Here is a 114,261-nt window from a genome sequence, read left to right as displayed (position 1 = left end):
AGCGGCGCGGTCACCGGGGTGCCCTTGAGGAACCACAGGCAGTGCGCCAGGGAGAAATCCGCCACCGAAGGCTCGCCGAACAGAAAATCGCCCTCCTCGCGCGCCAGCTGCTGCTCGACCCGGGCCATGATGCTCGGCCAGTTGTGCTTGGCCACTTCGGCCGGAATACGCGTCGCGGTGCCCCCACTGAACAATCCGGCACGGTCGGCAACGAAGGCCTTGACCGCCTCCGGGGGCAGCTTGGCGAAACGCAGCGCCACCGACTCCGGCTGGAACACCAGGCTCACGGCATGCTGGAACACCACCGAGTCGACCCACTGGGCGAAGCTGGCGACGACAAACTCCTGACCTTCCGGAAACAAGGCCGGCACAGCCTTCTCGGCTTCCAGGCGACGGGCAATCAGAGCAGTGTCGCAATAGATATCGGCACCGATCTGCAACACCGGCGTCTTGCGATAGCCACCGGTGAGCGCGGTCAGATCCGGCTTGGGCATGACCGGCGGAATCATCACCGAGCGCCAGGACAGCTGCTTGAAGCCCAGCAGCAGACGGGCCTTCTCGGCGAAGGGTGAGGTCGGGTAGTGGTGCAGGATCAACTCGTGCATAACAAACTCCGCAGCGGTGGCAGTGGAAGGGCAGCTTACCCTTGGGCAGGGCAGCAGCCTACCCGCTCAGACTGATAGTGGGCTATCAGTTTCCACCATGGTCGCCGCAGCGACCAGGTGCTCCTTGGCCGCCTTGGGCAGTGCCTTGATCGCCCGCTCGCGGCGCAGTGCGGCACGCTTGTCCGGACAACGCTCGGTGTACACCAGCGCCTGTGCAGGGCTGGAAAAGAAAAAACGCGCGCCCTTGCCACTGCGATGCTGCTCGAAGCGCCGCTGCGGGTCGTCGCTAATACCGCAATACAGGGCGCCGTTGGCGGCACGCACCAGGTATACGAACCAGGGCTTGGCGGGAGGGGTATCGGTCATGGCTCGACGGCTGGATGCGGGCCGACGAGCTTACGCCACTCAGCGGTCGGCTTGCCAGGCACGCAGCCCGGCCATCGCCTGCTTGCGGATGGCATTCTGTACCGGCGCCAGCCAGCCCATCAGCAGGCCCTTGGTGCCCAGCGCCTGGCGCGACCAGCGCCACAGGTCGAAATAGTCTCGGTGCTCGATGATCTTGCCGTCGGCAAAACGGAAGCGGGCCTCGATATGGTTCTCCACCATATTCCCGGTCTGGCTGAACAGATAGGTCGCCACCCAACGGGCGCGGCCCTGCTGCTCGTCCGCCTCCAGCACCTCGTAAGTCAGCGAGAACTGCTTGGCCCGAGCACAGAGCATGCGCCACATATCGCCGGCATCACGCCCCTTGAGGCCGCGGAACACCGGATCGGAAAACGCCACATCTGCGGCATAGCAGGCGGCCATGGCCTCGGCATCCTGGCGCTGGAAAGCCTGGTAGAAGCGGTCGATCAGTTCGGCATTGGCATGGGTCATGGGAGCCTCCTTAGCAGTGGAGTGAGTATCGTCGGTGTTGGCGCACAGCTCGATTGGCGATAATGACTACTTTATGTCAATAATCGCCAAATCCTTTCCGAGCGTCAGCCCATGCGAGTCGCCCTCTACATTTGCCCGCAAACCGTGCTCTCCAGCCTGAGCATGGCACTGGATGCCCTGCAGCTGGCCAACCAGCTTGCCGGCCAGACGCTGTTCGAGGTGCAGCGCATCAGCGCCGATGGGCAGGCCGTGGAGCTGGGCATTGCCGAGCTGCGTGTACAGGGAGATATGAGCCTGGCCGACTCGGCCGACCTGCTGCTGATTCCGGCCACCGGCAGCGCCCTGCAGCAGACGCTCGACAACAACACAGTCCTGCTCGACTGGCTGCGCGAGCGCCCATCCGAGCAGGCGCTGGCCAGCCTGTGCAGCAGCGCCTGCCTGCTGGCCGCCTCGGGCCAGCTCGACGAGCGTCGGGCCACCACGCACTGGCGTCTGGCCAACAGCTTCCGCCAGCGCTTCCCGAACGTGCGCCTGCAGATCGATCAGCTGTTCACCGAGGACAACAACCGCTTTTGCTCGGGCGGCGCCCAGGCCGGTCTCGACCTGTGCCTGCACCTGATCGCCCGCTACGCCGGCGACTGGCTGGCGGAGCAGGTGGCCGGCACCCTGGTGATTGAGCGCGAACGCGGCAAGCAGTCCCGTTTCACCCCGCTGCTGCCAAGCCAGGGCCTGGACGATCCGCAGATGGCTGCTCTGCTGCGCTGGATGCGCCAGCATCATGCCGAAGCCATCGACCTGCCCAGCCTGGCCGAGCGCGCCCACTGCTCACCCCGCACCCTGCTGCGCCGCTTCCGCACGGCGACCGGCCTGACGCCCAATGACTACCTGCAGCGCCTGCGCATCAGCGCCGCCCAGCAGGCACTGCGCAACCCAGCCTGCTCGCTGGAACAGGTGGCTGAGCAGGTGGGCTATGCCGACCGGGCCAGCTTCGCCAAGCGCTTCAAGCAGCTCTGCGGCGAGACGCCAGGGGCTTTTCGCAAGCGCTTGAGGCAGCAGAGCTGATCCCCGCCAGCACATGAGTGCCGGTGGGAGCGGCTTTAGCCGCTAGGGCACACAAAAGCATCGCGGCTAAAGCCGCTCCCACAAAACCTCCTGCACGCACTGACTTCATCCAAAAAAGAAAAAGGAGCCAGAAGGCTCCTTTTTTTCACACAGCACAGACCTCAGTGCAGGATCTGCCCGAGGAACAACTTGGTCCGCTCGTTCTGCGGGCTGTCGAAGAACGCATTGGGCTCGTTCTGTTCGACGACCTCGCCACGGTCCATGAAGATCACCCGGTTGGCCACGGTGCGGGCGAAGCCCATCTCGTGGGTCACGCAGAGCATGGTCATGCCGTCTTCGGCCAGGCCAATCATGGTGTCCAGCACTTCCTTGACCATTTCCGGGTCGAGGGCTGAGGTCGGCTCGTCAAACAGCATGATCTTCGGCTTCATGCACAGCGCACGGGCAATCGCCACGCGCTGCTGCTGACCGCCGGAGAGTTGCCCCGGGTACTTGTGCGCCTGCTCAGGAATGCGCACGCGTTCGAGGAAGTGCATGGCGATTTCCTCGGCCTTGCGCTTGGGCATCTTGCGCACCCACATCGGCGCCAGGGTGCAGTTCTGTAACACGGTGAGGTGCGGGAACAGGTTGAAGTGCTGGAACACCATGCCCACTTCGCTGCGCACCGCCTCGATGTGCTTGAGGTCGTGGGTCAGCTCGGTGCCATCAACCACGATGCGCCCCTGCTGGTGCTCTTCCAGGCGGTTGATGCAACGGATGGTGGTGGACTTGCCCGACCCGGACGGGCCGCACAGCACGATGCGCTCGCCCTGCTGCACATTGAGGTTGATGTCCTTGAGCACATGGAACTGGCCGTACCACTTGTTCACGCCTTGCAGCTGAATGATCGGCTCAGCGCTGGTCTGCTTGCTTGCTTCAGTCATGAGTCACTCCTAACGCTTGTGGCCGGTGTCCAGCTTGCGCTCCAGGCGCATGGAATAGCGGGACATGCCGAAACAGAAGATCCAGAACACCAGGGAGGCAAACACGTAACCCTCGGTGGCCATACCCAGCCAGGCCGGATCGGTGGTGGCTTGCTTGATGCTGTTGAGCAGATCGAACAGACCGATGATGATCACCAGGCTGGTGTCCTTGAACAGGGCAATGAAGGTGTTGACGATACCCGGAATCACCAGCTTGAGCGCCTGCGGCAGGATCACCAGGCCCATCATCCGCCAGTACCCCAGGCCCATCGCCGCTGCGGCTTCGTACTGCCCTTTCGGGATCGCCTGCAGGCCGCCGCGCACCACTTCGGCAATGTAGGCGGACTGGAACAGGATCACCCCGATCAGCGCACGCAGCAGCTTGTCGAAGTGCATGCCCTCGGGCAGGAACAACGGCAGCATCACCGAGGACATGAACAGCACGGTGATCAGCGGCACACCACGCCAGAACTCGATGAACGTCACGCAGATAACGCGGATCGCCGGCATCTCGGAGCGTCGCCCCAGTGCCAGCAGGATGCCCAGTGGCAGCGCCCCGGCGATACCGACGGCAGCAATCACCAGGGTCAGCATCAGGCCACCCCAGCGGCTGGTCGGCACGGTCTCCAGGCCCATACCGCCGTGCAGCAGCCAGAAGGCCAGCAGCGGATAGACGATCAGGAAGCCGATGCCGTAAACAGCCTTGCGCGGCATCATCGGCACGAACAGCGGCGCCGCACCGATCACCGCCAGCCACACGGTCAGGTCGACCCGCCAGCGCAGTTCATGGGGATAGAAGCCATACATGAACTGGTCGAAGCGCTCCTTGATGAACACCCAGCAGGCGCCATCGCTGGTGCAATCCGCACGGGTGGTCCCCGTCCAGTCAGCCTGGAAGATGGCCCACTGCAACAACGGCGGCACGATGACCCAGACCAGGTAAGCGGCCAACAGGGTCAGCAGAGTGTTGAACCAGTTGGAGAACAGGTTGCTGCGCAACCAGCCGAGCACGCCCACGCTCATGGCGGGTGGCGGCAGATCGGGACGGAATTGATGAACTTGCATGCGCCTCTCCTTACCGCTCGACCAGCGCTATGCGCTTGTTGTACCAGTTCATCAGGATCGAGATGCTGATGCTGATGGCCAGATACACGCTCATGGTGATAGCGATGGTTTCGATGGCCTGCCCGGTCTGGTTCAGGGTAGTGCCGGCGAACAACGACACCATGTCCGGGTAGCCGATACCGGCCGCCAGCGAGGAGTTCTTCGCCAGGTTCAGGTACTGACTGGTCAGCGGCGGGATGATCACCCGCAGGGCCTGCGGAATAATCACCAGACGCAGCGTCTTGCCGGCCGGCAAACCCAGCGAGCGGGCGGCTTCGGTCTGGCCGTGGCTGACGGCCTGGATGCCGGAGCGCACGTTCTCGGCGATGAAGGCCGCGGTGTAGATGGTCAGCGCCAGGGTCAGCGCCATCAGCTCGGGGATCATTACCCAGCCACCACGGTAGTTGAAGCCCTTGAGTTCCGGCACTTCCCAGGTGAACGGCTGACCGGCGACCAGGATCGCCAGGGCGGGAAGCGCCACGATCAGCACCAGACTGGTGATCAGCGTGGGAAAGCCCTGCCCGGTTGCTTCAAAGCGCTGACGCGCCCAACGCGCCAGATAGAAGATCGTGGCCAGCGCCACCACTACAGCGATCAGGAAGGGCCAGAAGCCATCAGCCAGGGTCGGCGACGGCATGTTCAGACCGCGGTTGCTGAGGAAGAACATATCGCCCAGGCTCAAGCTCTGCCGCGGACCGGGCAAAGGCAGGAACACGGCGAAGTACCAGAAGAAAATCTGCAGCAGCGGCGGGATGTTGCGGAAGGTCTCGATATAGATGGTAGCCAGCTTGCTGACCAGCCAGTTGGGCGACAGCCGCGCCACGCCGAGAATGAAGCCGAGAATGGTCGCCAGGACGATACCGATGATCGACACCAGCAGGGTGTTGAGCAGGCCAATGACGAAGACGCGACCGTAGCTGTCGCTCTCCTTGTAGTCGATCAGGTGCTGGGAAATACCGAAGCCGGCGCTGTTGTCGAGAAAGCCGAAGCCCGACAGGATGCCGCGCTGGGCCAGGTTGTGCTGAGTGTTGTGGAACAGATACCAGCCGAGCGCCACGACGGCGATGACGGCGATGATCTGGAAAAACCAGGCACGCACCTGCGGGTCGGTCCAGACCGAACCCCGTGGGCGCGATGTATTCGCGGGAGTTTGCATAATGCCCCTCATGCAAGCCCCGCGTCCCTTATCGGCGACGCGGGGTTGATGGAATCAGGAACGCCACCGCCCGGCCAAGCGGGCGGTGGTCGGTAGGTCAGCGCACCGGCGGTGCGTACTGCAGACCACCCTTGTTCCACAGAGCGTTGAGGCCACGCTCGATCTTCAGCTCGCTGCCGGCACCGACGTTGCGATCGAAGATTTCACCGTAGTTGCCGACTTGCTTGATGATCTTCACCGCCCAGTCCTTCGGCAGCTTCAGGTCCTTGCCGTAGTCGCCTTCGGCACCCAGCAGACGAGCGATGTCCGGGTTCTTGGTGGACTTGGCCATTTCTTCCACGTTGGCGGAAGTCACGCCCAGTTCCTCGGCGTTGAGCTGGGCGTACAGGCTCCAGCGCACGATGTCGAACCACTCTTCATCACCCTGACGCACGGCCGGGCCGAGCGGCTCCTTGGAGATCACTTCCGGCAGCACCACGTAGTCGTCCGGCGCGGCCAGCTTGATGCGCTGGGCGTACAGCTGCGACTGGTCGGAAGTCAGCACGTCGCAACGACCGGACTCCAGCGACTTGGCGCTCTCGTCGGAGGTGTCATAGGTGATGGGGGTGTACTTCAGGCCATTGGCGCGGAAGTAGTCGGCCAGGTTCAGCTCGGTAGTGGTACCGGCCTGGATGCACACGGTGGCACCGTCCAGTTCCTTGGCGCTGGATACGCCGAGCTTCTTGTTCACCAGGAAGCCCTGACCGTCGTAGTAGGTCACGCCGGTGAAGTTCAGGCCCATGGCCGCGTCACGCGAGCTGGTCCAGGTGGTGTTGCGCGACAGCATGTCGACTTCGCCGGACTGCAGCGCGGTGAAGCGCTCCTTGGCGGTCAGCGGGCTGTACTTGACCTTGGAGGCATCGCCGAATACGGCGGCAGCCACGGCGCGGCACACATCCACGTCGATGCCCATGTAGTTACCCTTGGCGTCGGCGTAGGAGAAGCCCGGCAAACCATCACTGATACCGCACTGCACGAAGCCTTTCTTCTGCACCGCATCCAGGGTCGCACCGGCTTGCGCGAAACCGCTCACGCCCAGCACTGCGGCCGTGGTCAATACCGCCAGGGTGGATTTCACCATCTTCATCAAAACCTCCAAGTGTTCTTGTTTGGTCGAGTCTCGGTCCTGCCGCCGTACCCTTGTGGGGCACGTTCGATCCCGCCACCATGACGGGGTCGACCGGGGAGTGAACCTGAAGTGAGTCTAGATGCCGATCGACCGACCGGCGAACGTCCCACTCCGCACCGTAGGTCTTACGGCTTTGAGACCCAGCAGATGTCCGGCTTTCCGCTCCAGGCGGCCCCCGCCGGACAACGTAGCTACAGCAAGGCCCGTACCAGCTTTCAACCTCAGCCCCTTTAGCCGCAGGTCAATAGGCAAACTTCCATCAGCGCGACATCTTCTTAAGATATCCAGCGAACCCTGTGAGTACTGGTCAAGCGCCAGCAACAGCAATGCACCACAATGGAGCACTCATGCAACCACCTCTGATACTCGAGCCCTCTCTCAGTGCCGACGCCTGCGTCATCTGGTTACACGGCCTGGGTGCCGACCGTTACGACTTCCAGCCGGTGGCGCAAATGCTCCAGCAGCAGCTGCCCAGTACGCGTTTCGTATTGCCTCAGGCACCGAGCCGTCCGGTGACGATCAACGGTGGCTGGGTGATGCCGAGCTGGTACGACATCCTCGCCATGAGCCCGGCCCGCGCCATCGACCAGGCGCAGTTGGAAAGCTCGGCACAGACCGTGATGGACCTGATTGAGCAGCAGCGTGACAGCGGTATCGATCCGACCCGCATCATCCTCGCGGGATTCTCTCAGGGCGGTGCCGTGGTGTTTCACACCGCCTTTCTGCGCTGGCAGGGTCCGCTGGGCGGCGTGCTGGCACTGTCCACCTATGCCCCGACCTTTGATGAGGCGTTGCAACTCGACGCAGCCCGCTGCCGTTTGCCTGTCCTCTGCCTGCACGGCAGCCAGGATGAAGTGGTACCTCTGTCCATGGGCCGCGCGGCCCACGACTGCTTGATCGAACGTGGCGTGACCGTGGGCTGGCGTGAATACCCCATGGGGCATGAGGTAGTACTGGACGAGATCCAGGACATCGGCAACTGGCTGGCCCAGCGTCTTGACCGTCAAACAACCGACTGAACGGGCCGGACACAGCTAAGTAGCACGGTCGCCGTCAAGAAGGCGGCGAACGGTTCTGTCCGAGCCGTCAGATCTGACCATTGGTCGGTCGAGGCCAGCTCGAGGATTGCCTACTCAAATAGCCAGGCATAAGGTCGCGTGAGGTGTTCGCCCCACAACAGGGAGTGTTCTGCGATGCCCTCCACAACTTGTCCGTTCCTCCCATGAAGAACGCACAGACGCCCCGGGATCTGCAGCAGATCCGCCACCTGCGACTGTTCCAGAACGTCGCCGCCAACAGCATCCAGCAGTTGCTGCAAGAATTCCGCGGCTGCGAGCTGGAACCTGGCGAAATCCTGCTTTCCCCTTTTAACCGCAACCAGCACCTTTATCTGTTGCTGGAAGGTGAGCTCAAGGTCTACCTCGGGTCGCTCGACAATCAGCCGGTCAGCACACTCCTGCCCGGTGATTGTGCAGGTGAAATCAGCTTCATCGACAACGAGCGCCCTTCTGCCTATGTGGTCGCCACCCAGCCTACCCAGGTATTGCGCCTGCACCGCGAATCCCTGGTCAAACTCTTCCAGCAGTCGCCCGAGATGATGCAGAACCTCCTGGAGCTGCTGTGCGATCGTGTACGCCAGGGCAACCGGATCATTCTCGACAGCGAGCAGAACGCCAATGTCGACACCCTCACCGGCTGCTTCAACCGGCGCTGGCTGGAACATGTCTACGAGCGAGAAAGCACCCGCTGCGCCTATAACCAGCAGCCACTTAGCATGCTCATGCTGGATGTCGACCACTTCAAGGCCTACAACGACCATCACGGCCACCTGGCCGGCGACTATGCCCTGTGCCTGGTCGCACACACCCTGCGCAAGCAGCTGCGCCCCAAGGACAGCCTGGTACGTTTTGGCGGCGAAGAGTTCGTCATCCTTCTACCCGAGATCGATGCAGAAGAGTCCCGCCCCATCGGCGAACGCTTGCGCAGCAGCCTGGAAGAGATCACTACCTTCTACTCACCGGTAGGCATCCTGCCTGGCGTCACGGTCTCCATCGGCTTGGCCCAGATGCAGGCCAAGGACAGCCTCGAAGGCCTGATTTCCAGGGCCGACGCCGCGCTGTACAAGGCCAAGCAGCAGGGCCGCAACCGTCTGGTTGGCTGAAGCCGTATATCGCCATTCCCAGCCACTGCTTGATAGAGTCGGGCCTATAACAACAATGAATGGACGCCCCACATGCGCAAGCTGCTGCTCGCCTCTCTTGCATTGCTCGGCCTCGCCGCCGCCCTCTTCTTCAGCCTGCCCACAGTACTGGATTGGCAACTGAACAGCGTTGCCCAGAAGCCGCCCTACCGCGCAAGCGATGCCGCCGAGAGGTTGCATCAAAACCTGTTCGTCGCCGACCTGCATGACGATGCCCTGCTCTGGCAGCGCGACCTGCTGGCGCGTCACCGTTATGGGCACGCGGATCTGCCGCGCCTGCTCGAAGGCCGCGTCGGCCTGCAGGTGTTCTCCACCGTGACCAAGACTCCACGCGGCCTTAATTATGAAAGCAACGCCGCCGACAGCGACAACATCACCCTGCTGGCCATGGCCCAGCGCTGGCCGCAAAGAACCTGGAACAGCCTGCTCGAACGCGCCCTGTACCAGGCCGAAAAACTGCAGCAGGCCGCCGCCGACAGCCATGGGCAACTGGTGCTCATTCGCAGCCGTAGCGAACTGCAACACTTTGTCGACGCCTGGCAGCGCGACCCGCAACGGGTCGCCGCCCTGCTCGCCACCGAAGGCCTGCAGCCCATCGAGGGTCAGCTGGCCAATATCGACCGCCTGTACGACGCAGGCTTTCGCATTGCCGGCCTGACGCATTTCTTCGACAACGAAGTCGGCGGCTCCGCCCACGGCCTGGAGAAAGGTGGCCTGACGCCACTCGGCCGCCAGGTCATCACGCGTCTGGAGGAAAAGCGCATGCTGGTCGACCTGGCCCATGCCTCGAAGCCGCTGATCGACGACGTACTGGCCATGGCCAAACGTCCGGTGTTGGTCTCCCACACGGGCGTGGCCGGCACCTGCCCTGGCCCGCGCAACCTGACCGACGAGCACCTCATGCGCATCGCCGCCACGGGTGGCGTGATCGGCATCGGCTACTGGGATGCCGCCGTCTGCGAAACCTCGGTCGGCGCCATCGTCCGCGCCATCCGCTACGCGGTGAACAAGGCGGGGGTCGAACACGTTGCCCTGGGCTCGGACTTCGACGGCACCGTGCATACTCCATTCGACACCAGTGGCCTGGCCCAGCTCACCGAGGGCTTGCAGCGTGCTGGCTTCAAGCAGGACGAGATTGCCGCAATCATGGGCGGCAACGTGCGCAGGCTGCTACTGGCAACCTTACCCGAGTAACCGACGTCAAGCCCCCAGACACTTCGCCAAGGGGGCTTCTTGCTTTACACTGGCCGCCGTTCATTCCTTGACCAATACGAGACGGCCGTGCTCAAAGCACTCAAGAAAATATTCAGCAAGGGCGAAGCCGAGCAGCCCGCCAGCAGCCCCACAGCCAATGCTATTCCCAGCGCTTCGCGCGAAACCAAGGCCAAGCCAGCCAAGGCCGATGCCCAGCCTGCCCGCGAAGCGAAGCCACGCACCGACAAGCCGCGCCGCGAGCGCCCGGCCAAGCCGGTGGACACCTGGAAGCTGGAAGACTTCGTGGTCGAGCCGCAAGAGGGCAAGACCCGCTTCCACGACTTCCGCCTAGCCCCCGAGCTGATGCACGCCATCCACGACCTCGGCTTCCCCTACTGCACCCCGATCCAGGCCCAGGTCCTTGGCCACACCCTCAAGGGCAAGGACGCCATCGGCCGCGCCCAGACCGGCACCGGCAAGACCGCCGCCTTCCTCATCTCCACCATCACCCAGCTGCTGCAGACCCAGGTGCCGAAAGAGCGCTACATGGGCGAACCCCGCGCGCTGATCATCGCGCCGACCCGCGAGCTGGTGGTGCAGATCGCCAAGGATGCCCAGGCCCTGACCAAATACACCGGCCTCAACGTGATGAGCTTCGTCGGCGGCATGGACTTCGACAAGCAGCTCAAGCAGCTGGAATCGCGCTATTGCGACATTCTGGTCGCCACGCCGGGCCGCCTGCTGGACTTCAACCAGCGTGGCGAAGTGCATCTGGACATGGTCGAGGTGCTGGTCCTGGACGAGGCCGACCGCATGCTCGACATGGGCTTCATCCCCCAGGTACGCCAGATCATCCGCCAGACGCCGATGAAGGGCGACCGCCAGACCCTGCTGTTTTCCGCCACCTTCACCGACGACGTGATGAATCTGGCGCGGCAGTGGACGGTCAACCCGGCCGTCGTCGAGATCGAGCCGGAGAACGTCGCCAGCGACACCGTCGAGCAGCACGTTTATGCCGTGTCCAGCAGCGACAAATACAAGCTGCTGTACAACCTGGTGACGCAGAACGACTGGCAGCGGGTGATGGTGTTCGCCAACCGCCGCGACGAAGTGCGCCGCATCGAGGAGAAGCTGGTGCGCGACGGCGTCAGCGCCGCGCAGATGTCCGGCGATGTACCGCAGCAGAAGCGCATCAAGGTGCTTGAGGGCTTCCGCGAAGGCAAGATCCGCGTGCTGGTGGCCACCGACGTGGCCGGCCGCGGCATCCACGTCGACGGCATCAGCCACGTGATCAACTTCACCCTGCCGGAAGTGCCGGACGATTACGTGCACCGCATCGGTCGTACTGGCCGCGCCGGCAGCAGCGGCACCTCGATCAGCTTCGCCGGCGAGGACGACGCCTTCGCCCTGCCGCCGATCGAACAGCTGTTGGGCCGCAAGATCAATTGCGAGATGCCGCCCGAGGAACTGCTCAAACCGGTGCCGCGCAAGCACTGACGGCTTCAGAAAAAAGCCCGCACGCTGCGGGCTTTTTTGTTCCTGCTCGGCTCATTCCGACGGCAACGTCATCTCGATGGTCTCGCCCAACGACTCTTCCAGCCGCTGTAACTCGCAATGCAGGGACTCCAGATCCTCGGCATGCTCCTCGGCGATGGCCTTGAAGCGAGGTGCTGACTCGATCAGCGCCAGCACCACCGAAGGGTCGAAACGCGTACCACTGGCTGCGCTGATACGTGCCAGAGCCTCGTCCGCCGTCAGCGACTTGCGATACGGATGATGGCTGGTCATGTCCTCATACACACCCACCACCGCCATCAACCGCGCCGACAGGGGAATCTGCTCGCCACGCAGGCCCTGTGGATAGCCGCTGCCATCCCAGTGCTCATGCTGGCTGTAAACGATGTCACGGGCATCGCGCAGAAAATCGGTCACGCTCCCCAGGCGCGACTCGGCCGCCAGCAGGGCATCACGCCCCGCGGTGGCATGACTGTGTAGCAGTTCCAGATCCTTGCCCTGCAGCGGTACCGGACTGAGCAGGATGCGATCCGGCAACACCAGCTTGCCAATGCCGTGCAGCAACGCCGACTTGCCCAAGCCGGCAATACGCTCCTCGCTCAACTCTTGCGCCAATAGCGGCTGCTGGTGAGCCAGGCTGCGAGCCAGCTCCACCATGTAGGGTTCGATCCGCGCCAGGTGTTTGCTGCAGGGGTTGTCACGCATGGCCGCGAGCCTGGCCATGGCCTCGATGGTCACCTCCTGCAGACGCTGGATATCCTGGGTTCGGCGGCGCACCTCCCACTCCAGGTATTCGCTCTTGTCACGCAGAAAGTCGGCACTGGCCTTGAGCTGCAGCTGCGCACGCACCCGAGCGAGGACGATGGGCGGACTGATCGGCTTGGTGATGTAGTCCACGGCCCCCAGATCAAAGCCTCGCTGCTCATCGGCCTGCTCGCTCTTGGCAGTGAGGAACACCACCGGAATCTGCGCAGTGGCAGGGTCGGCCTTGAGCCTGCGGCACACTTCGTAGCCGTCCATTTCCGGCATCATGATGTCGAGCAGAATCAGGTCCGGCTGGCTCTCCGCTGCAATGCGCAATGCCCTTGCACCATTGCTGGCCACCTTGATCAGGTAGTGATCCAGCAGCAACTCACTCATCAGGGTGAGATTTTCCGGCGTATCGTCCACCAGCAGGATCAGCGGCTGGTCGGGTCTGTCGAGCATATCCATCAGATTCCCCCTATTCCCTTCATCGCCTCGCGCAACAGTGCCTGGGCTTTATCGAAATCGAAACCACGCACTGCCGCCGCCAGCGGACTGTACTGGTCATTAAAGGCGCTGCGCAGCAGTTCGGCCTGTTCATCGAAGACTTTTCCGGCCCGTGGGTCGTCGTTGGCGAACAGCTGCAACAACTGCTGGCAGACGGGGAGCAAGCGCGTCTCATCAATCTCGACCGCTGCCGCTACAGGTGGCAAGGCCCCAATGGCCTGCAACAACGGGGACAGGCTGCGCGCCAATTCGTCGAGCGTGGCCTCCAGCTCATCATGGCGTGCATCCTTGATCGCGCTTTCCAGTACCGCGGCCAGAGCCGCCAGATCACTCGCCCCGAGATTTGCAGCCAATCCCTTGAGGCTGTGTGCTTCGCGCTCGGCGGCCTCCAGCTCGCCGTTGGCCAGCAGAGCACGCAGGCGCACCACAAAATCGGCCTGGCTGGCGGCGAACTTGCCCAGCAGCCGTCGATACAGTTCCTGCTTGCCCAGCACTCGGCGCAGGGCGCTATCCAGATCGATGCCGGGTAACTGCCAGTCCGGCAAGCCCGCATCCGCAGCGCTGGCAACCGGCGTACCCGCCCTGGCCTCCATCCAGCGGCCCAGGGTCTGCCACAGCTCGGCCGGCTCGATGGGTTTGCCCAGGTGATCGTTCATGCCGGCAGCCAGGCAGCGCTCGCGGTCGGCGGGCATGGCGTTGGCCGTCATGGCCACGATGGGCAGGCTGGCAAAACGCGGCTCACGGCGCAGCGCTTCGGTGGTAGCAATGCCATCGAGTACCGGCATCTGCATGTCCATAAGCACCAACGCGTAGTAACCATCCGGCTTGGCCTGCAGTAACTCCATGGCAATCTGACCGTGCTCGGCCTGGTCGATATGCAGACCACTTTCCTGCAGCAGACCGCAGGCCACTTCGCGATTCAACTCGTTGTCTTCAACCAGCAACACGCGCTTGCCCGCATAGTCGGGCACAGCCTCGCCCACGGGCAGTCGGGCGAAGCCCCGCACCGCCCCATTGCCGCCCAGGCTGCGAATCACCGCATCGAACAGCAGCGACGGGTTGATCGGCTTGAGCAACACATCCTCGATCCCCGCGCGCTCGGCGCCCAGCAGCACATCCTCGCGACCATAGGCAGTGACCATCAACAGGTGCGGTACAGGCTGCAGGCCGAGCTCGGCAATGCGCCGGGCACACTCCAGGCCATCCATCACCGGCATCTGCCAATCCAGCACGATCAGCTCGAAGGGATCGCGCCGCAACGCGGCCTCCTGCACCTGCTGCAGGGCCACCTGCCCGGAGACCGCGACATCGACACGAAACGTCATGCTGTCGAGCATGTCGCGCAGCACCTGCCGAGCACTGTCGTTGTCGTCCACCACCAGCACCCGCCGACCGCGCAGATCGGCCTGCGGCAGCATGCGTGAGCCCTGCTCGCGAGCAATACCCAGCGGAATCCGGCACCAGAACAGGCTGCCCCGGCCAGCTTCGCTCTCCAGCCCGACCTGCCCGCCCATGGCCTCGGCCAGGCTTTTGCAGATAGCCAGGCCCAGACCCGTACCGCCGTACTTGCGGGTGGTCGAGGTATCGGCCTGCTGGAACGACTGGAACAGCCGCGCCTGCTGCTCACGGGTCAGGCCGATGCCGGTATCGCGCACCCCCATATACAGCTGTAGCTGCTCCGCCTCGCACTGTTCGGCACGCAGGATCACCTCGACCTCGCCGCTGTCGGTGAATTTCACTGCGTTGTTGGTGTAATTGATCAGAATCTGTCCCAGCCGCAGCGGGTCGCCGAGCAAGTGCTGGGGCAGCTGCGGGTCGATGTTGAATACCAGCTCCAGCCCCTTGCCTGCGACCTTGTCACCAATCAGGCTGGCCAGGTTTTCCAGCACCTGACGCAGATCGAACTCGATGCGCTCTATGCTCAGTTTGCCGGCCTCGATCTTGGAGAAGTCGAGGATGTCGTTGATGATCCCCAGCAGATGCTGGCCGGCCTGCTGGATCTTGTTCAGGTAGTCACGCTGGCGCGGGTTGAGTTCGGTCTTCATGGCCAGGTGCGACATGCCGATGATGGCGTTCATCGGTGTGCGAATCTCATGGCTCATATTGGCCAGGAAATCCGACTTCAGCCGGGCCGCCTCCTCCGCTAGCTCCTTGGCCTTGGCCAGTTCCTCCTCGGCCTGCTTGCGCAGGGTGATGTCGCGGCTTACGCCGACCAGGCCCAGCAACCGGCCCTGCTCATCATGAAAGAGGGTACGCAGGGTATCCAATACCACCTGGCGGCCATCGGGATAACTGACCGCACCCTCGGTCTCGAAAGGCTGACCGCTGCTGAATGCACTGTGATCACGCTCCGCCCGCGCCCTGGCCCAGGCCGGCGCGAGAAAATCCTCGTCACGTCGCCCAAGCACCTCGTCCTGGGTTTTGCCGAACAGCTCGGCACAGGCCTGATTGATGCCCAGGTAGCGTCCGCCGGCATCCTTGAACCAGATCGGGTCGGGAATCGCGTTGATCAGGGCCAGCAAGGTACTGCGCTGGCGCTGAGCCTCGGCCTCGGCGCGCTGGCGCTCGGCAATCTGAACCGCCAGGCGACGGTTCCACAGCAGCACGAAGGCGATCAGCAGCACCAGGCCGATCAGGTAGGGCCAGCCCACCTGCAGCAGGCGGTGCCAGTTAAATGCCGTGAGCGGTGGCAGCCAGCGCTCCTTGATCGCGTCCTGCTCCTGCTCGTCCAGGCTGGCCAGGGCCTTGTCCAACAGAGCGATCAGCTGGGTATTGTCGCGGCGGGCGGCGAAGCGAAACTCGCTGGTGGACAGCCCCGTCTCACCGCGCAATTCCAGGTTGGTCAGATTCAGTTCGCGGATCAGGTAACTGGCCACAATCATGTCGCCCACATAGGCATCGGCGCGCCCGGACGATACAGCCCGAAGCGCCTCTGCTGTGTCGCTCACCTCCAGCAGGTGGACATCCGGCACCGCACTGCGCAAGGCATGCTGCAACACATAGCCGCGCTCGATGGCAACCTGGCGACCGGACAGATCGGCCACGCGCTGCACCCCCATGTCACCGCGGGTAAAGATCAGGCTACTACTGACCAGGTAACTGCGCGTGAAGGCCATATAGGCCTCGCGCTCCGGGGTTTGCGCCACCGAAGGCAACAAATCGACCCGCCCCTCGCGCAGTGCTACCAGTGCCGCATCCCAGTCCGCCAGCGGAACCGTCTCGATACGCAAGCCAAGACGCTGGGCCAGCAGCGCCAGGTAATCACCACTCAAGCCACGGTGGCGCCCCTGCTCGTCGAGCACATCGAAAGGCGGCCAGCCGGCACGCTCCACGCCGACCCGCAGCACCGGGTGCTGCGCCACCCAGGCCCGTTCGGCCTCATCCAACGGCAGAGCGGCAGACGCGCTCCACGACAGCAGGTACAACAGAACCGCACAGCAGTTACGCAACATGAGGCAGCGCCCTTGTCTGACGAATGCGCTTTGAGCATAGGCTTTGAAAGTCAGCTATGGATTGGCAGAGCCTCTCCCGCGACCGAGAATCGGAGCATGTCCCACGAGGAAAGCGCCATGCTCGACCCGATCCGCTGCTGGCAAGCCGTTTGCGACCGCGATATGCATCAGGACGGCGCATTCGTCTTCGCCGTGAGCAGCACCGGCATCTACTGCCGCCCCAGTTGCCCGGCACGCCGCCCCAAGCGCGAGAACGTGAGCTTTCATCGCAGCCCTGAGGCCGCCGAGGCCGCCGGCTACCGCCCGTGCCGACGTTGCTCGCCGCAGGGCCAAAGCCCGGCCGAACACCTCGATGCGCTGGTGACTGCAGCCTGCGCCTTGCTGCAGCAAAGCGAAAAACCGCTGACGCTGGAGCAGTTGGCCACGCGTATCGGCCTGTCCGCCTCGCACCTGGCACGCGCCTTCAAGGCCCGTACCGGGCTGACCCCGCGCGCCTGGTTCGACGCCCAGCGCCGCCAGCGCCTGGAGGCCAGCCTGCCACACGCCAGCTCGGTGCTGCAGGCGGCCCTGGACGCCGGCTACTCCGGCACTCGCGCCCTGTATCAGCAACCTGGTGCCTTGAGTCCCGCGCAGCGCCGCCAGCAAGGCGCCGGCGAAGTACTGCGCTATGCCATCAGCGACTGCCCGCTGGGGCTGGTACTGCTCGCCGCCAGCGAACGGGGCGCCTGCGCGCTGCTGTTTGGCGATGATGAGCTGGCGCTGGAAAACGAGTTGCAGCAGCGCTTCGCCGCTGCCGCACTGCGTCGTGACCAGCACGGCCTGCGCGACTGGCTGCGCGCCGTGCTGACCCAGGTAAGCGAGCCCTCACGGGCCGCCCGCTTGCCGCTGGACATGCGTGGCACCGCCTTCCAGCAACGCGTGTGGCAGGCCCTGCAGAACATCCCCAGCGGGCAGACACGCCGCTACGGCGAACTGGCCGCCCAGCTCGACAGCCATGCGCGCGCCGTGGCCCGTGCCTGCGCCAGCAATCCACTGGGCCTGCTGGTGCCTTGCCACCGGGTCGTCGGCGCGAACGGTGCCCTTACCGGCTATCGCTGGGGCGTGGCACGCAAGCAGGCGCTGCTCAAGGCCGAGGCAGACTCCGTCCCCTAGGTGACGGGGCTTGCAGCACGGCGCCTTCGGGCCGAAGCTATGCGCCCCGAAGGAGAGCCCATGGACATCGCCGAACTCACTCGCCGCCTGCACGCCATCCGCGACCGCAACGACTGGCGCCGCTTCCACAGCCCGAAGAACCTGGCCATGGCCGCCAGCGTGGAAATGGCCGAGCTGGTGGAGATCTTCCAGTGGCTCAGCGAAGACCAGTCGCGCCAGCTACCCGCCGAACAGCTGGCGCACGCCGGCCAGGAAGTCGGCGATATCGTCCTCTATCTGCTGCTGTTGTGCAGCGAGCTGGGCCTGGACCTGGAGCAAGTGGTACGCGCCAAGCTGGCCGACAGCGAGGGGCGTTTTGCATGAGTGACAGACACTTCGACGAGCTGGCGACCCGCTTCGCCGAGAAGATCTACGGCGGCGCCAAGGGTGCGATCCGCCTGGCGGTGCTGCAGGCCGACCTCAAGGAGGCCCTGCCGGAGCGCCCGTTGCGCGTGCTGGACGTCGGCGCCGGCCTTGGCCACATGAGCTTGTGGCTGGCCCAGCGCGGCCACGACGTGACCCTGACCGAGCCAGCCGAACCGATGCTGGAAGGCGCCCGCCAGCGCTTTGCCGAGGCCGGCACCCAGGCGCGCTTTATCCAGGCGCCCTGGCAGGACCTGCTCGGTCAGCTCGACCAGCCCTACGACCTGGTGCTGTGTCACGCCGTGCTGGAGTGGCTGGCCGAGCCCCACGCCATCCTGCCGGTGCTGCACCAGCTCACCGCACCGGGTGGCTGGCTGTCGCTGGCGTTCTACAACAAGGACGCGCTGGTCTACCGCAATCTGCTCAAGGGCCACTTCCGCAAACTGCGCAAGGCGCGCTTCGCCGGCGAAGGCCAGAGCCTGACGCCGCAGCGCCCGCTCGACCCACGCGAGCTGGCGCTGCAACTCGAAGGCAGCTGGCGGGTCGAAAGCCAGAGCGGCGTCCGCGTGTTCCACGACTACATGCCGGTCGAGTTCCAGGCCAAGGCCGAACTCGCCGATCTGCTGGAGATGGAGCTGGCCTACCGCCGTCATCCGGCCTTTGCCGGCCTCGGCCGTTACCAGCACTGGATCTGTCGGCCACGGTAAGCGGCAACCGCCCCCAGGCCGAACCGCATACGGGCTATTCTGATAGGACATGTTCTCCTCCACGCCTGCCGGAGGGGCCGGGAAGCCCAAGGCGGTTTTCCGCTTGCGGAGCACCTCATGAAAATCCTGCTGTCCCTACCACTCTTGCTACTGCTGGTCGCCTGCCAGAGCCCCTCGCCCTATATCGCCGAGGGCAAACCGCTGCCTCCCGCGCCGCCGGCGGCGGCCGATCACTTCGACCGCAGCGCCTACCCGGCCGCGCCTCGCGACTATGCACGTTACCGCGACTGGGCCTGGCGCTCGCAGCCGGCCGGCAGCGCCTGGGCAGACGGCGCCCTGCTGGCCGAAACGGTCGCCGGCGGCCTGGATCAGCGCGGCCTGCGCCCGGTGCGCAGCGGCAAGCGTGCCGACCTGCTGGCCAGCGCCGAGCTGAGCGTGGAGCGCCGCCAGTACCAGGTCCGCGACGACTATGGCGGCTATTACGGTAACGGCCCCTGGGGCGACCACTACGGCATGTACGGCAGCGTGCCGCTGGTGCGCACCTACGAGCTGGAAGTGATCGTGGTACGCATCGACCTGTTCGACGGCGCCAGCGATCAGCCGGTGTGGAGCGGCAGTGCCGAGGCCCGCAACACGGACAGCCAGAGCGAACGCGCCGAGGCCCTGCGCCGCGCCGTCGAGGACGCCCTCAGCGCCTATCCCCCGGATTGATTGGAGGTTTATCCATGCTGCACCGCTTGCTGCTGATCCCGGCCCTGTTGCTGCTGGCCGCCTGCCAGGGCATTCAGACCGAGCGTGACTACGATCCCAGCCGTGATTTTGCCGCCTACCGCAGTTGGAGCTGGCAGGAGCCGGCGCTGCAATACCGGCCGGACGATCCCCGCCTCAAGAGCGATCTCACCGAGCAGCGCATCCGCCAGGCCGTCGCCGCGCAGCTCGACCAACGTGGCCTGCGCGCGGCACCCGGCGGCAGTGTCAGCGACCTCAAAGTGCAGGTCTGGCTGGTGGTCGAGCAGCGCCAGGAACAAGTCAGCACCAGCTATGGCGGCTACTGGGGCGGTTATTGGGGCGCCCCGGCGATGACTGAAACCCGTAACCTCGACTACAAGGTCGCCACCCTCCAGATCGACCTGCTCGATGGCAAGGATGGCAAACTGGTTTGGCGCGGCAGTGCCGAGCAGGTCATGCGCCGCACGCCACCAACGCTGGCAGAACGCGAAGAGGCCATCCGCAGCACGGTCAACGAAGTGCTCAAGCAGTACCCGCCGCGATGAGCGAGCAGTTGCTGAGCCACCGCGCCGCCACGGCTGACGACCTGGACCAGGTGGTGCGGTTCGTGCGCAACGCCGACGAGCTGTTCTACGCCTTCCCCCGCGCCCACTGGCCACTGAGCCGTGAACAGCTGGCGGCGGCCTACGCCGAGCGCCAGGGCAGTACCCTGGCCCTGCTCGACCAGCGGCCTGCCGGTTTCGCCAACTTCTACCAGAGTGTGGCGGGTGAGTACTGCGCCCTGGGCAACCTGATGATCGCGCCCTGGGCCCGCAGCCAGGGCGTAGCCCAATACCTGATCGGTGTGATGGAGCGCCTGGCCCAGCGCGACTTCCAGGCCCGAGAACTGCAAGCCTCGTGCTTCAACGACAACACTGCCGGCCTGTTGCTCTATGCCCGCCTCGGCTATGAGCCACGCGGTGTGGTCGAGCGGCAACGCGGCCGGCAACGGGTAGCCCTGGTGCAGTTCGCCAAACGCCTGGAAAGCTGACCACCCAGGCAGCCTTGCGGGCATAATGACGCCCCGCCCGTACCCCGGAGACGACCATGCCCCACTGGTTGCTACTCGCCCTGCCCCTGCTCGCCGGTGCTGCTCTGCCGCTGCAGGCCGGCATCAACGGCCAGCTGGCCAAACAGCTCTCCAGCTTCATGGCCGCCGCCCTGGTGTCTTTCCTGGTTGGCAGCGTGGCCCTGCTGCTGGTGGTCATGGCCAGCCGTGAGATTCCCACCATCGCCGCCTTCAAGAGCCTGAGCTGGTGGCACTGGAGCGGCGGTCTGCTGGGCGTCGTCTTCATCACCACGGCCGCCTTTGCCGGCCCACGCATCGGCGCGCTGCTGTTCATGGTGCTGGTCCTGGCCGGCCAGCTGGGCATGGCCCTGTTGCTCGACCATAGCGGCTGGGCCGGCTTCCGCGAAGCCCCCATCACGCTGGGCAAGGCCGCCGGCCTGGCGCTGATCATTGGCGGGGTCTGGCTGATCCGTCGCGGCTGAGCCCGCGACGAATTAGTGGCACTTTGCTTCCATCCACCCCCTCGGCAGGGCTATGCTGTTGATCTGGCCGCATTTGTGATCACAGCACATGGCTCTCTACTCACGCCTGTACCGCACCGACAGCTTCGCCCTCTGGCGCGAAAGCCAGGACATGAAAGTCCGCACCCGCCTGGGCGGTATCTTCTATTTGCTGGCCTGGCTGCTGAGCTGGGCCTTCAGCATCGATAGCGCTGCGCTGCTGGGCCTGGGCGGCACCCTGTTCTTCGGCGTGCTGATGCTGCTGCGCTGGCTGCACCAGCCGCCGGGCCAGGAGGACACCCCCGGCCTGCAGCGCTGGATCGACCGTCACTGGCAGCTGCTCCAGCTCACCAGCCTGGGCTGGGGACTGGTACACGCCTATGCCTTGTGGCAACCGGCCTTCGAGCCCTCGCGCATGATCGCCACGCTCAGCACCATCGCCTTCAGCACGGCCATGGCCTTCAACTTCCCCATGCGCAAGCACCGCTGCATGCTGGCCATGCTGCTGCTTTACCTGCCCGGCCTGACGGTACTGGCGCTGAACTGGGCGCAGCAGGAGGCCGTGCTGATCACCCTGCTCTTCTACCTCGGCTACCTGCTGCTGGCCCTGAGCCGCAGCCATCGGGAATACCAGGCCACCCTGCACCTGGAGCAGCAGCTGCTGGAGCAACGCGAGCTGTACGACCGCCTCAGCCGTACCGACAGCCTGACGCAGCTGGGCAACCGCCTGCAGTTCAACGCACTGTTCAGTGCCATGGTCGCCACCGCTCGCCGCCAGGGCAGCCCCTTGTCACTGGTGCTGCTGGATATCGATTTCTTCAAGCGCATCAACGACCAGCATGGCCACGCCAATGGCGATGCCTGCCTGCAAGCCTTTGCCGAACATATGCGCCTGGTGTTCCGCCGCGACAGCGATGTGCTGCTGCGCCTGGGCGGCGAGGAGTTCGGCGTACTGATGCCGGATACGCCGCTAAGCCAGGCCCACGAAATGGCCGAACGCTTCCGTCGCGAGTTGGCCGAACAGGGCTTCGAGTTGGACGGCCGCAAGCTGCCGCTGACCACCAGTGTCGGCGTGGGTTGCCTGGAGCCGCTGCGCGATGCCAGCGCCGAGGCCTTCTTCAAACGCGTCGACGATGCGCTCTACCGTGCCAAGAGCGACGGGCGTGACCGCCTGACGCTGGCCCTCGACTAGACACTGCAGAGCAGCCCCCGCCTCAGTCCTCCACACGAAACTCCACCCGCGCCGTGCTCCCGCTCTGGTCGAGCAGACTGAGCTGATAAAGCCCGGCGGTTTCCAGGCGCTGCTCGATCCCTTCTCCCGGCTGACTCTCGGCCACTGGCTCGCCATTGAGGAACCACCAGCGCGGCCCGCTGCCCCCAAGTGCCGATAGCTGCAGGCGCAGCGACTCGCTACTGCCCGAAGGCCGCCGCAAGCGGTCGCCCTCGCGCACACCGACGATGGACAGCGGAGCAGCCGCCGGCGGCAGGCTCGGCGGGCAGGTCATGGATGCCTGCGGCAGGCGTGCCGCACGCCGTTCGCGGCGGGGCAACCAAGGCTCCAGCGGCGCCGGCCACAACGCCATTTGCGCTTCATGAGCCCCCGCACATCCCGCACTCACGCGCAGCCCGGCTTGATCCAGCCAGAGGGGCTGCAGCAGGCCAAGGCCCAGCGGTTGATCCTGTGCCTGCAAGGTGGGCGGCACCGTGCCGGCCAGCGTCCAGGCAAAGCGCTGGCGCCGGCAATTGGGATCGTCACGGGCCAGCTCCTGGCCCAGCGGCCAGCAGATGGCCGCCACACCAATACTGTCCGGCACAGGCTGCACGGGCGCTTGCAGACCGCGTTGCTGGTCACGGTTGACCAGCAGATCGTGCACCTGCAGCAGCAGCGGCGCAGCCGAGGCCAGGCCGAACTGGCCAGGCACCGGGGTGCCGTCGGGACGGCCGATCCACACGCCGATCAGGTGCCGCGGGCCGACACCGATGGCCCAGGCATCACGAAAGCCATAGCTAGTGCCGGTCTTCCAGGCCAGCACCGGGCGCTGGACTAACTCGGCCCTTGGGTCGCGATCCGCCCGCGCCTGCCCGGCGAGGATGCGCCGCACGATCCAGGCCGCGCCGGGCGACAGCAGGCGCCGCTCGCGCAGGGCCTCATCCGGCTGCAGGCGCGGCCGCGCCGCCATGCCTGCGCGGGCAAAGGCGGCATAACCGGCGACCAGCGCCTCCAGACGGCTGCCCGCGCCACCGAGGATCAGCGCCAGGTTCGGCTCGGCGCCGCTCGGCAGTGCCAACGGCACGCCGGCACCGCGCAGTTCGCCAGCAAAGCGTTTCGGTCCATAGGCCTCCAGCAGCTGCACCGCCGGCAGGTTGAGCGAAGTGGCCAGCGCCTCGCTGGCCGAGACCGGGCCGGTAAAGCCAGCGGCAAAGTTGCCGGGACGGTAGTCGCCATAGCGGCGCGGCACGTCCTGCAGGAGGGACTCGGAATGGATCAATCCGGCATCCAGAGCCAGGCCGTAGAGGAAGGGCTTGAGGGTCGAACCTGGTGAACGCAGGGCGCGCACCATGTCGACATGGCCAAAGCGGCGGGCATCGCCAATATCCGGCGAGCCGAGATAGGCACGCACCGCCATGTTCTCGTGCTCGACCACCAGAATCGCCGCCGAGGTGTGCTCCGGCAGACGCACACGCCAGCCCAGCAGCAGGTCCTCCAGACGCCGTTGCAGGGCGGCATCCAGGGTAGTGCGGATCAGTGGAGGGCTGTCGGGACGGTTCAACCGCCGCGCCAGCAGCGGCGCCAGGCTCGGCTCCTGGCGTGGCGCCAGCAGCACCGGCTCCTGTAGCGCCTCGTCCACCGCGCGCTGCGGCCAGACCTGAAACTGGGCGAGGCGCTGCAGCACCTTGTCCCGCGCCACCTGCGCCCGCTGCGCATGACGATCCGGGCGCAACCGACTGGGCGCCTGCGGCAGCACGGCGAGCAGGGCAGCCTCGGCGCGGGTCAGCTGCATCGGCGACTTGCCCAGGTAGGCCCAACTGGCCGCCGCCACGCCCTGCAAGGTACCGCCAAAGGGTGCGCGGTTGAGGTACAGGGTGAGAATCTCATCCTTGGACAGGTGCCACTCCAGCTGCAGCGTGCGCCACAGCTGCTTGAGCTTGCCGGGCAACGAACGCGCATGCGGGTCGAGCAGGCGCGCCACCTGCATCGACAGGGTGCTGCCACCGGACAGCACCCGCCCGCTACTCAGGTTTTGCCAGGCGGCCCGCGCCAGGGCCAGCGGGTTGACGCCCGGATGCTGGTAAAACCAGCGATCCTCATAGGTCAGCAGCGCCTCCAGGTAAAAGGGCGAGACGTCCTGCACCTTCACCGGATAGCGCCACACCCCCTCGGCGTCAGCGAAACGCCACAACGGCGTGCCGTCTTCGGCCAGCACCACACGGGCCAGGCCGTCCTCGGGCAGAGGCAGCGGAAACAGTCGATCCGCCAACCACACGAGCAGCAGCGGCAGGAGCAACAGGGTCAAGACGCGTCGCCCAGGCAAGACCGGCTTCATCGCCACGCCTCGCTGCGCGAGCGGCGCCGGCTATGGCATGCTGCGCGGCAATTGTTCATGCCGCTGTGGATATCCATACCTTGATCCAAGACTTCTTCGAATGGCTGGGCCACGCCCTCGGCACCCTGATCCGCTTTATCGTCGAAGCCCTCAGCGGCTTCTTCGGCCTGTTCGCCGACGTCGGCCGCAGCTTCCTCAACGGCCTGGCCTCGGCGCTGGGCACCGATGTCGGCCTGCTCAGCATCGTCGCCATGGTCTGCGGCCTGCTCCTGCTCTACGCAGCCGTGCGCACCGGCATGCGCAAGGCTTTCGTGCGCATGGTGATCTGCGTGTTGCTGGGGTTGTGGTTGCTGAGTTTGATTGTGAGCTGAGGCTTTCCCTCTCCCCCGGCCCCTCTCCCACAAGTGGGCGAGGGGTGACGCCGATCTATACACTCTGCACATTCTGCTCCCTCTCCCGTTCACGGGAGAGGACCGACCTCCAGCCGAATCCGCTCCAGTACCGCTTCAATCTCTTTCAGTACCTGATGGTTCCAGAAGCGCAATACCCGATAGCCCCGCGCCCTTAGATACTCATCGCGCTCACTATCCTTGAGCGCCTGCTCCATATGCTGCCCACCATCCAGTTCTATCACCAGAAACCGTTCCAGACAGACGAAGTCGACTATGTAAGGGCCCACAGGCTTCTGCCGTTTGAACTTGAAGCCCATGAAGCGGTGAGCACGCAGTTGGTACCAGAGACGGGCCTCGGCATCGGTCATGCTCGCGCGCAGTGACTTGGCGTTTTCGCGCAAGCCCATTGGAACCTCCCTGCCCCTGTTGCCCTCTCCCCGGCCCCTCACCCGTAAACGGGAGAGGGCTGACGCTGCTGCCTCGGCCTGCACGATCTGCTCCCTCTCCCACTAGTGGGAGAGGGCTGGGGAGAGGGCATTAACCCCCTCAGCGCTCCCTCACCCGCAACTGTGCCGGCGTAGCCCCCAGCGCATTCCAGGCTGGGCGGTACATCGACTCCACCTGCGGCGGCGGCACGCGGTAGGTGCCGGGGGTGACGGCACGGGCCAGGTACAGCAGGTGGGTGGTGTCATAGCTGTTCACATCCACCGCGGCCACGAAACGATCGTCACGGAACTCCTGATGTTTGATCGGGGCGTTCTGCATGGCCTTGAGCCAGTCCTTCAACGCACCGCCCGCATCCTCCAGGCTCGCGGCGCTCTGCGCCAGGTTCTGGTTTTCCAGCTCCAGACCGGCCGGCAGCAGGTCGGCCACCAGAGCATCCGGCACCCGTTCCTCGGCGCGTACGGCCAGGTGCACCAGCACCAGCTGGCCACTGCGCAAGTCGCTCAGATCGAGCGCGTTGCCGCTCAGGTCGTAATAGCCACGCTCGATGCTCAGGTTATTGCCGCCGGGGGCTGGGGCCTGGGTCGGATAGCCGGAGATGGTCAACTGCTGGTACAGCTTGCCGTCGAAGCTGCTGCTCAGGCTGAACGGCTCGGCCAGACCAGCGCCGTCTAGACGCACCGCGCCCTGGCCATTGCTCAGTTCACGGGTGTGCCCGGCCACTTCCAGCGCTGCCGTCCAGGCCTGCTCCGGCTGCTTGATCAGGCCTCGCCCGGCGAGGAACAGGGCATTGCGTTCCTGGGTCGACCAATAGCGCTGCTGCGTGCGCTCCTCGGCCAGCTCGAACAGCAGGGTGTCACGCGATGCGGGTGCCAGGTCATTCTCCTCCAGCAGGGCGTAGATCAGCGCCTGATCGCGCAGCGGGCTGCCGTAATCGGCCAGCCATGCCTTGCGGCTGCGTCCCAGCCCCAGCCCCAGGGCCAGCGCCTGATCGGCACGCGGCTTGTCGCCCATCTTCTGCAGAGCCACGGCCAGCTGCACCAGCGGCAGGCCGGACTTGGCGTCTTCGCGGCGCTCGTACAGTGCGCGCAAGCTACCCAGCGGCGCCTGCTGGCTGCGCGCCAGCACCAGGCCGGCATAGGCCTGCACGGCGAAGCGGGTGTGGTCGAGGTTCTCGCTGTAGCCCGGATCGATCAGCTGGCGATCCTGCAAGTAGCGCAGCAGGCGCTGGCTGGCCTTCTCTAGCGCTTGCGGCGGTACGGCGAAGCCTTGCTCGCGGGCGCGCAGCAGGAAGTCGGTGACATAGGCGGTCAGCCAGTACTCCTCGTCAGCGTCAGCACCCCACAGGCCGAAGCTGCCGTTGTAGCGCTGCATGCCCAGCAGGCGCTCGATGCCGATCTCGATGGCGCGGCGGCGCGTGTCGTCCGGCTCGCCGTCCAGGCCCAGGCGTTCGAGAGTCGCACTGTCGGCGTAGAGCGAGGGATACAGGCCACTGGTGGTCTGCTCCAGACAGCCATAGGGATAGGCCTTGAGCGCGCGGATCTGCTCGGCCAGGTTCAGCGGCGGACGGCTGGACACGCTGAGCAGCGCCTCGCGCCCGGCTGGCTCGAAGTCAGCCAAGGTGCCGGGCGGCAGTTGCCAGCGGTCACCCTGCAGCATACTGCGCAGCAGGCGGGTCTGCGCCGGCCAGGCCGAGCGCACGCCGATGCGCCATTCGCGGCTGAAAGCGTCCAGGGTTTCACCGGGCAGGCTGAGCCCACTGACCTTGACCCGTACGATACCGCTGCCATAGCCACCGGCGGCGCGCACCGGGATGCGCAGCGTGGTGCGTTGACCCTGGTCGAGCTGAAGCGGTGCGGTGTAGCCGCCGGGCGTCTCGCTCAGGCTGAGCTGGCCATCGGTCTCGATCTGCACATCAAGCTTCTGGCTGGCCCCGGACAGGTTGCTCAGGTCCAGCGCCACGCTGGTTTCGTCGCCACCGGCGAGGAAGCGCGGTGCCGACAGCTCGGCCACCAGCGGCGCGGCGACCACCGTCTTGGCCTCGCCCATGCCGTAGCGCTCATCGGTCCAGGCCTGGGCCATCAGGCGCAGCTCGCCATTGAAGTCGGGAATATCCAGGCTGACCTCGCCCTCCCCCTTGTCGTCCAGGGTCAGCGGCAGGCTCTGCAGGGCGACGATGGTGACGCTGGTGTCCGGGCGCTTGCCGCCCTTGGCCAGCGCCGCATCACCGCCGAAGGCCAGCGAGGCCAGACGGCCCTGGCCGGCCTCAATCAGCTGACCGTAGACATCAAGCTGATCGGCGCCATAGGCCTTGCGCGCGAACAGCTCGGCGAACGGGTCCGGCGTTTTGTATTCGGTGATATTGAGGATGCCGACATCCACCGCCGCCACCAGCACACGCGCCTGCTGGGGCACACTGCCATCGGCGTTACGCGCCTGGACATGAACCTTGAGCGGCTGCTGCGGACGCATCTTTTCCGGCGCCGTGAGGCTGACCTGCAGCTTGCGCGGCGCGCGGTCGAACGGCAGGTGCAGCAGGCCCACGGCGCGCTTGGGCGTGGCGCCAGCCTTGCGCTCGCCGGGGCGGATTACCAGCGCGCTGACGTACAGGTCATGACGCGCCCAGTCCTTGGCCAGGGGAATGTCGAAGCTGGCGCCTTCGGCCGGCACTTCGATCTCCTGCCACCACAGCGGGCCGCTGCGCGACTCCACCAGTAGGTAGCCGTTACCGGCGCTGGGCGGCGTGACGCTGACCCTGGCTGTTTCACCAGATGTGTACGCGGGTTTGTCCAGCGCCAGCTTGACCTGATCCGGGCGTACCGCGCCGCCCTCGCTGTTGTCCTGCCAGGAGTAGCCGGCCCAGAAACGCAGGCTGCTGAGCAGCCCGGTGGACGGATCGATCACCTCGACGCGATAGGGGCCCCATTCCACCGGGAAGCTGACCTTGGCGGTGCCGCCTGCGGTGACCTTGATGCCCTCCTCGCCCAGGTTGAGGAACTTCTCGTTGTAGTGATAGCTCCAGCCATCGCTGTCGGAGAAGCTCCAGTAGTAGTCGCGGCGCTCACGAATCAGGCGTACCTGCAGGTTGTCGCTGGCCAGCTTGTTGCCTTGCGGGTCAGCCAGCAGCACCTCGAACTCGGCCAGGCCGTCACCATCCACTTCCTCGCCATCGAACAAACCGCGAATGCCCGGCAGCTGCGCGGCCGGCCATACCGGCTGCACCAGACGACGCGTGATCGGGCGGCCGCCGGACTCCTGCAGGCTGGCCTGGAGGATCAGCTGCAACGGCGACTTGGCCTCGGCCCAGCGGTTCTCCGGCTGCACCACGGCCTTGCCCTGGGCATCCAGGGTGATTTCTTCCAGCTCCTGATCCTGGCTCAGCTCCTCTTCGGTCAGCGAGCCGAACTGGTAGCCGGGCAGCGCCTTGACCGCCTCGCGCAGCGGGCGCACGTAAAGCTGGCCGGTGAGGCGATTGCCGGAAGCCGGCGCGCCGTAGAGGTAACGGCCTTCGACCTGGAACTGCGCCTCGTCGCTGGGGGCGATGGGCGTCTCGCTACCCTTCAGCTCCAGCGCCAGGCGCTCGGGCAGGAAGTCTTCGACCAGAAACTCGTAGAGTTGCTTGTGGCCGTTACCGAAGTCGAGCAGCAGCTGCCAGCGCCCGGTCGGCGCCTCGGCCGCCAGCTGCAGCTGATACTGGTAAAGGCCCTGCTCGTCCGGCTGCCAGACGAACTTGCGACTGATCTGCTCGTCCGGTCGGCGCACCTCGACGTTCACCGGCTGCGGCTTGACCGCTTGGCCGTCGGCGTCCCGCAGCAGCGCATTGAGCAGTACCGTTTCGCCTGGCCGATACAGATCGCGTGGGCCGAACACGAACAGCTGCAGCGGGTTGGCCTGCGGCCCGGTGATGTCAAACTCGGCCAGGTCCAGGGCCGGGCCGTTCAGGTTGAGCAAGCTGGTCTGCTCGCCCTGGCGCGCCAGCAGCAGGCTGGCTTTGTCCGGCAGCGGCAGCTCGGCGTGGCCGGCAGCGTCGGTCTTGGCGCTGGCCAGCAGCTGGCCCTTGTCGCCGAGCAGCTCCAGCTCCACGCCCTCCAGCGCCTTGCCGCCTTCCAGCGCCTGAGTGAAGGCATCCAGGCGCCCGTGGTAGCGATGCACGGACAGGCCGATGTCGCTCAGGGTGAACAGGGTCGCCGGCTGCGAATAGCTGTAGGTGCCGGCTTCGCGCATCACCGCCAGGTACACGCCGGGCTGCTTGAACGGCTCCAGGCCGGCAATCGGCAGCAGCAGGGTCTCGCGGGTGTTGCGCGCCGGGTTGAGGTCGAAACGCCCGCCGTAGACCAGCTCGGCCATGGGCAGCAGCTCGCGGGCCTCCCAGGTGTCCAGGTTGGCGCCGCGCCCCCACTGGGCGAGGAAATGCGGCAGCGACTCCTGCTTGATACGGAAGAACTCGACATTGACCTTGTCGACGTTCAGCGCGATCACCGGCAAACCTTCGGCCAGGCGGGTCGGCAACAGCGAGCCGCGACTGGCGAAACCGACAGTAGGTTGCAGATCGCGGGTATCGACGCTGGCGCTGTATTCGCGGGCCAGCTCGCTGCCGTTGACCGCACGCAGGCCGCGCTCGATGGTCAGCACCAGCTTGCGCTTGGGCTCCAGGTGACGCAGGCGCAACTCCATCTGGTTGTCGGACAGCTCCCAGGCACCGTCCACCTTGCCGCTCTTGCGATCGACCAGGTGCAGTTTGGCGGCGAAATCCTGATCCGCCTGCAGCGGCACGCTGAAGGTCACCGCCAGGGTGCTGGCGCCGTCGAGCTGGACTTCCGAAACATCCGCCACGCTCAGCTCGCGGCCGGCGTAACGTTTGGCCAGCGCCGCTTCGTCCAGCGCCGGACGGGCAGCGTCTTGCGCCGCGGCGGGCGGGCTGGTCTGTTCGGGAGTTGAAGAGTCGCAGGCGCTCAGCAGGGTGAGCGTGGCAGCCAGTAACAATCCTTTGTACGACATGGAGAACTCGCGCATCTGTGGCAGAGAAGCGAGCAATATAGCCGAGCGACCGCCGCGTTGCCGTGCGACGGTCGCACCTTTATTGCCGCCTCAGAGGCGGAAGCTGCCCATCTGCCGCGCCAGGTCGTCGGCCAGGCGATTGAGCGTGCGGCAGTCCTCGTTGCAGCTCTGCACTTCGCCCACGGTCTGCTGGGCCAGGTCGGCAATGCCCTGCACGTTGCGGTTGATCTCCTCCGTTACCGAGCTTTGTTCCTCGGTGGCGGCGGCAACTTGGGTGTTCATGTCGCTGAGACGCTCAACCTGATCGGCGATGCTCTCCAGCGCCCGCCCGGTGCTCTCGCTGGCCTGCACGCCGACGCCGGTGGCCTGCTGGCCGCCCTGCATCGAGCTGACGGCCGCCTCGGCGCCCTGTTTCAGGCGCTGGATCATCTGCTGGATCTCGGCGGTGGAGTTCTGCGTGCGACTGGCCAAGGTGCGCACCTCGTCGGCCACCACGGCGAAACCACGGCCCATCTCGCCGGCTCGTGCCGCCTCGATGGCGGCGTTGAGCGCGAGCAGGTTGGTCTGCTCGGCGATGCCACGGATCACCGCCAGCACCTGGTCGATGGACGCCACTTCCGCCGCCAGCTCCCCGACCGCCTCGGCAGCGTTGCCAATCTCGCCAGACATCTTCTGGATATGCGCGATGGAGCCACCGACCTCGGTGCGCGCCGCCGTAGCCTGATCACGGGCATTCTGCGACACCTCGGCCGCCGAGCCGGCGTTACGGGCGATTTCCTGCACGGTCAGGCCCATCTCGTGTACGGCGGTGGCCACCATATGGGTCATCTCCTGCTGGCGGTCGGCGCGCTGCGCGGTGTTGTCCACCACCTGGGCCACCTGGGCGACCGAGCTGCGCAGGCGTTCGCTGGTGGCCAGCACCTCGCCGATCAGCTGGCGCTGACCTTCGAGAAAGCGGTTGAAGCCACGGGCCAGGTCGCCCAATTCGTCACGCCGGGACTCGTCCAGGCGGCGGGTCAGGTCGCCGCCGCCACCGCCGATCTCCACCAGCGCCTCGGTAACCCGCTGGATCGGCCGCACCAGGCCGCGCGCCAGCAACACCACCAGGCCGAGCGACAGCACGATCACTGCCAGGCCGATCAACGCGGTGGTCAGCAGCGCCTGGCGTGCCTCGCCATAGACCTGCTGCTCGGGAATCTCGGCGACCAGGCGCCAGTCGATGGAATTGAGCGGCAGCGCCATGGCCAGGAAGCCCTCGCCGTCGCGCTCGAAACGTTGGGTTTTCCCGGGCTGATCGACCAGGCTGGCCGCAGCCTCGTTGCCCACCAACTGGGTGAGGCTGCTCTGGTCACTGAGTTTGGCGTCCGGATGCACCTTAACCTTGCCGCTCGCGTCCACCAGGTAGACCCGTCCCGACTCGCCGAGACGGAAGCCGCTGATCAGCTCGGACATGGCCCCCAGGCCGAGGCCCAGGCCGCCGACGCCGAGGGTCTTGCCGCCGGCCTCGATGCGCTGGTTGATGAACAGGGTGGGAATCTTGGTGCTGCTGTCGACATCGATATCCAGCGAGCGCTGCTTGCCACTGTCGACGAAACCATAGAACCAGGCGCTGTCCGGGCCACGGGTCAGGGTGCGGTCGAGCCCTTCGTTGGTGATGTAGTTGCCGGACTGCAGGGCCACGATAAAGGTGCTCAGGGCGCCGCCGGCCAGCTTCTCCTGCTGCAGATAACGGCTCATGGCCTCCAGCTGGGCCGGGTCTTCGCCGGCCGCCAGCCAGTCGGCCACCAGGCTGTTGCCGGCAATGCCACGGGCCTGCTCCAGCGGTGTGGCCAGGACCCGCTCCAGGTCGTTGCGCACCGCCTCCACCCGCGCCGGCAGCTCGCCGTTGACCAGATAGCGCTCGACCTGACGGTTGGCCACGCCGGAATAGATGAAGATCACCAGCAGGACGCTGACCACCAGCGCCGCGCCCATGCTGAGGATCAATTGCCAGCCGATACTGCGCTGCCAGAACTGCATGCGTGCCACCTCATTGTTGTTATGCCGCAGGACCAGGGAGCCTCACGGACTCCCGTAGATGCGCAAGCAGGGAATACACCAGCGCAGAAAAGGCTCTGGATCGACCTCCAGAGCCTTCACACAAAAATTTGCGACCAAAATATGCGCATAAAATTCACAATTTTGCCACTTAAATGCACACAATCATACCAGCCATGGCCCCGTCACCCCCATGTAGTCGGCCCGGCCTTGGCCCGCTAAAGGTACACAGGCGTAAAGCGACGGACGGCAGCTGCCCGCCCCTCTTATAATTCACGCTTTTGCCGGAAGGCCCCTCATGCTCAAGCTGCTCGAGGCCTGGCGCCACGCCCCGACCCACAGGCGGGTCTGGGCGCTGGCCGCGCCGATGATCCTGTCCAATTTGTCGGTGCCGCTGGTGGCCCTGGTGGACAGCGCGGTGATCGGCCATCTGCCGCATGCCCATCAACTGGCTGCAGTGGCCGTAGGCGGCAGTCTGTATACCTTGCTGGTGTGGCTGTTCGGCTTCCTGCGCATGGGCACCACCGGCTTCGCCGCCCAGGCCAGCGGTCGCGACGACGGCAATGCCCTGCGCCTGATCCTGCTGCAGGGGCTGCTGCTGGCCGTCGGGCTGGCCCTGGCACTCGGCCTGCTGGCCGTACCGCTGAGTGATCTGGCTCTGGGCCTGATGCAACCCTCCGCTGCGCTCGATGAGCTGGCCCGCGACTACTTCCACACCCGCCTGCTCGGTCTGCCTGCCGCCCTGGCCTGCTACGCGCTGGTGGGCTGGTTGCTGGGCACTCAGGATGCACGCGGACCGCTGGCCATCCTGCTGACCACCAACCTGCTGAATGTCGCCCTCGACCTGTGGTTCGTCCTCGGCCTGGACTGGGGCGTACTCGGCGCCGCCCGCGCCTCGGTGATCGCCGAATGGAGCGGCGCGTTGCTTGGCCTGGCGCTGGCCTGGCGCGCACTGCGCAGGCACCCCGGTCGCACGCCGACAGCCGCTCTGCGCCAGTGGCGCAACTGGCGCCCCTTGCTGGCGGTGAATCGCGACATTCTGATTCGCACCCTGGCCCTGCAACTGGTGTTCTTCCTGGTCACGGTGCAGGGCACCCGCCTCGGCGATGCCACGGTGGCGGCCAACGCCTTGCTGCTCAACGGTCTGCTACTCACCGCGCATGCCCTCGACGGTCTGGCCCATGCGGTGGAAGCCCTGTGCGGTCACGCCATCGGCGCCGGCCGGCGTGACGAACTGCGCCGCTCGCTGGTGGTCGCCGGCGGCTGGTCGCTACTGGCCAGCCTGCTGTTCGCCGCAGCCTTCTTGGCCGGCGGGCAGATTTTCATCAACCTGCAGAGTGATATCGCCGCCGTGCGCGCGGTGGCCTACCAGTACCTGCCCTACCTGGCGGTACTGCCGCTGATCACGGTGTGGAGCTATCTGCTCGATGGCCTGTTCATCGGCGCCACCCGTGCCCGCGAAATGCGCGATGCCATGCTCATCAGCCTGCTCCTGGCACTGCCCATGGCCTGGCTGCTGCGCGACCTGGGCAATCACGGCCTGTGGCTGGCCTTTCTATGTTTTATGCTGATGCGAGGTGTATGCCTGGCCATTCAGGCCCTGCGCCTGCAACGGCAGAACGCCTGGATTGCCGAACGGCCGACTGGAGAGCCCGATGCTCAAAGCCCCTACACCGGATAATGAATCCCTGCGCCAGCAGGCACTGGATGATCTTGAACTGCTCGACACCCCGGCCGAGAATTACCTCGATACCCTGGTGCGCCTGACCCGCGAACTGTTCCAGGTGGAAACGGTGCTGATCAGCCTGATCGACCGCAACCGCCAGTGGTTCAAGGCCCGCATCGGCCTGGACATGGCGGAAACGCCCCGCGACATTTCCTTCTGCGGCCACGCCGTGGCAGCCAATAGCCTGCTGGTAATCGAGGATGCCCACAGGGACCCGCGTTTCGCCGACAACCCGGCAGTCACCGGTGCGCCCTTTGTCCGCTTCTATGCCGGTCAGCCGCTGTACAGCCGTGACGGCCAAGCCATCGGCACGCTCTGCCTGCTGCACCCGCACCCCCGCACCCTGAGCCAGGAGGAACGCCTACGCCTGTGCGACCTGGGCACCCTGGCCGAGGGCTACCTGCAGCTACGCGGCCTCAGTCAGCAGGCCGCGAAGCTGCGCCAGGCGGTCAGCCGCGAGCAGCGCAAAGCGCTGATCGATCCGCTCACCCAGCAGTGGAATCGTGCGGCCCTGGCCCAGTTCTTCGGCCGCGAACAGCAAAATGCCCGAGATAACGGCGAGAAACTCGGCGCAATCTACGCCGATCTCGACCACTTCAAGCAGATCAACGACCAGCACGGCCACGCCGCAGGCGACCGGGTACTGTGGGAAAGTGCGCGGCGCATGAGCACGGCTCTGCGCCCGGATGACCTGCTGGTACGACTTGGCGGAGAAGAGTTCATTGCGCTGGTGAGCGTGCACAACCAGGAGGAATTGCAGCACATTGCCGAGCGTGTGCGCTTATCCATTGGCCTCACCCCCATACAGCTCGACCAGCAGGCGGTCCCGGTCACCATCAGCATCGGTACGGCCCTGGCCATGCCCGGCGAAGCGCAGGCGGCGCTACTGGAAAGAGCCGACCGCGCCCTCTACCTTGCCAAGCAGCAGGGCCGCAACAGAACGATCCACGCCCCGGATACCCCCTGAGGAAAGGAGCTCCCATGGCCGACGCCATCGCTGCCAGCCTGCACTACCTGTCGATCTTCGTGCTGTTCGCCCTGCTGACCAGCGAACACGTACTGTTCAAGCCTGAGCTGGATGCAACCACCGCGCGGCGCCTGATGCGCATCGACATCGCCTACGGCATCTGTGCCGGTCTGGTACTGGCCACCGGCCTGGCGCGGGTACTGTGGTTCGGCAAGGGGCTGGACTACTACCTGCACAACTACCTGTTCCACGCCAAGGTCAGCCTGTTCATCCTCATCGGTCTGCTGTCGATCCTGCCGACCCTGACCTTTTTCAGCTGGCGCAACGACGTGCTCGCCGGCAAGGCCCCGAGCCTCACCCCAGCCGTGGCCCGCCGCACCATCATGGTGATCCGCCTGGAGCTGCTGTTGCTGGTCTGCCTGCCACTCCTGGCCAGCCTGATGGCCCGTGGGCAGGGCATGTTTGGCGGCTGATCCGGCAACATCTCCTGTGGGAGCGACTTCAGTCGGGATGCTTCTTCAAACAACCCCAATCGTGGCTGAAGCCACTCCCACAAATGCCAGCCTTGTGTCCTCTAGGGCAGAGCTAGCCCAACCGAATCTGCGCCAAAGCGAATTAGCGTCCTGCCACAGCGCATGCGGGTTTTCCCGGATTGCATCCGGGCTACGACCAGAGCACGCAGGCAGAAAAAAGCCCGGCAATTGCCGGGCTTTTTCGTTGCAACGGGCCGATCAGCTCGACAGGTACGACGAGCGGGTCAGGCCCAGGCGCAGGGCGTCGAGGTACTGGGTACGCTCGGCGGCGCTGAGCTTGGCGCCGGCCACCTTGTCGCGGTAGTAGGTCATCAGCTCCTCGGGCGACAGGTGCACGTAGCGCAGCATGTCCTCGATAGTGTCGTGGGTCTCGATGCCGGTGTGGTAGGCCGTGCCGTCCGGACGCTGATGGATATTCACCGAGTCGGTGTCGCCGAACAGGTTGTGCATGTCACCGAGGATTTCCTGGTAGGCGCCCACCAGGAATACGCCCAGCACATAGTCCTCGCCCTCGCGCACTTCATGCACTGGCAGGCTGGTCTCGATCGACTGTTCGTCGACGTACTGGCGGATCTTGCCGTCGGAGTCGCAGGTCAGGTCCTGCAGCACGGCGCGGCGCAACGGCTCTTCTTCCAGGCGGGTCAGCGGCAGGATCGGCAGAATCTGGCCAATGGCCCAGGTGTCCGGCAGGCTCTGGAATACCGAGAAGTTGCAGATGTACTTGTCCGCCATCTTGTCGTTGAGTTCGTCGAGCAGTGCGCGGTGAGAACGCTGGCGCGCCTTGAGCTGGTTGTGCAGGCGGCGGCAGATGGCGAAATAGCACTGCTCGGCCAGGGCCTTCTCGGCCAGCGACAGCTTGCCCGCCGAATACTGCGCGGCCACTTCCTCGATGTAGTGAGTCGCGCGCCAATAGCTCTCGGCGACCATTTCCGGGTCGGTATCACCGAGCAGCTCGATCAGCGCCTGCAGCACTTCCGGCTGCTCGACGGCCGGATCGATCTGCGGCACCTCATCGTTGTGCTTCTCCACGTCGGTCACCTGCACCACCAGCACCGCATGGTGCGCGGTCATCGCCCGGCCACTCTCGGAGAAGATATGCGGGTGCGGGATATCCTGGCGGTCGCAGAACTCCTTGAGCATGTCGACCACCGCATCGGCGTAGTCGGACATGTCGTAGTTGATCGAACTGGCGCTGCGCGAGTGGGTGCCGTCGTAGTCCACGCCCAGGCCGCCGCCGACGTCGATATGGTCGACCGGCAGGCCCAGCGCGCGCAGTTCACCGTAGTAGCGGATGGCCTCGCGGAAGCCCTTGCGATAGTCGGCGATGTTGGCGATCTGCGAGCCCATGTGGAAGTGCAGCAGGCGGATGCCCTGGTCCAGGCCGGCCTGCTTGAAGCGCTCGACCACGGCGAGGATCTGCGCGGCGGACAGGCCGAACTTGGACTTCTCGCCGCCGGTGTCGGCCCACTTGGAGGACGCCAGCGAGGACAGGCGCACGCGCAGGCCGATCTGCGGGGCGACCTTGAGCTCGGCCGCCACGTCGATGACGAACTGCACCTCGGATTCCTTCTCGATCACGATGAACACGTTGTGACCGAGCTTCTGCCCCATCAGCGCCAGGCGGATGAATTCGCGATCCTTGTAGCCGTTGCAGACGATGGTGCCGCCCTTCGGCGCCAGCGCCAGCACGGCCATCAGCTCGGGCTTGGAGCCGGCCTCCAGGCCGATGGAGACGTCCTGGGTGGCGATGATGTTCTCCACCACCGCTTCCTGCTGGTTGACCTTGATAGGGTACAGCGCGGTGTAGCGATTACCGTATTCGAGACGCGCGATGCTGGCGTCGAAGGCGCTGGTCAGCTGGCGCACGCGGTACTGCAGGATGTCCGGGAAACGCACCAGCAGCGGCAGCGACAGGCCGCTCTCGCGCAGGCCGTCGAGCTGGCCGTAAAGATCGATCGGCGCGCTGTCCGGGCCATTGGGACGCACCTCGACGCGGCCCTCGTCATTGATCGAGAAGAAGCCGGCGCCCCAGTGGCGAATGCCGTACACACTGCGGCTGTCCGCAACTGTCCACTGGCTGCCGTCGTCTTTGCGTGTGCGTCTTGCGGCCATCGAGGTCTCCCTGTAGCGAGGTAAAGGCTGCCGCCCATGGGGCCGCAGGTGTAAGCCATGGATATGACGATTGCAGGTGCATGGACTGCACCCATTGGAAAGAAGTTTAGGAAAGTCCGGCTCAGCCGCCGGATTTCTTGGCCTTGAAGCCGCGCTTGGCCAACTCTTCGAGGAGCAGCTCGACCATGTCGCCCTGGATCTCGATGACGCCGTCCTTGAGCCCGCCACCGCAGCCGCAGCGCTTCTTCAGCGCACTGGCCAGCTCTTTCAGCTCGGCCTCGGCCAGCGGTACGCCCGTGATGGTGGTGACGGTCTTGCCGCCGCGGCCCTTGGTTTCCCGGCGCACGCGGGCAATGCCGTCGCCTTGCGGAATAAAGGTTTTCTTGCAGATGCAGGCATCCACCGGCTGGCTGCACTCGGGACAGTGCCGACCGCTGTCGGTGGAATAGACGAGACCGCCGAGGGCGGATAACGACGAAGCTTTCTTGACCACCGGCAGGTCCTCGTAGGGGTCAGGATAGCGACTGGCCGGCATGGGCCGACCGCGAAGCCCCACTCAGGCAGGGGCAGCGCTACCGGGCAGGCGCCCGGGTTCAGAGGGGGCGCAGTGTAAGGGCAAAAACCCTTCGTGCTAAGTCCAAAATTGCGCCATTGGCCGACGGATTGGCGACCCCGTGCGGCATCGCAAACAAGGCGCATGGAAATACTGCACAAAACCAGAGCCTGCGCGGGTTTGAGCCTACGTCCGATTGGCCAGATACAAACGCAAGGCCTGCAGCGAATCCGGGCAATACGGCTTTTCCAGCGCATCGACCAGCGCCTGCTGCGGCGGGATGAAACGCGCCTCCAGCACCTCCTCTGGCTGCAGCACCAGCGGCGCGTCGGAGACCGCCGAAAACACCGCGCACCACAGGCGGTTATCCGGCTGATCAAAGAAGAAGCGCCCCTGCTCGTGCAATACCACCCCGGCGACGCCCAGCTCCTCGTGCAATTCGCGAGCGGCGGAGACGGCGTAGCTCTCGCCCTCACCGACCATGCCGCCGGCCGCCACATCCCAGTAGCCGGGATAAATGGCCTTGCTCAGGGTGCGTCGATGCACGCACAGCTCGCCAGCGGAGTTGAACAAGAGAATGAAGGTGCCGCGGCCGATCAGTCCGCGCTGCCGTAACTCGGCACGGGGCAGGCTGCCGAGCAAGCCGTCCTGTTCATCGACCCAGGCGATGCGCTCGGCATCGGAGGCGGCACGGTGGGCCGCCTCGCGGGCGCTGATGGCCATCAGCCCTGGCTCAGCAGGGTGCGCAGGTCGATGATCGCGGCATTGGCGCGGGAAATGTAGTTGGCCATCACCAGCGAGTGGTTGGCCAGCACGCCATAGCCGCTGCCATTGAGCACCATCGGGCTCCACAGCGGCTCCTGGGCCGCCTCCAGCTCACGGATGATCTGCCGCACGCTGATGGTGGCGTTCTTCTTGGCCAGCACGTCGGCGAAGTCCACCTCGATGGCACGCAGCATGTGCGACAGCGCCCAGGCCTGACCACGCGCCTCGTAGAACACATTGTCGATCTGCATCCAGGGGGTCTTCACCTCCTCTTCGCGCACCGGCACGGTTTCGCCTTCCGGCACCGCGCGGTCACCCTGCAGGTCGGTGTTCAGGCGCACCCGCCCAACACTGGCCGACAGGCGCTGCGACAGAGAGCCCAGGCGCGTGGCGACATCACCCAGCCAGTTGTTGAGGTTGTCGGCGCGGGTATAGAACTGCGCATTGGGCTGGCCCGGATCGGCCAGGCGCCCCAGGTAGCGATCCAGCGACTTGATGCCCTCCTTGTATTCAGCCTCGGAGGCCGGCAGGGCCCAGCTCTTGTTGTCGAAGTTGAAGCGCGGCTCGGCCTTGGCCAGGTCCGGATCCTCGGTGGACTGCGACTGCGAGCGGGCGAAATCCTTGCGCATGGCCCGCGACAGGTCACGTACCTGCACCAGCACGCCATATTCCCAGGCGGGCATGTTGTCCAGCCACAGACCCGGCGGGGCGACATCGTTGGACAGGTAGCCACCGGGCTTGTCCAGCAGGGTCTGCGCCACCTGCTTCAGGGTTTCCACCGTGGTGTAACCGTTGACCAGCTGCCGCTGGGCCTGCTCGGCAGCCGCCTGGGAGCGTTGCTGCACGGGAAACAGATCGGGCTCCTGGCTCCACCACCAGCCCACCAGCAACGCGACCAGCAGGTAGATGCCGAGCAGGCTGCCCAGCACGCGGCCGAACCAGCGGCCGCCGAAGTAGCTGCGGGCATCGTCGACTCGGTCATCGACATTGCCACGCAGCTCATCTGCACTCTTCTTCCAATCCAACATGGTCTTGTCCTTGATCAACTCGTTGATTCATCCGACCCATACAGGGCCGATAGGTGCCCAGCACTATAAGTGAAGCGCAGGAACGTCGCAGTGACGGATTGGTACGACAGAGGGCAAAACAGCCAAATGGTGGAAATCTGGCGTCAAATGAACGAAGGTTGTAGTACAAAACATAACCAGTGGTAGCATGAGGCCATCATCGGCCCCGCAGGCCAATCCATGATCGACCACATAACTGCCATGTCCGAGCCAGAAGATCCCAGCCGCGACCGCCTCAAGCAGCACTTCGCCAAGCGCGTCATCCATCAGGCGCGCCAGGTGCTGGAAGTCTGGCAGCGTCTGCAACAGGGCGAGTGGGACACCACCGTGATGGCCGAACTGCTGGAGGCCAACGTCGGTCTGCTGCGTTATGCCGAGCGCTTCGAACAGGCGCTGCACATTCAACTGGCCCGTTCCATCGGCCACTGCCTGGAAGCCGTGGAGGCCAATCGCGGACGCCTGACCAGCCCGCTGATCACCGAACTCAACCAGTTGATGCAGCGCCTGTCGCGTACTGGCCTGCGCCATGGCGACCACTACGAGCAGACCTTCCTGCCACCACTGCGCAAGCCGGTATACCTGGCCCTGCAGGATAAGGAGCGCGCCCAGCGCCTGGCCCAGCAACTCGAGTTCTTTGGCCTCAGCGCACAGGCACTGGACAGCGCCAGCGCCTTCCGCGCCGCCATGGCCGAGCGCCACCCCTCGGCCATCCTGATGGAGGTCGACTTCGCCGGCCCCGGCCAGGGCATGGCGCTGGCCACTGAGGCCCAGCAGGGCCTGGAGCAGAAACTGCCGCTGCTGTTCTTCAGCCATGAGGATGTCGATACCCCGACCCGCCTGGCCGCCGTGCGCGCCGGCGGTCAGGAGTTCTTCACCGGCGCCCTGGATGCCTCGGGCCTGATCGAGCGCATCGAAGTGCTGACCAACGTGGTGCAGTACGAGCCCTACAAGGTGCTGATCGTCGACGACTCGCGGGCACAGGCCACGCATACCGAGCGCGTGCTGAACAGTGCCGGCATCGTCACCCGCACCCTGATCGAGCCGATCCAGGCCATGACCGAGCTGGCCGATTTCCAGCCCGACCTGATCATCCTCGACATGTACATGCCGGACTGCAGCGGCACCGAACTGGCCAAGGTCATCCGCCACAACGACCGTTATGTCAGCGTGCCGATCATCTACCTGTCCGCCGAAGATGACCTGGACAAGCAACTGGACGCCATGAGCGAAGGCGGCGACGACTTCCTCACCAAACCGATCAAGCCGCGCCACCTGATCGCCACCGTGCGCAACCGCGCGGCGCGGGCGCGCAACCTCAAGGCACGCATGGTGCGCGACAGCCTGACCGGACTGTTCAACCACACCCACACCCTGCAGCTGCTGGAAGATGCACGCTTTCGCGCCCGTCGCGATGGCCAACCGCTGAGCTTCGCGATGATCGACATCGACCACTTCAAGAAGGTCAACGACACCTACGGCCACCCCATGGGCGACCGGGTCATCAAGAGCCTGGCGCTGTTCCTCAAGCAGCGCCTGCGCAAGACCGACCATATCGGCCGCTACGGTGGCGAGGAATTCGCCGTGGTCCTGCCGGACACCGACGCCGCCACCGCGGCCAAGGTGCTCGACGAGATCCGCCGACGCTTCGCCGAGATCCACTACCCGGCGCAGCCCCAGGATCTGTCCTGCACATTCAGCTGCGGTATCGCCGAACTGCGCGACGGCCTGGACTGCAACAGCCTGTCGAAGAACGCCGACGAAGCGCTCTACGTCGCCAAGCGCGGTGGACGCAACCGGGTGGAAATACATCTCGACCAAGCGTGATCCGCGTCACGCTGTCACAAAGCCTTAACCAAACCGCAATAACCTGCGGGCACCGTTTTTCAGCAGTCCCGGTGTCCGCGATGCGCCTCAAACAACTCACCAACCTGTCCACCACCCTGCTGGTCAGCGCCTGTCTGATCCTCGGCGGCACACTCTGGTGGTCGGAAAAGGCGCTGGAGCAGCCCTACCTGCTGATGCAGCGCTACCTGAGCCTGTCGCAACAATTCCAGCAGCAGGTCGCCAGCAACATCCAGGCCTACCTGAGCACAGGCGATGCCCTGCGTCATCGCCAGGCCCTGGAGTCCATTGGCGCGCTCGAAAGCCAGCTCGACGAGATACCCAGCCAACTGGCCGAGCAGCTGCGCCCGAGCCTGAACCAGCTGAGCCAGTTCGTCGCCAGTGATCTACTGGCCGCCGGCAAGCTGGCCGGCGACCCTCAGGGCCTGCTGCTGCAAGCCGAGCGGGAAATCGGCGGGGCCCTCGAGCAACTCGACAGCTACGCCGCCGACAGCGGCAACGCGCAGGCAGCCGAGTACCGTCAACCGCTGTTCCAGGCTGCACAGCACCTGACCCGCCTGGGACACGCCCGTGGCAAGCTGGTCGCCAGCGGCCGCGAGGAGCTGGCCGAGGATGTCCAACGCGAGCAACAGACACTGACTCAGCTGGCTGCACGGATCGACGCCCTGCCGCTGCTCGGCGTGGCAGACGAAGCCTCGACCGGTGACAGCTTTGCCGCCCTGCTCGGCCTGGCCAGCAACAGCGAGCAACAGCAGGCCGAAGACAAAGGCATCGCCCTCAAACGCGAGCTGGCCAGCCTGATCAAGCGCTACCCCAGCGAGCTGGAGCGCACCCGCACGCTGATCCGCCAGCGCGCCGAACTGGCAGCCAACAGCAGCGCCCGAATCGCCGACCTGCAGCAGGCTCTGGCCGCCCTGGAGCCCGCCGTGCGTGCAGAACATGGCCGCATCCAGGGCGAAGTACGCCTGCTGCAGGGTCTGGTGATCGGCCTGATCCTGCTGATCGCCCTCGGCCTGGACCGGATCCAGCGCCGCCTGAGCACGGTGCTCAGCCACCTGGCACCCTCCCTGTCGACCTGGGCCGCCGGCAACTTCGCTGCCGAGGTGAAGATCCACACCCGCACCCGGGAAATGCGTGACATCGAGGAGTCCCTCAATCATCTGCGCCGCTACCTGGTGGAGCTGGTCGGCACTATTCACCAGCACGCCGGCGAAGTGGCCGGCACGAGCCAAACCCTAGCCGAACTGAGCCAGGGCCTGCACGGTGGCGCCGAGCGCCAGCTGGCCGATACGGCGCAGATTCGCGATGCCCTGGGCGAGTTGGAGGCCACCATCGGCCAGGTCGCCGACGACGCCAGCCAGGCCGCCGAGGCCAGCCGGGCTGCCAGCCAGGCGGTGGAACAGGGCCAACGAGTGATCGAACAGAGCCTCACCGGCCTGCATGCGCTGGTTGGCGAAGTGCAGGGCAACGCTCAGTCCATCGAGCAGTTGGCCACCGAAACCGCCACCATCGGCTCGGTGCTGACGGTCATCCGCGGCGTGGCTGAGCAAACCAACCTGCTCGCGCTCAACGCCGCCATCGAGGCCGCCCGCGCCGGCGAGATGGGCCGTGGCTTCGCCGTGGTCGCCGACGAGGTGCGCTCACTGGCGCAACGCACCAGCGGCGCCACCGACGAAATCCAGGAGCTGATCGCGCGCCTGCAGCAGGCCGCGCAGCAGTCGGTGGCGGCCATGCGCGCCCAGGTCGAACATGCCGAAGCCACGGCCAGCCAGGCCGAGCAGGCCGATGGCGCTCTGGATGAAGTGGTGGTCGCCATTCGCACCATCGCCAGCATGGCCGAACGCATTGCCGAAGCCACCGCCCAGCAGGGCGGCACGGCCAGCGAAATCCGCGACCGCAGCGAACGCATCCACCTGCTGGGTGACGATAACCTGAGCCGTATCGGCGAAGGCCGTGCCCAGGGCGAACAGCTGCTGCAACTGGGCGGGCGCCTGCACACCGCCGTACAGGCCTTCCGTCTGTAGGTTGGCGCTGAGCACAGCGAAGCCCAAGACCCGCGCCCATACCGCCCAGCCCCCGGCAATATCCGCTGACACCCTGCGCCACCCGGTCGCCTGGGGTCGGCGGCGCATCTTGGGTATGATGCCCGCCTGATCCGCCATGCGAGCCTCCCATGCGCCGTCTGCTACCTCTGTTCCTGCTGCTGTTCACCCTGCCGGCCCTGGCCGGGCTGTTCGACGACCCCAAGCCCCGCGGCCTGATCGACGACGCCCCGCTGAACAACAGCGGCGATTTCCTGCCGGTGCGCGAGGCCTTCAAGCTCAGCCTGGTGGAGCAGAGTCCCACCTCGATCACACTGCGTTTCGTCAATGCCGAGGGCTACTACCTCTACCGCCACCGCTTCCAGTTCCGTATCGAGCCGAGCGACCTGGCCAAGGGCGAGGCCGTGCTGCCGGCCGGCGAGCCCAAGCACGATGAATATTTCGGCGATGTCGAGGTGTACTACGGCATCACCGACGTAGAACTGCCCATCGACAACCCGATCGACCTGCCCTTCACCGTTCACGTCACCTACCAGGGCTGCGCCGATAAGGGCCTGTGCTACCCGCCGGAAAACGAGCGCATCGAGGTCGATGGCCAGGGCGCGGCGCCGACCAGCAGCGCGGCCGCGGATGCCGCGCCAGCCAGCACACCGGGCGGCTGGACCTGGAAGGAGCTGGCCCTGTTCTTCCTCGGCGGCCTGGCCCTGACCTTCACCCCCTGCGTGTTGCCGATGCTGCCGATCCTCACCGGCGTGGTCCTGCGCGGTCAGCCGGGCGGCGCACGCAGCCTGGTACTGTCACTGGCCTATGTGCTGCCGATGGCGATCAGCTTCGCCATTCTCGGTGCACTGATGGGCCTGTTCGGCGCTGAACTCAACCTGCAGGCACGCCTGCAATCGCCCTGGGTGCTGGCGCCCTTCGCCCTCTTCTTCGCCCTGCTCGGCGCCGCCAGCCTGGGCTTCCTCGAACTGCGCCTGCCGGCCGCCATCGACGGCCCGCTGCAGAACCTAAGCCAGCGCCTGAAAGGCGGCACCGTGTTCAGCGCCGCCGCCCTGGGCGTGCTCTCCAGCCTGCTGGTGTCGCCCTGCGTATCGGCGCCGCTGGCCGGCGCCCTGCTCTATATCAGTGCCAGCGGCGATGCCCTCGGTGGCGGTCTCAAGCTACTCGCCCTGGGCCTGGGCATGGGCACACCGCTGGTACTGTTCGCCGTCGGCGGCGGTGCGCTGCTGCCGAAATCCGGCAACTGGATGATCGGCGTGCGCAACCTGTTCGGCGCCCTGCTGCTGGCCGTGGCCATCTGGCTGCTGGAGCGCGTGGTGCCCGGCCAGGTCAGCCTGGCCCTGTGGGGTCTGTGGGCCGCCGGCATCGCCCTGTGGCTCGGCGTACTGGAGCTGACGCCCAAGACCCATCACCAGAAGCTCGCGCAGCTGATCGGCCTGCCACTGCTGGTCTACGCCGTCCTCGCCTGGATCGGCGCCCTGCAGGGCGCCAGCGACCCCCTGCGTCCGCTGGGCCGCACCGAAGCGGCCGTCGTCACTCAGGCGACCGCTGCGACACATAGCGAGTGGCAAACCATCACTACCCCGGCCGAACTCGACACCGCACTCGCCGAAGCGAAAAAAGCCGGCCAGCCGCTGCTGCTGGACTGGTACGCCGACTGGTGCATCAGCTGCAAGGTGATCGAGCGCGAAGTGCTGACTGCCCCCGCCGTCACCGCACAGCTGGGCGGCTATCGGCTGATCCGCTTCGACATCACCGACAGCAATGAGCAACAGCGCGCCCTGCTCGACCGCTACCAGCTGTTCGGTCCGCCGGCGATTCTGTTCTTTGCTGCAAACGGTGACGAATGGTCGGATTTACGTGTCGTAGGTGAAATCAGCGCCGCCGACTTCGCCGAACGCCTGACCCGCGCCGCCACACGCCAGAACTGACCACGTCATATTTCTGCCGCAAATTTCGTCCATCTTGCCGGCTATTTCTGGTAACTGGACAGCCTGCAGCGCTTTCGGCATAGTCCCGGCCAAACCAAGGTCAGAATAACAAGGAAGCGCCCATGGCCACTCTCCTGGTGCTGCACGGCCCCAACCTCAATCTGCTGGGCACCCGCGAGCCCGACAAATACGGCGCCACTACCCTCGCCGAAATCAATCAGGACCTGGAGCAGCGCGCACGCGCCGCCGGCCACCACCTGATGTCCCTGCAGAGCAATGCCGAATACGAACTGATCGACCGCATTCATGCCGCAAAAGGCGAAGGTGTCGACTTTATCCTGATCAATCCCGCCGCTTTTACCCACACCAGCGTCGCATTACGTGACGCGCTGCTGGCAGTGAGCATCCCATTCATCGAAGTGCACCTGTCCAACGTGCACAAACGTGAACCTTTCCGCCATCACTCCTACTTCTCCGACGTAGCGGTAGGTGTGATCTGCGGCCTCGGCGCCAGCGGTTACCGCCTGGCTTTGGAAGCCGCCCTGGAACATTTAGAACGCCCCTGACCTCACCCTTGGGAGTTGAAAAACTATGGATATCCGCAAAGTCAAAAAACTGATCGAGCTGCTGGAAGAGTCCGGTATCGATGAACTGGAGATCCGCGAGGGCGAAGAGTCCGTGCGCATCAGCCGCCACAGCGCCAAGGCCATGGCCGCCCCGGTTTACGCCGCCGCGCCGGCGCCGGTAGCCGCCCCGGTTGCCGCACCTGCCGCCGCAGCGCCGGCCGCCGAAGCTGCCCCGGCCGCTGCCAAACTGAACGGCCACGTGGTGCGCTCGCCGATGGTCGGCACCTTCTACCGCGCCGCCTCGCCGACCTCGGCCAACTTTGCCGAAGTCGGCCAGACCGTGAAGAAAGGCGACATCCTCTGCATCGTCGAAGCAATGAAAATGATGAACCACATCGAAGCCGAAGCCAGCGGCGTGATCGAGCAGATCCTCGTTGAGAACGGTCAGCCGGTTGAGTACGACCAGCCTCTGTTCACCATCGTCTGATCACGGGGAGCCCGTAATGCAGAAGCTGGAGAAAGTCCTGATCGCCAACCGTGGCGAAATTGCCCTGCGCATCCTGCGCGCGTGCAAGGAACTGGATATCAAGACGGTGGCGGTCTATTCCACCGCCGACCGTGAACTCATGCACCTGGGCCTGGCCGACGAGACCGTCTGCATCGGCCCGGCACCGGGCGCGCAGTCCTACCTGAGCATCCCGGCCATCATCAGCGCCGCCGAGGTCACCGGCGCCACCGCGATCCACCCGGGTTACGGTTTCCTCGCCGAGAACGCCGACTTCGCCGAGCAGGTGGAGAAATCCGGCTTCGCCTTCATCGGCCCGACCGCCGACGTGATCCGCCTGATGGGCGACAAGGTGTCCGCCAAGGACGCCATGATCAAGTCCGGCGTGCCGGTGGTTCCAGGCTCCGACGGCCCGCTGCCGGAAGACGAGGAACAAGCGCTGAAGATTGCTCGCGAAGTGGGCTATCCGGTGATCATCAAGGCCGCTGGCGGCGGCGGTGGTCGCGGCATGCGCGTTGTGCACAAGGAAGAAGACCTGATCAAGTCGGCCAAGCTGACCCGCACCGAAGCGGGCGCGGCGTTCGGCAACTCGATGGTCTATCTGGAGAAGTTCCTCGGCAACCCGCGCCACGTGGAAGTCCAGGTCCTGTCCGACGGCCAGGGCAATGCCATCCACCTGTACGACCGCGACTGCTCGCTGCAGCGTCGCCACCAGAAGGTGCTGGAAGAAGCACCTGCCCCGCAGATCGACGAAAAGGCCCGCGCCGAGGTGCTCAAGCGCTGCGTCGATGCCTGCATCGAGATCGGCTACCGCGGTGCCGGCACCTTCGAGTTCCTCTATGAAGACGGCCGTTTCTACTTCATCGAGATGAACACCCGCGTGCAGGTCGAGCACCCGGTTACCGAAATGGTCACCGGCGTCGACATCGTCAAGGAAATGCTCAGCATCGCCGCTGGCAACAAGCTGTCGATCAAGCAGGAAGACGTGAAGATCCTCGGTCACGCCCTGGAATGCCGGATCAACGCCGAAGACCCGGACAACTTCATGCCCTGCCCCGGCAAGGTAAAGCATTTCCATGCTCCGGGCGGTAACGGCATCCGCGTCGACTCGCACCTGTACAGCGGTTATTCGGTACCGCCGAACTACGACTCGCTGATCGGCAAACTGATCACCTACGGTCGCACCCGCGACGAGGCCATGGCGCGCATGCGCAACGCCCTGGACGAGATCGTGGTCGACGGGATCAAGACCAACATCCCATTGCACCGCGACCTGACTCGCGACAAAGGCTTCCTCAAGGGTGGAATCAATATCCACTACCTGGAGAAGAAGCTGGGCATGGATAAACACTGATTGTCCTGCCATGCACAGAGGCCGCCTTCGGGCGGCCTCTGTCGTTTCGGCGCCTAAACTGGCGGGGCGCAGCCCCCTCAAGTAAGCTGCGCGCCCAAACTGCACCATCCCGCTGCACCGCACACGAGGTTCACCATGCCCTGGTTACAAGTCCGTCTCGCCATCACCCCCGAACAGGCGGAGACCTACGAAGATGCCCTGCTCGGCGTCGGCGCCGTGTCGGTGACCTTCATGGACGCCGAGGATCAGCCGATCTTCGAACCGGACCTGGGCACCACCCCGCTGTGGTCGCACACCCACCTACTGGCTCTGTTCGAGGCCGACACCGACCCGGCCAATCTGATCGCGCATCTGCAACTGCTCACCGGCGGCGAACTGCCAGCCCACGAGATCGAGCAGATCGAAGACCAGGACTGGGAACGCAGCTGGATGGACAACTTCCAGCCCATGCGCTTCGGCCAGCGCCTGTGGATCGTACCGAGCTGGCACGCCGCGCCGGAGCCGGACGCGGTCAATCTGCTGCTCGACCCGGGCCTGGCCTTCGGCACCGGCACCCACCCGACTACCGCGCTGTGCCTGGAATGGCTGGACGGCCAGGCACTAACCGACTGCGACGTGATCGACTTCGGTTGCGGCTCCGGCATCCTCGCCATCGCCGCCCTGCTGCTCGGCGCGCCGCAGGCACGCGGCACCGACATCGATCCGCAGGCTCTGGAAGCCTCGCGCGACAATGCCTCGCGCAACGGCATCGACCCGGCACGCTTCCCGGTCTACCTGCCCGCCGACATGCCGCAACAGCCGGCCGATGTGGTGGTCGCCAATATCCTGGCCGGCCCGCTGGTATCGCTGGCGCCGCAGATCACCGCCCTGGTCAAGGCCGGAGGCCGCCTGGCGCTGTCCGGCATCCTCGCCGAGCAGGCAGCAGAAGTACGTGAAGCCTATGCTGGCGCTTTCGACCTCGATCCGACTGCGATCAAGGACGGCTGGGTGCGTATCAGCGGGGTAAAACGCTAGCAAGCGCTTGTATTCCCAGGCCCCTGCCTGGGTAAACTAGCGCCCTGTTTCGCACGGACCGCCGCATGACCGACAGTTTTGTCACCCAATGCCCCCACTGCCGCACCAGCTTCCGCATCAGTCGCGCACAGCTGGGTGCTGCCCATGGCGCTGTGCGCTGCGGGGCTTGCATGCGCGTGTTCAATGCCGCCCAGCAGATGCTGGTGGATCAGACCCGCGCCGGTAAACCTGCTGCCGCAGCGCCATCGCCAAGCAAGCCCGCGGCATCGGCTGCGGCACCGGCGCCCAGCCCTGTAGCACCTCCGGCCAGGGTGACACCGCCCGAGAGCAAAGCGACGCCGCCAGCCCCCGAGAAGAAGTCCGTCGACACCCTGTGGATCCACGATGACCTGGATCTGGATAGCCTTGACCTGGACGAAGAGCTGGCCAAGCTGGAAGAACAGGAAATGCAGCTGTCGCGCGAGTTCACGGCCATGTCCAGCGCGACTCAGCCGGCCATCACCCCATTCCAGAGCACGGAAGAAACCACCGACAAGCATGACGAGAGCTGGGCCGTTTCCCTGCTCAAGGAAGAAACAACGCGCAAGGCAGAACCCCCACGCCAGCCTGCGCGCACGGAAAGCGCTGTCCCTTCGCTACCCGAAGAGCCCAGGGAGCACGTCGCCGAAATACGTACCGAGCCGGTCATCGATGAGCCAGATGCCCGCGGCGAGCCCGACGAGCCCGAAGAGATCGACGATAGCGCCTACCGTACCCGCCACCAGGCGCCCCAGAAGCCAGAACGCAGCGAGCCCGCCCTGCGTGACGACAGCCTGCTGGATCTCAGCGACGACCCACTGCAACTCGACTGGCAACAGCCGAAGAAGCCCTGGGGCCGCTGGTTCGGCTGGGGCCTGCTGAACCTGCTAGGCGCCGGCGCACTGGCCTTCCAATACATTGCCTATCACTTCGAGGAACTGGCTCGCCAGGATCAGTACCGTCCCTGGTTCGAAGCCGTCTGCCCGGAGATTGGCTGCAGCCTGCCGTCCAAGGTCGACATCAGCCAGATTCGCAGCACCAACCTGGTGGTGCGCAGTCATCCGCAGTACATGGACGCGCTGCTGGTGGACGCCATCCTCTACAACCGCGCGCCCTTTGCCCAGCCGTTCCCGGTACTGGAATTGCGCTTCGCCGACATCAATGGCCAGCTGATCGTCGGCAGCCGCTTCCGCCCCAGCGAGTACCTCAGCGGCGAGCTGGCCGGCCAGGCCGAAATGCCGCCGCAGACGCCCATCCACATCTCCTTGGAGATCAAGGACCCCGGCGCCAGAGCGGTCAACTACAGCCTCAACTTCCACTCCCCCGAATAAGCTGCAAGCGCCGGAATTCCGGCACTTGCAGACGCCACACCGAGCAAAGGCAATAAGCCGACGACTGTTCATAATTTGTTCAAAACAGCCTTTATCCGGTCACCGAGAGCGGGTATCATGCCCTCCCTTTTTCGCACTCCCCCGAACGCCGTTTTACGTACAGGCGGTGCTACGCCTTTGCCAAACGACCTTCGCCAGAACAGGGATGACCCCATGTCGGTGGTACACATCGGCCCCTATACACTGCCCAACCAGCTGATCCTCGCCCCCATGGCGGGCGTCACCGATCAGCCGTTCCGGCAGCTGTGCCGACGCCTCGGCGCCGGGATGGTGGTTTCCGAGATGGTCACCAGCGACGTACGCCTGTGGAACAGCCGCAAGTCGCGCCTGCGCCTGATCCACGAGGGCGATCCCGAGCCACGCTCGGTACAGATTGCCGGGGGCGATCCCGAAATGCTCGCCGAAGCCGCCCGTCGCAATGTCGAACTGGGCGCACAGATCATCGACATCAACATGGGCTGCCCGGCCAAAAAGGTCTGTAACAAGGCTGCCGGTTCGGCGCTGATGAAAGATGAAGCGCTGGTCAGCGCCATCTTGGATGCCGTGGTCAATGCCGTTGACGTGCCGGTGACCCTGAAGATCCGCACCGGCTGGGATCGCGAGAACAAAAACGGCATCACCGTAGCGAAAATCGCCGAACAGGCCGGCATCAGCGCACTGGCCGTACACGGCCGTACCCGCGCAGACCTGTACACCGGCGAGGCCGAGTACGACACCATTGCTGCCATCAAGCAGGCGGTCTCGATTCCGGTGTTCGCCAACGGCGACATCGACTCGCCACACAAGGCCAGGCAAGTCCTCGACGCTACGGGCGCCGATGCCCTGCTGATCGGCCGCGCCGCCCAGGGCCGCCCCTGGATTTTCCGCGAGATCGCCCACTATCTGGCGACCGGCACGGAAATGGCTGCCCCCAACCTCTACGAAGTAGAACGAATCCTGCTGGAACACCTGACCGCACTGCACGCCTTCTATGGCGACCTGATGGGCGTACGCATCGCTCGCAAGCATGTCGGCTGGTATCTGGCGACCCTGCCCGGCGCCAGGGAATTCCGCGCCGAATTCAATCGTCTGGACAGTACGGACGCGCAGTACACCAGCGTTCGGCAGTTTTTCGCCGAACGACATAACAAAGGAGAAGAGGTGGCCGCATGACGAGGATGACAGAGCCTTTTTTTGAGCAATCAGTTTTTGATGGGGCAGTACCCGTGAGCGACAACGCCAACCTGAAGCAGCACCTCAGCACTCCGTCCGAGCAGGGCCAGACCCTGCGCGACAGCGTGGAGCGAGCGCTGCACAACTATTTCGCGCACCTGGAAGGCGCCGACGCCACAGACGTCTACAACCTGGTCCTGACCGAGGTCGAGGCACCACTGCTGGAGACCGTGATGAACTACGTCAAGGGCAACCAGACCAAGGCCTCCGAACTGCTCGGACTGAACCGCGGTACGCTGCGCAAGAAGCTCAAGCAATACGATCTGCTGTAAGCGAATTTCCCCGAAAAGGGCGGCCAGAAGCCGCCCTTTTTCACTGATTTTCCAGCTCCAATGGACTTTGCAATGACCGACCAGACCACCCGCCTCCCCGTTCGCCGCGCCCTGATCAGCGTCTCCGACAAGACCGGCATCCTTGAGTTCGCCCGTGAACTCGAAGCCCTCGGCGTGGAAATTCTCTCCACCGGCGGCACCTACAAGCTGCTCAAGGACAACGGCGTCGCGGCCGTGGAAGTGGCCGACTACACCGGCTTCCCGGAAATGATGGACGGCCGGGTGAAGACCCTGCACCCGAAGATCCATGGCGGCATCCTCGGCCGTCGCGCCCTCGACGGTGCGGTAATGGAAGAGCACGGCATCAAGCCGATCGACCTGGTCGCGGTCAACCTCTACCCCTTCGCCGCCACCGTGGCCAAGCCGGGCTGTGACCTGGCCGACGCCATCGAGAACATCGACATCGGCGGCCCGACCATGGTCCGCTCCGCGGCGAAGAACCACAAAGACGTGGCCATCGTGGTCAACGCCAGCGACTACGTCGGCATCGTGGAAAGCCTCAAGGCCGGCGGCCTGAGCTACGCCCAGCGCTTCGACCTGGCCCTGAAGGCCTTCGAGCACACCGCCGCCTACGACGGCATGATCGCCAACTACCTGGGCACCATCGACCAGAGCCGCGACACCCTGTCCACCGAAGATCGCGGCGCCTTCCCGCGCACCTTCAACAGCCAGTTCATCAAGGCCCAGGAAATGCGCTACGGCGAGAACCCGCACCAGAGCGCGGCGTTCTATGTGGAAGCACAAAAAGGCGAGGCCAGCGTCGCTACCGCCGTGCAACTGCAGGGCAAGGAGCTGTCGTTCAACAACGTGGCCGACACCGACGCCGCGCTGGAATGCGTGAAGAGCTTCGTCAAGCCGGCCTGCGTCATCGTCAAGCACGCCAACCCGTGCGGCGTGGCCGTGGCCACCGACGAAGAAGGCGGCATCCGCAAGGCCTACGACCTGGCCTACGCCACCGACACCGAATCGGCCTTCGGCGGCATCATCGCCTTCAACCGCGAGCTGGACGGCGAAACCGCGAAAGCCATCGTCGACCGCCAGTTCGTCGAAGTGATCATCGCGCCGAAAGTTTCCCAGGCCGCCCGCGACGTGGTCGCTGCCAAAGCCAACGTGCGCCTGCTGGAATGCGGCGAGTGGCCGGCCGAACGTGCCGCCGGCTGGGACTTCAAGCGGGTCAACGGTGGCCTGCTGGTACAGAGCCGCGACATCGGCATGATCACCGCTGCCGACCTCAAGGTCGTCACCAAGCGCGCGCCGACCGAGCAGGAAATTCACGACCTGGTGTTCGCCTGGAAAGTGGCCAAGTTCGTCAAGTCCAACGCCATCGTCTATGCCAAGGGCCGCCAGACCATCGGTGTCGGCGCCGGCCAGATGAGCCGCGTCAACTCCGCGCGCATCGCCGCGATCAAGGCCGAGCACGCCGGCCTGCAGGTTGCCGGTGCGGTGATGGCCTCGGACGCCTTCTTCCCGTTCCGCGACGGTATCGACAACGCCGCCAAGGTTGGCATCACCGCGGTGATCCAGCCGGGCGGTTCGATGCGCGACCAGGAAGTGATCGAGGCGGCCGACGAAGCCGGCATCGCCATGCTCTTCACGGGAATGCGTCACTTCCGCCACTAATGTGCGGGGGCCGCGCTGAAGCAGGCGTCTGCGTTGTTGCGGACGACTTCGCTAATGCTCATTGCCAGTCGGCAACTGCGCTTATCGAAGCCATCCGCGCCTAGCATCCACCTGCTCCATCGCGGCCCGATAGATTTGCGTCGTAGCCCGGATGAAATCCGGGGACACCCCACTCAAAAGCCCCGGATTACATCCGGGCTACGGTCAGGAGATACCCCATGAACGTACTGATCATCGGCAGCGGCGGCCGCGAGCACGCCCTGGCCTGGAAAGTGGCGCAGGACAAGCGCGTCGAGAAAGTCTTCGTCGCCCCGGGCAACGCCGGCACCGCCACCGAAGCCAAGTGCGAGAACGTCGCCATCGACGTACTGGCCATCGAGCAGCTGGCCGACTTCGCCGAGAAGAACGTACAGCTGACAATCGTCGGCCCGGAAGCGCCGCTGGTGAAGGGTGTGGTCGACCTGTTCCGCACCCGCGGCCTGGACATCTTCGGCCCGACCGCCGCCGCCGCCCAGCTGGAAGGCTCCAAGGCCTTCACCAAGGACTTCCTGGCGCGCCACAACATCCCCACCGCCGACTACCAGAACTTCACCGAAGTCGAGCCGGCACTGGCTTACCTGCGCGAGAAAGGCGCACCGATCGTGATCAAGGCCGACGGCCTGGCTGCCGGCAAGGGCGTGATCGTCGCCATGACGCTGGCCGAAGCTGAAGACGCCGTGCGCGACATGCTCTCGGGCAACGCCTTCGGCGATGCTGGCGCGCGCGTGGTGATCGAGGAGTTCCTCGACGGTGAGGAAGCGTCGTTCATCGTCATGGTCGACGGCGAGAACGTGCTGCCGATGGCCACCAGCCAGGACCACAAGCGCGTCGGCGACGGCGATACCGGCCCCAACACCGGCGGCATGGGCGCCTACTCGCCGGCACCAGTGGTCACCCCGGAAGTGCACCAGCGCGTCATGGACGAGGTGATCTACCCGACCGTGCGCGGCATGGCCAGCGAAGGCAACGTCTACACCGGCTTCCTCTACGCCGGCCTGATGATCGACAAGGCCGGCAAGCCGAAAGTCATCGAGTTCAACTGCCGCTTCGGCGACCCGGAAACCCAGCCGGTGATGCTGCGCCTGGAAAGCTCCCTGGTGCTGCTGGTCGAAGCCGCACTGGCCAAGGCGCTGGACAAGGTCGAGGCGACCTGGGACCCGCGCCCGACCGTGGGCGTGGTGATCGCCGCGGGCGGCTACCCGGGCGACTATGCCAAGGGTGATGTGATCGAAGGCCTGGACGCCGCCGCCAAGCTCGACGGCAAGGTGTTCCATGCCGGCACCGCGCTGAAGGACGGCCAGATCGTCACCGCCGGCGGCCGCGTGCTGTGCGCCACCGCCATCGGCCCGAGCGTATCCAGCGCCCAGCAGCAGGCCTACCGCCTGGCCGAGCAGATCCGCTGGAACGGTAGTTTCTACCGCACGGATATCGGCTACCGCGCCATCGCCCGCGAGCAGAAGTAAGCCCCTCCCGGGCGCCCGTTACCCATTTCGTAACGGGCGCCACGGTAAAGCTGAGGTAAAGCTCCCACTTAGGGATTAGTCATGGCTGACTTTTGTGTATAAGCCATAGCTATAATCCGGAAATTATTCCTCGAAGGGACTCCCACTCGTGCGCCGGCTCTGGATTGCCACAGGACTCATCGTCTGCCTGTTGCTTGGCTTGCCGCTCGCGGCAACAGCCGACAGCGAAAACGTCGCCGCACATGGCAGCTGGTCGATCCTGCTCGACAAATCGGCGCAACTCTCGTTCAGCGAAGTGCAGGCACAAAGCTCACGCTTCCAGCCACTGGATCGCCTGTCCTTTACCCTTCCGGCCTCACCACAGGCCATCTGGCTCAAGGCCGATACGCGCTCATTCAGCGATCCGCACTGGCTGTGGCTATTCGCCCCCCGGGTGCAATACCTGGATTTCTACCTGGTCAATCAGGGTGTACTGGAGCAGACCCTGAACACCGGCGAAGCCCTGACCCTGACCTCACGACCGCTGCCTTCACGGGCCTACCTGTTCCCCCTGCCCAACGATGAGCAACCGCGTAGCGTCTATCTACGCATGACCTCCAACCATGCTCTGATGATGTGGTTCAAAGTCATCGACCAGAGCGAGTTGGTCGCTCAGGAGAAGCCTGCCTATCTGTTCGGTGCGCTGCTCGGCGGCTTGCTGCTGCTGGCCCTGTTCAACCTGCTACGCATGGTCTATTCCCCCACGGCCAGCAACCTGTGGCTGGCCGGCATGCATGCTGCCCTGGCCCTCTGCGCCACCGCCAATATTGGTCTGCTGGCCGTGTGGCTCCCCCAGCAGAGCTACAACCAGTCGCTGATCGCCGACCTTTCCGCCCTGGCCGCAGCGCTATGCATTCTTGGCTACACCCGCTTCTTCTTCCGTGGCAGCCCAGCCGAGCGCAGTCCCCTGCACCACATCCTGCATGCCGAATTCGCCCTGATCGCCTGCGCGGCGGCGATGATCGCCTTTACCGGCCTGTTCTGGCACAGCTGGCTGGTCTACGGCATGGTGGTGCTGGCCTCGCTGACCGTGCCAATCGTGGCCTTTGTGCACTGGCGCAACGGTTATCGGCCGGCGCGGCTGATCTTCGCGGGGCTGCTGCTGTTCAACCTCGGCTTCATCGTACTTGGCCCGGTGCTGTTCGGCTTTGACCAGCTCAACCCTGGCTGGCTGGTGCTCAGCCTGTTCAGCGTGGCGATGGTTGCCGGGCTGCTCCTCAGCATCGCGCTGTCCGAAAGGCAGCGACAGATCGCCAGCGAAACCCTGACCCGTCGCACCAGCGAGGCCGCTACCAGCGCCGAACTGAAAACCAAAGCCGAATTCCTCGCCAAGATCAGCCACGAAATCCGCACCCCGATGAACGGTGTGCTGGGCATGACCGAACTGCTGCTCGGCACCCCGCTCTCGGCCAAGCAACGCGACTACGTACAGACCATCCACAGCTCCGGCAACGAGCTGCTCACCCTGATCAATGAAATCCTCGACATTTCCAAGCTGGAATCCGGGCAGATCGAGCTGGACGATGTGCAGTTCGACCTCAATGCCCTGATCGACGACTGCCTGGATATCTTCCGCGCCAAGGCCGAGCAGCAGAAAGTCGAGCTGATCAGCTTCACCCAGCCACAAGTACCCAGAGTGATCAGCGGCGATCCCACACGCCTGCGTCAGACGCTGCTGAGCCTGCTGGACAACGCCTTCCGCCAGACCGATGAAGGCGAGATCCTGCTGGTCGTGGCCCTGGAGAACGAAGGCAAGGCGCCGCGTCTGCGCATCGCCGTGCAAGACAGCGGCCGCCCACTGGAGGCCGGAGAGCGCGACGCGCTGCTCAACAGCCAGCTGCACAGCAGCGACTTCCTCAGCGCCAGCAAACTCGGCGGCCGCCTCGGCCTGATCATCGCCCGCCAGCTGGTGCGTCTGATGGAAGGCGACTTCGGTGTGCAAAGCGGTAAAGGTGCCGGCAGCACCCTGTGGCTGACCCTACCGCTCGATCCGCAGCGTCTGGAGCAGCCCACTGCTGACCTCGACGGCCCGCTGCAGGGCGCACGCCTGCTGGTGGTGGACGACAACGAAACCTGCCGCAAAGTGCTGCAGCAGCAATGTCTCGCCTGGGGCCTGCAGGTCAGCACCGCGTCCTCGGGCAAGGAGGCTCTGGCCCTGCTGCGCACCAAGGCGAACATCCGCGAATACTTCGATGCCGTGCTGCTCGACCAGGAAATGCCCGGCATGACCGGCATGCAGCTGGCCGCCAAAATCAAGGAAGACCCCAACCTCAACCACGACATCCTGCTGATCATGCTCACCGGCATCAGCAACGCGCCGAGCAAGATCATCGCGCGCAACGCCGGGATCAAGCGCATCCTGGCCAAGCCGGTGGCCGGCTATACGCTGAAGACCACCCTGGCCGACGAGCTGACCCAGCGGCGCCAGGGCGCTCCCATGCAGCCCCAGGCCGACAGCAGCCTGCTGCAGGTGCCCGCGGACTTCCGCATCCTGGTCGCCGAGGACAACAGCATCTCGACCAAGGTGATCCGCGGCATGCTGAGCAAGCTCAACCTGCAGCCGGACACCGCCAGCAACGGCGAGGAAGCCCTGCGCGCCATGCAGGCACAGCAATACGATCTGGTGCTGATGGACTGCGAAATGCCGGTGCTCGATGGTTTCTCTGCCACCGAGCGCCTGCGCGAGTGGGAGCAACGCGAACAGCGCGAGCGCACCCCGGTGGTAGCCCTGACCGCGCATATACTCACCGAGCACAAGGAGCGCGCGCGTCAGGTCGGCATGGACGGGCACATGGCCAAGCCGGTGGAAATGTCGCAGCTGCGCGAATTGATCACTCATTGGGTCGTCGAACGCCAGCGCCGACGTGACGCCCTGGCCTCCTGACACATCGAATGCAGTCCCTTTCTCGCTGACGGTCCCACACATGTTCTCCGTGCTGTTCGCCCTGTACCTGAAGATGCTGGTTCTCTACAGCCCGTTCTTCGTGCTGTCGTGCTTTATCGGCCTCACTCCCGGCTACAGCGTCAAGGAGCGCAAGAAGCTGGCCTGGAAAGTCGCCCTGGGCACCCTCATCGCCAGCGTGCTGCTGTACCTGTTCGGCCAGACCATCTTCGAAATTTTCGGCATCACCGCCGACGCCTTCCGTATTGGCGCGGGTAGCGTGCTGTTCATCTCTGCCCTGGGCATGGCCCAGGGCAAGTCGGCGGTGCAAGCAGACAACGTGCAGCAGGACGTCACCATCGTGCCGCTGACCATTCCCCTGACCGTCGGCCCCGGCACCATCGGCGCCCTGCTGGTGATGGGCATCAGCCAACCGCAGTGGGACGACAAGCTGCTGGCCATCCTCGCCATCGCCAGCGCCAGTGCCACGGTGGGCGTGGTGCTGTTCCTCTCCGATCAGGTCGAGCGCCTGATCGGACAGCAGGGTCTGCAGATCGTCAGCCGCCTGATGGGCCTGTTCGTCTGTGCCCTCGCCGCGCAGATCATCTTCACCGGCATCCAGGGCTACCTGCACCCCTGATGCACCAGCGCCGGGCGCGCGGCCCCCAAACAGGGCGAAGCGCCTCTCGCCTGGCGCCCGAATGATCTACAAAATCCTTCCATATCAATCTCTTACGGAGATGGCATAGCTTTCGCTTTACGGACATCAACTTGGATACAAGAAGGAATCTAGGAAGATGTCCCACCGCGGATTTGGCTGGACCCTGGGGGAATGGCAACAGGCCTATCGCCGCCAGCAACTGCAACCCGACGTACTCGCCGAACTGCTCGCAGGGCTGAGTGCCGATGATCCGGCCTGGATCAGCCTGACCTCGCCCGCCGAGCTGCAGCAACAGCTCACACAACTGGCCGAGCGCCTGGCCGCCGTCAAAGGCGACCTTGGCCAGCTGCCGCTATACGGCGTGCCGTTCGCCATCAAGGACAACATCGACGCTGCCGGCTGGCCCACTACCGCCGCCTGCCCCGAGTTCGCCTACACCGCCACCGCCGACGCCACGGTAGTTGCCAAGCTGCGTGCCGCTGGCGCCATCCTCATTGGCAAGACCAACCTCGACCAGTTCGCCACCGGCCTGGTCGGCACCCGCTCGCCCTACGGCGCGGTGCCCAACAGCTTCAACCCGGCTTACGTCAGCGGCGGTTCCAGCTCCGGCTCGGCCAGCGTGGTCGCCCGCGGCCTGGTGCCCTTTGCTCTGGGCACCGACACCGCCGGCTCCGGACGCGTGCCGGCGGGCTTCAACAATATCGTCGGGCTCAAACCGACCAAGGGTTGGCTGTCGACCACCGGCCTGGTACCCGCCTGCCGCACCCTGGACTGCATCTCGGTGTTCGCCCTGACCGTGGTCGACGCCCAGCTCGTGGCCAACATTGCCGGCGGCTACGACGCACAAGACGCCTACAGCCGCCAGAACCCCGCAAGCGCCAAGGTCGGCATGCCGGTCAAGCCGCGCCTGGCGGTGCCGGCCGCGCCCGAGTTCTGCGGTGACACACAGAATCAGGTCGTGTTCGAGCAGGCGTTGGGCAAACTGCACGAGCTGGGCGCCGAGCTGGTGGAGATTGACTTCACCCCCTTCCAGCAGCTGGCCGAGCAGCTTTATTTCGGCTCCTGGGTCGCGGAGCGCAGCGTCGCCGTCGAAGGCGTGAACCCCGACCACATCAACCCGGTGGTACGCGGCATCGTTGCGGGCGGCCACAACTACAGCGCCTGCGATGCCTACAAGGCCGAGTACACCCGCGCCGAACTGAGCCGCGCCATCAACGACGCCCTGGCCGGCTTCGACGCCCTGGTCGTGCCAACCTCGCCGACCATTCGCACCCTGGCCGAGATGGCAGCCGAGCCGGTGCTGTTCAACAGCCAGTTCGGCACCTACACCAATTTCACCAACCTGGCCGACCTCTGCGCCCTGGCCGTACCGGCTGGCTTTCGCGACGACGGCCTGCCGGCCGGCATCACCCTGCTCGCGCCAGCCTGGCATGACCAGGCCCTGGCCGCGCTGGGCCAGCGCTGGCAGCAGGCGCTCGCTCTGCCATTGGGCGCCACAGACAGGCCGCTCGCGGCGCCAGCCGCCAACACCACGCCGCCGCCCGGCTGCGTACGGGTAGCCGTGGTCGGCGCGCACCTGACCGGCATGCCGCTGAACTTCCAGCTCACCCGCCGCGATGCAGTGCTGGTCGAGCAGACCACCAGCAGCGCCGACTACCGGCTCTACGCCCTGCCCGGCACCGTGCCACCCAAACCCGGTCTGGCGCGGGTCGCCGCCGATGGCGCGCCGATCATCGTCGAGCTGTGGGACGTGCCGCAGGCGCGCTTCGGCGAGTTCGTCGCCGAGATCCCGCCACCCCTGGGCATCGGCAACCTGCAGCTGGCCGACGGCCGCTGGGTCAAGGGTTTCATCTGCGAGCCCTACGCACTGGAAGGCGCGCGCGACATCACCAGCTTCGGTGGCTGGCGCGCCTTTATCGCCAGCCAGGCGCAAGGCTGAAACCATGCAGCTGGCCGACGCCCCACGCCCGGCAAAAGGTCGCCCGGCCGGCATGGCCGAGCGTATCTACCAGCAGCTCAAGGACGACATCTTCGAGTTTCGCCTGCTGCCCGGTGACCGCTTCAGCGAAGGCGAGGTCTCCGCGCGGGTCGAGGCCAGTCGCACGCCGGTGCGGCAGGCCCTGTATCGCCTGCAGCGCGAAGGCTATCTGGAGGTGCACTTTCGCAGTGGCTGGCAGGTACGGCCGTTCGACTTCGCCCATTTCGAGGAGCTCTACGAGCTGCGCATCGTCCTCGAACTGGAAGCCGTGCGACGCCTGTGCCTGCGCCCCATCGACGAACACCCCACTGCCCTGCAGGAACTGCAGCGCACCTGGATGGTGCGGCCTGACCAGCATCTGCAGGATGGCAGGGCAGTCTCGCTGCTCGACGAACGCTTCCACTGCCTGCTGCTGGAGGCGGCCGGCAATCGGGAAATGGCCCGGGTGCACGCCGAGGTCAGCGAGAAGATCCGCATTCTAAGGCGCCTGGACTTCACCCAGGCGCCCCGCGTGGCCCTCACCTACGAGGAACACGGCAGCATCCTCGGCGCGATTCTGGCGCGCCGTTGCGAAGAGGCACAGCAATTGCTGAAGGCCCATATAGAGGTCAGCAAGGCGGAAGTGCGCAAGATCACCCTGCACATGCTGCACAGTGTCCGGCAGAAGGCCGCCGGGGCGGGTGACGTGATTGACCTTTGAACCACTGCCATACCCATAAGCAATAACAACGCAGTTCAAAACACACGTTTAGTGAATGGAGATCGCCCTATGCAACGTCGCAGCCTGATCAAGGCCTTCACCCTTTCCGCTTCCATCGCCGCCATGGGCATGACCTGGACCGTACAGGCCGCCGAGACCATCAAGGTCGGCATCCTGCACTCGCTGTCCGGCACCATGGCCATCTCCGAGACCTCGCTGAAAGACATGGCGCTGATGACCATCGACGAGATCAACGCCAAGGGCGGCGTCAATGGCAAGCAGCTGGAGCCGGTAGTGGTCGATCCGGCCTCCAACTGGCCGCTGTTCGCCGAGAAGGCGCGCCAGCTGCTGACCCAGGACAAGGTCGACGTGGTGTTCGGTTGCTGGACCTCGGTCTCGCGCAAATCCGTGCTGCCGGTGTTCGAGGAGCTCAACGGTCTGTTGTTCTACCCGGTGCAGTACGAAGGCGAAGAGATGTCGCCGAACGTGTTCTACACCGGCGCCGCGCCGAACCAGCAGGCCATCCCGGCCGTGGAATACCTGATGAGCGAAGACGGCGGCGAAGCCAAGCGCTTCTTCCTGCTGGGCACCGACTACGTCTACCCGCGCACCACCAACAAGATCCTGCGCGCGTTCCTGCACAGCAAGGGCGTCGAGGACAAGGACATCGAAGAGGTCTACACCCCCTTCGGGCATAGCGACTATCAAACCATCGTCGCCAACATCAAGAAGTTCTCCGCCGGCGGCAAGACCGCAGTGATCTCCACCGTCAACGGCGACTCCAACGTGCCGTTCTACAAGGAACTGGCCAACCAGGGCATCGACGCCACCGACATTCCGGTGGTGGCCTTCTCGGTGGGCGAGGAAGAACTGCGCGGCATCGACACCAAGCCGCTGGTCGGCCAGCTGGCCGCCTGGAACTACTTCCAGTCGGTAGACAACCCGGTCAACAGCGCCTTCGTCGACAAGTGGAAGGCCTACGCCAAGGCCAAGAACCTGCCGAACTACCAGACCGCGGTGACCAACGACCCGATGGAAGCCACCTACGTCGGCATCAACATGTGGGCCCAGGCAGTAGAGAAAGCCGGCACCACCGAGGTCGACAAGGTCCGCGAAGCGCTGGCCGGCCAGACCTTCGCCGCGCCGAGCGGTTACACCCTGACCATGGACAAGACCAACCACCACCTGCACAAGCCGGTGATGATCGGCGAAGTTCAGGAAGACGGTCAGTTCTCCATCGTCTGGCAGACCGAAGGCCCGCTGCGCGCCCAGCCGTGGAGCCCCTTCATCCCCGGCAACGACAAGAAGCCGGATTATGCGGTGAAGTCCAACTAAGGACTTCCACCCTCTCCCCCGGCCCCTCTCCCGTCAACAGGAGAGGGGAGCGCAGCAACTCGGTGCCGCCTGATATCTCTGCGCTTGCCGGCAACGCCGTACGTTCCCTCTCCCATTCATGGGAGAGGGCTAGGGAGAGGGTGATAGCCCTGGTTCGTAGCCCGGATGCAATCCGGGAAAGGCCGTCCCGGATTACATCCGGGCTACGGCTCCACTCGAAGGACCGTTGCACTATGCCCACTGCCCTGTACCGAATCCTGCTGTCACTGGCACTGCTGTTGCCACTGAGCGCCCATGCCGGCGATGCCAGCGACTTCGTCGCCGCCAGCCCGGCCAAGCAAGCCAAGCTCCTCGAGAGCTGGGCCGCACACCCCGATCCTGCCCGCCAGCCACTGCTCAATGCCCTGCAGCAGGGCCGTCTGGCCAGCGACACCAACAAAATTCCCTTCATCGAAGACGATGGCCAGTACCTGCCGGCCGAAGGTAGCGCCGAGCCCAGCTCGCCGCCAAAGAAACTGCGCCTGAACAACCGCTTGCGCGGCCTGCTGGCCAATGCTCAAGCGGCCCAGCAACTGCTGGCAGACGAGCCCGCCGTGCGCCTGGCGGCCGCCCAGGAGCTGCAACGCAAAGCCAAACCCAGCCAGCTGGCCCTGCTCAACAGCCGAGTAGACGCCGAGCAGGACCCCGCCGTGCGCGATGCACTAGCCCTGGCCCTGGCCAACCTGCAGCTGGCTGATACCGATCCGGCGGTGCGTCTGCAGGCCGTGCGCCTGCTCGGCGAGAGCGGCGAACCACTGGCCCGAGTGCGCCTGGAAGGCCTGCTGGCTGAAGGCGCGGAAAGCGACGCCGCCGTACGCACCGCTGCCGAGACCAGCCTGGCCCAGGTCAAGCGTCGCCTGCTGGTCGGCGAACTGCTCGGCCAGGCCTTCAGCGGGCTGAGTCTGGGCAGCATTCTGCTGCTGGCCGCCCTCGGCCTGGCCATCACGTTTGGGCTGCTGGGCGTGATCAACATGGCTCACGGCGAGATGCTGATGCTCGGCGCCTACACCACCTACATGGTGCAGATCGCCTTCAAGAACCTGGCACCGGAATACCTCGCGCTCTACCCCCTGGCTGCCCTGCCGGTGGCCTTCTTCGTCACCGCCGCCATCGGCATGGCGCTGGAGCGCACGGTGATCCGCCACCTCTACGGCCGCCCGCTGGAAACCCTGCTGGCCACCTGGGGCATCAGCCTGATCCTGATCCAGGCCGTGCGGGTGATTTTCGGTGCGCAGAACGTCGAAGTGGCTAACCCGGCCTGGCTGTCCGGCGGCGTACAGGTGCTGCCGAACCTGGTACTGCCCTACAGCCGCATGGTGATCATCGGCTTCGCCCTGTTCGTGGTGGCCCTGACCTGGCTGCTGCTGAACAAGACCCGCCTGGGCCTGAACGTGCGCGCCGTCACCCAGAACCGCAACATGGCGGCCTGCTGCGGCGTGCCGACCGGGCGGGTGGACATGCTCGCCTTCGGCCTCGGCTCCGGTATCGCCGGCCTTGGCGGCGTGGCCCTGAGCCAGATCGGCAACGTCGGCCCGGACCTCGGCCAGAGCTACATCATCGACTCCTTCCTGGTGGTGGTGCTCGGCGGCGTCGGCCAGCTGGCCGGTAGCGTCATGGCCGCCTTTGGCTTAGGGATCGCCAACAAGCTGCTGGAGCCACAGATCGGCGCCGTACTGGGCAAGATCCTCATCCTCGCGCTGATCATTCTGTTTATCCAGAAACGTCCGCAGGGGCTGTTCGCATTGAAAGGACGGGTGATCGACTGATGACTCAAGCACTCAACCAAACGCTGCTGGCCAGGGCCACGGCGAAACTGGGACCGAAGGCCTCACTGACAGCACTCGGCCTGGTTCTGCTCGCCCTGCTGGCCATGCCGCTGCTGCACCTGCTGCCAGCGGACAACGCCCTGCACGTCTCGGCCTACGGCCTGACCCTGGTCGGCAAGATCCTCTGCTACGCCATCGTCGCGCTGGCGCTGGACCTGGTCTGGGGTTACGCCGGCCTGCTCTCGCTCGGTCACGGCCTGTTCTTCGCCCTCGGCGGCTACGCCATGGGCATGTACCTGATGCGCGAGAGCGCGGGAGACGGGTTGCCCGCCTTCATGAGCTTCCTCGCCTGGACCGAGTTGCCCTGGTACTGGTACGGCACCAGCAGCTTCCTCTGGGCGCTGTGCCTGGTGGTGCTGGCACCCGGCCTGCTGGCCCTGGTGTTCGGCTTCTTCGCCTTCCGCTCGCGGATCAAGGGCGTGTATTTCTCGATCATGACCCAGGCGCTGACCTTCGCCGGCATGTTGCTGTTCTTCCGCAATGAAACGGGGTTTGGCGGCAATAACGGCTTCACCAATTTCAGGACGATCCTCGGCTTCGACATTACCGCGCCGGGCACCCGCGCCTTCCTGTTCTTCTGCACCGTACTGCTGCTGGTCGGCAGCCTGGCGCTGGGCTTCATGCTGGCGCGCAGCAAGTTCGGCCGGGTCCTCACCGCCCTGCGCGACGCGGAGAACCGCCTGATGTTCTGCGGCTACGACCCGCGCGGCTACAAGCTGTTTATCTGGGTCTTGAGCGCAGTGTTGTGCGGCCTGGCCGGCGCGCTGTACGTGCCGCAGGTGGGCATCATCAACCCCAGCGAGATGTCGCCGACCAACTCCATCGAGGCCGCCATCTGGGTCGCCCTCGGCGGCCGTGGCACGCTGATCGGCCCGCTGCTCGGCGCCGGTCTGGTCAACGGTATGAAGAGCTGGTTCACCGTGGCCTTCCCCGAATACTGGCTGTTCGCCCTCGGCGCGCTGTTCATCGTCATCACCCTGTTCCTGCCCAAGGGCGTGATCGGCCTCCTGAAAAAGGAGAAAGACCAATGAGAGCCACTCCGCTACCCGAACTCATGCTCGAACCCGCCTTCGATCCGGCCGGCGCCGCGCGCGACGCCATCGGCGCCGGGCGCCTGGCCAGCAAGGGCCTGGATGTCCGCCACGGCACCATCCTGACCCTGGAAGGCATCAACGTCAGCTTCGACGGCTTCCGTGCCATCACCGACCTCAACCTGTACATCGGCGTCGGCGAGTTGCGCTGCATCATCGGCCCCAACGGCGCCGGCAAGACCACCATGATGGACGTGATCACCGGCAAGACCCGCCCGGACAACGGTCACGCCTATTTCGGCGAGACCCTCGACCTGACGCAGATGAGCGAGGTCGAGATCGCCCAGGCCGGCATCGGTCGCAAGTTCCAGAAACCCACGGTGTTCGAGGCACTCAGCGTGTTCGAGAACCTGGAACTGGCGCTGAAGACCGACAAATCGGTGTGGGCCAGCTTGCGTGCGAAGCTGTCTGGTACGCAGAAAGATCGCATCGAGGAGGTGCTCAGCACCATCCGCCTGGAAGGCTCGCGCCATCGTCCTGCCGGGCTGCTGTCACACGGCCAGAAGCAGTTCCTGGAAATCGGCATGCTGCTGGTGCAGGACCCGCAACTGCTGCTGCTCGACGAGCCGGTTGCCGGCATGACCGACGCCGAAACCGAATTCACCGCCGAGCTGTTCAAAAGCCTGGCCGGCAAGCACTCGCTGATGGTGGTGGAGCACGATATGGGCTTCGTCGGCTCGATCGCCGACCACGTCACCGTGCTGCACCAAGGCAGCGTGCTGGCCGAAGGTTCGCTGGAGGACGTGCAGGCCAATGAGCGGGTGATCGAGGTCTATCTCGGTCGTTGAAATCTGATGCATGCCCACGCAGAGCGTGGGAACGATCAAGGGGAAAGACATGCTGCAAGTCGACAAACTCCACCAGTACTACGGCGGCAGCCATATCCTGCGCGGCCTGAGCTTCGAGGCGAAGGTCGGCGAGGTCACCTGCCTGCTCGGCCGCAACGGCGTGGGCAAGACCACATTGCTGAAATGCCTGATGGGCCTGATCCCGGCCAAGGAAGGCAGCATCAACTGGGAAGGCCAGACCATCAACGGCCACAAGCCGCACCAGCGCGTGCATGCCGGCATCGCCTACGTCCCCCAGGGCCGCGAAATCTTCCCGCGCCTGACCGTGGAAGAGAACCTGCTGATGGGTCTGTCCCGTTTCGGCGCCAGCGAGGCCAAGGTCGTGCCGGAATTTATCTACGAGCTGTTCCCGGTGCTGCGCGAGATGAAGCAGCGCCGTGGCGGCGATCTCTCAGGCGGCCAGCAGCAGCAACTGGCCATCGGCCGCGCCCTGGCCAGCCAGCCGCGCCTGCTGATCCTCGACGAGCCCACCGAAGGCATCCAGCCCTCGGTGATCAAGGAGATCGGCGTGGTCATCAAGAAGCTCGCCGCGCGTGGCGACATGGCCATCCTGCTGGTCGAGCAGTTCTACGACTTTGCCGCCGAGCTGGCCGACCAGTACCTGGTGATGAGCCGCGGCGAGATCATCCAGCAAGGCCGTGGCGAAACCATGGACGCCGATGGCGTGCGCGGACTGGTGGCGATCTGATAAAACCTCGACCATGAACGCACCGCTCTCCCCTATCCTGTTCACCCCCAGCTGGCATGCCGAGCTGGAGCTGGGCTACGCCCGCAGCGGCGAACACACCCGCCCGGTCATGCGCCGCCACCAGGGCCCGCTGCGCGTACAGAAGCACCTGTATGCCGAAGGGCCCGAGGTGTGCCAGCACATCATCGTCCACCCACCCGCCGGCATCGCCGGCGGTGACAGCCTGAACATCAACGCCAGCGTCGGCGCTGGCGCCTGGGCCCAGCTGACCAGCCCTGGCGCGGCCAAGTGGTATCGGGCCAATAGCCCGGCCTACCAGCACGTCGCACTGCAGGTCGCAGCCGGCGCCACCCTGGAATGGCTGCCACAGGAAACCATCGTCTACGCCAGCGCCCAGGCCGAACTGAGCACCCGCATCGAACTGGAGCGCGACGCCCGCCTGTTCTACTGGGACATCATCGCCCTCGGCCGCCCGGCCGCCGGCGAGCGCTTCGACGCCGGCCACTTCCAGGCGCACCTGGATATCCGCCGCGACGGCCAGCCGCTGTGGCACGAGCGCCAGCGCATCGCAGGCGCTGACGGCCTGCTCGACTCGCCCATCGGCCTGGCCGGCCAGCCGGTATTCGCCACCCTGCTGGTCAGTGGCGAAATCGACGCCGAGCTGCTGGAGCGCTGCCGAGCAGTGGCCAGCCCGGTGCGTGGCGACCTTACCCAACTGCCGGGCCTGCTGGTGGCTCGCTGCCTGGCCGGCGAAGCGCTGCAGGCGCGCGCCTGGCTGATCGAACTCTGGCGCCTGCTGCGCCCCGCACTGCTTGGCCGCGAGGCCGTGCCCCCACGAATCTGGAGTACCTGATGGACCTGTCGCCAAGAGAGAAAGACAAGCTGCTGATCTTCACCGCCGGCCTGGTGGCCGAGCGGCGTCTGGCCCGTGGCGTCAAGCTGAACTACCCGGAAGCCATGGCCTACATCTCCGCCGCCCTGCTCGAAGGCGCCCGCGACGGCCAGACAGTGGCCGACCTGATGCACTTCGGCACCACCCTGCTGACCCGCGAGCAGGTGATGGAAGGCGTGCCGGAGATGATTCCGGAGATTCAGATCGAAGCCACCTTCCCCGACGGCACCAAGCTGGTGACCGTGCACCAGCCGATTGCCTGAGGTGCCTATGCATATCCAGATCAATGAGGCGACGGAAAGCGACCTGCCGGAAATTCTGGAGATCTACAACGACGCGGTGCTCAACACCACGGCCATCTGGAACGAAACCCCGGTGAGCCTCGACAACCGCCGCGCCTGGCTGCTTGAGCGCAAGGCCGCCGGTTTTCCGGTTCTGGTCGCCCGCGGGCCGCTCGATCAGCTGCTGGGCTATGCCACCTACGGTACCTGGCGCAGCATCGAGGGCTTCCGCCACACCGTCGAACACTCGGTGTACGTGCGCAGCGACAAGCGCGGCCTGGGCATCGGCCCACAGCTGCTGGAGGCGTTGATCGCCCGGGCGCGGGACGCCGGCCTGCATGTCATGGTCGCCGCCATCGAGAGTGAAAATCGCGCCTCGATCCGCCTGCACAAACGCCTGGGCTTCGAGGTCACTGGGCAAATGCCTCAGGTCGGCCGCAAGTTCGACCGCTGGCTGGACCTCACCTTCATGCAACTGATTCTGGAGTAATCACCATGATTCCCGGCGAATACCAGATCCAGGACGGCGAGATCGAACTCAACGTCGGCCGCCGCACCCTCAGCGTCACTGTCGCCAACAGTGGCGACCGGCCGATCCAGGTCGGCTCGCACTTCCACTTTTTCGAGACCAACGACGCGCTGACCTTTGATAGACCGAGTACGCGAGGTATGCGCCTGAATATTCCGGCTGGCACCGCCGTGCGCTTCGAGCCGGGGCAGAGTCGCGAGGTGGAGCTGGTCGAACTGGCCGGCGCGCGCCGCGTGTTCGGCTTCGCCGGGCGGGTGATGGGCGACCTGTAACGCTTGATTGATGGTTCCCACGCTTTGCGTGGGAACCCCTCCAGGGACGCTCCGCGTCCCTGCGACGCAGAGCGTCGCCAACTGCATGCCCACGCAGAGCGTGGGCACGATCAAGGGACACTGAACAATGAAAATCAGCAGACAAGCCTATGCCGACATGTTCGGCCCCACCGTCGGCGACAAGGTGCGCCTGGCCGACACCGAATTGTGGGTCGAGGTGGAGAAGGACTTCACCACCTACGGCGACGAAGTGAAATTCGGCGGCGGCAAGGTCATCCGCGACGGCATGGGCCAGAGCCAGCTGTGCGCCAAGGACGTGGTCGACACGGTGATCACCAACGCCCTGATCATCGACCACTGGGGCATCGTCAAGGCCGACGTCGGCCTCAAGGACGGGCGCATCGCCGCCATCGGCAAGGCCGGCAACCCGGATATCCAGCCCAACGTGACCATCGCCATCGGCGGCGCCACCGAGGTGATCGCCGGCGAGGGCATGATCCTCACCGCCGGTGGCATCGACAGCCACATCCACTTCATCTGCCCGCAGCAGATCGAAGAAGCGCTGATGAGCGGCACCACCACCATGATCGGCGGCGGCACGGGACCTGCCACCGGCACCTTCGCCACCACCGTCACGCCCGGGCCGTGGCACATGGCCAATATGCTAAAGGCCGCCGACGCCTTCCCGATGAACATCGGCTTCACCGGCAAGGGCAACGTGTCCCTGCCCGAGCCGCTGATCGAGCAGGTCAAGGCCGGGGCCATCGGCCTCAAGCTGCATGAGGACTGGGGCACCACCCCGGCGGCGATCGACAACTGCCTGGCAGTGGCCGATGAGTACGACATCCAGGTGGCGATCCACACCGACACCCTCAACGAGTCCGGCTTCGTCGAAACCACCCTGGGCGCGTTCAAGGGTCGCACTATCCACACCTACCACACCGAAGGTGCCGGTGGCGGGCACGCACCGGACATCATCAAGGCCTGCGGCTTCGCCAACGTGCTGCCCAGCTCGACCAATCCGACCCGGCCGTTCACCAAGAACACCATCGACGAGCACCTGGACATGCTCATGGTCTGCCATCACCTCGACCCGAGCATCGCCGAGGACGTAGCCTTCGCCGAGAGCCGTATCCGCCGCGAAACCATCGCCGCCGAGGACATCCTGCACGACCTTGGCGCCTTCTCCATGATCAGCTCCGACAGCCAGGCCATGGGCCGCGTCGGCGAGGTGATCACCCGCACCTGGCAGACCGCCGACAAGATGAAGCAGCAACGCGGCGCCCTGCCCGAGGACGCGCCCGGCAACGACAACTTCCGGGTCAAGCGCTACATCGCCAAGTACACCATCAACCCGGCGATCACCCACGGTATCAGCCATGAAGTCGGCTCGATCGAAGTGGGCAAGTGGGCCGACCTGGTGCTGTGGCGTCCGGCCTTCTTCGGCGTGAAACCGACGCTGATCCTCAAGGGCGGCGCCATCGCCGCCAGCCTGATGGGCGACGCCAACGCCTCGATCCCGACGCCGCAGCCGGTGCACTACCGGCCGATGTTCGGCAGCTACGCCGGCATGCGCCACGCCACCAGCCTGACCTTTATCAGCCAGGCAGCGATGGACGCCGGCGTGCCGGAAAAGCTCGGGCTGCAGAAGCAGATCGGCGTGGTCAAAGGCTGCCGCACGGTGCAGAAGACCGACCTGATTCACAACGGCTACCTGCCCAGCATCGAGGTCGACCCGCAGAACTATCAGGTCAAGGCCGACGGCCAGCTGCTCTGGTGCGAGCCGGCTGAAGTACTGTCGATGGCGCAGCGGTATTTTCTGTTCTGATCCAGCCTCAGCGCGACTGACGGGTGCGCTGCTGGCTCCACACCAACGCCGCGCCACTGAGAATGATCACCAGCATGCCGAGTACCGCCCAGGTGTCCGGCAGGTGATCGAAGAACAGCGCGCTGATCAGCGTGGCCGTGAGGATCTGCCCGTAGGTGAAAGGCGCCAATGCCGCCGGACTGGCGAAGCGGTAGGCATGGGTCAGCAGCATGTGCCCGGTCATGGCGATGCCGCCCAGCGCGGCCATCAGCAGCATGTCCATCAGTGCCGGCGTTTGCCAGACCCAGGGCAGCAGCAGTGACGTGCCCAGGCTACCGACCAGGGCAGTGAGGAAGTTGCTGGTTGCCGGGTTGTCGGTGCTGCCCAGACGCTGGGTGATCAACTGGTAGAAGCCGAAGCAGAACGCTGCCGCCAGCGGCAACAGGCTGGCCGGGGTGAACAACGCGCCGCCCGGCCGCACGATCAGCAGTACACCCAGCAGGCCGCCACCGGCCGCCAGCCATACGCCCAGGCTGACCCTCTCCTTTAGCCAGAACACCGCCAGTAGCACCACCACCAGCGGTGCCAGGAAGATCACCGCCGTGGCTTCGCCCAGCGGCATGTAGCGCAGGCCGCTGTAGAACAGCAGCGTCACCGCCACCAGGCTGATGCCCCGCGCCAACTGCAGCATGGGTCGCCGAGTGCGCACCAGGTCAAGGCCCATGCGCGGGGCGAACAGCACCAGCATCAGCGCGCTTTGCGCCCAGTAGCGCAGGCAGGCCACCAGCAGCACCGGATAGGCAGAGGCCAGTACCTTGGCCAACGCGTCCTGGCTGGACAGCAGTAGACCGGCACAGAGGATCAACACAATGCCCAGGCCTGGGCGGGAATGGTCGGACACGGGAAATACCAGAGAGGAACGTCAGAACGCCTGGCCGAAGCCGTGGGCAAACAGGAAGCCGAGCACCAGCGGCATCACCAGCACGCTGCCGAGATTGCCGATCAGCACCAGCGAAGCCACCTTGTGCGGCTCCTGGCGGTACTGCTCGGCCACCATGTAGTTGAGCACCGCCGGTGGCAATGCGGCGAACACCCACAGACAGGCCAGTTGCACCTGGGACAGGTCGAGCCACAGCGCCAGCGGCCAGGCCAGCAGCAAGCCACTGGCCGGACAGGCGATGGCGCCGAGCAGGCCCAGACGCCAGGCCGAAAAGTCCACGTCGAGCATGCGCACGCCGAGGGCGAACAGCATCAGCGGTACGCAGATCTCGCCAAGCATGCGACAGGCCTCCAGCAGCCAGCCCGGCAGGTCGATACCGCTCAGATTCAGGCCCAGGCCGGCGATGCTGGCGATCACCACCGGCACCCGCAGCAGGCGCCACAGCGGTGCATGGCGGTCGAGCATGTGCAGGCCGACCGAGAAGTGCAGCAGCATCTCGACCACGAACAGCACCACCGCCGCCGGCAGCGCCTGCTCGCCGAAGGCCAGCACCATCAGCGGCAGGCCCATGTTGCCGGCGTTGCTGAACATCATCGGTGGCAGGAAGGTGCGCAGGTCCAGCTTCAGCCAGCGCGCCAGCGGCCACAGCAGCAGGCCCGAGCCGAGCACGATCACCGCACCCGCCAGAGCCAGGTGGGCGTAATCCTGCAGCGGCGCCTGGCGTTCGGCGAGTACCACGAACACCAGCAGCGGTACGAACAACTCCATGTTCAGGGTGTTCAGCTGGCGGATATCGGGGCTGCGAAAACGGCCATAGAGCGCCCCACATCCAGCGATCAGGAAGACCGGCAGCAGCGTGGCAAGGATGTGCGCGAACATGGAGGCTCCGACTTCGAGCAGCCGAGAAAATAGTTCGTTAGCTTCGCAAGTATTCAAGCCGAAAGGCAATACGCCTTTGGTGGGTCACGATCAGCGGCCACTGTGCGCTTAATACAGAACAAGACTTGCTTCGAGGAACACGCTGCGGTTGACTGCCGGCTGTCCCGCCACGAGAAGCACCATGTCCCAAGCCCTGCGCGAACAGCTGAAAGCTCGCCTGCAGCCCTTGCTGGAGTCCCGCGGCTTTATCGCCGACCACCCTCAGAGCGCACTGTTCTGGACGTATCGACGCCTGAGCGGGGACCAGTCGCATATCATCGAAGTGCAATGGGACAAGTACCAGCGCCCGCGCTTCATCATCAACTACGGCACCTGCCCGGCCAGCGGCCTGCAACTGCCGGATGGGCTGTACCCCGCCGCCAGCGTCGCCGCGCACTGGACGCAAGACGCCGGGCGCCTGCAGGACGGCACCTCGGCAGGCGAGCACTGGTTTCGCCAGGACCGGCCCTGGTGGCGTCGCCTGCTGGGCAAGCCCGCCCAGGTCGACGCCCAGGAACCGGTGCAGCGCCTGATGGCCTGCCTGGGGGAAGTGGAAATCTACTGGCAAAGCGGCCTGCTCGGCCCGCATATGTGGCCGCTGGCCAAACCCCGTTAACGCAGCTGACTGTCCTTGCTGGCACGCCGGTTGTAGCCGCTGCTCACCTGCTGCTCCTGGTCGCGCCGGCTCTGACACGCTACGCACAGGCGCACACCGGGCACCGCTGTGCGCCGCGCCTCGGGAATCAGCGCAGCACACTCCTCGCAATGCATCAAGCTCTCGCCACGCGGCAACTGGCTGCGGGCGCGGGCAATGGCGTCCTCGATGCTGCTGTCGATCTGCTCCTGTACCGCGCCGTCACTGGTCCAACCGCCGGCCATGACCTGCCCTCCTCTGTCGTCTTCACGACACAGGTATGCGCCGCGCAGACGCAACTGACAAGCAGAGGTTGAGGCTCAGGCGCGCAACAGCTCGCTGTGCTCACGCAAGGCGCGGAGCATGAGTGCATCCTGATTGAGGTCATGGATTGTCTTGAGCAATTGCTGACGCAGCAGCTCATCGGCGGTGGACTCGGCGGCGCGCATCAGCACCAGGGCGGCGTCTTCGTTGCGCTCGGCGACCATGTCCAGGTTCTTGCGGATATTGCGGGAAATACGCACGGGATAGGCTTTCTGCTGAATCGGGCCGTCACTCTAACCAGCCCCTGTGACGGCCTTGTTGCAGCCTTCCCGTGCGCAACACCTTGTTGCAGTCAGCCAAACTCAGTCCAGCTGGCCGGTTTCACGCAGCCAGGCCTCGGAACGACGCAGACCTTCTTCCAGGCTCATCTGCGGGTTGTAGCCGAGCAGGCGGCGCGCCTTGTCGATGGAGATTTCCCCTGTGCGGGCGAACATGCGCATCACGTCCGGGGCGGTCTCGTTGGGCTTGTTCAGCAGACGGCAGACGCGCCAGATCAGGCCAGTCAGGCCCAGCGCCAACCACAGCGGCACCGTGCGCGGCGCACCGCTACGCCCGGCCCAGCGCCAGTGGTGGGCGAAAAATTCGCCCACGCTGACCGATTCGGCAGAGCTGATGTGGAAGATCTGGCCACGCCCCTGCGGCAAACCGGCGGCCAGCATCACACCATCGAGCAGGTCGTCGATGTACACCGGCGTCCAGCGCCCGCGGCCGCCAGCGGGCAGAATCAGTTGCCCCGCCTTGGCCATCTTCAGCGGCTCGGTGAGCCAGGCACGCGAACCCGGCCCGTAGACATCGCCGGGACGGACGATGGTGCAGTCGATCTCGCCAGCGGCATGGGCCGCCAGCACCATATGCTCGCTGGCGCCCTTGGCCACGCCGTAGCGGTAGACATCGCCGATCACCACCTCGTTACGCTCGTCGGCCACGCCCTTGCAGCGCCAGCCCAGCGCGGCAATCGAGGAGAAATGCACAAAACGACTGGTGCCCGAGGCGATGGCCACATCCAGGCAATTGCGCACGCCACGCGCGGAGACATCACTGTACTGCTGCCAGGAGGCCGCCAGCGACACCACGGCCGCGGTGTTGATGAACAGCTCGCAGCCCCCGGCGTTCTCGGCCCAGGATTCGGGACGGGTCAGGTCACCCGCCACTACGTTGTTGGCCGGATCGGCGTGCAGGTCCATACCACGCACCTCGGCACCCAGGTCTCGATAGCGCTGGGCCAAGGCACGACCGATAAAGCCGCTGGCGCCGGTGATAAAGACGGAACGCGGCACGGCAGGCGTCTGCCCGCCCACGCCGACAGGCATGCAGGCTTGGGTCATCGTGTTGTTCTCGACTAGGAAAAGCCCGTCGCGGAGGACGGGCTGACACAGACTTGGCTAAACGTTCAGGCGCTTATTCGACGCTGTAGCCGGCGTGGCCCGGGCGGATGTACTTGGCCGGCTGCAGACCGCGCTCCCTGACCAGGCGATCGATCATCTGCGTGATGTCGCTGGCATCCATGGTGTTGACGTAGTTGCCTTCGGCATCGAAGTTGATGTTGGCGCCGTACACCACCATGAAGGTGTCGGTGATTTCGGTGTTGTCGGCCGGCACGCTGAAGGTATGGATCGAGCCACCCGGCTCGAACAGATAGCAACCCGCAGTCTGCGGCTGATCCGGATACTCCACGTAGTTCCACTTGCCACTCATGGTGAACAGATGCACCACGCCAGTGTGATAGTGGCACGGCAAGGTCACGCCGGGATGAAAGCGCACGCGCAGGCACCACACACCGACATTCGGGTCGAGATACAACGGCTGCACATCGACACCCGGGAAGTGCGGCCCCATGGCGTCCTCATAGATCGGCAACTCATTGGTGTTGAGGGTCAGCAGCTCTTTGTGGTCAAAGACCGGAATCGGCATGGGCATCTTGTTGTTCTCCAGATCAGGCTATGGGCGATCCCTCGGGATCTGCTGTCATGCTGCGCCAGGAGCACCCCACAGACTTGATAAAGTGCGCCATGGCCTGTTCATTTCATGCCAGCCGCCACCTGCAGAGAGTTTGACAAAACACGCCAGGCCGCTCAGCATCCGACAACGTAAAAGCCACAAGAACAATGATCACGGCTGCCCCATGAACTACTTTACCCGCGCCTCCTCCCTGGCCGAGTTCCAGCCCTTCGCCAGCACTCAAGGGCTCAATGCGCAGGACATCCTGCGCGATGCCGAACTGCCCGCCTCCTGCCTGGAAAGGCCAGAAGACCTGATCCCCTATTCGCGTTTCGGCCGGGTACTGGAACTGTGCGCCGAACGCAGCGGCAACCCGTTGTTCGGCCTGCAGTTCGGCCTGCACCAGGGGGTCAGCATCTTCGGCTCGTTGCTCTACCTGATCCGCAACGCCGACAACGTCGGTGAGGCCTTGCGCGACCTCAGCCAGTACTTTCACGTGCACGACACCGCTGCCGATGTGGTGATCGAACGCCAGGGCGAACATGCCCTGCTGTGCTATCGCCCGGCCAGCCTGGATACGCCCGGCCTGCGCCAGATCAGTGAACTGGCCATGGGCGTCGGCCACCAGCTGATGCGCACCCTGCTGGGCAGCCGCTGGCAGATCGCCGCGGTGCTGCTGCAACACGCGCCACAAGTCGCTGCCGGCCAGTACCGGCGTCTGCTCGGCGTGGCACCACGCTTCAACAGCCCTCAAGACGCCCTGATGTTTGACGCCGCCCTGCTCGCCATCCCCCTGCGTGATGCCGACAAGGCGCTGCACAAGCTGGTACAGCAGCATCTGGCCACGGTGACTCACCTCAAGCGCGACGAACTGGCTAGCTATGTACAGCGCCTGCTGCGCAACTTCCTGCCCAACGGCCGGGTGACCATCGACTACATCGCCGACTTCATGCAGCTCAGCCCGCGCTCGCTGCAGCGCCACCTGAACGAGGCTGGCACTTCGTTCCAGGCCCTGCTGGATCAGACCCGCCAGGCCATGACCCAGCACTACCTCAAGGAGTCGCAGATCAGCCTGGGGCAGCTTTCCGAGCTGCTCGGTTATTCCGATCAAAGCGCCTTCTCACGGGCCTTCCAGCGCTGGTACGGGATGAGTCCGAGCCAGTGGAGCAAGGTCAACGCGGCCAAGCCCGCCTTGCGTAACGCGGCAATTTAATCCCCCAGCAACGAAAACGGGCACCCGAGGTGCCCGTTGTGTCATCGACCAATCAGCTTATTGCTTCTGGTACTTCATGAACTGCTCCATCATCTGGTCAACGGTGAAGCTGGCCGGGCGCTGACGCGGCGGATATTTCTCGAAGGTCATCAGGAACTGGCGCACGCGGGCCATGGCCGGGAAGCCGGCGGCATGCACTTTCTTGTCCCACCACAGGTTGTAGTTGTTCGAGTCGGTGTCGGCGCGCTCGTAGGGGTCGCGGCGCAGGTTGAAGATCTTCGGCGCGCGCAGTGTGACGAAGGGGTCGCGCCATACGGCAAAACCATGGGCGCGCTGCTCGGCGTAGACCATTTTCCAGTCGCCATCGCGCGACCCCAGCAGGGCGCCGTCGTCGCTGAAGTAGTAGAAGTCGGTGCGCGGCCCCTTCTTCTCCTTGCCTTGCAGGTAGGGCACGAAGTCATAGCCGTCGAGGTGCACGTTGAATTTCTTGGAGCCGGCCTGATAACCGGACAGCAGCTTCTCCTTGATCTGCGGCACGCCGGCAATGCTCATCAGGGTCGGCACCCAGTCCAGGTGCGACATGACCTCGTTGGAGATACGCCCCGGCTCGATATTGTTCGGCCAGCGCACCACCGCCGGCACACGGAAGCCGCCTTCCCAGTTGGTGTTCTTCTCGCCGCGGAACGGGGTGATGCCGGCATCCGGCCAATGATTGAAATGCACGCCGTTGTCGGTGGTGTAAAGCACCAGGGTGTTGTCGGCCACCCCCAGCTCATCGAGCTGCTTGAGCAGCTCACCGACCTGCTCGTCATGCTCGACCATGGCGTCGTTGTAGAAGTCCTGCCCCGACTTGCCACGGGTCTTCTCGTTGATGTGGGTGTAGTAGTGCATGCGGCTGGCGTTGAACCAGACGAAGAACGGCTTGTCGGCTTTCACCGACTTGTCGATGAAACGCTTCGAGGCCTGCAGGAATTCATCATCGATGGTTTCCATGCGCTTCTTGTTCAGCGGGCCGAGGTCCTCGACCTTGCCGTCGGCGGTGCTGTGGATGATCCCGCGCGGGCGCAGCACCTTGTCCAGCTGCGGATTCTTGGTCCAATCCGGATCTTCCGGGGCCTCTTCGGCATTGAGGTGATAGAGGTTGCCGAAGAACTCGTCGAAACCATGCTGGGTCGGCAGGAACTCGTCGCGATCACCCAGGTGGTTCTTGCCGAACTGGCCGGTGGCATAGCCCAGTGGCTTGAGCAGCTCGGCCAGGGTCGGGTCTTCCGGCTGGATGCCAAGCGGCGCACCCGGCATGCCGACCTTGGTCAGACCGGTACGCACCGGGCTCTGCCCGGTGATAAATGCCGAGCGGCCGGCGGTGCAGCTCTGCTCGCCATAGTAGTCGGTGAACATCATGCCTTCGTTGGCGATACGATCGATGTTGGGCGTCTGGTAGCCCATCAGGCCGTGGCTGTACTTGCTGATGTTGGTGATGCCGATGTCATCGCCGAAGATCACCAGGATGTTCGGCTTGTCGGCGGCCTGTGCCAGCGGCAGGGCGAGCACGGAAGCCGCCACGGCGGCCCGCGCCCAGGGCAACAGGGCGGACGAGAAGATACGCATAGTCGCAGTCCTTATTGTTATTAAGGCCTGCCATGCGACAGGCCGAGGCAATGCACTGGCAAATGCTAGTCCAGAGCCTGGCACTATGCGGCGGGATGCGCTTTCGCTTTATACCTATCGCGCCAAACCTTTATCAAATGACGCCAGGTCACTCCTTGACGTTCATGTACTCGCGCGCCCAGACGATGTAATCCTCCGGTTGGGTGTACTTGTGCGTCAGTTCGGTCGCATTGAGGTCGCTGGCGGCGATGCCGCGCTGCTCGCGCAGGCAGTCGTAAGTGGCCTTGATCGCCGCAAAGTAGGCGGCGTGGCCGTCCACCACGATGCGCACACCGAGCTGGGCCAAACGGGCATCGTCACGCAGTTCCGGGTTGCCATAGCTGACCAGCATCAGCGGCACGCTCAGGTGCGCGGCGATCTGCTCCAGATGGTCGAAGTCCCGAATACCGACCATACAGATGCCATCGGCACCGGCGGATTCGTAGGCCAGGGTGCGACTCACCACCTCATCCACGTCCAACACTGCAGCGTTGGTGCGCGCAATGATCGCCAACTGCGGGTCGAAGCGCGCTTCCAGCGCCGCACGGATCTTGCCGACACCCTCGTCCACACTGATCAGGTCGGTGGACTTGCGGCCAAACTGGGCCGGCAGCAGGGTGTCCTCGATGGTCAGTGCGGACACCCCGGCGCGCTCCAGCTCCATCACGGTGCGCATCACATTGAGGGCATTGCCATAGCCATGGTCGGCATCGGCGATAAACGGCAGGCGTGCCACCCGGCCTATACGCGTGGCCTGTTCGGCAAATTCGCTGAGGGTGATCAGGGCGAAGTCCGGCGCCGCCAAGACTTGTAGTGAAGCTACAGAACCACCCAGGATTCCCACTTCAAAACCAAGGTCGGCGGCGATACGCGCGGACATGGGGTCGAATACAGAAGCCGTGTGATAGCAGGCATTCGAGTTGAGAAGGGCACGAAATTGCACGCGCAGGTCGTGATGCGAGGCTTTGGACATGATGGGCACTATCGCTGATTCTGGGTCTCTGGGAGCGGCCGATTATGTAGTAAAACTACAGATCCAGCCAAATTTCCGATCCCAAGCTTGGCAGAACCGCCTTGCGCCTCGCTTTCAAATACCGCCCATGTAAGCCTAGCCAAGGCTGCCGCAAGGTGGATTTACTTGCTTATATTTTGTTATGTTATTTCATCTATATAAGGAAATAGCATGAAAAAAACGCTCTACCTCCGAACTATCGGAATTTCCTCTCTGCTCCTCCACGGCAGCGCCTGGGCCCAGGGCAGCCTCGTCCTGGAGAGCACATCGATCAGCGACAGTCGCCTGGAAAGTGCCAGCGGCCCGGTCGAGGGCTACCGGGCGACCCGCTCGGCCACGGCCACCCGCACCGACACCGATATCCGCGACACCCCGCAGACCATCGAAGTGATCCCCAGCCAGGTACTGAAAGACCTTGGCAGCACCCGCATCGACCGCGCCCTGGATTTCGCCGGTGGCGTGTCGCGGCAGAACAACTTCGGCGGCCTGACCTTCTACAACTACAGCGTGCGCGGCTTCACCACCGACCAGCTGTACCGCAACGGCTTCGCCATCAACCGCGGCAGTTACAGCTCGCCGGACACCGGCGCCATCGAGCGCATCGAGGTACTCAAGGGCCCTTCCGCCAGCCTGTATGGCCGTGGCGATCCCGGCGGGCTGGTCAATATCGTCAGCAAGCGCCCGCAGGCCGAAGCCTTCACGCACATCGACCTCAGCGCCGGCAGCTGGGACCGCTACCGCACCAGCCTGGACGCCAACACCCCGCTGAGCGAAGACGGCAGCCTGCTGTCGCGCATCAACCTGGCGGTCGAGGACAACGGCAGCTTCCGCGACCATGTGGACAACCGCCGCCAGGTGGTCACGCCCTCGCTGACCTGGCAGCTCGACCCGGACACCACCCTGCAGCTGGACGCCGAGTTCTCCCGCACCGAGTCGGTGTTCGACCGCGGCATCCCGGCGGTCAACGGCGAGATGGGCGCGGTGTCGCGCTCCACCTTCCTCGGCGAGCCGAACGACGGCCACATCCGCAACGACAACCAGACCCTCGACCTGGCGCTGGAGCGCTACCTGAACGAGGACTGGAAGCTGCGCCTGGCCAACCACTACACCCAGGGTCACCTGCAAGGCGATTCCAGCGAGCCGGGCGCACTGGTCGGCGACACCGTCACCCGCCGCTTCCGCCAGCGCGATTTCGAGTGGAACGACAGCATCACCCAGGCCGAACTGCACGGCCAGGTGGAGGGCTTCGGCTGGCAGCACCAGTTGCTCGCCGGCCTGGAGTACGAGAACTACCGCAACAGCCAGAAGTACCCGCAGAGCGGCCTGTCGCTCGGCTACGGACAGAACATCTACGACCCGGTGTACGGCGCGCCCAAGCCGGCGATCACCAGCGCCAACGACTTCTTCGAGCAGACCGAGAGTTACGCCCTCAACCTGCAGGACCAGATCACCTTCACCGAACGCCTGCGCGGCCTGCTCGGCGTGCGCCTGGAGCGGGTCGAGCAGCATGCGCTGAACCGCGCCAGCGGTGAGGAAACCTCGCAGTACAAGGACGTCGCCACCCCGCGCATCGGCGTGCTGTACCAGCTCACCCCGCAGGTCGGCGTGTTCGCCAACGCGTCGTCCTCGTTCAAGCCCAACAGCCTCGGCACCCAGGGCCAGGTGTACCAGCCGGAGAAAGGCATCGGCTACGAAAGCGGGCTGAAGCTGGACCTGCTCGACGGCCGCCTGGGCGGCACCATCGCCCTGTTCCATATCGACAAGGAAAACGTCATCACCACCGACGCCCTCGGTGAGAGCGTGGCGGCCGGCGAGGCACGCAGCCAGGGCCTGGACATGCAATTCAGCGGCCAGCTCAGCGACGCCGTGCGGATCATCGGCGCCTACGCCTATATCGACGCAGAAGTGACCAAGGGTGACGCCGCCATCCCCACCGGCAGCGACCTGGTCGGCGTCGCGCAGCACAGCGGCAGCCTGATGGCGGTGTACGAGTTCCAGGGCGGCGCCCTGCAGGGCTCGGACATCGGCGCGGCGGTCAACTATGTCGGCGACCGTTCCGGCCAGGCCGGCAGCGATTTTCGCCTGGACGCCTACGAGACGCTGGACCTGCTGGCCCACCACAAGGTCAGCGCGGACGTCACCCTGGGCGTGAACCTCAACAACGTCTTCGACCGCAAGTACTACGAGCGCAGCTACAACAGCGTCTGGGTACTGCCCGGCGAGCCACGCAACCTCAACTTCAGCCTGAGCCTGGCGCTCTAAGGATCACCTCAATGCGTATCTCCCTCCCCCTGCTGCTCGCCGGCCTGGTCGTCTGCGGCCAAGCCTCCGCCCACGGCCTGTGGACCGAACAACGCCGTGGCAATCACGAGGTCATCTACGGCCATGGCGCCGAGGACGACGCCTTCAAGGCGCAGAAAATCAGCGGCGCCTGGGCCTATGACGGCGCCGGCAAGATGATCCCGGTAACCGTACAGCGCCTGGACGACCACGCCCGCCTGCAGCCACTGCGCGCGCCGGCGGTAGTGGCCGTGGCGCTGGACAACGGCGCCTGGTCGCAGACCCCGGACAAACAGTGGATCAACCAGGGACGCAGCCAGGTGCCGAACTCCACCCACTCGCTGCACACCTACAAGTACAGCCTGGCGATCCTCGCCCCCGGCGCCCAGCTGCCGGCGCTGAGCAAGCTGCGCCTGGCCATCGTGCCGCAGAGCGACCCGCTCGCCGTCGGCCCGGGCAAGCCGCTGCGCGTGCAGGTGCTGGTGGATGGCAAACCGGCCAAGGGCGTCAAGCTGATTGGCGACTATCGCGGGATGCCGCACGAAGTCAGCGCGACTACGGATGCGCAAGGCTTTGCCGAAGTCGTGGTGCGCAACCAGGGCCTGAACATCATCGCCGCCGAGCTGTACCAGCCGGTCAAGGGCGACAAGGACATCGAGGAAGAAGGGCTGTTCGCCTCGCTGACCTTCCTCGGCCAGGCCCATCACGAGTAGGCGCGGGCTCAGCGCCCTCGCGCAGCGGGCAGCCAGCGTTGCAGGATGCTCTCCAGGCTGCCATCGCGGCGCATGCCATCGAGCTCGCCGCGCCAGCGCTCGACCAGGGCGGGCGCTGTCTGCGGCGAGAAGACGATGTAGTAATCGGAACGCATGAATGCCAGGTGCGGCTGAACCTGGTCAGGCGTCAGCCCACCGCTGGCCAGCTCTTCGCGCAGGGTCAGGTCTTCGGTGGCGATCAGCTTGACCCGGCCATGCTTGAGCATGGTCACCATCTGTCGGGAGCTGGGCACGCCATACAGGTTGGTGAAGCCCATGCGCTGCAGCGTCTCGTAGGTGTACCACTGCTTGGGCAGGGCCAGGGTGCCGGCGCGGGCCGCGTCCTCCAGGCTGTCGATGCGCAGCTTGCTGCTCTTCAGCGAATAGAAACGCGTCGCCCCCTGCAGGATCGGCCCGACCCACTGGAACAGCGCCTCGCGCTCGGCGGTGCGCACGACCGAGAACAGGCCGGTGTCGGCCTCGCTCTTGGCCAGGTAGTAGGCGCGGGTCCAGGGCAGCAGTTCGATTCGAGCCTGGCTGCCGGTACGCCGGATCAGCTCATGCACCACCTCTACTGCATAACCCTCGGGCTGACCGTCGCGCAGGAAACTGGTCGGCGGCGCCTGCTCGGTCAGCAGCCGCAACTCGGCCACCGCCAACAGCGGCAACATCGCCCAGCACAACACCCAGCTGCGCAGTAATGCATGCATCCGCACATCCCTCCCATGTCTTTCAGACTAGCTCAGAGACGGCGGTAGGCGGACTGCTCGTCAGCCTTGCCGGTCACGGCGAGAAGGGCAACAAGCGCCGAATACCCGGATCGTCCACACGCTGCGCATCGATATACAGCGCCGCCAGCGGCTCACGCCGCAAGCCCGAGCGGGAGCCACGCAAATGCTGGTGCGCCGACCACACGCTGCGATAGCCCATTTCCCAGGGTTGCTGCAACATCAGGGCGGCCAACTCGCCACGGCGCAGAGCCTCGACCAACAGCGGGTCGGCGTCAAAACCGATGTGCACCACCTGCCCGCTGCGCCCGGACCGCCGCAGTGCCGCCAGACCGCTCTGGGTGGTGCGTTCATTGACCGTGAACAGACCGTCCAGAGTCTCCAGCATCTGCAGTTCGGCCAGGCTGGGCATGTAGTCGCTCACGGGCAAGCGCGCCTCCAGCACCACGTCCAGGCCGGCCTCGCGCGCCCCCTGGATGAAACCGGCGCTGCGCTCGGCCACCGAACTGGCCTGGGAGTCCGGCCGCAGCACACCGACCCGTCCACGCCCCTGCAGCAGGCGCGCCATCTGTCGGGCCGCGAGCAGACCGGCCTGGTGGTTGTCGGTCACCACGGCACCTATCACCTCGTCGCCGCCCAGGTCGCGATCGATATAAAGCACGGCGATGCCCTGGCCCGTCAGCTGGCGCACGCGTTCGGCGACGGCCTCACCGCTAGGCGCCACGATCAGCGCGCGACAGCCATGCACGAGCATGCGTTCGACGATGCGCAACTGCGCCTCGGGATCGGCTTCCTTGCTCGGCCCGCGGAAATACAGCTGCAGCCCGGTCTCCTGGGCCGCCTGGCGGGCACCCTGTTCGACACTGTGCCAGAAGGCCGCGCCACCAGCGCCGGACACCAGGCTGACGCAATCGGCGCGGGCCACAGCCGACAGCCCGCAGAGCACGGCAAAGCCCAGACAGGACGAAAGGGGCAAACGCATGAGATGACTCCCGGTCGACTTGGGAGGCCCGCCTGACTCGCTATTCGGCTTCCCATTCTGAGCCTAGCACTTGGCCATCACCGCAGCCGACGATTAGCCGCGCAAGCGCGCACGCTCTCGCATAGAATGCGCGGCCGTTTTTCCGGAGCGCAGCATGAATTCCTCCAACTCCGCCAATGCCCTGGGCATCGACTTCGGCACGTCCAACTCCACCGTCGGCTGGTGGCGGCCTGATCAGGAGCCGCTGCTGACGCTGGAAGACGGCAAGATCACCCTGCCCTCGGTGATCTTCTTCAATACCGAGGAGCGTCGCCCGGTCTACGGTCGTCAGGCCCTGAGCGAATACCTGGACGGTTACGAGGGGCGCCTGATGCGCTCGCTCAAGAGCCTACTCGGCTCCAAGCTGCTGAAAAGCGAAACCACGGTGCTGGGCAGCGCCCTGCCGTTTCGCGACCTGCTCGGTTTCTTTATCGGCGAGCTGAAAAAACGCGCCGAACAGCAGGCCGACCGCGAGTTCGAGCAGGTAGTGCTGGGCCGCCCGGTATTCTTCGTCGACGACGACGAGGCAGCCGACACCGAGGCCGCCAACACCCTGGAGGCCGTGGCCCGCAAGCTCGGCTTCAAGGAAGTGTCCTTCCAGTACGAACCGATTGCCGCGGCCTTCGACTACGAGCGCAGCATCCAGAGCGAAGAGCTGGTGCTTATCGTCGACATCGGTGGCGGTACCTCGGACTTCTCCCTGGTACGCCTGGCTCCCGAGCGCCGCGAGCTGAACGAGCGCCAGGACGACATCCTCGCCACCGGCGGCGTGCACATCGGCGGTACCGACTTCGACAAGCAACTCAGCCTGGAAGGCATCATGCCGCTGTTCGGCTACGGCAGCCGGATGAAGAGCGACGCGCTGATGCCCACCAGCCACCACCTCAACCTGGCCACCTGGCACACCATCAACGCGGTGTACGCACAGAAAGCCCAGCTGGCGCTGAAGAACATGCGCTACGACATCGTCGACCCGACCAGCATCGACCGCCTGCTCAGCCTCACCGAGCAGCGCGCCGGACACTGGCTGGCGATGCAGGTGGAAGACAGCAAGATCGCTCTGACCGAACAGGACAGCCGCCTCATCGACCTGTCACGGATCGAGGACGGCCTCAGCGCCCTGCTCGACCGCCCGCTGTTCGACCGCGCCATCGACAGCCTGCTCGAACGCATCCGCGCGGGCGTCAACGAGCTGCTGCTCAAGGCCGGGGTCAGCCATCACGAGATCGACACCATCTTCTTCACCGGTGGCTCCAGCGCCATTCCCGCCCTGCGCCAGAGCGTCGCCGCACTACTGCCCAACGCCCGCCCCACCGAAGGCAACAGCTTCGGCAGCATCGGTAGCGGCCTCGCCATCGAAGCCCGTCGTCGCTACGGCTGACCGCTCGGCAAGTCAGCGGCTGCGGACTGGCTGCCGGCAGGTTAGGGTGGGCCATCGTCACGTCATGGAGACCGTCATGCGCCACATCATCGCCCTGCTCTGCCTGTTCACTCTCGCCGCCTGCGACGGCGGTGCGGCCACCGCCACCACGGCCAAACTGCAGGCTGACCAGGCCAAGCAGGCACAGCAGCAGATGCAGCAGCTCAAGCAGCAGATCGACCAGGCCAACGCGAAAAACCAGCAGCGCCTGGAGCAGCTGGAACAGCAAGGGCAGCAGTGAAACGAAAAAGGCCGGGCAAATGCCCGGCCTTTTCTTTGTTCTGAATCAGGCCGCGCGTCTGAGCAGTAATACGCCGGCCAGGGCGCAAATGGTCGCCGGCACCGCCACCGCCAGCAGCGGCGAGAAGCCGAACACCAGGCTGGACGGGCCGAGCAGATCCTGGGCAATACGGAACACGAAGCCCACCAGCACGCCGGTGAATACGCGCTGACCGAGAGTCACCGAGCGCAACGGGCCGAAGATGAAGGAGATCGCCATCAGCACCAGCGCGGCGGTCACCAGTGGCTGCAACACCTTGGTCCAGAACGCCAGCCAGTAGGTGCCGTTGTTCAGGCCCTGCTCGCCGAGGTACTGGATATAGCGCCACAGTCCAGCCACCGACAGCGCCTCGGGCTCCAGCACCACGGTGCCGAGCAGCTCCGGTTTGAGCTCGACGTCCCAACGCTCACTGGCAGCCGTCTTCAGCTCGGTATTGCGCTCATGGAACAGCGTGGTTTTGACGTCCTCCAGCTGCCAGTAATCGCCCTGATACTGGGCGCGACGGGCAAAGCTGGACGACAGCAGCTTGCGCTGATCATCGAACTGGTAACGGGTCACGCCGATCAGCTTGCCGCCCGGCTGGACGGCGTTGATGTGCACGTACTCCTGCCCCTGACGGTGCCATAGGCCGTGCTTCGAGCTCTGCGCCTCGCCGCCGCCTTGGGCCAGGGAGCGCTGGGCCTGGGCCTGGTTCTCGCTCCACGGCGCCAGATACTCGCCGATCAGCACGCCGACCAGCATCAGCACCAGCATGGGTTTCATCACCGCCCAGACGATACGCCCGACCGACACGCCGGCGGCACGCATGATGGTCAGCTCGCTATTGCTGGCCAGGCTGCCGAGACCGATCAGGCAGCCGATCAGCGCCGCCATCGGCAGCATCTCGTAGGTGCGCCGCGGCAGGGTCAACAACACATAGATGAGCACATCGAGAGTGCCGTAGGTGTCGCTCAGGTCACCCAGCTCATCGATGAAGGCGAACAACAGGGCCAGGCCAACGATGATGCCAAGCACCGCCAGGATGGCGAAGAAAACGCTGCTACCGATGTAACGATCAAGCTTACGCATGGGCCGCCTCCTTCATAACGCGGCGACTGGCCAGCTTGAGTTGCAGCGGCTGCCAGAGGAACAGGCCCGCACCGATCAGCAGGAACAGGCCATGCACCCACCACAGGCCGAGCTGCATGGGGATCTTGCCCTTGTCCAGTTGGCCGCGCGCGGCGATCAGCAGACCGAGGTAGGTCATGTACAGCAGAATCGCCGGCAGCAACTTGAGGAAGCGCCCCTGACGCGGATTGACCCGGGCCAGCGGCACCGCCAGCAGGGTCACCACGAACACCAGCAGGGGGATGGAAAGGCGCCACTGCAGTTCGGCCTGCTCACGCGGCTTGTCGCTGCCGAACAGTTCGCGGGTGGGAATTGCCTCGCGCTCGCCGATCTCGTTGCTGACACTGGGCTTGGGCAGCAGCACGCCATAGGTGTCGTACTTGATCACCCGATAGTCGGCCTGCCCCGGGTTGCCGTCGTAGCGGTAGCCGTTCTCCAGAATCAGGTAGCGGCTGCCGTCGCCCTGAATGACCTGCCGCCCTTTCTCGGCCACCAGCACGCTGATGTCGGCGTTCCTGGGCTTGTCCTTGGCGGTCGCGGCCTTTTTCTCGGTGATGAACACGCCGCTGAGCTGGCCGCGGTCCTCGGACAGCGCCTCGGTATAGGTGACTCGTGAGCCATCCTTCATCGACTGGAAGCGCCCAGGCACCAGGGTATCGAATTCAGTCAGGGCATCCTGCTGGTTGAGGATGCGCGCCACCTCGGCCACGCCCTGCGGCGCCAGGCCCAGGCTCAGCCAGGCGACCAGCGCAGCGACCAGCGCGGCCGGGGCCATAGTGTAGGACAGCAGGCGGCGGTTGCTCATGCCGGTGGCGGACAGCACAGTCATCTCGCTGTCCAGGTACAGACGACCATAGGCCAGCAGGATGCCAAGGAACAGGCCCAGCGGCAGGATCAGCTGGAGGAAGCCGGGCATGCGGTAGCCCATGATCAGGAACAATACGCCCGGATCCAGCACTCCCTGTGCAGCCTGGGCGAGATACTTGATGAAACGTCCGCTCATGATGATCACCAGCAGCACGGCACTCACCGCGCTGAGGGTCACCAGCACTTCACGGGACAGGTAACGGAAGACGATCAAACCAGACGCTCCAGGGTTGTCAGGCTCAGGCGGCAACGCTCACACTAGCCGCACTCGGATGGCCGGCCCGCCTCGGCGGACCCTTGAAAAAATAGCCGGCATTATCCTGCAAACCCGACTCTTTGTCTTGGGGACAGCTCACCATGGAATTTCTCGTCAAAAGCACCCGCCCGGAAACCCTGAAGACCGCCACCCTGGTGGTCGCCCTCGGCGAAGGCCGCAAGCTAGGCGTCGCGGCCAAGGCCGTGGATGACGCCAGCGGCGGCGCCATCAGCGCCCTGCTCAAGCGCGGCGACATCGCTGGCAAGCAGGGCCAGACCCTGCTCCTGCACAGCCTGCCGGGCCTCAAAGCTGAGCGCGTGCTGCTGGTGGGCTGCGGCAAGGGCGAACTGGAAGTGCGTCAGTTCCGCAAACTGGTAGCCGCCGCCCACGGCGTGCTGAAAAACCTCGGCGGCAGTGATGCCGTGCTGGCCCTGGGCGAGCTCAAGGTCAAGGGTCGCGATGCCTACGGCAAGGCGCGCCTGCTGGTCGAGACCCTAGCCGATGGCGACTACGTGTTCGATCAGTTCAAGAGCAAGAAAGCCGAACCCAAGGCACTGAAGAAGATCACCCTGATTGCCGACAAGGCCGAACAGGCCGACGTCGAACGCGGCAGCCTGCACGCCCAGGCCATTGCCAGCGGTATGTCCTTCACCAAGAACCTCGGCAACCTGCCGCCTAATCTCTGCCACCCGAGCTACCTGGCCGAAGAGGCCAAGGCCCTGGGCAAGGCGCACAAGAACCTCAAAGTCGAAATCCTCGACGAGAAGAAGCTCAAGGAGCTCGGCGCCGGCGCCTTCCTCGCCGTGGCCCAGGGCAGCGAGCAGCCGCCGCGGATGATCGTGATGCACTACCAGGGCGGCAAGAAGGACGACAAACCCTTCGCCCTGGTCGGCAAGGGCATTACCTTCGACACCGGCGGCATCAGCATCAAGCCAGCCGCCGGCATGGACGAGATGAAGTACGACATGTGCGGTGCCGCCAGCGTGTTCGGCACCCTCAAGGCCGTGCTGGAGCTGCAGCTGCCGATCAACCTGGTGTGCCTGCTGGCCTGCGCCGAGAACATGCCCAGCGGCCGCGCCACCCGCCCCGGCGACATCGTCACCACCATGAGCGGGCAGACCGTGGAAATCCTCAACACCGACGCCGAAGGCCGCCTGGTGCTGTGCGACACCCTGACCTATGCCGAGCGCTTCAAGCCGCAGGCGGTGATCGACATCGCCACCCTCACCGGCGCCTGCATCGTCGCCCTGGGTAGCAATGTCTCCGGCCTGATGGGCAACAACGATGCCCTGGTGAAGCAGATCATGAAGGCCGGCGACAGCGCTGCCGACCGCGCCTGGCAACTACCGCTGCATGACGAGTACCAGGAGCAACTGGACAGCCCGTTCGCCGACATCGCCAACATCGGCGGGCCGAAGGCCGGCACCATCACTGCCGGCTGCTTCCTCTCGCGTTTCGCCAAGAACTTCCACTGGGCGCACCTGGACATCGCCGGCACCGCCTGGATCAGCGGCGGCAAGGACAAGGGCGCCACTGGCCGCCCGGTCCCCCTGCTGACCCAATACCTGCTGGACCGCGCCTCGGCCTAACCTGACGTAGCCCGGAGGCAATCCGGGGACAACACGTCCCGGATTGCATCCGGGCTACCGACCCCATCACCGCGAGCCTTCCCATGCGCGTCGAGTTCTACGTTCTTTCCTCCGCCAACACCGAAGGCCGCCTGCGCGCAGCCTGCCAGCTGGCGACCAAGGCCTGGAAGGCCGGCCTACCGGTATTCCTGCGCGGTGCCGACCAGGCCCAATGCGAGGAGCTGGACGGTCTGCTGTGGCGCTTTCGCGCGGAATCCTTCGTCCCCCACAACCTGTACGACGAAGATGCCAGCGCGCCGGTCGTCATCGGTCTCGATCAACAACCGGCGCAGGCTGGCGGCGTGCTGCTCAATCTGCACCCTCAGCTGTCGCCGCATCTGGCGCACTTCAGCCGGGTCATCGAGATCGTCAATCAGGAGCCCCAGCTCCTGGCGCAATGCCGCGACAGCTTCCGCCAATACCGCCAGCTCGGGCATGACCCGCAACGCGTGGAACTCTGACGCCTGCCGAGGTCGAAATAGGCCTGTACTCGGCGTAGAATCCGCCGCCTCGGCCCTCTCACCCTTGCCCGTCACCCCTTATGGACAGCTCGCAACCACCCAAGTCCGCCCCCCTGCTGGACGATCTCGAAGCCATCCGCCAGTTGCTGGAGAAAGAGCAGCTGGAGCCCCCGCTGCTGACCGAAACCCTGGATGACGACCTAGAGATCCCGCTGCTGTCGGAGATCATCGAACCCGGCCCGCTGGCTCCGCCCATCGCCCAACCGGCAACGCCACCCAGCACCGCCCTGCCCTATCCTGTGCAGCCTGCTGTTGCGCCAGCGCAGCCAACCCCGACTGCCCAGGCCATCGGCAGCGCCGTGCAACAAAGCCTGGTCGCGCAAAGCCGCCTCGACGCCGAGCTGCGCGCCGCCGCCCAGCTGATTCTGCAGGATGTGATCGACGACTTCGTGCCGCAGATCGAGGCCGAACTGAAGCGCCGCCTCGACGCCCGCCTGGACCGCCTGCTCAAGCCCAAGGCCTGAGCCCTCTTCGCCAGCAAAATCGGTACCCTGCCGGCGGCCGGTGGCCCGTAGCGGCCGGCAGCCGTTATACTTGCCGGCTTTCCCGATCAGTTGCCAATACGGTCCCGCCGCACCCATGGACAAGACCTACCAGCCCCACGCCATCGAAACCGCCCTGTACCAGAACTGGGAGGCGAACAACTACTTCGCCCCGCAAGGTAGCGGTGCGCCCTACACCATCATGATCCCGCCGCCGAATGTCACCGGCAGCCTGCACATGGGCCACGGCTTCAACAACTCGATCATGGACTGCCTGATCCGCTTCCGCCGCATGCAGGGCCGCAACACCCTGTGGCAGCCGGGCACCGACCACGCGGGTATCGCCACGCAGATGGTGGTCGAGCGCCAGCTGGCCGCCGACGGCATCGGTCGTCACGACCTGGGCCGCGAGAAGTTCCTGGAGAAGGTCTGGGAGTGGAAGGAGCAGTCCGGCGGCACCATCACCCGGCAGATCCGACGCCTGGGCAGCTCGGTGGACTGGTCGCGCGAGCGCTTCACCATGGACGAAGGCCTGTCCGAAGCGGTTAAAGAAGCCTTCGTGCGCCTGCACCAGGACGGCCTGATCTACCGTGGCAAGCGTCTGGTCAACTGGGACACCAAGTTCCACACCGCCATCTCCGACCTCGAAGTGGAAAACCACGACGAGAAGGGCCACCTGTGGAACCTGCGCTACCCGCTGGCCGACGGCAACAAGACCGCCGAGGGCCTGGACTACCTGATCGTCGCCACCACCCGCCCGGAAACCATGCTCGGCGACTCCGCCGTGGCCGTGCACCCGGAAGACGAGCGCTACAAGGCGCTGATCGGCAGCTACATCGAGCTGCCGCTGGTGGGCCGCCGTATCCCGATCATCGCCGACGACTACTGCGACCCCGAGTTCGGCACCGGCTGCGTGAAGATCACCCCGGCCCACGACTTCAACGACTATGAAGTCGGCAAGCGCCACAACCTGCCGCTGATCAACATCTTCGACAAGGACGCCCAGGTGCTCGCCAAGGCCCAGGTGTTCAACATCGACGGCAGCGTCAATGCCGAGATCGACGGCAGCCTGCCGGCCGAATACGCCGGCCTCGACCGCTTCGTCGCGCGCAAGCAGATCGTTGCTGCCTTCGAGGCCGCCGGCCTGCTGGAGAAGATCGAAGACCACGCGCTGAAAGTGCCGAAGGGCGACCGCTCCGGCACCGTCATCGAGCCGTGGCTGACCGACCAGTGGTACGTCTCCACCAAGCCGCTGGCCGAGAAGGCCATCGCCGTGGTCGAGAGCGGCGAGATCCAGTTCGTGCCCAAGCAGTACGAGAACATGTACTTCAGCTGGATGCGCGATATCCAGGACTGGTGCATCAGCCGTCAGCTGTGGTGGGGCCACCGCATCCCGGCCTGGTACGACGAGGCCGGCAATGTCTATGTCGGCCGCGACGAGGCGGAAGTCCGCGCCCAGCACAACCTGGGTGACATCGCCCTGCGCCAGGACGAAGACGTGCTGGACACCTGGTTCAGCTCCGGCCTGTGGACCTTCTCCACCCTCGGCTGGCCGCAGCAGACCGACTTCCTCAAGACCTTCCACCCCACCGACGTACTGGTCACCGGCTTCGATATCATTTTCTTCTGGGTTGCCCGGATGATCATGCTGTCCACCCACCTGACCGGGCAGATCCCGTTCAAGACCGTGTACGTGCATGGCCTGGTACGCGATGGCCAGGGCCAGAAGATGTCCAAGTCCAAGGGCAACGTGCTCGACCCGCTGGACATCGTCGACGGCATCGACCTCGAAGCCCTGGTGGCCAAGCGCACCAGCGGCATGATGCAGCCCAAGCTGGCCGAGAAGATCGCCAAGCAGACCCGCGCCGAGTTCCCCGAGGGCATCGCCGCCTACGGCACCGACGCCCTGCGCTTCACCAACCTGGCGCTGGCCTCCACCGGCCGCGACATCAAGTTCGACATGGGCCGCGTCGAGGGTTACCGCAACTTCTGCAACAAGCTGTGGAACGCCGCCAACTTCGTTATCGAAAACACCGATGGCCAGGACACCGGCATCAATGGTGAGGCAGTGGACCTGTCGCCGGTCGACCGCTGGATCATCTCCGCCCTGCAGCGCTGCGAGCAGGACGTGACCCGCCACCTCGACGCCTTCCGCTTCGACATGGCCGCCCAGGCCCTGTACGAATTTATCTGGGACGAGTACTGCGCCTGGTACCTGGAGCTGGTCAAGCCAGTGCTGTGGGACGAGAACGCGCCGATCGAGCGCCAGCGCGGCACCCGCCGCACCCTGGTGCGCGTGCTGGAAGTGATCCTGCGCCTGGCCCACCCGTTCATGCCCTTCATCACCGAAGAAATCTGGCAGCGCATCAAGGGCCAGGCCGGCAAGGACGGCGCCACCCTGATGCTGCAACCCTGGCCGGTAGCCGCCGAGGAGCGTATCGACGCGGCTGCCGAAGGCGATATCGAGTGGGTCAAGCAACTGATGCTCGGCGTGCGGCAGATCCGTGGCGAGATGAAGATCTCCATGGCCAAGCGCATCGACATCATCGTGCAGAACGCCAGCGCAGAAGACCTGCGTCGCCTGGCCGACTTCGAGCCGCTGCTGAGCAAGCTGGCCAAGCTGGAGTCGGTGCGCGTGCTGGCGGCCGGCGAAGAAGCGCCGATGTCCGCCACCGCGCTGGTCGGCGAGATGCAGGTGCTGGTGCCGATGGCCGGGCTGATCGACAAGGACGCCGAACTGGCGCGCCTGGACAAGGAAATCCAGCGCCTGCAAGGCGAAGTCCAGAGGGTCGGCGGCAAGCTCGCCAACGAAGGCTTCGTCGCCAAGGCCCCGGCCGAGGTACTCGACAAGGAGCGCACCAAGTTGGCCGAAGCCGAACAGGCGTTGGCCAAGCTGGTCGAGCAGCGCGAGAAGATCGCCGCGCTGTAAACATCTGCCCTGCCAAAAGGCCCGCCGTCCTCGCGACTGCGGGCCTTTTTTCTGTCCGCATGACTCAGCTGCGACTTAGGGCGGCACGATAATTGCGCCAGACAGCACTTCCCAGTATGGTTCCGGAGCTGCCGTGACCCAAAGCTCACCATCAAAACAACAAATGACCGCGAAACAGCGGCTAGACCCAGGGAGCCATACATGACCCCAGCCGAACTGCTGCTGGAAGGCGTCGAGCTCATGCTGTTCGGCATGGGCATCGTCTTCAGCTTCCTCATCCTCCTGGTGTTCGCCATCCGCCTGATGTCGGCCGTGGTTGCACGCTTCGCCCCGGAGCCGGTACCTCAGCCAGTCGCGACAGCTGCCCCGCCCAGCGCGATCGTCGATCCCGACACCCTCGCTGCCATCCAGGCCGCCATTCGCCAGCACCGCGCCAAGCGCCGCTGAATCGCCCTTCCGGAGAGAACAAGATGAGCCAGAATCCTCTCGGCATCACCGATGTGGTGCTGCGCGACGCCCACCAATCCATCCTCGCCACCCGCCTGCGCCTGGAAGACATGCTGCCGATCGCGCCCAAACTCGACCAGGTCGGTTTCTGGTCGGTGGAGTCCTGGGGCGGCGCCACCTTCGACGCCTGCATCCGTTACCTCGGCGAAGACCCCTGGGAGCGCATCCGCCAGCTCAAGGCGGCCATGCCCAATACCCGCCAACAGATGCTGCTGCGCGGCCAGAACCTGCTCGGCTACCGGCATTACGCCGACGATGTGGTGGACAAGTTCGTCGAGCGCGCCGCGCTCAACGGCGTCGACGTGTTCCGCGTGTTCGACGCGATGAACGACCCGCGCAACATGGAAACTGCCCTGCAGGCGGTCAAGCGCCAGGACAAGCATGCCCAGGGCACCATCTCCTACACCACCAGCCCGGTACACAACCTGCAGATGTGGCTGGACCTGGCCAAGCAGATCGAAGACATGGGCGCCGACTCCCTGGCGATCAAGGACATGGCCGGCATCCTCACCCCCTACATGGCCTTCGAACTGGTTTCGCGCCTCAAGCAGAGCCTGGCCATCCCGATCCACATGCAGTGCCACGCCACCGCCGGACTCTCCAGCGTGGCCATCCTCAAGGCCGTGGAGGCCGGTATCGACAACGTCGACACGGCCATCTCCTCGCTGTCGATGACCTACGGCCACTCGCCGACCGAGTCCGTGGTAGCCATGTTCCAGGGCACCGAGCGCGATACCGGACTGAACCTGCCGCTGCTGGAGGAAATCGCCGCCTACTTCCGCGAGGTGCGGAGGAAATACGCCAAGTTCGAAGGCAACCTGCGCGGCGTCGATTCACGCATCCTGGTCGCCCAGGTGCCCGGCGGCATGCTCACCAATATGGAAAGTCAGCTCAAGGAACAGGGCGCCTCGGACAAGTTCGACCAGGTGCTGGCGGAAATCCCGCGCGTGCGCGAGGACCTCGGTTTCATCCCGCTGGTGACGCCGACCTCGCAGATCGTCGGCACCCAGGCGGTGATCAACGTACTCACTGGCGAGCGCTACAAATCGATCACCAAGGAAACCGCAGGCGTGCTCAAGGGCGAGTATGGCGCTGCACCGGCGCCGTTCAACCTGGCGCTGCAGGCGCGCGTACTGGACGGTGGCGAAGCCATCACCTGCCGCCCGGCCGACCTGCTCGAACCGGAAATGGACAAGCTCGAGGAAGAGCTGCGCGAGCTGGCCGCACAGAAAGGCTTTAGCCTGGCCGAACAGGCCATCGACGATGTACTGACCTACGCCCTGTTCCCGCAGATCGGCCTCAAGTTCCTAGAAAACCGCGGCAACCCAGCCGCCTTCGAACCTGCGCCCAATGGCCTGGAATCGGTGGCACGTGAGCCCGGCAAGCCCGAGTCCTACACGGTCGAGGTCAATGGCCGCAGCTTCGTCGTGCAGGTCAGCGAGGGCGGCGATATCAGCGGCATTCTGCCCGTGAGCGGGCATACCCAGGCCACCGTGCCGGCACCGATGACGGCCCACGGCGGCGAGCCGCAGAAAGCGCCGCTGGCCGGCAATATCTTCAAGGTACTGGTACAGCCTGGCCAGCGGGTCGAGGAAGGCCAGCTGGTGATGATCCTCGAGGCGATGAAGATGGAGACCGAAATCCGCGCCTTCCGCGCCGGCAGCATCGGCAGCGTCAACGTCAAGGTCGGCGACGTGGTGGCGGTGGGCGACAGCCTGCTGACCATCGCCTGAGGAGGCGACCATGGATAACCTGCTCAAGCTCTGGCACAGCACCGGCATCTACAACCTGGAACCCGGCCAGGCGCTGATGATCGCGGTGTGCGCCGGCCTGATCTTCCTGGCCATCCGCAAGGGCTTCGAGCCGCTGCTGCTGATTCCCATCGGCTTCGGCGGCATTCTCGCCAACATCCCGGTGGCCAACATGGCCGAAGGTGCCGGCATCCTCCACCTGTTCTACGAGGTGGGCCTGCCGACCAGCGTGTTCCCGCTGCTGATCTTCATGGGCGTAGGCGCCATGACCGACTTCGGCCCCATGCTGGCCAACCCCAAGACCCTGTTGCTCGGTGCCGCCGCCCAGTTCGGCATCTTCGGCACCCTGCTCGGCGCCCTGGCGCTGACTGCGGCCGGCATCCCGGGCATGGAGTTCAGCATCAAGGAAGCCGCCTCCATCGCCATCATCGGCGGCGCCGATGGCCCGACCTCGATCTTCGTCACTTCCAAGCTGGCGCCCGATCTGCTCGGCCCCATCGCCGTGGCGGCCTACTCCTACATGGCCCTGGTGCCGCTGTTGCAGCCACCGATCATGCGCGCGCTGACCACCCCGGCGGAGCGCGCCATCGTCATGCAGCAGCTGCGCCCCGTCAGCCAGGCGGAGAAGATCGTCTTCCCCATCGTGCTGTGCCTGCTGATCGGTATGCTACTGCCGGATGCCGCCCCCCTGGTCGGCATGTTCGCCTTCGGCAACCTGCTGCGTGAGGCTGGCGTAGTCGAGCGCCTGGCCGACACCTCGCGCAATGCGCTGATCAATATCGTCACCATCTTCCTTGGCCTGACCGTGGGTTCCAAGCTGTCGGCCGAGGCCTTCCTGCAGATCAAGACCCTGGGCATCCTCCTGCTCGGCATGGTCGCCTTCTGTGGTGGCACGGCCGCCGGGGTGCTGATGGCCAAGGCGATGAACCTGTTCAGCCAGCAGAAGATCAATCCGCTGATCGGCTCGGCCGGCGTTTCCGCCGTGCCCATGGCGGCGCGGGTGTCAAACAAGGTGGGGCTGGAAGCCAATCCGCAGAACTTCCTGCTGATGCACGCCATGGGGCCCAACGTGGCCGGGGTGATCGGCTCGGCGGTGGCGGCAGGCGTGCTGCTCAACTTTGTCGGCTGACAGTTGCCCGATGAACCAAGGCCCCGCTCTCGCGGGGCCTTTTCGTTACACCCGGCAAAGCCGTTCGGCAGCCTGGCGCAGGGTGTCCTCGCGCTTGGCGAAGCAGAAGCGCACCAGGCGCATGTCGGCAGGCGGATCACGGTAAAACACCGACACCGGGATCGCCGCAACGCCGTGCTCGCGGGTCAGCCACTCGGCCATCGCCACATCATCCAGCTCCGGGCGGATAGCCGAATAGTCGGCCAGCTGGAAATAGGTGCCTGGCGCCGGCTTGAAGGTGAAGCGTGAACCCGCCAGCAGTTCGCAGAACAGATCGCGCTTGGCCTGGTAGAAAGCCGGCAGTTCCTCAACGTGTTCCGGATGAACAGCCATGAAGTCCGCCAGGGCATGCTGCAGCGGGGTCACCCCGCAGAAGTTGACGTACTGGTGGATCTTGCGCAGCTCGGCGGTCAGCGCCGGCGGTGCCACCACGTAGCCGGTCTTCCAGCCGGTGACGTGGTAGGTCTTGCCGAAGGAACTGACCACGAAGGCACGGGCATACAGCTCGTCGTGGGCCAGCACGCTGGCGTGTTGAACGCCATCGAAGATCAGGTGCTCATACACCTCGTCGCTGATGATATGGATGTCGTGGCCACGGATCAGCGCGGCCAGGCGATCCAGGTCGGCACGCGACAGCAACGCGCCGCTGGGGTTATGCGGCGAGTTGAGGAAGATCAGGCGAGTACGCGGGGTGATGGCAGCGGCCAGGCGCTGCCAGTCCACGGCGAAGTCCGGCAAAGCCAGCGGTACGTGCACGCAGCGGCCACCGGCCAGTTCCACCGAGGGCTCGTAGCTGTCGTAGCAGGGATCGAGAACGATGGCCTCGTCGCCCGGATGGATCAGCGCCTGCACCGCGCAGAAAATCGCCTCGGTGGCGCCGGGGGTGATGGTGATCTCGCTGTCGGCATCGCGCTGCACGCCGTAGCTGCGCGCGATCTTGGCCGCCACCTGCTGACGCAGGGCCGGCAGGCCGGTCATCGGGCAGTACTGGTTGCGCCCCTCCAGCACATGGCGGCTCACCGCTTCGCGCAAGGCCAGCGGGCCATCGAAATCGGGAAATCCCTGGGACAGGTTGATGGCGCCGGTTTCCGCAGCGAGCTGGGACATACGGGTGAAGATGGTGGTGCCGACATTGGGCAGCTTGCTGGCGAACATAGGGACGTCCTAGGAGCTTGTTGCGAGCCGCGAGGATAGCCGATGCCCCGCTCAGGATGCAGCAGCGGCGCCAATGAAAAAGGCGCAGAAACCGAAGCCGCTGCGCCTTTCGCGTGGATCGCCGGAGAACTCAGCGCTTCTTGTCCTTGCGCTTCTTCTCGGCCTTTTTGTGGTGGCTCATCAGGCGCTTCTTGCGGTTGACCTGGCGCTCGGTGAGCTTGTTCTTCTTGCCCTCGTAGGGGTTCTCGCCGCCCTTGTACTCGATGCGGATCGGCGTACCGACCAGCTTGAGCACACGCCGGTAGGTGTTCTCCAGGTAGCGCGTGTAGGTCTTCGGCACCGAGTCGACCTGGTTGCCGTGGATCACGATCAGCGGCGGGTTGGCGCCACCGAGGTGGGCATAACGCAGCTTGATGCGACGGCCGTTGACGGTCGGCGGCTGGTGCTCCTGCACGCAGTCTTCAAGGATCTGCGTCAGGCGGTTGGTCGGCCAGCGGGTGACGGCGGCCTTGAACGCGGTCTGTACCGACTTGTACAGGTGGCCGACGCCGGTGCCGTGCTTGGCGGAAATGAAGTGGATGTCCGCCCAGTCGACGAACATCAGCCGGCGCTCCAGCTCGGTCTTCACGTAGTCCTTCTCGCCCTGCTCCATGCCGTCCCATTTGTTCAGGGCGATGACCAGCGCGCGACCGGTTTCCAGCACGAAACCGAGCAGGTTGAGGTCGTGCTCGACTACACCCTCGCGGGCGTCCATCACGAAGATCACCACGTTAGCGTCCTGGATGGCCTGCAGGGTCTTGACCACCGAGAACTTCTCGACGGCCTCGAAGATCTTGCCGCGACGGCGCACACCGGCAGTGTCGATCAGGGTGTACTTCTCTTCGTCGCGCTCGAAGGGGATATAGATGCTGTCACGGGTGGTGCCGGCCTGGTCATAGACGATCACCCGCTCCTCACCGAGCATGCGGTTGACCAGGGTCGACTTGCCGACATTGGGGCGGCCGATGATGGCGATCTTGATACCGTCCTTCTCGCTCGGGCCGGGAATGCGCTTGGCTTCCTGGCCTTCGGCAACCACTTCCTCAGTCGGGGCTTCCGCGCCCTCCTCGCCTTCAACCGGCTCGGGCTCGCCATCGTCACGCGGGAAAATGCCCAGCGCGGCTTCCAGCATCTGGCTGATACCACGGCCGTGAGCGGCGGCGATCGGCAGGGCATCCCCCAGGCCCAACGGGCTGAACTCGGCGCGGGCGATGTCCGGGTCGACGGTATCGACCTTGTTGGCGATCAGGAAGCTGCGCTTGTTTCGCTTGCGCAGGTGCTCGGCGATCATCTGATCGGAGGCGGTCATGCCGGCGCGCGAGTCGACCATGAACAGCACGGCATCGGCTTCTTCAATGGCCTGCAGTGACTGCTCGGCCATCTTCGCATCGATGCCTTCCTCGTCGCCGGAGATGCCGCCGGTATCGATGACGATGTAGGTGCGCCCCTGCCACTTGGCCTCGCCGTACTGGCGATCACGGGTCAGCCCCGCGTATTCGGCGACGATAGCGTCACGGGTCTTGGTCAGACGGTTGAACAGCGTCGACTTACCGACATTAGGGCGGCCCACCAGGGCGATAACCGGAACCATTGGCTCCTCCTCAGAAAACACAAAGGCCGCTGCCGTAGAACGGCAGCGGCCGGACATTGCTCAACAGCTTAGCGGATGGTCAGGCCGACCAGCTTGCCGCTGTTGCCGTAAACATAAATCCAGTCGCCAATCACCAGCGGGCGGGCACGCACGCCATCACCGTCGATCTTCTCGCGACCGACGAAGTGGCCATCCACTTGGCTCAGCAGGTGCAGGTAGCCTTCGAAGTCACCCACGGCCACATAGCTGGAGAACACTTCGGGGGCCGACAGCTGGCGACGCGCCAGGGCATCGTTGTTCCACAGCGCCGAGTTGGAGCGCTCGTCGACACCTTCCACGGCACCGGCGGACTGACTCACATAGACACTGCCGAAGCCCTGGGCCAGGCCGCTGTAGCTGGAGGCATCGCGATTCCACAGCGGACGCCCGCTGTCGACGTCGATGGCGGCCACTTTGCCCTGATAGGTCACCACATACAGGGTGCCGCCGGAGAGCAGCAGGTTGCCATCGATATCAACCACACGCTCCAGTTCGGAACGGCCTTGCGGGATGGCCACACGCTGCTCCCACACCGGGATACCACGACTGGCATCCAGCGCCAGCACCTTGCCGGTGGACAGGCCAGCCATGACCAGACGATTGGTCATCACCGGACTGCTGGTGCCACGCAGGGTCAGCACGGCCGGGCTGTTTTCATAGATCCAGCGCTGGTTGCCGGTGCTGGCATCGAAAGCGATCAGGCGGTCATCCTGAGTCTGCACCACCACGACGTCACCATTGGTGGCCGGAGCAGACAGTACTTCGCTGGTCACGCGGGCACGCCACTTCTCTTCACCGCTGCTGGCATCCAGGGCGATGACCTCACCCTTGAGGGTTCCGACCATGACCAGACCATAACCAGCGCCAACGCCACCGGAAATCGGCAGATCGAGTTCGACTTCCCAGAATTTGTCACCGGTCAGACGATCCAAAGCCACGACTTCACCGTCGGCAGAGGCGGCAAACAGGCGCTCACCATCGGCAGCGGGAGTCAACAGGTTGTACAGTTCACCCTGCCCATCGCCCACGGATACGCTCCACTGGGCATCAAGACGGACTTCTTCCTGGATATCAGGGAGTTCGGCTGGCGGCAGTTCCTTCTTGCTATTGCTGCTGCAACCCACGGCCATCACGGCCAGGGCCAGCACTGCGGCATTCTTCCAACGCATCACGTCAGGCATCCCCTTTAGCCAGGTCATCGAGTTTCATCTGCAGGCCACCCACCGCGGCATCCTCGGCGAGGGACTCCTTGGCCTTCAGGTAGGCCGCATGAGCTTCATCACTACGGCCGAGTTGCACCAGCAAGTCGCCCTTGAGCTCTTCACGGCTGGCCTGCCAGGCCTTGTCCGCCTCACCGTCCAGCAGTTTCAGGCCTTCTTCGGCCTTGCCCTGTGCAGCCAGTACGCGAGCCAGGCGCTGACGCGCCAGCTCGCCTACGGTCGCGCCGGCCGGCTTGTCCACCAGCGGCTTGAGTTCGGCAACCGCGTCATCCAGCTTGTCGCTCTCGACGGCCAGCTTGGCGACGAAGAGGCTGGCGTACTGGGCATAATGACTGCCGCTGTATTCGCTCTTGAGCTTGTTGGCCAGCTCGGTGACCTTACCGATATCCGGCTCGCCAGAAGACGTCAGGCTGGTTTCCAGCAACTGCTGGTACAGCGCCGATGCGCTCTGCGCCTGGTTGCTCTGATACTGCTGCCAGGCCTGCCAGCCGAATACCAGTGCCAGCGCCAACGCGCCGCCAGTGAGCAGGGGCTTGCCGTTGCGCTGCCACCAGTCCTTGATCTGCGCAATCTGTTCTTCTTCGGTCATGCTCACCCCAATGGACTCCTATTCGCTGTGTTCTCAGGCCTGCAGGCAGGCGGCGAGATGCGCGGCTAGCGCATCCCAGGCAATGTTCTGTTGCTGCGTGTCGTCACGCAGGGGTTTGCAACCTACCACGCGGGCAGCCAGTTCGTCCTCACCCAGAATCAGGGCGTAACGAGCGCCGCTCTTGTCGGCTTTCTTGAACTGGCTCTTGAAGCTGCCGCCGCCGCTGTTGACCAGCAGACGCAGGCCGGGAAAGGCATCGCGCAGACGCTCGGCCAAACCGAGGCCAGCCAGCTCGGCCGCTTCGCCAAAAGCGCACAGGTAAAGGTCAGCAGGAGCATTTAGCTCGGCCGGCAGCAGCTCCAGGGTTTCGAGCAGCAGTACCAGACGCTCGACGCCCATGGCAAAACCGACGCCAGGCGTGGCCTTGCCGCCCAACTGGGTGACCAGACCATCGTAGCGGCCGCCGGCGCAGACGGTGCCCTGGGCGCCGAGCTTGTCGGTGACCCACTCGAACACGGTGCGGTTGTAGTAGTCGAGACCACGGACCAGCTTGTGGTTGATCTCGTAGCGGATGCCCACTGCATCCAGGCGCGCCTTGACGCCTTCGAAGTGCAGACGCGACTCCTCGTCGAGGTAGTCGGCCAGGGTCGGCGCACCGACCAGCAGCGCCTGGGTCTGGGCATTCTTACTGTCGAGGATACGCAGCGGATTGGTGGTCAGTCGGCGCTGACTATCCTCGTCGAGCTGCTCGAAACGCTCGCTCAGGTAAGCCACCAGCGCATCACGGTAGGCCGCGCGCGCCTCGCTGGAGCCCAGGCTGTTGAGCTGCAGGGTCACCGCATCGGCCAGACCAAGCTTCTGCCACAGACGCCAGGTCAGCACGATCAGCTCGGCATCAACATCCGGACCCGGCAGATTGAACGCTTCTACGCCAATCTGGTGAAACTGGCGATAACGCCCTTTCTGCGGTTTCTCGTAACGGAACATGGGGCCGGCGTACCACAGCTTCTGCACCTGGCCACCGCCGGACAGGCCGTGTTCGAGCACGGCACGCACGCAGCCCGCAGTGCCTTCCGGACGCAGGGTCAGAGACTCGGCGTTACGGTCGAGGAAGGTATACATCTCCTTGTCCACCACATCGGTGCCTTCGCCGATACCACGGGCGAACAGCTCGGTGAACTCGAGGATGGGCAGACGAATCTCCTGGTAACCGTAGCCATCTAGCAGCTCGGCCAGGGTGCCTTCCAGGTAACGCCAGGCAGGGGTCTGCGCTGGCAGGATGTCATTCATGCCACGAATGGCTTGCAGGGACTTGCTCACGAATCTTCCTTTATCAGCCGCGGGCGATGACTGCCGCGTCGGCCTCGACCTTCTCGGCCGCCTTGCGACGGATCAGCTTCTCCAGCTCATCCACCAGGTTGTCATTGGTCAGTTTCGAGGCCGGAGCGCCATCGATATAGACCAGATTGTTCGGGGTGCCACCGGTAAGGCCGATATGCGCCTCCTTGGCTTCACCTGGCCCATTGACCACGCAGCCGATCACGGCAACGTCGAGCGGCACCAGCAGATCCTCGACCCGCTGCTCCAGCTCATTCATGGTCTTGACCACATCGAAATTCTGCCGCGAGCAGCTCGGGCAGGCGATGAAGTTGATGCCGCGCGAACGCAAGCGCAGTGACTTGAGGATATCGAAACCGACCTTGATCTCCTCCACCGGATCGGCCGCCAGCGAGATGCGGATGGTGTCGCCGATGCCCTCGGCCAGCAGCATGCCCAGGCCAACCGCCGATTTCACGGTGCCGGAACGCAGGCCACCGGCCTCGGTGATGCCCAGGTGCAGCGGCTGTTCGATCTGCTTGGCCAGCAGTCGGTAGGCCTCGACGGCCATGAACACATCGGAGGCCTTCACGCTGACCTTGAAGTCCGGGAAGTTCAGACGGTCCAGATGCTCGACATGGCGCAGTGCAGATTCCACCAGCGCCTCGGGCGTGGGCTCGCCGTACTTTTTCTGCAGGTCTTTTTCCAACGAGCCGGCATTCACGCCGATACGGATCGGAATGCCTTTGTCGCGAGCAGCCTCGACCACGGCCTTAACACGGTCTTCGCGACCGATATTGCCCGGATTGATCCGCAGGCAATCGACACCCAGCTCGGCCACGCGCAGGGCAATCTGGTAATCGAAATGGATGTCGGCCACCAGCGGCAGATTGACCCGCTGCTTGATCAGGCCAAACGCCTCGGCCGCCTCCATGGAAGGCACGGAGACGCGCACGATGTCGGCGCCCGCCGCCTCCAGACGCTGGATCTGGCCGACCGTGGCGTCGACATCACAGGTCTCGGTGTTGGTCATGCTCTGCACCGCAATGGGCGCATCGCCGCCGACCGCTACATTACCGACCCAGATTTTGCGAGATGGACGACGCTTGATGGGAGATTCGCAATGCATGTTCTGACTCACTGCCCCAGTTTGAGGCGAGCGGTTTCACCGTGAATGAAAGGCGCCACGTCGACCGCCTGGCCATTGACCAGCACCACAGCACCACGGGCATAGCCCAGGCGCAGTTCCAGCGGAGCCTTGCCGACCAGTTCGACGCTGTCGCCACGACGCTTCAGGGCACTGAGCAGCACCTTGCCATCAGCATCCGTCAGCTGCGTCCAGCAATCAGCCGTAAATTGCAGATTGACCAGTGCCTCACCCGCTGCAGCTGCCACCGCCGTGGCTTCCGGAGCGGAAGAAGGCTGTGTCGCTTCCGCGAGCTGTTCAACAGGCGCTTCGACAGGTACAGCAGGCACTGCTGCAGACTCTGGGGCTGGTGCGGGGTTTGTCTCTGGCTCGACGACAGGTGCCTCATCGGAGCTTGGAGCCGGAGACTCAACCAGCGCCGGCGCATCCGTTGCAGACAGGGCCGGCTCCTCAGCCTGAGCGTCAGCCACGGCCTGATCTTCCGGCTCGGTAAAGGTGTGAATCTCCACCGTACCGTCAGCCGCCTCCACTTCGACATGCGCGGGGGCTGCGTTACTCGCTTCCAGACGCTTGCCCTGATCCTGCCACCAGAAAAAGCCGGCCGCCCCAAGCGCCAACAAGGCAACGATGCTGAAAAACTTCAGAATGCCTTGCGAAACCCGCGCGGGCTCTTCAATACGCGACAAACTGGACACGCTGCTGCCACCGGCATTGGTGCCCGTGAACTGATCGAATTCGTCGACCAACTGAGCGGGGTCCAGGCCCATCAGCTTGGCATAGGAGCGCACATAACCACGAGCAAAGGTGTGCCCTGGAAGCTGATCAAAGTCGCCCGCCTCCAGGTGACGCAGGGCGCTCGGGGTGAGGTTCAACTGTGCGGCAACATCGCCCAGCGCCAGGTTGCGGTCTTCGCGTACCTTGCGCAGCGTCTCACCAGGATTGACCCGATGCGCTGTCGCTACTTCAGGATGCGAACTCTTCATCACTGCTCCGCCAGGTATTGCTGATATTCCGGAGTGCCCGGATAGAGACGTTTGAGCTGTAGGCCGAGACTGGCGGCCTGATCAGGATCACCGAATACCTTGGCCAGGCGAATACCCAACAGCAGGCTTTGCGGGGTCTGCCTGGACTGCTGGCTGAAACCTGCGTAATAGCTGCGTGCTGCTACGTAGTCCTTATCCTGATAGGACAACAGCCCCATCTGCAGCAACGAAGTCGGACGCTGGCTATTCAAGCGCAAAGCTTTCTGAAAATGCTGCTTGGCCTCATCCGGCTTACCCAGCTGCAAAGCCGTCAGGCCAAGGTTTTCGAAAACCCGGGAGCGCTCGCCATAGAGAGTATCCTCGGCCGCGTTACTGTATTGGGCATAGGCCTCGGGATAGCGCTTTTGTTCGAAGAGAAAGCCGCCATAGTTATTCAACAGGCGTGCATCGCCCTTGCTCAGCGCAATCGCCTTGCGATAGTTCTCATCGGCCAGCTTGGGTTCAAGCTCATACTGATAAACCAGCGCCAGCGCGGCATAGGCCTCAGCACTCGACGAATCAATCTCCAGGGCTTTGCGCAAGGGCTCCTTGGCCTTCTCGGTAGAGCCTTGCCGCAGATGACCGATACCCAGTTGGATGTAGGCATCGCGTGCATTATTGCGCCCCTCTTCGGTATCCATGGGATTTTGTGGACCTCCGGTCCGGACACATCCCGCCAGCAGGCAGACAACGAATAGGTAAAGCGCAGCGCGCAAAGTCATGGAGCCCCTCCCCTTCAATTTCGATTATTTTCGCGAGGTTCTACAGCCTCGCTACCCAACTGGCGCACCGCAATGTAACGCTCGCTACGCCGAGTGCGATCTTGCACCTGGCCGACCAGCTGCCCGCAGGCGGCATCGATATCGTCACCACGCGTGGTGCGTACGGTGACGTTGAAACCAGCCTTGTGCAACAGATCCTGGAAGCGACGGATAGCGTTGTTGCTCGGCCGTTCGTAACCGGAGAAGGGGAAGGGATTAAACGGAATCAGATTGATCTTGCAAGGAAAATCCTTGAGAAGTGCGATCATCTGCGCAGCATGTTCGGGCTGGTCGTTGACGTCCTTGAGCAGCGTGTACTCGACGGTCAGGAAGCGTTTCTCGCCCAAACCCTCGATATAACGGCGGCAGGAAGCCAGCAGCACGTCCAGAGGATACTTCTTGTTGAGCGGCACCAGTTGGTTGCGCAGCTCGTCGTTCGGTGCGTGCAGCGACAGGGCCAGGGACACGTCGGTAACGGTCGCCAGCTTGTCGATCATGGGCACCACGCCGGAGGTGGACAGAGTCACCTTACGCTTGGAAATGCCATAGCCCAGATCATCCATCATGATCTGCATGGCGGGTACGACATTGTCGAAATTCAGCAGGGGCTCGCCCATGCCCATCATCACCACGTTGGTAATGGCACGGTCGATCTTGGCTGGTACGGTGCCGAAGGACTTATTGGCGATCCACACCTGGCCGATAATTTCCGCGGCAGTCAGGTCGCTGTTGAAGCCCTGCTTGCCGGTGGAACAGAAACTGCAATCCAGCGCACAGCCGGCCTGCGAGGACACACAGAGGGTGCCACGGCCGCCTTGCGGGATATATACGGTCTCGACGCAGCTACCGGACGCCACGCGCACCACCCACTTGCGGGTGCCATCGCTGGAGATATCCTGGCTGACGATCTCGGGACCGCGAATCTCGGCGCAGGCACTGAGCTTTTCGCGCAGAGCCTTGCCGAGATTGCTCATGGCGTCGAAATCCTCTACGCCAAAGTGGTGAATCCACTTCATGACCTGACCGGCACGGAAACGCTTTTCCCCGATGCTCTCGAAGAAGCTTTCCATTTCAGGCTGGGTCAACCCCAGCAGGTTGGTCTTGGCTACATCAGTCATGGATTCACCCTCGCCGGTTCGCGTTTAGCGAATGCGAGCGCACACCTCGGTGGCGGAGAAGAAGTACGCGATCTCGCGAGCGGCGGAAGCCTCGGAGTCGGAACCGTGTACGGCGTTCTCGTCGATGGAAACGGCGAAATCGGCGCGGATGGTGCCGGCAGCAGCTTCTTTCGGGTTGGTGGCGCCCATCAGCTCACGGTTCTTCAGGACGGCGTCTTCGCCTTCCAGTACCTGGACGATGACCGGACCGGAGGTCATGAAGGCAACCAGGTCCTTGAAGAAGCCGCGCTCGCTGTGCTCGGCATAGAAGCCAGCAGCTTCGCGTTCGGACAGCTGAACCATCTTGGAAGCGACGACGCGCAGGCCGGCCTTCTCGAAACGGGTGGTGATTTCACCGATTACGTTCTTGGCAACGGCATCGGGCTTGATGATGGAGAAAGTGCGTTGAACAGCCATGTGAAGCTCCAGAGTTAAAGCGAAAAATTAAACCCGCGAATTATACGCGGGTTAGGGGGAATTGCGTAGGGTGGCGCCCGAGGGCGCCGCAGCTCAGTCGAGCTCTTCGATCCAGGCGGCCTGGATGGCCTCCAGCACCTTCTCGCCGCCGCGCTGTGGATCGTCGGAGAAATCCGGCAAGTCCAGTACCCAGCGATGAAGATCGACGAAGTTGACGTAACGTGGATCGACATCCGGCTTGCTGTCCGCCAACTCGATGGCGATATCCAGCACATCAGTCCATTTCAGGCTCATGACAGCTCCTCGAGTCAGTGCGGCGCTTCAGCGGCGTGGTTGAGCGAGTACTTGGGAATTTCGACGGTCAGATCTTCAGTACCGACGATAGCCTGACAAGCCAGGCGCGACTGCGCCTCCAGCCCCCAGGCCCGGTCGAGGAAGTCCTCCTCCAATTCGTCCGCTTCTTCCAGCGAGTCGAAGCCCTCGCGAATGATGCAGTGGCAGGTCGTGCACGCACACACACCACCGCAAGCACTCTCCATTTCGATGTGGTGCTCATGGGCAAGCTCAAGAATGGATGTACCTGGCTCAGCCTCGACGACCATGCCCTCGGGACAGAACTTCTCGTGAGGCAGAAAAATGACCTGCGGCATTGCGCTTATTCCTCGAGTTCGTTGAGTCGACGCCCGGACAGGGCCGCCTTGACGCTGGCATCCATCCGCCGCGCGGCGAAGGCATCGGTAATCTGGGCCAGGCGCTTGGTCTGCTGCTCGATGGCATGACTGTCATCGCCCGCGACCAGGCTGCGCAGCTCATCCATGGCGACCTGGATTGCAAGCCGCTCATCACTATCCAGCAGACGCTCGCCATCAACATCCAGCGCGGACTGCACAGCCTCAAGCAGGCGCTCGGCCTCGACCTGCTGCTCACGCAGCGCGCGCGCCGCCTTGTCACCCCCTGCATTGCTGAAGGAGTCCTGCAGCATGCGGGCAATCTCGCCATCAGTCAGGCCGTAGGACGGCTTGACCTGAATACTGGCCTCGACACCCGAACCCAGCTCACGCGCCGCAACACTGAGCAAGCCATCGGCATCGACCTGGAAGGTCACGCGAATCTTCGCCGCCCCAGCAACCATGGGCGGAATGCCACGCAGCTCAAAGCGCGCCAGCGAACGGCAATCCTTGATCAGCTCACGCTCACCTTGCAGCACATGCACGGCAAGGGCCGTCTGGCCATCACGATAGGTGGTGAAATCCTGCGCACGCGCCACCGGAATAGTGGTGTTGCGCGGAATGATCTTCTCCATCAGGCCGCCCATGGTTTCCAAACCCAGGGACAACGGAATCACATCGAGCAGCAGCAGCTCTTCTCCATCGCCGCGCTGATTGCCGGCCAGCGTATCGGCCTGAATAGCGGCGCCAATGGCAACCACCTGATCGGGATCGATATCAGTCAAAGGCTCACGCCCGAACAGCTCGGCAACCGCCTGACGCACACGCGGCACCCGGGTTGAACCACCCACCATAACCACCGCCTCGACCTCGTCGAGCTCGATATCGGCGTCGCGCACCGCACGACGGCAGGCCTTGAGGCTACGCGCAATCATCGGCTCGATCAGCGACTCGAAGTGGCCGCGCGTCAGCCGCCCGGACCAGCCGCCATAAACAACCTGCACCTCATCGCCAGCGGTCAACGCTTCCTTGGCCACACAGGCAGCCTGCAACAGACTACGCTGAGCCGCAGGATCCAGGTCACTGGAAAGCCCGGCCTGCTCGATAATCCAACCGGCAATGGCATGATCGAAATCATCACCGCCCAAGGCGCTATCGCCGCCGGTAGCCAACACCTCAAACACACCCCGACTCAGACGCAGGATGGAAATATCGAATGTACCGCCGCCCAGGTCGTAGATAGCCACGACACCTTCGGCGCCTTTATCCAGACCGTAAGCCACGGCGGCGGCCGTAGGCTCATTGAGTAAGCGCAGCACACTGAGCCCGGCCAAGCGGGCAGCATCCTTGGTCGCCTGGCGCTGGGCATCATCGAAATAGGCCGGCACCGTGATCACCGCCCCGACCAGCTCGCCACCCAGCACGCCCTCGGCGCGCAGGCGCAGCTCACGCAGGATGTCCGCCGACACCTCAACCGGGCTCTTCGCCCCCTGCACCGTCTCGATGAACGGCATGTGTGATTCGCCTTCGGCGAAGCGGTAGGGCAACTGCTCGCCGAGCTGCTTGACATCGGACAGGCCGCGCCCCATCAGACGCTTGACGGACGAGACGGTATTCAGCGGATCCTGGGCGGCAGCCGCCTTGGCCGACAGACCGATCTCGACACGATCTGCGTGATAACGCACCACGGACGGCAGAATCACCTGCCCAGCAGCATCAGCCAGCGGCTCGGAAAGACCACTGCGCACGGCAGCGACCAGCGAATTGGTGGTGCCAAGGTCGATACCCACGGCCAAACGGCGCTGGTGGGGTTGCGGGCTCTGCCCGGGCTCGGCGATCTGCAATAGGGCCATGGTGCTCTGAATGTCAGGCGCGCAACGCGAAGCTGCGCCGGGTTAATCGTCGAGGCGCTCTTCCAGAGCGCGCACTTCATGAGCCAGCTTATCGAGGAATTGCATGCGGCGAACCAGGCGCTCAGCCTCGGCGCGCCGGGCAGCGTCATCCCAGCAGGCAGCGAAAGCCTGGTCCAGCTCATCCTGAGCCAGCTTGAGTCGCTTCTTGAACGCAGAAACGCCGGAAAGATCAGCATCGTCCTGCAGATCTTCCAGCTCCTCCCTCCACTGCATTTGCTGGAGCAGGAAATCGGGATCCTGCACCGTCACCTCGAGCGGCAACTCTCGGCCACGCAGTGCCAGAAGATAAAGCGCCCGCCGCGGAGCACTCTTGAGCGTCTGATAGGCATCATTGAGGCTTGCCGACCGCTCCAGCGCCAGGCGCTGCTCACGCTCACCAGCATCAGCGAAACGGTCCGGATGCACAGCCTTGGCCAGCTCACGATAGCGCGCAGACAGCTGAGCCAGATCCAGGCAAAAATCCGGCTTCAGATCGAACAGGGCGAAATGACAGGGACTACCCACGCAAGCCTCAGACGTTGAAGCTCTCGCCGCAGCCGCATTCGCCACGCACGTTGGGGTTGTTGAACTTGAAGCCCTCATTGAGGCCTTCCTTGGTGAAGTCCAACTCGGTGCCATCGAGGTAAACCAGGCTCTTCGGGTCGATGATGACCTTCACGCCATGGCTTTCGAATACCTGATCTTCAGCCGCCAGTTCGTCGACGAACTCCAGCACATAGGCCAAGCCGGAACACCCCGTAGTGCGCACACCCAGGCGAATACCCTCACCCTTGCCGCGCCCTTCGAGGGAGCGCTGCACATGGCGAGCGGCAGCTTCGGTCATGGTAATGGCCATAGCAACTCCTTAAGGCTTAGAGCAGGCCTTTCTTCTGCTTGTAATCACGCACGGCAGCCTTGATGGCATCTTCGGCGAGCACAGAGCAGTGAATTTTCACCGGCGGCAAGGCCAGCTCTTCGGCCAGCTGGGTATTCTTGATGGTTTCGGCTTCGTCCAGAGTCTTGCCCTTCATCCACTCGGTGGCGAGGGAGCTGGAGGCGATGGCCGAGCCGCAGCCATAGGTCTTGAACTTGGCATCTTCGATCACGCCCTGCTCATTGACCTTGATCTGCAGGCGCATGACGTCGCCGCAGGCCGGAGCACCAACCATACCGGTGCCGACATCAGGATCCGCCGCATCCATCTTGCCGACGTTGCGCGGATTCTCGTAGTGGTCGATGACCTTATCACTGTACGACATGGTGTAATTCCTCTCTCATCAGGTGCCGCTCTGCAGGCGACTACAAACTCAGTGTGCCTGCCATTCGACCTTGGACAGATCGACACCCTCTTTGAACATATCCCACAGCGGCGACAGCTCACGCAGCTTGTTCACCGCACCGGCCACCTTGCTGGCGGCGTAGTCGATTTCTTCTTCGGTAGTAAAACGGCCGAAGGTGAAGCGAATCGAGCTATGCGCGAGCTCGTCGTTGCGCCCCAGCGCACGCAGCACGTAGGAGGGCTCCAGGGAGGCGGAAGTACAGGCGGAACCGGAAGACACCGCCAGATCCTTGAGCGCCATGATCAAGGACTCGCCTTCGACATAGTTGAAGCTCAGGTTCAGGTTGTGCGGCACACGCTGGGTCATGCTGCCATTGATGTACAGTTCTTCCATGCCCTCGACCTGCTTATAGAAACGGTCACGCAGGGCCAGGATGCGCTGATTTTCCTGAACCATTTCTTCCTTGGCGATGCGGAAAGCCTCACCCATACCGACGATCTGGTGGGTCGCCAGGGTGCCGGAGCGCATACCGCGCTCATGACCACCGCCATGGATCATCGCCTCGAGACGGACGCGCGGCTTGCGGCGCACATAAAGCGCACCAATGCCTTTCGGACCGTAGGTCTTGTGGGCAGAGAAGGACATCAGGTCGACCTTCATGGTCTCCAGATCGATCGCAACCTTACCGGTGGACTGCGCCGCATCGACATGGAACAGAATGCCGCGCGAGCGGGTCAGCTCGCCAATGGCAGCGATGTCGTTGATGGTGCCAATCTCGTTATTGACGTGCATGATCGACACCAGAATGGTGTCCTCACGCAGGGCCGCCTCAACCATAGCGGGCGTGACGATGCCATCCTCGCCCGGCTCGATATAGGTCACTTCGAAACCTTCGCGCTCCAGCTGACGGGTAGTATCCAGAACCGCCTTGTGCTCGATCTTCGACGTGATGATGTGCTTGCCCTTGCTGCCATAAAAATGCGCAACACCCTTGATGGCCAGGTTGTCGGACTCGGTGGCGCCGGAAGTCCAGACGATCTCGCGCGGATCGGCATTGACCAGCTCAGCGACCTGACGGCGTGCATTTTCTACGGACTCTTCAGCCTTCCAGCCGAAAGCATGGGAGCGCGACGCCGGATTTCCGAAGTTGCCATCCACCAGCAGGCATTCGCTCATTTTCTGCGCCACACGCGGGTCGACCGGAGTGGTGGCGGAGTAATCAAGGTAAATCGGCAATCTCATCAGGTATCTCCTATTCAGGCAGGCGCCCTGCTCACTCGATGGCGGACGCTTCTATCTTGTCCAGCTGCGGCATCATGCCGCTGCGGCGGCGCTGATCCTGACGCAGTGCGACTTCCTGCACCTCGCGCCGGGTTACCAGATCAGCCAGACTGATGCCGCTGAGAAACTCGTGAATCTGTTGACTGAGGTCGCACCATAGGTGGTGTGTCAGACAGGTGTCTCCTGAGTGACAATCACCCATGCCCTGGCAGCGGGTTGCATCGACCGACTCATTGACCGCATCGATCACCTGAGCCACCTGAATTACCCGCATGTCACGGGACAGCTGATAACCACCACCCGGACCGCGCACACTGCTGACCAGATTGCCGCGGCGCAACTTGGCGAATAGCTGCTCCAGATACGACAGGGAAATACCCTGCCGCTCGGAGATATCCGCTAGCGATACCGGCCCACTCTGAGCATGCAGCGCAAGATCGAGCATGGCAGTCACGGCGTAACGGCCTTTAGTAGTCAGACGCATGGTTTCGCACCACGGGTGAAACTGAGTTGCTGCGATTATCGCCTTTTCCGACTATTTAGGTCAACTATAAGACCAATCAAAACAGTCAGGTATAACGGCAGCACGGGGCGCGAATCATAGCAGAGTCTGCCAGAGTCAGGCAGCCGGCTTGTCGCCTTGCTCCTTGCAGACCCCGACGAAGTCTTCATCCCGCAGCTCCGGCAGATCCTTGGCACAGTAATCACTACCGAGAGCCTTGAGCGCCGAGCACATACCCTCCAGACGCCCATCCACGGCATGCAGGTGATCAAGCAACTGACCAATGGCACGCGCCACCGGATCCGGCATGTCCTGACCAACGCCATAGGCGTCGAAACCCAGCTTTTCAGCCATCGCCTGACGTTTGGCCTCTTGCTCATCATCGCTCTTGACGATGATCCGACCAGGAATCCCTACCACCGTAGCACCCGCCGGCACCGCCT

The 114,261-nt window shown here is 64.6% G+C and carries 104 protein-coding genes (2 of these 104 only partly in view); 56 read left to right on the top strand and 48 right to left on the bottom strand.

Translation table 11 applies throughout. The features are described 5' to 3' along the window. From P7A97_RS03365 to P7A97_RS03355, 3 genes are all read right to left on the bottom strand, one after another. A protein-coding gene (locus P7A97_RS03365) for a glutathione S-transferase family protein (RefSeq protein WP_277688523.1) crosses the window boundary here: on the bottom strand, positions 1-605 show its 5' portion. It extends 331 nt beyond the left edge of the window; 605 of the gene's 936 nt are visible here — the first part of the coding sequence; its start codon is at positions 603-605; the stop codon falls past the left edge of the window. Between the two features lie 66 nt (positions 606-671). Then, a complete protein-coding gene (locus P7A97_RS03360; protein ID WP_277688522.1) occupies positions 672-971 on the bottom strand; it encodes a GIY-YIG nuclease family protein in 300 nt (99 codons plus the stop codon). Positions 972-1,010: 39 nt separating this feature from the next. Then, positions 1,011-1,481 (bottom strand): nuclear transport factor 2 family protein, encoded by a 471-nt coding sequence (locus tag P7A97_RS03355; RefSeq protein ID WP_277688521.1) that lies wholly within the window; start codon positions 1,479-1,481, stop codon positions 1,011-1,013. Positions 1,482-1,592: 111 nt separating this feature from the next. Between P7A97_RS03355 and P7A97_RS03350 the strand changes: the two genes are divergently transcribed. Then, positions 1,593-2,543 (top strand): helix-turn-helix domain-containing protein, encoded by a 951-nt coding sequence (locus P7A97_RS03350; protein ID WP_277688520.1) that lies wholly within the window; start codon positions 1,593-1,595, stop codon positions 2,541-2,543. Positions 2,544-2,704: 161 nt separating this feature from the next. Here P7A97_RS03350 and P7A97_RS03345 read toward each other — a convergent pair whose 3' ends face one another. The 4 genes from P7A97_RS03345 to P7A97_RS03330 all read right to left on the bottom strand — a co-directional run bounded on the left by P7A97_RS03345 (position 2,705) and on the right by P7A97_RS03330 (position 6,891). Further along, the gene (locus P7A97_RS03345) at positions 2,705-3,466 is read right to left on the bottom strand and encodes an amino acid ABC transporter ATP-binding protein (protein ID WP_277688519.1); all 762 of its coding nucleotides are present in this window, start codon (positions 3,464-3,466) and stop codon (positions 2,705-2,707) included. A 9-nt stretch (positions 3,467-3,475) separates the two neighbouring features. Further along, positions 3,476-4,570: an amino acid ABC transporter permease gene (locus P7A97_RS03340; RefSeq protein WP_277688518.1), complete on the bottom strand. Its 1,095-nt coding sequence runs from the start codon at positions 4,568-4,570 to the stop codon at positions 3,476-3,478. 10 nt (positions 4,571-4,580) lie between these two features. Beyond that, positions 4,581-5,765, bottom strand: a complete 1,185-nt coding sequence (locus P7A97_RS03335) for an amino acid ABC transporter permease (protein WP_277688517.1) — start codon at positions 5,763-5,765, stop codon at positions 4,581-4,583. Positions 5,766-5,862: 97 nt separating this feature from the next. Continuing rightward, positions 5,863-6,891 (bottom strand): amino acid ABC transporter substrate-binding protein, encoded by a 1,029-nt coding sequence (locus P7A97_RS03330; protein ID WP_277688516.1) that lies wholly within the window; start codon positions 6,889-6,891, stop codon positions 5,863-5,865. A 389-nt stretch (positions 6,892-7,280) separates the two neighbouring features. Here P7A97_RS03330 and P7A97_RS03325 point away from each other — a divergent pair, with 389 nt between their 5' ends. From P7A97_RS03325 to rhlB, 4 genes are all read left to right on the top strand, one after another. Further along, on the top strand, positions 7,281-7,952 hold the full coding sequence (locus tag P7A97_RS03325; protein ID WP_277688515.1) for an alpha/beta hydrolase: 672 nt from the start codon (positions 7,281-7,283) through the stop codon (positions 7,950-7,952). A gap of 203 nt (positions 7,953-8,155) precedes the next feature. After that, positions 8,156-9,094 carry a GGDEF domain-containing protein gene (locus tag P7A97_RS03320; RefSeq protein ID WP_277688514.1) on the top strand — a complete coding sequence of 313 codons (939 nt, stop codon included), beginning with the start codon at positions 8,156-8,158 and terminating at the stop codon, positions 9,092-9,094. A gap of 72 nt (positions 9,095-9,166) precedes the next feature. Continuing rightward, positions 9,167-10,327, top strand: coding sequence for a dipeptidase (locus P7A97_RS03315; RefSeq protein ID WP_277688513.1), 1,161 nt, complete (start codon positions 9,167-9,169; stop codon positions 10,325-10,327). A gap of 87 nt (positions 10,328-10,414) precedes the next feature. Further along, a complete protein-coding gene (rhlB, locus tag P7A97_RS03310) occupies positions 10,415-11,824 on the top strand; it encodes an ATP-dependent RNA helicase RhlB (protein WP_277688512.1) in 1,410 nt (469 codons plus the stop codon). A 51-nt stretch (positions 11,825-11,875) separates the two neighbouring features. Here rhlB and P7A97_RS03305 read toward each other — a convergent pair whose 3' ends face one another. After that, positions 11,876-13,057 (bottom strand): HD domain-containing phosphohydrolase, encoded by a 1,182-nt coding sequence (locus tag P7A97_RS03305; protein ID WP_277688746.1) that lies wholly within the window; start codon positions 13,055-13,057, stop codon positions 11,876-11,878. Then, positions 13,054-16,545, bottom strand: a complete 3,492-nt coding sequence (locus P7A97_RS03300) for a response regulator (protein WP_277688511.1) — start codon at positions 16,543-16,545, stop codon at positions 13,054-13,056. Before P7A97_RS03300 ends, P7A97_RS03305 begins: the two co-directional genes overlap by 4 nt. 117 nt (positions 16,546-16,662) lie before the next feature. On the opposite strand from P7A97_RS03300, the gene ada reads away from it, so the two are divergent. The 8 genes from ada (at position 16,663) to P7A97_RS03260 (ending at position 22,275) form a co-directional block, all read left to right on the top strand. Next, complete coding sequence (gene ada, locus P7A97_RS03295; protein WP_277688745.1) at positions 16,663-17,697, top strand: bifunctional DNA-binding transcriptional regulator/O6-methylguanine-DNA methyltransferase Ada; 1,035 nt, start codon at positions 16,663-16,665, stop codon at positions 17,695-17,697. 60 nt (positions 17,698-17,757) lie between these two features. Next, entirely contained in the window at positions 17,758-18,060 is a 303-nt protein-coding gene (locus P7A97_RS03290; protein WP_277688510.1) for a MazG-like family protein, read from the top strand. Further along, a complete protein-coding gene (locus tag P7A97_RS03285; protein ID WP_277688509.1) occupies positions 18,057-18,806 on the top strand; it encodes a methyltransferase domain-containing protein in 750 nt (249 codons plus the stop codon). The genes P7A97_RS03290 and P7A97_RS03285 overlap by 4 nt, the downstream gene beginning before the upstream one ends. A 117-nt stretch (positions 18,807-18,923) precedes the next feature. Then, positions 18,924-19,517 carry a DUF4136 domain-containing protein gene (locus P7A97_RS03280; RefSeq protein ID WP_277688508.1) on the top strand — a complete coding sequence of 198 codons (594 nt, stop codon included), beginning with the start codon at positions 18,924-18,926 and terminating at the stop codon, positions 19,515-19,517. 14 nt (positions 19,518-19,531) lie between these two features. Next, on the top strand, positions 19,532-20,080 hold the full coding sequence (locus P7A97_RS03275) for a DUF4136 domain-containing protein (protein WP_277688507.1): 549 nt from the start codon (positions 19,532-19,534) through the stop codon (positions 20,078-20,080). After that, on the top strand, positions 20,077-20,565 hold the full coding sequence (locus P7A97_RS03270) for a GNAT family N-acetyltransferase (protein ID WP_277688506.1): 489 nt from the start codon (positions 20,077-20,079) through the stop codon (positions 20,563-20,565). The genes P7A97_RS03275 and P7A97_RS03270 overlap by 4 nt, the downstream gene beginning before the upstream one ends. A 56-nt stretch (positions 20,566-20,621) precedes the next feature. After that, positions 20,622-21,065: a DMT family transporter gene (locus tag P7A97_RS03265; RefSeq protein ID WP_277688505.1), complete on the top strand. Its 444-nt coding sequence runs from the start codon at positions 20,622-20,624 to the stop codon at positions 21,063-21,065. Between the two features lie 88 nt (positions 21,066-21,153). Further along, on the top strand, positions 21,154-22,275 hold the full coding sequence (locus tag P7A97_RS03260) for a GGDEF domain-containing protein (RefSeq protein ID WP_277688504.1): 1,122 nt from the start codon (positions 21,154-21,156) through the stop codon (positions 22,273-22,275). A gap of 22 nt (positions 22,276-22,297) precedes the next feature. Here the strand turns inward: P7A97_RS03260 and pbpC are convergent, their stop codons facing one another. Further along, positions 22,298-24,628 (bottom strand): peptidoglycan glycosyltransferase PbpC, encoded by a 2,331-nt coding sequence (gene pbpC / locus P7A97_RS03255; RefSeq protein WP_277688503.1) that lies wholly within the window; start codon positions 24,626-24,628, stop codon positions 22,298-22,300. Positions 24,629-24,699: 71 nt separating this feature from the next. Between pbpC and P7A97_RS03250 the strand changes: the two genes are divergently transcribed. Then, positions 24,700-24,999, top strand: coding sequence for a hypothetical protein (locus tag P7A97_RS03250; protein WP_277688744.1), 300 nt, complete (start codon positions 24,700-24,702; stop codon positions 24,997-24,999). An 89-nt stretch (positions 25,000-25,088) separates the two neighbouring features. On the opposite strand, the gene P7A97_RS03245 is transcribed toward P7A97_RS03250, so the two are convergent. The 3 genes from P7A97_RS03245 to P7A97_RS03235 form a co-directional block, all read right to left on the bottom strand. Continuing rightward, on the bottom strand, positions 25,089-25,427 hold the full coding sequence (locus P7A97_RS03245; RefSeq protein ID WP_277688502.1) for an endonuclease domain-containing protein: 339 nt from the start codon (positions 25,425-25,427) through the stop codon (positions 25,089-25,091). A gap of 139 nt (positions 25,428-25,566) precedes the next feature. Beyond that, complete coding sequence (locus P7A97_RS03240; protein WP_277688501.1) at positions 25,567-30,462, bottom strand: alpha-2-macroglobulin; 4,896 nt, start codon at positions 30,460-30,462, stop codon at positions 25,567-25,569. A 90-nt stretch (positions 30,463-30,552) separates the two neighbouring features. After that, a complete protein-coding gene (locus P7A97_RS03235; protein ID WP_277688500.1) occupies positions 30,553-32,481 on the bottom strand; it encodes a methyl-accepting chemotaxis protein in 1,929 nt (642 codons plus the stop codon). 316 nt (positions 32,482-32,797) lie between these two features. Here P7A97_RS03235 and P7A97_RS03230 point away from each other — a divergent pair, with 316 nt between their 5' ends. The 3 genes from P7A97_RS03230 to P7A97_RS03220 are packed head-to-tail and all read left to right on the top strand — an operon-like array spanning position 32,798 to position 35,665. Beyond that, positions 32,798-34,180, top strand: a complete 1,383-nt coding sequence (locus P7A97_RS03230) for an MATE family efflux transporter (protein WP_277688499.1) — start codon at positions 32,798-32,800, stop codon at positions 34,178-34,180. Then, the gene (locus P7A97_RS03225) at positions 34,155-35,192 is read left to right on the top strand and encodes a sensor domain-containing diguanylate cyclase (RefSeq protein WP_277688498.1); all 1,038 of its coding nucleotides are present in this window, start codon (positions 34,155-34,157) and stop codon (positions 35,190-35,192) included. The genes P7A97_RS03230 and P7A97_RS03225 overlap by 26 nt, the downstream gene beginning before the upstream one ends. Before the next feature lie 14 nt (positions 35,193-35,206). Beyond that, entirely contained in the window at positions 35,207-35,665 is a 459-nt protein-coding gene (locus P7A97_RS03220; protein ID WP_277688497.1) for a DUF2214 family protein, read from the top strand. Positions 35,666-35,923: 258 nt separating this feature from the next. On the opposite strand, the gene speA is transcribed toward P7A97_RS03220, so the two are convergent. From speA to P7A97_RS03200, 4 genes are all read right to left on the bottom strand, one after another. Continuing rightward, positions 35,924-37,837 carry an arginine decarboxylase gene (speA, locus tag P7A97_RS03215; protein ID WP_277688496.1) on the bottom strand — a complete coding sequence of 638 codons (1,914 nt, stop codon included), beginning with the start codon at positions 37,835-37,837 and terminating at the stop codon, positions 35,924-35,926. Between the two features lie 121 nt (positions 37,838-37,958). Next, a complete protein-coding gene (locus tag P7A97_RS03210; RefSeq protein ID WP_277688743.1) occupies positions 37,959-38,330 on the bottom strand; it encodes a translation initiation factor Sui1 in 372 nt (123 codons plus the stop codon). A gap of 246 nt (positions 38,331-38,576) precedes the next feature. Further along, the gene (locus tag P7A97_RS03205; protein ID WP_277688495.1) at positions 38,577-39,113 is read right to left on the bottom strand and encodes an NUDIX hydrolase; all 537 of its coding nucleotides are present in this window, start codon (positions 39,111-39,113) and stop codon (positions 38,577-38,579) included. After that, the gene (locus P7A97_RS03200; RefSeq protein WP_277688494.1) at positions 39,113-40,183 is read right to left on the bottom strand and encodes a DUF2333 family protein; all 1,071 of its coding nucleotides are present in this window, start codon (positions 40,181-40,183) and stop codon (positions 39,113-39,115) included. Before P7A97_RS03200 ends, P7A97_RS03205 begins: the two co-directional genes overlap by 1 nt. A 240-nt stretch (positions 40,184-40,423) precedes the next feature. On the opposite strand from P7A97_RS03200, the gene P7A97_RS03195 reads away from it, so the two are divergent. The 26 genes from P7A97_RS03195 (at position 40,424) to ureC (ending at position 71,439) form a co-directional block, all read left to right on the top strand. Continuing rightward, entirely contained in the window at positions 40,424-42,046 is a 1,623-nt protein-coding gene (locus P7A97_RS03195) for a PleD family two-component system response regulator (RefSeq protein WP_277688742.1), read from the top strand. An 80-nt stretch (positions 42,047-42,126) separates the two neighbouring features. Next, positions 42,127-44,088, top strand: coding sequence for a methyl-accepting chemotaxis protein (locus P7A97_RS03190; RefSeq protein WP_277688493.1), 1,962 nt, complete (start codon positions 42,127-42,129; stop codon positions 44,086-44,088). 149 nt (positions 44,089-44,237) lie between these two features. Beyond that, positions 44,238-46,037: a protein-disulfide reductase DsbD gene (locus P7A97_RS03185; RefSeq protein WP_277688492.1), complete on the top strand. Its 1,800-nt coding sequence runs from the start codon at positions 44,238-44,240 to the stop codon at positions 46,035-46,037. A 122-nt stretch (positions 46,038-46,159) separates the two neighbouring features. Continuing rightward, positions 46,160-46,603, top strand: a complete 444-nt coding sequence (gene aroQ, locus P7A97_RS03180; protein WP_277688491.1) for a type II 3-dehydroquinate dehydratase — start codon at positions 46,160-46,162, stop codon at positions 46,601-46,603. Between the two features lie 25 nt (positions 46,604-46,628). Then, positions 46,629-47,090 carry an acetyl-CoA carboxylase biotin carboxyl carrier protein gene (gene accB, locus P7A97_RS03175; RefSeq protein ID WP_277688490.1) on the top strand — a complete coding sequence of 154 codons (462 nt, stop codon included), beginning with the start codon at positions 46,629-46,631 and terminating at the stop codon, positions 47,088-47,090. Between the two features lie 16 nt (positions 47,091-47,106). Next, positions 47,107-48,462 carry an acetyl-CoA carboxylase biotin carboxylase subunit gene (gene accC / locus P7A97_RS03170; protein WP_277688489.1) on the top strand — a complete coding sequence of 452 codons (1,356 nt, stop codon included), beginning with the start codon at positions 47,107-47,109 and terminating at the stop codon, positions 48,460-48,462. 135 nt (positions 48,463-48,597) lie between these two features. Continuing rightward, complete coding sequence (gene prmA, locus P7A97_RS03165; protein WP_277688488.1) at positions 48,598-49,476, top strand: 50S ribosomal protein L11 methyltransferase; 879 nt, start codon at positions 48,598-48,600, stop codon at positions 49,474-49,476. Between the two features lie 65 nt (positions 49,477-49,541). Next, a complete protein-coding gene (locus P7A97_RS03160) occupies positions 49,542-50,825 on the top strand; it encodes a DUF3426 domain-containing protein (RefSeq protein ID WP_277688487.1) in 1,284 nt (427 codons plus the stop codon). Positions 50,826-51,038: 213 nt separating this feature from the next. Next, complete coding sequence (dusB, locus tag P7A97_RS03155) at positions 51,039-52,037, top strand: tRNA dihydrouridine synthase DusB (RefSeq protein ID WP_277688486.1); 999 nt, start codon at positions 51,039-51,041, stop codon at positions 52,035-52,037. After that, the gene (fis, locus tag P7A97_RS03150; RefSeq protein ID WP_277688485.1) at positions 52,034-52,369 is read left to right on the top strand and encodes a DNA-binding transcriptional regulator Fis; all 336 of its coding nucleotides are present in this window, start codon (positions 52,034-52,036) and stop codon (positions 52,367-52,369) included. The genes dusB and fis overlap by 4 nt, the downstream gene beginning before the upstream one ends. A gap of 72 nt (positions 52,370-52,441) precedes the next feature. Beyond that, on the top strand, positions 52,442-54,049 hold the full coding sequence (purH, locus tag P7A97_RS03145) for a bifunctional phosphoribosylaminoimidazolecarboxamide formyltransferase/IMP cyclohydrolase (RefSeq protein WP_277688484.1): 1,608 nt from the start codon (positions 52,442-52,444) through the stop codon (positions 54,047-54,049). A gap of 218 nt (positions 54,050-54,267) precedes the next feature. After that, on the top strand, positions 54,268-55,551 hold the full coding sequence (purD, locus tag P7A97_RS03140) for a phosphoribosylamine--glycine ligase (protein WP_277688483.1): 1,284 nt from the start codon (positions 54,268-54,270) through the stop codon (positions 55,549-55,551). Between the two features lie 148 nt (positions 55,552-55,699). Continuing rightward, positions 55,700-58,474 (top strand): hybrid sensor histidine kinase/response regulator, encoded by a 2,775-nt coding sequence (locus tag P7A97_RS03135; protein WP_277688482.1) that lies wholly within the window; start codon positions 55,700-55,702, stop codon positions 58,472-58,474. A 40-nt stretch (positions 58,475-58,514) separates the two neighbouring features. After that, positions 58,515-59,111: a MarC family protein gene (locus tag P7A97_RS03130; RefSeq protein ID WP_277688481.1), complete on the top strand. Its 597-nt coding sequence runs from the start codon at positions 58,515-58,517 to the stop codon at positions 59,109-59,111. 157 nt (positions 59,112-59,268) lie between these two features. Next, positions 59,269-61,071: an allophanate hydrolase gene (gene atzF / locus P7A97_RS03125; protein WP_277688480.1), complete on the top strand. Its 1,803-nt coding sequence runs from the start codon at positions 59,269-59,271 to the stop codon at positions 61,069-61,071. Positions 61,072-61,075: 4 nt separating this feature from the next. Beyond that, positions 61,076-61,810, top strand: a complete 735-nt coding sequence (locus P7A97_RS03120; protein ID WP_277688479.1) for a GntR family transcriptional regulator — start codon at positions 61,076-61,078, stop codon at positions 61,808-61,810. 69 nt (positions 61,811-61,879) lie between these two features. Further along, entirely contained in the window at positions 61,880-63,145 is a 1,266-nt protein-coding gene (gene urtA / locus P7A97_RS03115; protein WP_277688478.1) for an urea ABC transporter substrate-binding protein, read from the top strand. Between the two features lie 233 nt (positions 63,146-63,378). Continuing rightward, on the top strand, positions 63,379-64,950 hold the full coding sequence (gene urtB / locus P7A97_RS03110; RefSeq protein WP_277688477.1) for an urea ABC transporter permease subunit UrtB: 1,572 nt from the start codon (positions 63,379-63,381) through the stop codon (positions 64,948-64,950). Beyond that, the gene (gene urtC, locus P7A97_RS03105; protein WP_277688476.1) at positions 64,950-66,041 is read left to right on the top strand and encodes an urea ABC transporter permease subunit UrtC; all 1,092 of its coding nucleotides are present in this window, start codon (positions 64,950-64,952) and stop codon (positions 66,039-66,041) included. The genes urtB and urtC overlap by 1 nt, the downstream gene beginning before the upstream one ends. Then, the gene (gene urtD / locus P7A97_RS03100; protein WP_277688475.1) at positions 66,038-66,889 is read left to right on the top strand and encodes an urea ABC transporter ATP-binding protein UrtD; all 852 of its coding nucleotides are present in this window, start codon (positions 66,038-66,040) and stop codon (positions 66,887-66,889) included. Before urtC ends, urtD begins: the two co-directional genes overlap by 4 nt. A 49-nt stretch (positions 66,890-66,938) precedes the next feature. Beyond that, positions 66,939-67,637 carry an urea ABC transporter ATP-binding subunit UrtE gene (gene urtE, locus P7A97_RS03095; protein ID WP_277688474.1) on the top strand — a complete coding sequence of 233 codons (699 nt, stop codon included), beginning with the start codon at positions 66,939-66,941 and terminating at the stop codon, positions 67,635-67,637. Between the two features lie 13 nt (positions 67,638-67,650). Next, a complete protein-coding gene (locus P7A97_RS03090; protein WP_277688473.1) occupies positions 67,651-68,490 on the top strand; it encodes an urease accessory protein UreD in 840 nt (279 codons plus the stop codon). Next, positions 68,490-68,792, top strand: a complete 303-nt coding sequence (gene ureA, locus P7A97_RS03085) for an urease subunit gamma (RefSeq protein WP_277688472.1) — start codon at positions 68,490-68,492, stop codon at positions 68,790-68,792. The genes P7A97_RS03090 and ureA overlap by 1 nt, the downstream gene beginning before the upstream one ends. Before the next feature lie 7 nt (positions 68,793-68,799). Next, positions 68,800-69,300: a GNAT family N-acetyltransferase gene (locus tag P7A97_RS03080; protein ID WP_277688471.1), complete on the top strand. Its 501-nt coding sequence runs from the start codon at positions 68,800-68,802 to the stop codon at positions 69,298-69,300. Positions 69,301-69,305: 5 nt separating this feature from the next. Then, positions 69,306-69,611, top strand: a complete 306-nt coding sequence (locus tag P7A97_RS03075) for an urease subunit beta (protein WP_277688470.1) — start codon at positions 69,306-69,308, stop codon at positions 69,609-69,611. Between the two features lie 127 nt (positions 69,612-69,738). Further along, positions 69,739-71,439 (top strand): urease subunit alpha, encoded by a 1,701-nt coding sequence (ureC, locus tag P7A97_RS03070; protein ID WP_277688469.1) that lies wholly within the window; start codon positions 69,739-69,741, stop codon positions 71,437-71,439. Between the two features lie 7 nt (positions 71,440-71,446). Here ureC and P7A97_RS03065 read toward each other — a convergent pair whose 3' ends face one another. Both P7A97_RS03065 and P7A97_RS03060 read right to left on the bottom strand, forming a co-directional pair. Further along, entirely contained in the window at positions 71,447-72,319 is an 873-nt protein-coding gene (locus tag P7A97_RS03065; RefSeq protein ID WP_277688468.1) for a DMT family transporter, read from the bottom strand. Positions 72,320-72,340: 21 nt separating this feature from the next. Next, positions 72,341-73,237: an AEC family transporter gene (locus tag P7A97_RS03060; protein WP_277688467.1), complete on the bottom strand. Its 897-nt coding sequence runs from the start codon at positions 73,235-73,237 to the stop codon at positions 72,341-72,343. A 181-nt stretch (positions 73,238-73,418) separates the two neighbouring features. On the opposite strand from P7A97_RS03060, the gene P7A97_RS03055 reads away from it, so the two are divergent. Then, entirely contained in the window at positions 73,419-73,892 is a 474-nt protein-coding gene (locus P7A97_RS03055) for a hypothetical protein (protein WP_277688466.1), read from the top strand. Here the strand turns inward: P7A97_RS03055 and P7A97_RS03050 are convergent. The 4 genes from P7A97_RS03050 to P7A97_RS03035 form a co-directional block, all read right to left on the bottom strand. Continuing rightward, on the bottom strand, positions 73,889-74,155 hold the full coding sequence (locus P7A97_RS03050; RefSeq protein WP_277688465.1) for a DksA/TraR family C4-type zinc finger protein: 267 nt from the start codon (positions 74,153-74,155) through the stop codon (positions 73,889-73,891). The two genes, P7A97_RS03055 and P7A97_RS03050, sit on opposite strands and share 4 nt — an antisense overlap. A 75-nt stretch (positions 74,156-74,230) precedes the next feature. Then, the gene (locus tag P7A97_RS03045) at positions 74,231-74,434 is read right to left on the bottom strand and encodes a hypothetical protein (protein ID WP_277688760.1); all 204 of its coding nucleotides are present in this window, start codon (positions 74,432-74,434) and stop codon (positions 74,231-74,233) included. A 102-nt stretch (positions 74,435-74,536) separates the two neighbouring features. Beyond that, complete coding sequence (locus P7A97_RS03040; protein ID WP_277688464.1) at positions 74,537-75,559, bottom strand: NAD-dependent epimerase/dehydratase family protein; 1,023 nt, start codon at positions 75,557-75,559, stop codon at positions 74,537-74,539. A 73-nt stretch (positions 75,560-75,632) separates the two neighbouring features. Then, positions 75,633-76,151 (bottom strand): 2,4'-dihydroxyacetophenone dioxygenase family protein, encoded by a 519-nt coding sequence (locus P7A97_RS03035; RefSeq protein ID WP_277688463.1) that lies wholly within the window; start codon positions 76,149-76,151, stop codon positions 75,633-75,635. Between the two features lie 205 nt (positions 76,152-76,356). On the opposite strand from P7A97_RS03035, the gene P7A97_RS03030 reads away from it, so the two are divergent. Next, entirely contained in the window at positions 76,357-77,385 is a 1,029-nt protein-coding gene (locus P7A97_RS03030; protein ID WP_277688462.1) for an AraC family transcriptional regulator, read from the top strand. Between the two features lie 57 nt (positions 77,386-77,442). On the opposite strand, the gene P7A97_RS03025 is transcribed toward P7A97_RS03030, so the two are convergent. Both P7A97_RS03025 and P7A97_RS03020 read right to left on the bottom strand, forming a co-directional pair. Beyond that, entirely contained in the window at positions 77,443-78,993 is a 1,551-nt protein-coding gene (locus P7A97_RS03025) for an arylsulfatase (RefSeq protein WP_277688461.1), read from the bottom strand. Positions 78,994-79,141: 148 nt separating this feature from the next. Continuing rightward, complete coding sequence (locus tag P7A97_RS03020) at positions 79,142-80,005, bottom strand: oxaloacetate decarboxylase (RefSeq protein WP_277688460.1); 864 nt, start codon at positions 80,003-80,005, stop codon at positions 79,142-79,144. Between the two features lie 210 nt (positions 80,006-80,215). Between P7A97_RS03020 and P7A97_RS03015 the strand changes: the two genes are divergently transcribed. Together P7A97_RS03015 and P7A97_RS03010 are read left to right on the top strand one after the other, a co-directional pair. Then, positions 80,216-82,306, top strand: a complete 2,091-nt coding sequence (locus P7A97_RS03015) for a TonB-dependent siderophore receptor (RefSeq protein WP_277688459.1) — start codon at positions 80,216-80,218, stop codon at positions 82,304-82,306. Positions 82,307-82,317: 11 nt separating this feature from the next. After that, positions 82,318-83,037, top strand: coding sequence for a DUF4198 domain-containing protein (locus tag P7A97_RS03010; protein ID WP_277688458.1), 720 nt, complete (start codon positions 82,318-82,320; stop codon positions 83,035-83,037). Positions 83,038-83,045: 8 nt separating this feature from the next. Here the strand turns inward: P7A97_RS03010 and P7A97_RS03005 are convergent, their stop codons facing one another. Beyond that, on the bottom strand, positions 83,046-83,786 hold the full coding sequence (locus P7A97_RS03005; protein ID WP_277688457.1) for a transporter substrate-binding domain-containing protein: 741 nt from the start codon (positions 83,784-83,786) through the stop codon (positions 83,046-83,048). A gap of 73 nt (positions 83,787-83,859) precedes the next feature. Next, entirely contained in the window at positions 83,860-84,786 is a 927-nt protein-coding gene (locus P7A97_RS03000; protein ID WP_277688456.1) for a substrate-binding domain-containing protein, read from the bottom strand. A gap of 154 nt (positions 84,787-84,940) precedes the next feature. Between P7A97_RS03000 and P7A97_RS02995 the strand changes: the two genes are divergently transcribed. Both P7A97_RS02995 and P7A97_RS02990 read left to right on the top strand, forming a co-directional pair. Continuing rightward, positions 84,941-86,206, top strand: a complete 1,266-nt coding sequence (locus tag P7A97_RS02995) for an Hsp70 family protein (RefSeq protein WP_277688455.1) — start codon at positions 84,941-84,943, stop codon at positions 86,204-86,206. Between the two features lie 76 nt (positions 86,207-86,282). Then, positions 86,283-86,486 carry a hypothetical protein gene (locus tag P7A97_RS02990; RefSeq protein ID WP_277688454.1) on the top strand — a complete coding sequence of 68 codons (204 nt, stop codon included), beginning with the start codon at positions 86,283-86,285 and terminating at the stop codon, positions 86,484-86,486. 45 nt (positions 86,487-86,531) lie between these two features. Here P7A97_RS02990 and lptG read toward each other — a convergent pair whose 3' ends face one another. Together lptG and lptF are read right to left on the bottom strand one after the other, a co-directional pair. Beyond that, positions 86,532-87,593 (bottom strand): LPS export ABC transporter permease LptG, encoded by a 1,062-nt coding sequence (gene lptG, locus P7A97_RS02985; RefSeq protein ID WP_277688453.1) that lies wholly within the window; start codon positions 87,591-87,593, stop codon positions 86,532-86,534. Then, positions 87,586-88,713, bottom strand: a complete 1,128-nt coding sequence (lptF, locus tag P7A97_RS02980; protein WP_277688452.1) for an LPS export ABC transporter permease LptF — start codon at positions 88,711-88,713, stop codon at positions 87,586-87,588. The genes lptG and lptF overlap by 8 nt, the downstream gene beginning before the upstream one ends. A gap of 143 nt (positions 88,714-88,856) precedes the next feature. On the opposite strand from lptF, the gene P7A97_RS02975 reads away from it, so the two are divergent. The 7 genes from P7A97_RS02975 to P7A97_RS02945 all read left to right on the top strand — a co-directional run bounded on the left by P7A97_RS02975 (position 88,857) and on the right by P7A97_RS02945 (position 97,702). Further along, positions 88,857-90,344, top strand: a complete 1,488-nt coding sequence (locus P7A97_RS02975) for a leucyl aminopeptidase (protein WP_277688451.1) — start codon at positions 88,857-88,859, stop codon at positions 90,342-90,344. Positions 90,345-90,427: 83 nt separating this feature from the next. Further along, positions 90,428-90,844 (top strand): DNA polymerase III subunit chi, encoded by a 417-nt coding sequence (locus P7A97_RS02970; protein ID WP_277688450.1) that lies wholly within the window; start codon positions 90,428-90,430, stop codon positions 90,842-90,844. A gap of 80 nt (positions 90,845-90,924) precedes the next feature. Beyond that, on the top strand, positions 90,925-91,368 hold the full coding sequence (locus P7A97_RS02965; RefSeq protein ID WP_277688449.1) for a DNA polymerase III subunit chi: 444 nt from the start codon (positions 90,925-90,927) through the stop codon (positions 91,366-91,368). A 115-nt stretch (positions 91,369-91,483) separates the two neighbouring features. Next, a complete protein-coding gene (locus tag P7A97_RS02960; RefSeq protein ID WP_277688448.1) occupies positions 91,484-94,315 on the top strand; it encodes a valine--tRNA ligase in 2,832 nt (943 codons plus the stop codon). A 201-nt stretch (positions 94,316-94,516) separates the two neighbouring features. Beyond that, positions 94,517-94,762 (top strand): OadG family transporter subunit, encoded by a 246-nt coding sequence (locus P7A97_RS02955; protein ID WP_277688447.1) that lies wholly within the window; start codon positions 94,517-94,519, stop codon positions 94,760-94,762. A 23-nt stretch (positions 94,763-94,785) separates the two neighbouring features. Next, positions 94,786-96,555 carry a sodium-extruding oxaloacetate decarboxylase subunit alpha gene (gene oadA / locus P7A97_RS02950; protein WP_277688446.1) on the top strand — a complete coding sequence of 590 codons (1,770 nt, stop codon included), beginning with the start codon at positions 94,786-94,788 and terminating at the stop codon, positions 96,553-96,555. A 10-nt stretch (positions 96,556-96,565) separates the two neighbouring features. Continuing rightward, positions 96,566-97,702, top strand: coding sequence for a sodium ion-translocating decarboxylase subunit beta (locus tag P7A97_RS02945; protein WP_277688445.1), 1,137 nt, complete (start codon positions 96,566-96,568; stop codon positions 97,700-97,702). 45 nt (positions 97,703-97,747) lie between these two features. On the opposite strand, the gene P7A97_RS02940 is transcribed toward P7A97_RS02945, so the two are convergent. The 19 genes from P7A97_RS02940 to cysE form a co-directional block, all read right to left on the bottom strand. Next, positions 97,748-98,896 carry a pyridoxal phosphate-dependent aminotransferase gene (locus P7A97_RS02940; RefSeq protein ID WP_277688444.1) on the bottom strand — a complete coding sequence of 383 codons (1,149 nt, stop codon included), beginning with the start codon at positions 98,894-98,896 and terminating at the stop codon, positions 97,748-97,750. Between the two features lie 130 nt (positions 98,897-99,026). Then, entirely contained in the window at positions 99,027-100,526 is a 1,500-nt protein-coding gene (gene der / locus P7A97_RS02935) for a ribosome biogenesis GTPase Der (protein ID WP_277688443.1), read from the bottom strand. 68 nt (positions 100,527-100,594) lie between these two features. Next, positions 100,595-101,746, bottom strand: coding sequence for an outer membrane protein assembly factor BamB (bamB, locus tag P7A97_RS02930; protein WP_277688741.1), 1,152 nt, complete (start codon positions 101,744-101,746; stop codon positions 100,595-100,597). Beyond that, a complete protein-coding gene (locus P7A97_RS02925; protein WP_277688442.1) occupies positions 101,739-102,374 on the bottom strand; it encodes a tetratricopeptide repeat protein in 636 nt (211 codons plus the stop codon). The genes bamB and P7A97_RS02925 overlap by 8 nt, the downstream gene beginning before the upstream one ends. A 33-nt stretch (positions 102,375-102,407) precedes the next feature. Beyond that, positions 102,408-103,694 carry a histidine--tRNA ligase gene (gene hisS, locus P7A97_RS02920; RefSeq protein ID WP_277688441.1) on the bottom strand — a complete coding sequence of 429 codons (1,287 nt, stop codon included), beginning with the start codon at positions 103,692-103,694 and terminating at the stop codon, positions 102,408-102,410. Between the two features lie 13 nt (positions 103,695-103,707). After that, positions 103,708-104,820, bottom strand: a complete 1,113-nt coding sequence (gene ispG, locus P7A97_RS02915) for a flavodoxin-dependent (E)-4-hydroxy-3-methylbut-2-enyl-diphosphate synthase (RefSeq protein ID WP_277688440.1) — start codon at positions 104,818-104,820, stop codon at positions 103,708-103,710. 8 nt (positions 104,821-104,828) lie between these two features. After that, entirely contained in the window at positions 104,829-105,821 is a 993-nt protein-coding gene (locus P7A97_RS02910) for a RodZ family helix-turn-helix domain-containing protein (protein ID WP_277688439.1), read from the bottom strand. Beyond that, a complete protein-coding gene (gene pilW, locus P7A97_RS02905) occupies positions 105,821-106,582 on the bottom strand; it encodes a type IV pilus biogenesis/stability protein PilW (RefSeq protein WP_277688438.1) in 762 nt (253 codons plus the stop codon). The genes P7A97_RS02910 and pilW overlap by 1 nt, the downstream gene beginning before the upstream one ends. Positions 106,583-106,596: 14 nt before the next feature. Continuing rightward, positions 106,597-107,739, bottom strand: a complete 1,143-nt coding sequence (gene rlmN / locus P7A97_RS02900; protein WP_277688437.1) for a 23S rRNA (adenine(2503)-C(2))-methyltransferase RlmN — start codon at positions 107,737-107,739, stop codon at positions 106,597-106,599. A 24-nt stretch (positions 107,740-107,763) separates the two neighbouring features. Continuing rightward, on the bottom strand, positions 107,764-108,195 hold the full coding sequence (gene ndk, locus P7A97_RS02895) for a nucleoside-diphosphate kinase (protein ID WP_043308688.1): 432 nt from the start codon (positions 108,193-108,195) through the stop codon (positions 107,764-107,766). A 93-nt stretch (positions 108,196-108,288) separates the two neighbouring features. Then, on the bottom strand, positions 108,289-108,489 hold the full coding sequence (gene iscX, locus P7A97_RS02890) for a Fe-S cluster assembly protein IscX (RefSeq protein WP_277688436.1): 201 nt from the start codon (positions 108,487-108,489) through the stop codon (positions 108,289-108,291). Positions 108,490-108,503: 14 nt separating this feature from the next. Next, the gene (gene fdx, locus P7A97_RS02885; protein WP_277688435.1) at positions 108,504-108,845 is read right to left on the bottom strand and encodes an ISC system 2Fe-2S type ferredoxin; all 342 of its coding nucleotides are present in this window, start codon (positions 108,843-108,845) and stop codon (positions 108,504-108,506) included. Positions 108,846-108,850: 5 nt separating this feature from the next. After that, complete coding sequence (gene hscA, locus P7A97_RS02880) at positions 108,851-110,716, bottom strand: Fe-S protein assembly chaperone HscA (RefSeq protein ID WP_277688434.1); 1,866 nt, start codon at positions 110,714-110,716, stop codon at positions 108,851-108,853. 42 nt (positions 110,717-110,758) lie between these two features. Then, positions 110,759-111,280: a co-chaperone HscB gene (gene hscB, locus P7A97_RS02875; RefSeq protein WP_277688432.1), complete on the bottom strand. Its 522-nt coding sequence runs from the start codon at positions 111,278-111,280 to the stop codon at positions 110,759-110,761. 7 nt (positions 111,281-111,287) lie between these two features. Next, positions 111,288-111,611, bottom strand: coding sequence for an iron-sulfur cluster assembly protein IscA (gene iscA / locus P7A97_RS02870; RefSeq protein WP_277688431.1), 324 nt, complete (start codon positions 111,609-111,611; stop codon positions 111,288-111,290). A 16-nt stretch (positions 111,612-111,627) separates the two neighbouring features. Further along, positions 111,628-112,014 (bottom strand): Fe-S cluster assembly scaffold IscU, encoded by a 387-nt coding sequence (iscU, locus tag P7A97_RS02865; RefSeq protein ID WP_277688430.1) that lies wholly within the window; start codon positions 112,012-112,014, stop codon positions 111,628-111,630. Positions 112,015-112,062: 48 nt separating this feature from the next. Further along, on the bottom strand, positions 112,063-113,277 hold the full coding sequence (locus tag P7A97_RS02860; RefSeq protein WP_277688429.1) for an IscS subfamily cysteine desulfurase: 1,215 nt from the start codon (positions 113,275-113,277) through the stop codon (positions 112,063-112,065). 31 nt (positions 113,278-113,308) lie between these two features. After that, positions 113,309-113,800 (bottom strand): Fe-S cluster assembly transcriptional regulator IscR, encoded by a 492-nt coding sequence (gene iscR / locus P7A97_RS02855; RefSeq protein WP_277688428.1) that lies wholly within the window; start codon positions 113,798-113,800, stop codon positions 113,309-113,311. A gap of 135 nt (positions 113,801-113,935) precedes the next feature. Then, positions 113,936-114,261: the final stretch of a serine O-acetyltransferase gene (gene cysE, locus P7A97_RS02850; protein WP_277688427.1), read on the bottom strand. Its footprint extends 454 nt past the window's final position; only the last 326 of its 780 coding nucleotides appear in the window; its start codon lies beyond the right edge, outside the window; the stop codon is at positions 113,936-113,938.

The organism is Pseudomonas sp. GOM6 (assembly GCF_029537485.1).
GTDB lineage: Bacteria > Pseudomonadota > Gammaproteobacteria > Pseudomonadales > Pseudomonadaceae > Aquipseudomonas.
Note: the sequence above shows the minus strand (reverse complement) of the source record. Positions and strands in the feature narration are given on the sequence as shown.

Excerpts from the sequence above, each read along its gene's own strand:
- P7A97_RS03360 (WP_277688522.1), bottom strand. The coding sequence starts at position 971 with ATGACCGATACCCCTCCCGCCAAGCCCTGGTTCGTATACCTGGTGCGT.
- P7A97_RS03355 (WP_277688521.1), bottom strand. The coding sequence starts at position 1,481 with ATGACCCATGCCAATGCCGAACTGATCGACCGCTTCTACCAGGCTTTC.
- P7A97_RS03350 (WP_277688520.1), top strand. The coding sequence starts at position 1,593 with ATGCGAGTCGCCCTCTACATTTGCCCGCAAACCGTGCTCTCCAGCCTG.
- P7A97_RS03345 (WP_277688519.1), bottom strand. The coding sequence starts at position 3,466 with ATGACTGAAGCAAGCAAGCAGACCAGCGCTGAGCCGATCATTCAGCTG.
- P7A97_RS03340 (WP_277688518.1), bottom strand. The coding sequence starts at position 4,570 with ATGCAAGTTCATCAATTCCGTCCCGATCTGCCGCCACCCGCCATGAGC.
- P7A97_RS03335 (WP_277688517.1), bottom strand. The coding sequence starts at position 5,765 with ATGCAAACTCCCGCGAATACATCGCGCCCACGGGGTTCGGTCTGGACC.
- P7A97_RS03330 (WP_277688516.1), bottom strand. The coding sequence starts at position 6,891 with ATGAAGATGGTGAAATCCACCCTGGCGGTATTGACCACGGCCGCAGTG.
- P7A97_RS03325 (WP_277688515.1), top strand. The coding sequence starts at position 7,281 with ATGCAACCACCTCTGATACTCGAGCCCTCTCTCAGTGCCGACGCCTGC.
- P7A97_RS03320 (WP_277688514.1), top strand. The coding sequence starts at position 8,156 with ATGAAGAACGCACAGACGCCCCGGGATCTGCAGCAGATCCGCCACCTG.
- P7A97_RS03315 (WP_277688513.1), top strand. The coding sequence starts at position 9,167 with ATGCGCAAGCTGCTGCTCGCCTCTCTTGCATTGCTCGGCCTCGCCGCC.
- P7A97_RS03300 (WP_277688511.1), bottom strand. The coding sequence starts at position 16,545 with ATGTTGCGTAACTGCTGTGCGGTTCTGTTGTACCTGCTGTCGTGGAGC.
- ada (WP_277688745.1), top strand. The coding sequence starts at position 16,663 with ATGCTCGACCCGATCCGCTGCTGGCAAGCCGTTTGCGACCGCGATATG.
- P7A97_RS03290 (WP_277688510.1), top strand. The coding sequence starts at position 17,758 with ATGGACATCGCCGAACTCACTCGCCGCCTGCACGCCATCCGCGACCGC.
- P7A97_RS03285 (WP_277688509.1), top strand. The coding sequence starts at position 18,057 with ATGAGTGACAGACACTTCGACGAGCTGGCGACCCGCTTCGCCGAGAAG.
- P7A97_RS03280 (WP_277688508.1), top strand. The coding sequence starts at position 18,924 with ATGAAAATCCTGCTGTCCCTACCACTCTTGCTACTGCTGGTCGCCTGC.
- P7A97_RS03275 (WP_277688507.1), top strand. The coding sequence starts at position 19,532 with ATGCTGCACCGCTTGCTGCTGATCCCGGCCCTGTTGCTGCTGGCCGCC.
- P7A97_RS03270 (WP_277688506.1), top strand. The coding sequence starts at position 20,077 with ATGAGCGAGCAGTTGCTGAGCCACCGCGCCGCCACGGCTGACGACCTG.
- P7A97_RS03265 (WP_277688505.1), top strand. The coding sequence starts at position 20,622 with ATGCCCCACTGGTTGCTACTCGCCCTGCCCCTGCTCGCCGGTGCTGCT.
- P7A97_RS03260 (WP_277688504.1), top strand. The coding sequence starts at position 21,154 with ATGGCTCTCTACTCACGCCTGTACCGCACCGACAGCTTCGCCCTCTGG.
- pbpC (WP_277688503.1), bottom strand. The coding sequence starts at position 24,628 with ATGAAGCCGGTCTTGCCTGGGCGACGCGTCTTGACCCTGTTGCTCCTG.
- P7A97_RS03245 (WP_277688502.1), bottom strand. The coding sequence starts at position 25,427 with ATGGGCTTGCGCGAAAACGCCAAGTCACTGCGCGCGAGCATGACCGAT.
- P7A97_RS03240 (WP_277688501.1), bottom strand. The coding sequence starts at position 30,462 with ATGTCGTACAAAGGATTGTTACTGGCTGCCACGCTCACCCTGCTGAGC.
- P7A97_RS03235 (WP_277688500.1), bottom strand. The coding sequence starts at position 32,481 with ATGCAGTTCTGGCAGCGCAGTATCGGCTGGCAATTGATCCTCAGCATG.
- P7A97_RS03230 (WP_277688499.1), top strand. The coding sequence starts at position 32,798 with ATGCTCAAGCTGCTCGAGGCCTGGCGCCACGCCCCGACCCACAGGCGG.
- P7A97_RS03225 (WP_277688498.1), top strand. The coding sequence starts at position 34,155 with ATGCTCAAAGCCCCTACACCGGATAATGAATCCCTGCGCCAGCAGGCA.
- P7A97_RS03220 (WP_277688497.1), top strand. The coding sequence starts at position 35,207 with ATGGCCGACGCCATCGCTGCCAGCCTGCACTACCTGTCGATCTTCGTG.
- speA (WP_277688496.1), bottom strand. The coding sequence starts at position 37,837 with ATGGCCGCAAGACGCACACGCAAAGACGACGGCAGCCAGTGGACAGTT.
- P7A97_RS03205 (WP_277688495.1), bottom strand. The coding sequence starts at position 39,113 with ATGGCCATCAGCGCCCGCGAGGCGGCCCACCGTGCCGCCTCCGATGCC.
- P7A97_RS03200 (WP_277688494.1), bottom strand. The coding sequence starts at position 40,183 with ATGTTGGATTGGAAGAAGAGTGCAGATGAGCTGCGTGGCAATGTCGAT.
- P7A97_RS03195 (WP_277688742.1), top strand. The coding sequence starts at position 40,424 with ATGTCCGAGCCAGAAGATCCCAGCCGCGACCGCCTCAAGCAGCACTTC.
- P7A97_RS03190 (WP_277688493.1), top strand. The coding sequence starts at position 42,127 with ATGCGCCTCAAACAACTCACCAACCTGTCCACCACCCTGCTGGTCAGC.
- P7A97_RS03185 (WP_277688492.1), top strand. The coding sequence starts at position 44,238 with ATGCGCCGTCTGCTACCTCTGTTCCTGCTGCTGTTCACCCTGCCGGCC.
- aroQ (WP_277688491.1), top strand. The coding sequence starts at position 46,160 with ATGGCCACTCTCCTGGTGCTGCACGGCCCCAACCTCAATCTGCTGGGC.
- accB (WP_277688490.1), top strand. The coding sequence starts at position 46,629 with ATGGATATCCGCAAAGTCAAAAAACTGATCGAGCTGCTGGAAGAGTCC.
- accC (WP_277688489.1), top strand. The coding sequence starts at position 47,107 with ATGCAGAAGCTGGAGAAAGTCCTGATCGCCAACCGTGGCGAAATTGCC.
- prmA (WP_277688488.1), top strand. The coding sequence starts at position 48,598 with ATGCCCTGGTTACAAGTCCGTCTCGCCATCACCCCCGAACAGGCGGAG.
- P7A97_RS03160 (WP_277688487.1), top strand. The coding sequence starts at position 49,542 with ATGACCGACAGTTTTGTCACCCAATGCCCCCACTGCCGCACCAGCTTC.
- dusB (WP_277688486.1), top strand. The coding sequence starts at position 51,039 with ATGTCGGTGGTACACATCGGCCCCTATACACTGCCCAACCAGCTGATC.
- fis (WP_277688485.1), top strand. The coding sequence starts at position 52,034 with ATGACGAGGATGACAGAGCCTTTTTTTGAGCAATCAGTTTTTGATGGG.
- purH (WP_277688484.1), top strand. The coding sequence starts at position 52,442 with ATGACCGACCAGACCACCCGCCTCCCCGTTCGCCGCGCCCTGATCAGC.
- purD (WP_277688483.1), top strand. The coding sequence starts at position 54,268 with ATGAACGTACTGATCATCGGCAGCGGCGGCCGCGAGCACGCCCTGGCC.
- P7A97_RS03130 (WP_277688481.1), top strand. The coding sequence starts at position 58,515 with ATGTTCTCCGTGCTGTTCGCCCTGTACCTGAAGATGCTGGTTCTCTAC.
- atzF (WP_277688480.1), top strand. The coding sequence starts at position 59,269 with ATGTCCCACCGCGGATTTGGCTGGACCCTGGGGGAATGGCAACAGGCC.
- P7A97_RS03120 (WP_277688479.1), top strand. The coding sequence starts at position 61,076 with ATGCAGCTGGCCGACGCCCCACGCCCGGCAAAAGGTCGCCCGGCCGGC.
- urtA (WP_277688478.1), top strand. The coding sequence starts at position 61,880 with ATGCAACGTCGCAGCCTGATCAAGGCCTTCACCCTTTCCGCTTCCATC.
- urtB (WP_277688477.1), top strand. The coding sequence starts at position 63,379 with ATGCCCACTGCCCTGTACCGAATCCTGCTGTCACTGGCACTGCTGTTG.
- urtC (WP_277688476.1), top strand. The coding sequence starts at position 64,950 with ATGACTCAAGCACTCAACCAAACGCTGCTGGCCAGGGCCACGGCGAAA.
- urtD (WP_277688475.1), top strand. The coding sequence starts at position 66,038 with ATGAGAGCCACTCCGCTACCCGAACTCATGCTCGAACCCGCCTTCGAT.
- urtE (WP_277688474.1), top strand. The coding sequence starts at position 66,939 with ATGCTGCAAGTCGACAAACTCCACCAGTACTACGGCGGCAGCCATATC.
- P7A97_RS03090 (WP_277688473.1), top strand. The coding sequence starts at position 67,651 with ATGAACGCACCGCTCTCCCCTATCCTGTTCACCCCCAGCTGGCATGCC.
- ureA (WP_277688472.1), top strand. The coding sequence starts at position 68,490 with ATGGACCTGTCGCCAAGAGAGAAAGACAAGCTGCTGATCTTCACCGCC.
- P7A97_RS03080 (WP_277688471.1), top strand. The coding sequence starts at position 68,800 with ATGCATATCCAGATCAATGAGGCGACGGAAAGCGACCTGCCGGAAATT.
- P7A97_RS03075 (WP_277688470.1), top strand. The coding sequence starts at position 69,306 with ATGATTCCCGGCGAATACCAGATCCAGGACGGCGAGATCGAACTCAAC.
- ureC (WP_277688469.1), top strand. The coding sequence starts at position 69,739 with ATGAAAATCAGCAGACAAGCCTATGCCGACATGTTCGGCCCCACCGTC.
- P7A97_RS03060 (WP_277688467.1), bottom strand. The coding sequence starts at position 73,237 with ATGTTCGCGCACATCCTTGCCACGCTGCTGCCGGTCTTCCTGATCGCT.
- P7A97_RS03055 (WP_277688466.1), top strand. The coding sequence starts at position 73,419 with ATGTCCCAAGCCCTGCGCGAACAGCTGAAAGCTCGCCTGCAGCCCTTG.
- P7A97_RS03050 (WP_277688465.1), bottom strand. The coding sequence starts at position 74,155 with ATGGCCGGCGGTTGGACCAGTGACGGCGCGGTACAGGAGCAGATCGAC.
- P7A97_RS03040 (WP_277688464.1), bottom strand. The coding sequence starts at position 75,559 with ATGACCCAAGCCTGCATGCCTGTCGGCGTGGGCGGGCAGACGCCTGCC.
- P7A97_RS03035 (WP_277688463.1), bottom strand. The coding sequence starts at position 76,151 with ATGCCCATGCCGATTCCGGTCTTTGACCACAAAGAGCTGCTGACCCTC.
- P7A97_RS03030 (WP_277688462.1), top strand. The coding sequence starts at position 76,357 with ATGAACTACTTTACCCGCGCCTCCTCCCTGGCCGAGTTCCAGCCCTTC.
- P7A97_RS03025 (WP_277688461.1), bottom strand. The coding sequence starts at position 78,993 with ATGCGTATCTTCTCGTCCGCCCTGTTGCCCTGGGCGCGGGCCGCCGTG.
- P7A97_RS03020 (WP_277688460.1), bottom strand. The coding sequence starts at position 80,005 with ATGTCCAAAGCCTCGCATCACGACCTGCGCGTGCAATTTCGTGCCCTT.
- P7A97_RS03015 (WP_277688459.1), top strand. The coding sequence starts at position 80,216 with ATGAAAAAAACGCTCTACCTCCGAACTATCGGAATTTCCTCTCTGCTC.
- P7A97_RS03010 (WP_277688458.1), top strand. The coding sequence starts at position 82,318 with ATGCGTATCTCCCTCCCCCTGCTGCTCGCCGGCCTGGTCGTCTGCGGC.
- P7A97_RS03005 (WP_277688457.1), bottom strand. The coding sequence starts at position 83,786 with ATGCATGCATTACTGCGCAGCTGGGTGTTGTGCTGGGCGATGTTGCCG.
- P7A97_RS03000 (WP_277688456.1), bottom strand. The coding sequence starts at position 84,786 with ATGCGTTTGCCCCTTTCGTCCTGTCTGGGCTTTGCCGTGCTCTGCGGG.
- P7A97_RS02995 (WP_277688455.1), top strand. The coding sequence starts at position 84,941 with ATGAATTCCTCCAACTCCGCCAATGCCCTGGGCATCGACTTCGGCACG.
- P7A97_RS02990 (WP_277688454.1), top strand. The coding sequence starts at position 86,283 with ATGCGCCACATCATCGCCCTGCTCTGCCTGTTCACTCTCGCCGCCTGC.
- lptG (WP_277688453.1), bottom strand. The coding sequence starts at position 87,593 with ATGCGTAAGCTTGATCGTTACATCGGTAGCAGCGTTTTCTTCGCCATC.
- P7A97_RS02975 (WP_277688451.1), top strand. The coding sequence starts at position 88,857 with ATGGAATTTCTCGTCAAAAGCACCCGCCCGGAAACCCTGAAGACCGCC.
- P7A97_RS02970 (WP_277688450.1), top strand. The coding sequence starts at position 90,428 with ATGCGCGTCGAGTTCTACGTTCTTTCCTCCGCCAACACCGAAGGCCGC.
- P7A97_RS02965 (WP_277688449.1), top strand. The coding sequence starts at position 90,925 with ATGGACAGCTCGCAACCACCCAAGTCCGCCCCCCTGCTGGACGATCTC.
- P7A97_RS02960 (WP_277688448.1), top strand. The coding sequence starts at position 91,484 with ATGGACAAGACCTACCAGCCCCACGCCATCGAAACCGCCCTGTACCAG.
- P7A97_RS02955 (WP_277688447.1), top strand. The coding sequence starts at position 94,517 with ATGACCCCAGCCGAACTGCTGCTGGAAGGCGTCGAGCTCATGCTGTTC.
- oadA (WP_277688446.1), top strand. The coding sequence starts at position 94,786 with ATGAGCCAGAATCCTCTCGGCATCACCGATGTGGTGCTGCGCGACGCC.
- P7A97_RS02945 (WP_277688445.1), top strand. The coding sequence starts at position 96,566 with ATGGATAACCTGCTCAAGCTCTGGCACAGCACCGGCATCTACAACCTG.
- P7A97_RS02940 (WP_277688444.1), bottom strand. The coding sequence starts at position 98,896 with ATGTTCGCCAGCAAGCTGCCCAATGTCGGCACCACCATCTTCACCCGT.
- der (WP_277688443.1), bottom strand. The coding sequence starts at position 100,526 with ATGGTTCCGGTTATCGCCCTGGTGGGCCGCCCTAATGTCGGTAAGTCG.
- bamB (WP_277688741.1), bottom strand. The coding sequence starts at position 101,746 with ATGCCTGACGTGATGCGTTGGAAGAATGCCGCAGTGCTGGCCCTGGCC.
- P7A97_RS02925 (WP_277688442.1), bottom strand. The coding sequence starts at position 102,374 with ATGACCGAAGAAGAACAGATTGCGCAGATCAAGGACTGGTGGCAGCGC.
- ispG (WP_277688440.1), bottom strand. The coding sequence starts at position 104,820 with ATGCATTGCGAATCTCCCATCAAGCGTCGTCCATCTCGCAAAATCTGG.
- P7A97_RS02910 (WP_277688439.1), bottom strand. The coding sequence starts at position 105,821 with ATGAAGAGTTCGCATCCTGAAGTAGCGACAGCGCATCGGGTCAATCCT.
- pilW (WP_277688438.1), bottom strand. The coding sequence starts at position 106,582 with ATGACTTTGCGCGCTGCGCTTTACCTATTCGTTGTCTGCCTGCTGGCG.
- rlmN (WP_277688437.1), bottom strand. The coding sequence starts at position 107,739 with ATGACTGATGTAGCCAAGACCAACCTGCTGGGGTTGACCCAGCCTGAA.
- ndk (WP_043308688.1), bottom strand. The coding sequence starts at position 108,195 with ATGGCTGTTCAACGCACTTTCTCCATCATCAAGCCCGATGCCGTTGCC.
- iscX (WP_277688436.1), bottom strand. The coding sequence starts at position 108,489 with ATGAGCCTGAAATGGACTGATGTGCTGGATATCGCCATCGAGTTGGCG.
- fdx (WP_277688435.1), bottom strand. The coding sequence starts at position 108,845 with ATGCCGCAGGTCATTTTTCTGCCTCACGAGAAGTTCTGTCCCGAGGGC.
- hscA (WP_277688434.1), bottom strand. The coding sequence starts at position 110,716 with ATGGCCCTATTGCAGATCGCCGAGCCCGGGCAGAGCCCGCAACCCCAC.
- iscA (WP_277688431.1), bottom strand. The coding sequence starts at position 111,611 with ATGGCCATTACCATGACCGAAGCTGCCGCTCGCCATGTGCAGCGCTCC.
- iscU (WP_277688430.1), bottom strand. The coding sequence starts at position 112,014 with ATGTCGTACAGTGATAAGGTCATCGACCACTACGAGAATCCGCGCAAC.
- P7A97_RS02860 (WP_277688429.1), bottom strand. The coding sequence starts at position 113,277 with ATGAGATTGCCGATTTACCTTGATTACTCCGCCACCACTCCGGTCGAC.
- iscR (WP_277688428.1), bottom strand. The coding sequence starts at position 113,800 with ATGCGTCTGACTACTAAAGGCCGTTACGCCGTGACTGCCATGCTCGAT.